We start from the raw sequence: 112,445 nt of genomic DNA on the forward strand, positions 1-112,445 counted from the left end.
TCCCGACAACAAAAAATGCTGCCAAAACCCACAACCACAAAGGCCATGAGCAAAACTTGGCACTGGCTTATCAAACACCCTGTTGAGTTCTCAAAGAACAACCACACACCAAACCCGGCGTCGTTAAAAAACCGCGTTCGGGGCAACCGCTCCAAACTATCCGAGCCGCGCTTCGAGGTCAACCTGAGTGATCAGGTGCTCGCAGCTGACCCGGGGCCCACGCCGTCGCCCACCTTGCGGTGTCAGTGACTGTCGTGGAGAACCGCAGACCGGCCGATCATCACTCGTGATAATCCGCCCGGCTCCTGCCGGCCCCAGTACCGTACCCGGTCGGCTTCGCGATCGCAACTCCATCTCGCAGAGTCGCTCCGCACCGCCCGGCCTCAGCGCCGCGCTGACATCGCCTGCGCGTTGCTGCCGCCCGTTCTCGGCCGGTTTGCCCCGGCCTCCCGCGTGCAGAGAGAAAGTTACGCGGACACCCCCGAGAAGGCAAATCACCAGTCATCGATGCAGGCTTCCAGTTCGATGGACGCCGTTGGGGTGGCATCCCCACGGTCGGTCCCGGCCGACGACTCGGCTGGTCCAACCCGGCCGATGCGGGTACGAACCCAGTCTCTGCTGAGTGTCTCCGCGCAGACGGCCACGAGGGGTTCCGACGTGCCAGAGTGTCAGGCATGGATGACGTGTCCCGGCCCGTGAGCCCGGTCCTCGCCGAGGACGCGCTGCTCGGCCTGCTGTTACCGATATGGCAACTGCTCATCGGGGCCTTCGTGCTCTTCGCGGTCCTGGTCTCGATCGGCCGGCTGGCCCGACGCGGTCCGACCCGGATGAGTACCGCTCTTCTGATCACCGCGGCCGCCATCGCCGGCTTCGCGCTGGTTGGCGTACTACTTCAGGGATAGGTCGTCAGAGCCGGCGATTCGCCAGGCTCGGCAGCTCGGCACGGATCCGGTCCAGGCAGCTCAGGTCGATGTCGGTTACCGCGAGCCCCGGACCATCAGGCACCTGAGACAGCACCGTCCCCCACGGATCGATCACCATGCTCCGCCCGTAGCAGGTGCGGCCGGGTTCGTGGTCACCGGTCTGCCCGGCTGCCGCGACGAAGCACTGGTTCTCGATCGCGCGGGCCCGCAGCAGCACCTCCCAGTGATCTCTCCCGGTGTGCATCATGAAAGCCGCCGGCACCACCAACAGCTGGGCGGCACCAACGGTGGCCAACTGTCGATAGAGCTCGGGGAAACGCAGGTCGTAGCAGATCGACAGGCCCACCCGTAACCCTTCGACGTCGACCAGGACCGGCTGCTCCCCGGGAGCCACGGTCGCGGACTCCCGGTAGGAGACGCGGCCGGGAATCTCCACGTCGTACAGGTGGATTTTGCGGTACGAGGCAGCGAGCGAGCCGGCACGGTCGAAGACGAGTGTGGTGTTCCAGGTGCGGTCCGGGTCGGGACCCGCCTCGTGGTACGAGCCGGCGATCAGCCAGACACCGTGCCGGCGAGCGGCAGCGGCGAAGAACTGACCCACCCGGCCGTCCGCGGACTCCGGTGCCGGCATCGCGGCACCTGGTCCGAGATAGTCGACGTACTCCGGCAGCAGCACCAGGTCCGCGCCGGCCTCGGCAGCGCGATCGATCAGAGTTTCCGCGGCGGCGAGGTTCGCCTCTCGGTCATCGCGGGAGTTCAGCTGGCAGACGGCGAGGCGCATGACTGCCAGCGTACGGGTGGGCGGTGGCCGGCCGCAGTGTGCGGTCGAGGGAACCTCGTGCGGCAACGCGTCGGTCGCCGCCACCCATACCTCGGCATCGTTGGCATCGGCAAGATTGAGCCGCCGGTCGAGTTCAGGCGGACTTCTCCTCGCGCTCGCGCCGAGCACGGCGACCCGTGAACTCGCGCGGAACGATCGTCGGGTTCACGTTTTCCAGCACCGCCTCACGCGTGATCAGCACCCGGGCGGCATCAGGATTACTGGGCACCTCGTACATCACGGAGAGCAGGACCTCCTCCATGATGGCGCGCAACCCACGAGCGCCGGTGCCACGCAGCATGGCCTGATCGGCGATCGCTTCGAGGGCGGGCCGCTCGAACTCCAACTCGACGCCGTCCAGCTCGAACAGGCGCTGGTACTGCCGGACCAAGGCATTGCGCGGCTCGGTGAGGATCCTCACCAGCGCCGTGCGGTCCAGGCTCCGGACACTCGTGATCACCGGTAGCCGACCGATGAACTCGGGAATGAGCCCGAACTTGAGCATGTCCTCCGGCATCACCTGGCTGAAGATGTCGTCGGTGGAGCGGTCGGAGACAGCGCGGAGACGGGCGCCGAAACCGGTGCCCCCGTGCCCCGTACGCGCCTCGATGATCTGATCCAGACCGGCGAAGGCACCACCGCAGATGAACAGCACGTTTGTGGTGTCGATCTGGATGAACTCCTGGTGCGGGTGCTTGCGGCCGCCCTGTGGTGGCACGTTCGCGACGGTGCCCTCAAGCATCTTCAGCAGCGCCTGCTGAACGCCCTCACCCGAGACGTCACGGGTGATCGAGGGGTTCTCCGACTTGCGGGCGATCTTGTCGACCTCATCGATGTAGATGATGCCGGTCTCGGCCCGCTTGATGTCGTAGTCCGCTGCCTGAATCAGCTTGAGGAGGATGTTCTCTACGTCCTCGCCTACGTAGCCGGCCTCGGTGAGGGCGGTGGCGTCGGCGATCGCGAAGGGCACGTTCAACATCCGGGCCAGAGTCTGCGCCAGGTGAGTCTTGCCACAACCGGTCGGACCCAGCAACAGGATGTTCGACTTGGCCAGTTCCACCCCGTCGTTGCCGGAGCCCGGCGCGCCGGCCGCCTCGGCCTGGATCCGCTTGTAGTGGTTGTAGACCGCGACAGCGAGGGCCTTCTTGGCACCCTCCTGCCCCACGACGTAGTTGTCGAGGAACTGGCAGATTTCCATCGGCTTGGGAAGCTCTTCCCACTTCACCTCGCCGGACTCGGCCAGCTCCTCTTCGATGATCTCGTTGCAGAGATCGATGCACTCGTCGCAGATGTAGACCCCGGGGCCCGCGATGAGCTTCTTGACCTGCTTCTGCGACTTCCCGCAGAAGGAGCATTTCAGTAGGTCGCCGCCGTCACCGATCCGTGCCACCTACGTTCTCCCTGCGCTCATCGGCCGGAGCCCCGGCCACGATCTGCGGACGCTGACGCTCCGCCCGTCTTTCCCCTCGCCCGCCGAAGCGGTACGGACCCGACGTTACCCGCTGCCGGAGGTTTCTCCGACCCCCAAATCGGGTGTGTCAGAGGTCGGTCGGCAACGAGCCCGACCGACCTCTGACCCGGTAGCGGTCAGTTGGCCGCGTTCGCGGCCAACAGACCCTTCTTACGACTGGTGAGGATCGTGTCGACCAGCCCGTACTCGCGGGCCTCCTCAGCCGTCATAATCTTGTCGCGATCGATGTCCTTGCGGACGAGATCGACCGGGCGGTTGCAGTGCCGGGAGAGCATCTCCTCCAGCTGGGTACGCATCCGCAGGATTTCCTTGGCCTGGATCTCGATGTCCGAGCCCTGCCCGTAGCCGCCCTCGGTGGCCGGCTGGTGGATGATGATGCGCGAGTTCGGCAGGGCCATCCGCTTGCCCGGAGTGCCGGCCGAGAGCAGCACCGCGGCGGCCGAGGCGGCCTGGCCGAGACAGACCGTCGAGATGTCCGGCCGGACGTACTGCATGGTGTCGTAGATCGCCGTCATGGCGGTGAACGAGCCGCCCGGCGAGTTGATGTACATGATGATGTCCCGGTCGGGGTCCGTCCCCTCCAGAGTGAGCAGCTGTGCCATCACGTCGTTGGCCGACGCGTCGTCCACCTGCACGCCAAGGAAGATGATGCGGTCCTCGAAGAGCTTGTTGTACGGGTTGGACTCCTTGACCCCGTACGACGTGCGCTCGACGAACGACGGCAGAACATAACGGTTGTGCACGGCCGCGAACTGGGGCGGCAGGCTGAGGTCGGTCATCGTCTGCTCCTCGATCAGCTCAGGGTCCCGGCGCCCTCGGGAACCTGAGCAGCCCCCGTGATCACCTTGTCGATGAAGCCGTAGTCGACGGCCTCCTGGGCGGTGAACCAGCGGTCCCGGTCCGAGTCCGCCTCGATCTGCGCCGGCTGCTGATTGGTGTGGAAGGCGACGCGCTCCTGGAACATCCGCTTGGTGTACAGCATCTGCTCGGCCTGGATCGCGATGTCGGCGGCGGTGCCGCCCATCCCGCCGGAGGGCTGGTGCATCATGATCCGGGCGTGCGGAAGGGCGTAACGCTTGCCCTTCGTGCCCGCGCAGAGCAGCAGCTGGCCCATGGAGGCGGCCATGCCCATCGCCACGGTCGACACATCGTTGTCGATGAACTGCATCGTGTCGTAGATGGCCATGCCGGAGTAGACCGAGCCACCGGGCGAGTTGATCCAGAGGTTGATGTCGCGGTCCGGGTCTTCCGCGGCGAGCAGCAGCAGCTGCGCGCAGATGCGGTTGGCGACCTGGTCGGTCACCTCGCTGCCCAGGAAGACGATCCGCTCCTTGAGCAACCGGTTGTAGACCGAGTCGTCGAGGTTGCCAATGGTGTCACCGCCGCGGGCGTCAATCGCCCGAAGCGGCTTCGCTGGGTTGTGCATGTCGGTCATGGCAGCCCTTCGCTCTCCGTACCGTCGTGTCCGACACTAACCGCTGGGCCGGTCGCCGGACTCCCGGTCCGGGCACTGTTCGCTCTCAGCGCAGCAGACCGAAGGCGTACCCGGAAAGGGGATCGGGCCACCACCCACCGCGACCGGCGGACGGTGGCCCCACCCGGCGATCAGTGCTCGTGTGAGTGCTCCTGCTCACTCGCCTCACGCAGCGCGTCCATGGTCACCACGTTGCCGGCCGAGTCCTTGATCGTGATGCGCTCCATCACCGAAGCCAGTGCCTTGCCCCGCCGGACGTCGCCGTACACCGCGCCGGCGGTGCCGGAGCGAACAAGCTGGTCGTAGTACTGCTGGGGGGCCATGCCGGCGCGCTGGGCGCGGTGGACGATCTCGTGACCGAACTCGTCGTCGGAGACCTGCACGTCCTCGGCGTCGGCGAGGGTGTCGAGCAGCAGCTGGACCTTCACACCCTGGGTGGCGGCGTCGGTCAGCTCGGCGTCGATCTGCTCCTCGGTCTTCTCCTCGGCGGCGAGGTAGTCCTCCATCGAGGCGCCGATGCGCTCCAGCTGGTCGGCCATCGCCTCCTTGCGGCTCTCCACCTCGTCGCGGATCACGCCTTCCGGCGCCGGCACGTCGGCAGCCTCGACGAGCTGCTCCAGGGCCTTGTCCCGGGCGGCGTAGATCTGCTCGACCCGCTTGCCCCGAGTGACCCGCTCGCGCAGGTCGGCGCGCAGCTCCTCGATGGTGTCGAACTCGCTGGCGAGCTGGGCGAAATCGTCGTTCAGCTCGGGCAGCTCCTTCTCCTTGACCGTACGCACGGTCACCAGCACCTCGGCGTCACGACCAGCGAAGTCGCCGCCCACCAGCTGGGTGGTGAAGGTGGTGTCCTCGCCGGCGGAGAGGCCAACGACCGCCTCGTCCAGGCCCGGCAGGAGCTGCTTGCTGCCCACCTCGTGCGAGATGTTGCTGGCCGAGCCGCCCGGCACCTCCTCGCCGTCGACGGTCGCCCGCAGGTCGATCTGGACGTAGTCGCCCTCGGCCGCGGCCCGCTCGACGGTCTTCAGGGTGGCGAAGCGCTCACGCAGACCGCTCACCTGCTCGTCGATCTCGCTGTCGTCGATCTGCAACTCGTCGACGGTGACCTCGATCGAGGCCAGGTCGGGCACGGTGATCTCCGGCCGGACGTCCACCTCGGCGGTGAAGTTGAGCGAGTCACCGTCGTTGAACTCGGTGATCTCGACCTCGGGACGCCCCAGCGTCTTCAGGTCGTGCTCGCGGACCGCGGAGAGGATGTTCTGCGGAATCGCCTCCTGCACCGCCTCGTTGAGCACGGTGCCCCGACCGACCCGCTGATCGATGATCGCCGGCGGCACCTTCCCCTTACGGAAGCCGGGGATCTGGATCTGCTGGCCGATCTCCCGGTACGCCTTCTTGAGGCTCGGCTCGAGCTCGACGAACGGCACCTCGATGGCGAGCCGCACGCGCGTCGGGCTCAGAGTCTCGACGGTGCTCTTCACAGGCGTACTCCTTGACGGATCTCGGTTGAGTCTGGGCGCACTTTTCGGCCCATCGAGTGTAGGCGAGCCGGCACGCCGGACCAGCAGCGCCCGGTGCCGGCGGCGGGCCTGCCCCACGTGCCGGTCGTCCGGGTGCCGCCGTCTGGTGCTTGCGGCAGTCGGGGTGGCGGGATTTGAACCCACGGCCCCTCGCTCCCAAAGCGAGTGCGCTACCAAGCTGCGCCACACCCCGTGGCGACGAGCAGTCTATGCCGTCCCTCCGACAACCGGATGCCGGGGCGTCACCCAACGCGCCGAACGAGGACGAACCGGGCGTCAATACTCCCCCAGGCGGCAGGCGGCAGGCGGCAGGCGGCAGGCGGCAGGCGGCAGGCGGCAGGCGGCAGGCGGCAGGCGGCAGGCGGGTGCAGTTTCCCTGATGTTGTCCTCTCCCGGCGGCCGGACACGACAACATCCCTGATGTTGTCGTGTCGATGCGGCGCGGAGACGGGATACGGCCGCGCGGCCGGCGCGGGTATTGGGTAGGCTGTCGGGCGCACCCGGTCCTCCGGGTGTACGCGGGCGTAGCTCAATGGCAGAGCTTCAGTCTTCCAAACTGACGGTGCGGGTTCGATTCCCGTCGCCCGCTCCACGAACTCCGGCCCAGGTCAACGGCGTGATCGCCGAACCTGGGCCGTTTCCGTTCTAGCTCTCTTTGATCTTGCGTGCCATTGGCGTGCCAGTAGCGCCGGCCGTGCCGTCGGAGGCGGTCTTACGTGCCGGCCGCGTGGCCTTCTTGCCCTTGGCCGGCTTCCGCTTGGTCGGCTCGTCGCCGGCCGCGCCGATAGCCGCCGTGTTCTTGCTCCGCTTGGCATTGGCCGTGCCCGTCGCGCGCTTGGTCTGCTTGGTGATGCGACGGTCCATGGCGTCGGCGATTTCCCGGTCACGCTCGCTGTTGGCGTGCTGGTAGATCAGCGCCGCTCGCATGCTGGCGTGCCCCATCCGGTGCATCAGGTCACGAGTGCTGGCCCCGGTCGCCGCCGCCAGGTTGTTGCCCGTGTGCCGCAGGTCGTGGAAGTGGAACCCCTCTGGCATGCCAGCCGCCCGCAGCGCCGCCGACCAGCCGACCGCGCGCCGGAAGTTGCCGGAACGCAGCACCGCCCCCTTGTCCCCGGTGAAGACCAGCGCCTCCGGCCCCTTCGCCACGAACTCATCCAGGTGATCGGCCAACACGAGCCGTGCCGCCGCCGGCAGCGTCACCACCCGGTTGCCCGCCTCCGACTTGGGCGGTCCAAACTCCATCCGGTTGCGCAGCGCCGCGAGCTTGCGCGGCACCCGCACGGTGCCCGTCGTCAGGTCGACGTCCCCGCGCCGCAGCGCCGCCAGCTCACCCCAGCGCAGCCCGGAGAACGCGGCGACGATCACCAGCGCGGAGAACCGGGCCGGCATCCGCTCGGCGAGCGAGAGCACCTGGGCGGCGGTCGCCACTGGCCGCTCAGGCGTGTGATAGCGGTCATAGCCCGGGATCCGGCACGGGTTCTGCCGAATCAGCTCATCCTCCTTAACGGCGGTGTTGAGGATCGCTCGCAGCAGCGAGTACGCCTTGACCGCCTGCGGCTCGCTGGTGCCGCCGTCGAGCAGCGTGCGCCGCCAGGTGCGGATGGTCTGCGGCTTGATCGCGCCCAGGGCGAGCCCGCCGAGGTGCGGGCGGATGTGCAGCCGGAACAGGTCTTCGTAGTTCTCGCGGCTGCGCGGCTGGAGCTTCCGTTCGGCGATCCACTTCCGGCCGTACGGCTCAAGCTTGATCTCGCCCGCCTCCGGAGCCGACCACTCCCCCTTGATGATCTCCGACTCCACGACGGTCAACCACTTGCCTGCCTGCCGCTCGGTCTCGAAGGTGTGCGGAGCCTTCCGCTCCAACCCGTCCGGCCCGACGTACCGCGCTTGGAACCGCCCGGACGGCAGCCGCCGCACGTTGCCGAAACGCCTCCGGCCCTTGCTGCCCGCCATCAGGCCACCTCCCCCAGGTAGTCACGCAACTGCGCCCGGGTCATCGGCACCACCCGGTTTGTCTCGATGTACGCGGCCACGGCGGACGCCTCGAAGCGCACCAGCCGGCCGACCTTCACGAACGCGATCCGCCGCTCAGCCACCAGCCGGCGCACGAATCGCGGCGTTGCCTTCAGGCGAGCGGCGACCTCATCGGCGGTCAACAGCTCGTCATCCATGCGGTTGCTCCCTCCCCGGTTCAGGCCGCGAGCGCGGCGGGTTGATTGGCTGCCGAAACAACGCCGGCTGTTCGCTGCCGCGCGACGTCGAGGTCTGCGCGCCATCGGATCCGTGCCGATACCGCGCGTAGAAGGCGGTGTTCCAGTGGCGGCACGTCGGGGTCTTCCGGTCGGGCGAGTTCGAACCGGTATCGGTTCGGCCCGTCTGCCTCGTCGGGCGCCTGGTCGTGTTCCTCGGTGTCGGCCATGCCGCCCGCCAAGATGGCCCGCACCCAGGCGCGGTTGTCGGCGCGGTGGTCGGCGAGGGTCTTCCCGGACCATTGGCGGGAGACGAGGACGCGCCGGCCGGTGAAGCCGAGGGTGGAGCGTTGGTGGACTTTCCCGGTGCAACGGCCGGGGGTCAAGCCGGCCTTGACGCCGTCGGGTTGGACGCCGTAGAGGAGCCAGTTGGCGCAGGTTGGCGAGCAGGGCAGCACGGACAGTTGCGCGTGCAGCCGGTCGAAGTGTGCCTTCTGCGCGTCGGACCGGGGCTTGGCCTGGTCGGTCAGATCCTTGGTGACGTACTTCGTCACATAGCGGATGGACCGCTCCGCATCCTTCGTGCCCTGCTCGATACCCCGGGCGTCGATCCGACCGAGGCGGGCGACGTAGGCGGGCCGGCTGTCGGGTTCCTCCAGGGCGTCGAGCGCTTCACCCCAGGTGGGCAACGGCTCGCGCGTCTTCGGGTCGACGTACTCCTGTCGGTCGACGTCCCAGACCGGCGGCTTGTCCACCGAGTACACCGGTTCGCTGAACGACGGCCACCACACCTGGTGGTAGGTGGCTGCGGCGATCTGCTTGAGCAGCCGGCGGGGCACGGTGCCGCGGATCGCGAAGTGCGCGTGCGGGGCGAGTCGCCGTTGCAGCTCGACGGCTCCGGCGTATTGGACGTTCCAGCCTGCCGCGCGGCGCACGTTCTGCCACCACCGGTCGAGGACCCGGGCGAAGTGGATCGCGTCGAGTGCGGCCCGCCGGTAGTCGTAGGTGGTCGGGTCGACGGGCGTGCCGAGCACGTCGTCATGCGGGCCGTGCCGCTGGCCGCACTCGCACGGCGCGACGTAGGGACCGCGCCGCAGGTGCGAGTGCACATGCCCGTGGGAGCCGAGGGTGAGCGTGATCAGCATGGAGGGCCGGTGGGTCTTGCCGGTCTTGCCGGAGTAGGCCCGGCCGACCGTGCGCGGGTCGACGGGCAGCCGAGGCAGGTCGGGTGAGTCCTGCCGCCGTCGGGTCGACCGTTTGCGGCGTGGGCGTTCATCGCGGTCTTTCGGGGTGAGGTGCCCGCGCAGGCTCGTCTCACCCAGCGCCTCATCCAACTCCGCTATCGCGGCGTCAATCTCGGCCAGGTGCGTGACCCGCTCGTCCGGGGTCATCGGCTGGTACTGGACCGCTTCCCGTTCGAATTCCAGGTGTGCCCGTACCCGCACGAGGGCGAGCGCGTCTTCCCCGGGGTCGTCGGGGCGGACGGCGGGTTCGTCGGCGAGGTGCCAGCCTTCCCGGATCTGCTGGATGCGCAGCCGCCGCCCCCGCTCCGCACACGGCTTGCACTTCGCCGCGAGGGTGGCCCCGCAGGGCACTTCCACGACCTCGGTCAGGCCGGTGGCGGTGTCGGTGCGGCGCAGGGCAAGGGGTCGGACGCAGACGCCGTGCTGTTCGGCGAGCTGCTTGAGCGCATCTTTGGCGAGGGGTTTGCGCATCCGGTCGGCCCGCGACCCCGGCCGAGGCCGCTCGACGGCCTCAGCGTCGGGGGTCGGGGTGGCGGTGGGAATGAGTTCGAGTTGGCTCACCGGTCACCTCCCGGACCGGCAGGGGTGCCGTTGCGCGGGGTGAACGCCGCCGCCGGGACGGGCACGAGACCGGGACGCCGTTCGCGCTCGATCGACGGCACTGGCCGCAGGACCACCGGCCGAGGCTCCTCGTCGGCATCTCGGACGACGGTCGCCGCCTGGTCGTCGTCGGATGGCACCGGCAGCCTGTCGCTTCCGGTAGGCACGTCGCTGCGTCGTTCGTTGGTCGGCTTGTCGACGGGCGGCGGTACCGGGGCGGTGGAGAACACGAGCTTGGACAGCCCGAGGAACGCCAGCGCCGGGACGGCGGACAGCAGCCAGCCGGACAGGCCCGGCTTGGCCACCGCGAGTTGCGCGGCCAAGGACAGTGCTACCGCGCACACGAGCAGGAACATCGGATACCCGATGGGGCCGCCGGTGCGGCGGCGTTGCCGGATGGTCAGCAGTGCGGCCAGGGGTAGGAGTTCGGAGATGGCGGCGTTGGCCCAGCCGAACCAGTCCCCGGTACCGGCCGGGGAGTTCGCCATGGTCCAGTCATGGACGTGCGTGAACGACGCCGCTCCGGCCAGCCCGCCGACGACGAGGACGATGAGCACCAGGACCACGCCCTCCACCCGTTGCGCGTTGTTCTTCACGCGGTCTCCTCCCGCTCGTCGGTGGTGTCGGTGGGGTGGTCGAGTCGGCGGTAGGTGTGGCCGAGGGAGCGGATGTCGTCGTCGGTGAGGTAGGCGAAGCGGACCCGGACGGGTTCGCGGACGCCGTCGAGGACGACGAACCCCACCCCGGGCGCGGTTTCGGGGATCCGGTCGCAGAGCGCACCCCGGTCGCGGGCGGCGTCGCCGAGGACCATGTCCACCTGCTCCGGTTCGGTCAGCCGCAGCCCGATGCGGGTCGGGAACAGATCCCGAAACGGCAGCACGTCCTTACGCGGATCCTGCAAGGCGGCGATGACATGCACGCCGACCGCCCGGCCCTGGGAGAGCAGCAGGCCGAGGGATTCCTTGATCCGGTCGCGGACCTTCCGATCGGTGATGTAGGCGGTCAACGCGGCCAGCTCATCGATGACCAGGACCAGCAACGGGTCCTCGACCGTCGGCACATGCTGCCGGGTCACACCACGCAGCCGCGCCGCCCGCAGCCGCATCCGCTTGACCGCTTCGTCGAGAACGCCGGCCATGGCGTCGGGGTCGTCGTAGGCGAACCGGGCGAACAACGGCCCCCCGGCCGCCAACTCCATGCCGCCCTTCGGATCGAAGGCCCACACCTCCACCAGACCGGAGCGGATGCCGCCGGCCAGGGAGCGGATGAGTGACCACAACACCGAGCCCTTACCCGCCCCGGTCGCCCCGGCGATGAGGACGTGTGAACCGGCCAGCCGCAGCCGGTACGGTTCCCCGTCTTCCCGGACGCCGAGCGGCAGCCCGCCGAGGTCGGGCACGTCCGTCACGGGCAGCGGCGTCACGATGCCGGCAAGGGGGTCGCGGCGCATGAAGCGCACCACCACCCGGTCGGGACGGTCGGTGGAGCGGGCTTGGCCGGTGTGCTGGCGGAAGGCGTAGGCGAGACGTTCCGCGGCTTGGCCCCAGTCGTCAGGGATCTGGCCGGGAAGCATCCGCGCGGTCAGCTCATCGCCCCACCGGTCACAGCGCACCTTGACCAGCCGGGGCACGTACCGGTCACCACCGAAAACCGTCGCCAAGCCGCAGGTAGCCATGACCGACGCCCACCGAGGCCGGTACACCACCAACGCCCGGAGCCGGGCGACGAGCGGGTACCAGCCGAACCGCCACCAGGAGGCCGGATGCCACCGCCACCACGCCGCGCAGCCGGCCGCAACCGTCGCGGCGACGGCGGCCAGGACCAGGCCACCGAACTCCGCGCGGATCCACAGTGCGAGCACGGTTGGGCCGGTGAGCCACCAGTAGCGAACGGCCAGGATGGTGAGGCGGAACAGGCCCCGGGCCAGCCACCAGAACACCAGCAGCCAGCCCGGAACCCGCCACGCGGGAAGACGCACATTCATCGGCGCAACGGGGATCTTGTCCCCCGGAATGATGTTGATCAGAGGCACACGCCACCCCCATGGCGACCACGGCCACGGCCGAGGGTGGCGATGCACGACCGGCACGACATCCGCCGCAGGTCGAACCGACGCGGCTTCACCCACCGGCAACAACGCGGGCAGCGGATCGCGTAGACCACGCCGGACGGCGGCGGCAGGCGCAGCGCCGACCGGACGGCCGCCTCTACCTCCCGCAGGGCATACCGCACGTCGGTCAGGCTGGTACGGACCAGCAGGAGCAAGGCCCCGACCAGCAGCGGCACGGCTGCGATCAGGGCAGGGTGAACTACGGTGGGCATCACGCCCTCCTTCATCAGACGAGGGATGAGGTGAGCGCGGGACGGGCCGGGACTCTTGGCGGGGAAACGACCCGCCCCGCGCGACAAGACAGCTCAGGCAGCCACCGAGCCCGGCATCGACGCCGCCGGACGGATCGCGGAAGCCCGCAGCGAGTACGCCATCCGGGAACGGCAGTCACCCGAGGAACGGCCCGGCTTGCACCGCTGCGAATCCACATACGGGGTCAGGGTCAGGCCCTCGAACTCCACCGCCGGCGGATAACCCGGCACGGTGGACGGTGGCGGCACCGGCTGCTGCGCGGCCACCACCTTGACCTTCACCTCAGTAGAGCGGCCGAACTTGCCGGCCTCCGGGTCCAGGTCCATCACCCGCACCACCCACACCCGCTCCCCGGTCTCCTTGTCCCGCGCCTGGTTATCCGCCTCACCACGCCGCTCAAAATCAATCTGCGGCGACACACCCAGGCACAACGCCCCGGAGGGGAAGACGTACTCGGACGGGACCGGCACCTTCAACGTCATCGGAACCACGCGCGCAGCCTCCTAGCCTCACCAGTCATCACCCTGACAACCGGTTGAGCTAACAAGCTACGTCAGCTTGTAAGCACAAGCAAGGTGAATGCGAGCCGGTTGCACAATTTGGAGAGTCCCCATCAGACGGCCGTGCGCCCGGAAGGGATGGGCTCACCCCTAACATGACCCGATGAGCGGCAGTTCAGGACAGCTGACACCGCTGGCCCGGCTGCTGAGCCACCGGAACCTCGCCCTTTCAACTTTGTCCCAGCACACCGGCATCCAGCCAGCGGAGCTACAGGCGATCAGTGACGGCGGGGTGCCGAGCCCTGGACTACTCCGAATCTTGGCGCCCGCGCTCGGCCTGCAGACCGCAGACCTGTTCGTCATCGCTGAGCTTCCGGTGCCGGACGACTTGACCCCGCTGGACGGTAACGCAGGCAGGGCCGTTACTTCCCTCGTCTGGGCAGCGGCGCAGCTTCCATCGGAGCGACGGCACCGTCTGCGCGAGATCGTTCGTTCGCTACCGCAAGCGAAGCGCAGTCGGCCATTCCCGCCCGCACCGGCCTACGACACGCACCCACCAGGCCCCCGGGCCATCATCCTGCGCATGCTCCGTAACCGGAACCTGGATCGGCTGGGAACGGCCAAATGCCTCGCCCTGGTGACGCCCCACTACCTCGCCGCTTCCACGATCGGACTCATCGGCCGAGGCGACAAGGAACTGACCCCCGACCTGGTCGCCAGCTTCGCTGCTCTGCTAGCCATACCCGCCGATGACTTGGCCGCGCTTACCGGCATCAGACCGCCCGGCACTACAGCGGTCAGCCCGGCTGCACCGGACGTGGCTGCACTGATCTGGGAAGCCCGACGCCTCACCGCAAGGCAGGCAGAAGATCTCGCCAGCGAGGCACGCGCGATGCTTCGCCGACCTGATGGGCTGAGCCGGGGAGCGAATCAGGACACGGCGTAGGTGTCTTCGATCTCGTGACGGCTGCCGGGCATGACCAGGACCGAGGTCATGATGGGGTCCCCGGACGCCTGGTGCACGGTAATGATGACGCTCATCACCGATTCGTCGGCCGGCACGTCCAGGGCGTCGGCCTCATCGGGGCTGACGCGGCGGGCGGTCATGCGTTCGGTGGCGTAGTCGGCCCGTAACCCCTTCTGCCGCGCGATGACGTCGAGCAGGCCACCCGGGATGGGCTCCGGCTTGGTGATGTCGGTGCCAACCGCGATGTCTACCGGCACGAACGTGGCGATCAGGTCGACCGGGCCGACCTCCGTGACGGTGCGGCGGCGGCGTTCGTAGACCGGCGTGCCCTCAGGAATCTTCAACTCGGCCGCGATGCGAGGGGAGGCGAGGACCGGGCCGACGTGCAGGATCTCCGTATCGCCGGTCTCGTCCAGCTCGACGGCGTCGCGGGCGTACTCCGGTGAGGTGCGGCCGGCGGCGGGTCGGCCGCGTACGAAGCTGCCCTTGCCCTGCTGCGACTCAATCCAGCCGTCCTGCTTCAGGATGCCCAACGCCTTGAGCACCGTTGGCCGAGACACCCCGAACTCCGTGCAGAGCTGGTTCTCCGACGGCAGCGCCGCACCGGGCGCGTAGTCGCCGTCCTCGATGCGCTTGCGCAGCGTGTTCAACACGCGCAGGTATTTCGGCGTCGGAATCTCGTACGCCATCGCGGGCACCCCACCTATGAACGCTGCATGTATTACAGCAGCTTATGAGTTGTTTGCATGACAGAACAAGTCAGCTCAGCCGTTCGGCTGTCACGCCCTCCACCGCAGCGGCCAACCACCCCGACCACGACGACGCCCGCACCCGTTCCGGACGAGTCGCGCCCGGCCACCGCCGAGGCAGGCAGCCGTACCGGCCGAACACCCGCAACGCTGCCCGCCGCTGCGGACAAGGACCGTTCACCCCGCAGGCCGGGCACTGTCCGTCCGCGCTCGACGGGGTGTGGCGGTCAAGCTGTGACTGCGCGGCCCGCAACTGATCCTGTACCGCCCCCGACAGGTACGTGGTCACTGTGCCGCACCCTTCGGTGCGAACAGTCGGGTCGGCACGAGGACTTGGGTACGTTCGCCGTGTTGGTGGCGTGGGGTGACCTTGGTGCCCTCGACCCAGATCCACTGCTCCCGCTCCGGGCGGTTGAGCACCAGGCGCACCCCGGTGACCCGCAACGTCACCGGCCCATCAGTAGGGCGGTAGCGGTCGGCGGCGTCGATGTGCAGCACCGCGCCGAGCCGCACCCGTAGGTCAAACACCACGCCTCCTCGTCGTCTGCCGTGCCGTCTCGGGCGGACCGGTGGGTTGAGGGCTGATCTGGAGGCCGGCGATCCGCGCGAAGACCTCCCGCCGCGCCAACGCCTCCCCGGTCGCCGGGTTGATGGCGTAGCCGGCGAGCCAGATCCAGCCGTCATACGCCGGCCGGTCACAGATCGAGGACACCCGCAGCCACAACGCCCGGTCACCGCCGAACTGCACCGACGCCCGACCGTCCAACAGCACCAGATCACCCGGATTCGGTGCGCCGGGCGGAAGGGGTTGCTGCCTGCGAGGCACCGAGGCGGGCGGGCTCAGTCGGGACCGTCGTTCGGGTCGCGGTCCCATGCCAGCACCCACCCCGGGCCAGCCTCAGCAAGACACCGAACGACCGGACCCGGCACAGTCCAGACAGGACCGGCGGGCCAGCGGACGTGTGCGCTCCGCTCCCCGGCCGATCGCCCGGACCTGGGAACGAGCGAGGGTGTACTTCCAGCCCGCACCGGAGCAGGATTGGCAGTTGGTCGATACGTTCAGCCCCGTCATGCACACAGGCTGTGGCACGAACCGCCCAGCGACCCGGAAAAACCTTCCGGGGTCGCCGCCGACCGAGGGGAGACAGTGAACCCATGCGCGGGACCACCACCACCACCACCCTGACCATCGGCGAACGCGTCGCCTGGTACCGCCGTCGACGCGGCCTGTCGCAAGAAGTCCTCGCCGGACTCATCGGCCGTACCGCCGACTGGCTCGGCAAGGTCGAGAACAACCGGATCGACCTGGACCGCCTGTCCGTCATCAAGTCTCTCGCCGAAGCCCTGGACATCTCCCTCGGCGACCTGCTCGGCGAACCCTCCCTGCTCGACTGGACCACCGACAGCGGCACCCACACCGTGCCCGCGCTGCGCGCCGCCCTGATGAACTACCGCGCCCTCGCCCCGTTCGGCGGCAGCACCCAAGCGGAACCACCCAGCATCGCCGTGCTCAGGAAGGAAGTCGGGGCACTCTGGGACGCCTACCAGGACTCCCGATTCGGGTACGTCACCAGCCGGCTACCCGACCTGCTACACCGCGCCCAGGACGCCGCCGACCACCACGACGGCGACGACCAGGACGACGCCCGCCGGCTCCTCGGCCTCGCGTACCAGCTCGCGGCCACCCAGCTCACCAAACTCGGAGAGAGCGACCTCGCCTGGATCGCCGCCGACCGCGGCCTGTCCGCCGTCCGCCCCACCGGCGACCCGCTCATCACCGGCTCCCTGTTCCGATCCGTCGGCCACGCCCTGCACGCCACCGGCCGCTACACCGACGCCGTACGCCTCACCGAAGACGCCGCCGGCTACCTCGAACCCCATCTCAGCCAGGCCACGCCCGAGCTGCTGTCCGTCTACGGCACCCTGTTCCTGTCCGGCTCCATGGCCGCCGCACGCGCCAACGACGCCGGCACCACCCGCACCTTCCTCGCCGCAGCCGACCATGCCGCCGGCAAACTCGGTGGCGACGCCAACCACCTGTGGACCGCGTTCGGCCCGACGAACGTCGCCATCCACCGTGTTGCGACCGCCGCCGAGCTGGGAGACCTGCAAGTCGCCATCGACCTCGGCCCCCGCGTCGACACCACCGCCCTACCGATGGAACGCCGCGTCCGGCACGCCTTGGAGGTCGCTCGGGCCTACAGCTCGTGGAACCGGGTGGATGACGCCCAAGCCATGCTGCTCGACGCCGAACAGATGGCACCCGAACAGGTCCGCCACCACTTCCTCAGCCGCCAACTCGCCCTCACCTGGGTACGCCGACAACGCGGCAAACCCTCTACCGAACTGGTCAGCCTCGCCCGCCGGCTCAAGGTGCTCGACTGACCCAGCCCGTTTACGCTGCCCTGGTGACGGCCAACGAGATGCCACCCATGGCAACCCCACGCGTCGCCGCAGGCGCCCTCTTCCTCAACGACGAAGGCCACGTCCTCCTCGTACGCCCCAGCTACAAGAACCACTGGGACATCCCCGGCGGCTACGTCGAACCAGGCGAATCACCCCGCGCCGCATGTATTCGAGAAATTCGAGAAGAGCTTGGTCTAGCCGTCGAGATCAGCGGCATCTTGGCAATTGATTGGGCCCCGTCGGAAAACGAGGGAGATAAACTACTCTTCGTCTTTGACGCGGGGAGTCTTACCAAGGCCCAGGAACAAGATATCCGGTTTACCGACGGCGAACTGATGGAGTGGCGTTACGTTGCATCAGATACGCTTGAGGAGTACGGCCCGGACCGACTTGCCCGCCGCATCCGTACGGCCATAGCGGCACGCTCCAACGCAACCGGAGTCTATGCCGAACACGGCGTCGCCGTGTGAGGAACTTCCCTCACCAACCACAGCGGCGAATTCCAGCATTTGACCCCGAAGAAACCCAGGAAGAATCCTGCGCTTCGAAAAGTCTTCACTCCGAGGTGAATCGGGGTGCCGGAACAGTCGGAGCAGACCTAAGATAAGAACCCGTAGCAGCAGCATTCGAAATTTGAACTCGAACGTCGGAGAGTATAAGGAACACTCGCTCCTGGATCACCTTCCAGTCATCCAATTCGACATGCTGCTCGCGTCCATGCGCAATCGAGTTTCGATTCTTGAGCAGTCTCAAATCAATGAGCGACCGGTGAATCTCGTGGCGAGATGCGTCACAACCGATTGAATGCATAATGTCTTCAAACCGATCGAAATTCAGGTTTGAAAATGTTCGTATCGTTGCTCGGTCATACGGTAAGCGAGCAGGCGCAAGCGAGTCCTCACGGATCGCGAGAATAATCCTAGTGTGATCTGAGGACTTCTTAGAAGCTTCGCCAGCCCCCAGTAGCCCTCGAAGAGCTACAGCGGCCAACTCGGGCCGCAACTGGGCCACCGAAAGACCCTTCCTGGCCACGTATTCGAGATACATTGCGGCAGCAGCTTTAACGTACCCTTCCCATTGTCCATAAACGATACCTAAACCGCCGCGGAGGACCGCCGGGAGTTCGTGGGGCCGCACCGATCTAGCCACGCCTTCCCACTGGCCAATCTCACGCTTGCGCCACTTAAGCTCCTCCGTCAAGCTTGACTCTAATTGGTCAACGGTCCGGATGGCCATAGCGCGTCAGGGAACGAAGATCCGCGAGCCGATAGGGCCCATCTTGGGAATCCTGGTCGTCGCTCGCACCCCTGCACCAGAATTCTTAATGAACTCTGCGTCATTCCAAAGTTCCGAAATCTTAGTCTTGAGCTTGTTGGCTCGATCAGACTGAGACAGCCCTCGCCACTGGGGAAGGTTACCTGCAACCCCTAAGGCGATTGCTTCAAACGCCGAGACGCTGAAGGCTCCGGCAGACCTATTCTTGAGCCTGTTGTAGCGGCGGAAAATTTCCGGCCCGACCGCACCGAGCACGTCGAAAACGTCCTTAAAATCCCGCTCCTGCGCACCATATTCAAAGTTTGGATCACGAGCAAAGTCGAGAGCTCTGTCCGTCAAGAAACTATCGACATCCGCGAACGACCTGAGCTCCGAAGCGGTACTGTTCTTAAACACCAAGTATCTTACGACCAGCTCCAGGTCATACTGTTCGGCGAGTTGACGCTCCGTGAGCGGAACGCAATCTTCGTAACCCCCGTGCTTACGCAAGGCATCGAGCCAGTCATAGAAGCGAGGGTTTGCCATGAGGAGTTGTGCCGTCCTCACTTCCTGGGGAGATGTTGGCGTTCCCCCGCTGTTCAAACGATCAAAGACCTCATACTTGACCGCATCGTCACTTTCCTTCAGAAGAATCCGAAAATCCAAACGAGCACGCTTGAAGCTAATCCTCAGCGCGTTCGGAAATGGATTATCGCCATCAATGAAGGTGGCCCCCTCAAGGCTGGCTAGATACTTTGTCTTGACGAGCGTAGTAGGAGGACGAATTTCCCCTGTGGCGGCGTCACGAAGCTCACCCATAAACTGAAGAATCGTCGAAAGACGCTGGAGTCCATCAACCACTTCCCAGACGCCATCTTCTCGTTGAGCCACGAAAATATTCGGAAGGGGAATATCTAGCAGGATCGACTCAATTAGGCGAGATTGCTGTTCGATTGACCAACGAAACAAGCGCTGAAACTCGGGGCGAATAATAATCTCCTCGTCCCGATAAAGATTAGCAACCTCACCAATTGACATCTGATAGCCGTCGGACCGAATGCTCTGGCGGTTCTGATCCACCTCGTGCTCCAGACTCACTCGGCCACTCCATTCGGCTCGCATCGGACTCACGCCAGCATCCACATCCACACTCTAGCCTCTGGACAATACTTCGACTTGAACAGGATGACCAGCCGGCAGCATGCCCAGCTTCTCGTCTCGATGGATCCGTCTCTCCGTCAGAATCCGCGGCGCCAAGAGCAGCGTGACACTGAAAGCTTGACTGACGAGCGCTTCTACAAAAGCCAGCCGATAACTCTGGAACTGACAGCCAGCACGTCCGCCAAACGGCCTCCCGAGTCCCGACGCCCCGCGGAGACGTCGGGCTCAGAGTGTCGAAACAGACCACTGTCGCAGGTCACCTGGCGGACGCGTGTCGCACATCAGCCGACGGAGGACAAACCGCCAAACGCCACGATTGCCGAAACCCTCTCGAGAGGATCAAGGGCCGCGCAAGCGCGGCCCCCCGCCGCACTCGGCCTGCTGGCGGCCTCCGGCCGGCATCGGCCGGCGCGGCGGGCCTGCGATCGGAGGCCCCTAGGAACGAAGTGACTCCGGAGGATCGAACTGCGGAGGGGATGCAGGGCCACTGGAGGATGAGGCAGCCCGGGTGGGGGCGGTGCTCCGTGCAAACTCGCTCGGCCTCACCGGCTGCCCAACAAGGCGTTCCAACTCGCTTGCGGAAGGAGTGAGGTGCCGCCGCACGAGGTTGACGAACTCTAGACGCTGCTGGTTAAGGTCGTCGCGTAGCCGGCACCACCCAGCCTCGTCCACGTGATCGCCGATCCCGGCGCTGAAGTGCCAGAAGGCTGTGTCTAGCCGCAGGGCCGCATCTACGACCTTTGTCGGTGCCACCAGTTGCAGGCGGGCGAGCGCAGCATTCCAACCAGCCCAATCGACGCGCTCAGCCTCGTCGGAGCGCCACCGTATAAGAGCCATATAGGTAGCAGCCTGTTCCTGGACCAGAATGGCGCACGCCTCCGCCAGCGCGCTCCGCGACCACGAGTGCTTCTGGCTTCGGTCGGTGACCCAAGCACCGGCCGCGACACCTAACAGCGTGACGACAACAGCAGTGGCCGTCGATATTGCTACTTCCCAGCTCATCGTCTCTCCAGCCTCGCCGACCTCGGGCATCGCCGATGGTGCCAACTGCCGACAAAGCACCGTAGCCAGGCCGTGACGATCGCGGAAGGCGGTGGCCCACCGCAGAACCTGGGGCGATCGGCTGCCGCGCCGCTGCGCGGCTTGCCACCGAGGTGCCAGGTCTAGGCGCGCGGAGAGCCGGCGGCACGGCAAGCCGCCCCCGGCCCGAGGGGCCGGGGGCGGTAAGCCGCACGCCGCCGGAGAACCACGCGCCTGCCGCGTAGCCGTGCCAGCCACGTGCCAGTAACCGACGTCTCAGACGGTCACGAGTGGTCATGATCGGGCAGGACGACACCGCCGCTGACCAGGCGATCCCGGCGGATCAGGACAGCCGGAAACGATCTTCCAAACTGACGGTGCGGGTTCGATTCCCGTCGCCCGCTCCACGAACCCCGGCCCAGGTCAGCGGCATGATCGCCGAACCTGGGCCGTTTCCGTTCTAACTCTTTTTGATCTTGCGTGCCATTGGCCACCAGTAGCACCGGCCGTGCCGCCCGATGCGGCTTCACGTGCCGTCCGCCCGGTCTTGCTCTTGGCTGCCTTCCGCTCTGTCGGCTCGTCGCCGGCCGCGCCTGGCTGGGTCGGCCCGTTGTCCGACGCATCCTGCCCGCCGATGCGCCGCCGTCGGCCGCGTCTCCGGCCACCGTGGTCGGCTTGCCCTTGGCCGGCTTCTGCTTGGCCCTGGCCCCCGCACGCTTGGTCTGCCTGGTGAGGCGGCGGTCCATGGCGTCGGCGATCTCCCGGTCACGCTCGCTGATGGCGTGCTGGTAAACCGGAACGCAGCACGCTCCCTTGTCCTGGTGAACGCCAGCGCAGCCGGCCCCTCCCCTACGATCTCATCAAGACACCGCGCAAGCGTGGTGCATCCCCGCCCCACTCGGCCGGCGGGCGGTCTGCGGCCGGCATCGGCCGACGGGCGGGCTCTACGGCTTACCCACCTTGCTGTGATGCTCGCCGACGATCCGCGTCCTCAATGCGTGGCGCACAGCCATTCGGATCACGAAGTACAAGACGGCCTGCCCAGCCAGCCACATGGTCAGCGCGAAGAACATCTGTGGGAGTGGGAAAACGTCCAACTGCATGGGCGGCACGATAGTTCGGAGCGACCGCCCCTGCTGTCCCCGAGCCGTCCCTGACCTCGGCCCGCATGTCGCTTCTCCTCCAGGCTGTCGATGTCTTGGCCAGGGACGATCGCGGAAGTGGTCGTCCACCGTCGAGGTTGGGGCGACCGGCTCCCGCGCCGCTCCGCGGCTTGCCACCGGGTATGTGGGTCCGGCCGACTGCCGACCACCAGGACCAGCCACCGCCGTTCGGCCACGGCGGACTGCGGCGAAGCTACAAGACGTCGAACAGGCGCAGACCGTCGTACTCGGCGAAGTCGGCGTAGTCCTTGCCGTCGAACGTCGCCAGCGGCAGCCGGTCGACCAGGCAGCAGGCCGCGATCCAGGAGTCATTCGTCGGACGGGGACGCCCCCGATGCTGCGCCCGCGCCTGGAGCTGACCCCAGGTCGTCGCCACCGCCTCGTCGAAGGGCAGCAGCACCACGGCGGATCGCCACTACGCGAGGTCAGCCAGCTTGCGCGGCCCCCAACTCCGCAGCACCGTCCACTTGGTCAACTCCCCGAGCGGGACGAGCGTGATGCCGGCCAGGCGGGCACGAAGCCGATCATGCAGTCGATCACGACCCACCTCGTTCATCACACACCGCCACTCATTGTCGCACGATCAGCACCGGCACCACCGTCACTCGGATGCGCGGAAAGCCGACGGCACGGCAGTCCGCCCCCGGCCCGACAGCCCGGGGGCGGTAAAGCCACACCCGCCGGACAACCCGCGCGGCCGTGCCAGCCATGTGCCAGTAACCCCGTGTCCCAGACGTCCCCAGTGGTCATGATCGGGCAGCACCACACCCGCGCCGCCCATGCGATCCGGGCAGATCATGACAGCCGGGACCTACGGGCGCCGGACCGTTGACCATCCGACCGGCCGTGTGCGGACGATACGAACGACCTTGACCCACGGATTCGCCACCGATCATGCCGACGGCGTGCCGTCACGCAACGTAGCGCTCCTCGCCGTGGCCCAGCATGCGGATCTGGCCGATGAGCGCGCGCCGTATCGTGCTGGCCATGATCGAGACCGCTGCGCCGAGTACGCGCAACCAGGGTGGCACGGCCGCACTCGTGCTTGGGTGCATCAGCCTGCTTCTGTCGCTGGTCGCGTGCGGTGTGGCGGGGCTGTCTGTCGACAGAAATGACATAGACCTGCTCCCGGTACAGTCCAAGCCAGAGGTCGCCAGCGCGGCCCAGGTGGAAGCCGTCGCTCACGTGACCCTGCCACCCGGCAGCGTGCTGCTCAGCGCCGCGTACAGCAACGGTCTGGAAACCCAGCTCTCGGCGAAGTTCCGCATGCCGCGCACCGAACTCGACGCCTTCGTCGCCTCGGCGAATTTCACTACGGCTCTCGCGCCGGGGCTTCGGGCAGTCGACGCCAAGCACAACGTCGGTGGCGGCAACCTGTGGGACCCCGAAACCGCCAAGACCATCTCCGGCCTCGACGAGGAGCAACCCACCGCAGACGGCACACGCCGAGCGCTCCTGGTCAACCTCGACGCACCCGATGCAGTCACCGTGTACCTGTACGCCAGCCGCGGCTGAACTCCGCAGGCATCCGCTTCTGCCGCGATCCTCCGCGCCGCCCGTATTCACGCGGCCGGCGCCGGGCGCAGCGCCTTCAGCGCGGCAGGTACGCGGTCAGCTGGTCGGCGAGTTGCTTCGGATGGCTGAGCGCCACCGCGTGACCACCGTCGATCTCATCCGGTACGGCGTCGAGGCGGTCGGCCGCAACGCGGCGCTGGAAGTCGAGCGGGAAGAACCGGTCCTCGCGGGCGATGAGCACCCTCGTCGGCACGTCCGGCCACGCGTCCAGGGGCCACGGCTCGTTCCATTCTGCGCTGACCTGGTCGCGGCCATGCGCCGGGGCCTCCGCGACAATCTCGGCCGGCACTCCGTTGTAGAACTGTTCCTCCTCACTGAGCCCCTCCGCGCTGCGGTGACCGGTGTTGTCCCACCAGTCGCCGGGGCTCTCACCCGGCTTCGGGATCATGGGAGTGAGCAGGACGATGAGCCGCACAGGCAGCTTGTCAGCGACCAGCGGCGCCGTGAACGCACCATACGAGTGTCCGACGACCACGAGGTTGCTGCGATCACCGACGGCATTGACGACCGTGTCACAGAACTCGGCGAAGCCCGCCGCCTCATCCTCGATCGGCAACTCCGGCACCACCACGTCGTGGCCCCGTCCGGCCAGCTCAGGGGCCAGCAGATGCCAGTCCCAGGAACTGCCGCCACCGCCGTGGATCAGAACGAAAGTCGCCATACGCCAAAGCCTTACACAGGGGTACGACAGTCAGTAGCGCCGCCGCGATACGCCATAACCGGCCGACCACCGGCGACCTCACGGCAGAATCACGCACCGGGCCGGAAGCATTGTCCCGCGACGACCGGATCCGCCGCTTCCCGTGTGTTGCTCTGCGGCTGGAACATGGCGTGGAGGTTGCTGGCCGGGTCGGGCACGATACGGGCGTGATGCTGCTGGTTCCCGCCGATCCACTGCGACCGCGCCGCCCCGACGAGCACTTCAGGGCGGAGGCGGCACCGCTGGTGATGCCGAGCTTGACGTGGCGGTGGTCGACCACGACGCGCTGACCAGGCCGGGTCATGCGGATCAGGCGGTGGCGTTGGTGCCCGCCGGCGGTGAGGCGGTCCACCGCGGCTGGATGCTGCGGAGCGAACAGTACGCGGCCTTCGCTGAGGCGCTGGCCCGGCGCGGCGTGGCGTGCTGCGGCTTCCCCATGCCGGTCAGGTCGTGATGATCACGACCCGCAGTGGGTCGCGCACAGCCGAACCGGCGAGTGCGCGGGTCACGTCGAGGCCATCCAACCGCGGCATCTGGATGTCCACCAGGCAGACGTCCGGGCGGAGTTCCCGGGCGAGGCTGATCGCCTCCGGGCCGTCGCCGGCCTCTCCGACCACCGTGATGTCCGACTGGCTCTCCAACAGCAGCCGAAGCCCTTGGCGGACGATCGCCTGGTCCTCGGCGACGAGCACCCGGATGGTCATGACACTCCTGGTGCGGGGATGGTGGCCTCAACGGTCCAGCCGGTGGGCGTGCCCCGGACCGGCGCTCAGCTCACCACCGAGGGCGGACGCCCGCTCGCGCATCCCGACCAGACCGTGGCCGTCCGGGCGGGCGGAAGGGCCGGGCTGTCCGTCGTCGGCGATGCGCAGTCGGACGGTCCGCTCATCGTGGATCCAGGCGTTCGGATGCTCGGCATCGAATCGTCCGACGCGATGGCCACGATCGCTGCCCGCAAGGCCACGGCCCTCGGCCTGGCCGACGCACGGTACGAAGTCATGGACAGTCGGCACCTCGAGTTCACCGAGGGGAGCATTGGACGCCGTGGTGTCGCGCTTCGGACTGCTCTCCTTCGCCGCGGATCCGCGCGCCGAGGCCCGGGAAGTGGCTCGCGTGCTGAAACCCGGCGGCGTTTCAGCATCGCCACCTGGGAGGCAGGCAGCAAGAACATCATCTAGTGGGCACTCTCAACGAGTCTGCGCCCGTTGCTCAGCCTCCAGGTCGTTACCGCAATCGAACGGTCGGAAAATGAGCCGTTCCAACCTGATCTTGCAGCTCAGGGCGGGTGCGGCAGGCCCGGTGATCGATGGGTGCGAGGCGCTTTGAGGAACGCCGTCTGAGGGGTTGGGCCGGTGGGGCGCGACCGCCGCACCCCACCGGCCCGGTGGCCGCCGCTGCGATCAGGGTTCGAGTGCCGCGGTCAGCCGTTCGGTGTTGGTCTTGAACACGCCGATCAGGTCGAGGTCCGTGCCGGGGTAGTTGACGATGTCCACGCGGGTGGCACCGGGGATATCGGGGTTGGCACCGGGCAGGTGGGCGTTGGCCAGTACGAGGGCGGGCTTCTTGGCGGTCAGTTCGGCGAGCTGACCGGCGCTGACCGGCTGCGGTCCGTAGACCTCCGTGACCTCGACGCCGGCGAACGTGCCCCAGTAGCCGACGAACAGCTGTGACACCGCCGTCGGCGCGGGGTTCGGCAGGGCGGCTTTCGCCTGGCCGGACAGGGCGGTGTATTCGCGGTTGAAGGTGTCCAGCCAGGCGGTCGCGGCGTCGGTGGTGCCGAAAATGCCGGCCAGCCGGGTCACCTCCGAGGTGATCTTTCCGGGGGTGTTCTCCAGGACCACGGGGACGAGTTCGCCGGTGCCGCCGGCGGCGTCCTTGAGCTTGGCGGCGAAGCCGTCGAACTCGGCGTACAGGATGTAGTCGGCGCCGGCGACGGCGGCGAGGTCGCTGGGCTTGGGATCGTAGTCCGGCGGGTGCTGGACGTTGGCGGGGGCGACGACGGTGATGTCGGTGGCGCCGGCGGCCTTTGCGAGGGCCCCGACCCAGCTGGTGGACGCGACCACCGTCGGCCCCTTCGCGGCCGCCGAGGGTGTTCCGGCGCCGCCGCCCGGGGTGGGGGTGTCGTCAGTGCTGCCGCATCCGGTGGCCAGCAGGGACAGGGTCACCACCGCGGTCAGCGCGGCGGCCCGGATCGATCGCATCACGTGCTCCTTCGGGAATCAGGTAGGTGAGCAGGGTCAGGGTCCCCGCGACGAGGACGAGGACGGGCCCGGGTGGCTGGTCGAGCAGCAGCGCGACGGTGAAGCCGGCAATGTTGCCGACGACGCCCAGCGCGACGGCCCAGAGCACCATGGAGCGCAACGAGCGGCCGAGGTTGCGGGCGCCCAGGGCGGGCAGGATGGTCAGCGCGTCGACCAGGAGCGCGCCGGTGAGCCGGATCGACGCGCCGATCGCGACCGCGACGACGACGAGTAGGGCGAGCAGCAGCGGCCCGGCGGCCACTCCGGAGCACAGCGCGAGTTCCCGGTCGAACAGCAGCAGCGCGAGTTGCCGCCGCCACCGCCAGAACAGTACGTGTACGACGACGGTGAGCGCGCCGAGGACGACCAGATCGATGTCCCGGGTGGCGAGGATGGAACCCCAGAGCAGCTCGAACGCGCCGGTGGCGTTGACACCGGATACGGAGAGCACGAGCAGGGCGGCGGCGATCGCGAAGGTCATCAGTAGCCCCATCGCCCCGGGCAGCCCGGTGGGCCGGCGGGCCAGGGGTGCCACGCCCGCCCCGGCCAGAGCGCAGGCGACCAGGCCGCAGAGCATCGGGTCGAGGCCCGCGAGTAGGCCGACGGCGATGCCCAGCAGCGCGACGTGCATCATCGCGAACCGCACGGCGATGATGTCCAGACCGATGATGAACACCCCGACGATCGGCAGGCCGACGGCGGCGATCAGCAAGCCGATGGCCGAACGTTGCACGGCGGGCAGGGCGAGCAGGTCGAGGAAGCCGTCCACTCAGATCACCCGCAGCTTGCCGGCGGCCATCTCGGCGACTCGGTCGCAGGTGCGGGCCATCGCCCGGTCGTGGGAGACCACGACCACGGTGACCGGAAGTTTCGCCAGCAGCGTGGCGACCTGCTCCTGTCCGTCGAAGTCGAGGGCGGCGGTGGGTTCGTCGGCGAACAGCGCCCGCGCGCCGGCCGCCACGGCACCCAGGGCGCGGGCGAGGAACACCCGCTGCAACTGCCCGCCGGAGAGGGTGTGTAGCGGACGCTGGCCGAGACCGTCGACATCGAGTTGCCCGGCGGCGTCGCGGGCGGCGTCCGGATGGCCTCCGCTGTCGAGCAGTTCGTCGACCAGCAGCGGGAACCGGCCCGGCGCGAGGCGCTGCGGCACCCATGCCACGTCCCGCCGCCGCCGTGCCCAGTCGGCGCCACCGCGGGCCGCCACCCCGCTGACGGTGATCGCCCCGCCGGTGGTGGGATGCAGGCCGAGGGCGGCGCGCAGCAGCGTCGTCTTGCCGGAACCGTTGGCACCGGTAAGCGCGACGTGTTCGCCGGCCGCAACGTCGAGGTCGACGGCGTCGACGGCGGTACGGCGGCCGTAGCGGCAGGTGACGGCGGTGAAGGTGACGGCGGCTGCGGTCACCCGAGGTCCTGCCCGGTGAGCTGCTCGCGCAGCCACCGCTTGTCGACCTTCCCGGCCGGGGACAGGGGAAGTGTGTCGAACACGCCGAGACGTTCGGGCAGTTTGGCGTGCTCCAGCCCGTGCACCTCGGTCAGGTAGGCGGCCAGTTCGGTCAGGGTGGGTGCGGTGCCGCCTTCGCGGACGGCGATGCCGGCGGCCATTCGCTCGCCCATCAGCCGGTCGGGCACGCCGACGCAGGCGACCTGCCGGACCGCCGGGTGCTGGGCGATCAACAGCTCCACTTCGACCGGGGAGAGGTTCCGACCGCCCCGGATGATGATCTCGTTGCGGCGGCCGACCACGTGCAGGAGACCCTCACCGTCGATCCGGCCGAGGTCGCCGGTGCGGACCCAGCCGTCGACGGCGCGGTAGCGGTCGTCGAACTCGGTGTCGACGTAGCACAGCGGGCTCATCGGGCCGAGTCCCCAGATCTCACCGACCTCGCCGGCAGGTAGGTCGATGCCGTCGTCGCCGACAATCCGGATCGCGGCCACCGCCGGGTTCGGTCGGCCCACCGCGTCGTACACCGCGTCCGGCGGGTCGAGCGGGTCGGTGGTGCAGTTGACGCCGTCGGCGGAGCCGTAGCAATTGACGAAAGCAGCGCCGAACCGGTCCCGGCAGGCCTGCACGGTGGCCGGGTCGATCCGGGAGCCGCCGGCCACCACCGCCCGCAGCGACGACGTGTCCGTGCGGTCCAGCCGTGGGTGGTCGAGCATCATGGCGAACATCGTCGGCACACCGAACACCAGGTACGGCCGGTGCCCGTCGATCAACTTCAGTGCCCGTCCGGCGTCGAAACGGGACTGCACGAGCAGTGTGCCGCCGTGCCGGGCGATCGTAACCGCGCTACCCGACGACCCGAACGACGACGCCAGCGGCACGAGAAAAAGGTTGCGCATCGGCTCGCCGCCGTGGTGCAGCGCAGCGATGAACGCGCCCCGGCCACCGGAGAGGGCGTCGTGCGAGTAGACGATCATCTTCGGTGCGGCCTCGGAGCCGGAGGAGACCAGGATCCGCGCCGGTGCGCAGGCGTCGACCGGGACCGGTGTCACCAGGGGCGGGCCGTCGGCCAGCCAGCTCTCCAGGCTGTGCGGGCCGTCAGCGCCGGCCACCAGCACGTTCCGCAGGTGTGGCAGCTGGGGCCGTAGGGCGTCGAGGGTATCGGCGTACCGGTGGTCGCCGGCCTTGTGTGCGACCACCGCGACGGCGGCACGAGAGCGGCGCAACAGAGTGAGGGTGTCACGGCGACCCCGCCCGACCGGGTACGGCAGCACCACCGCGCCGATCGCCGCGGCGGCGAGATCTACGGCGACCGACTTCCACCCGTTGGGCAGCTGCACCGCCACCACCTCGCCGGGCGCCACCCCGGCCCGGCGCAGCGCGCCGGCCAGCCGCAGCGAGCAGATGTGTAGAGCGGCGTAGGTCGTCTCGCCGTCGTCGTCGATAACCGCGATCCGGTCCGGGTGGGCGGCGGCATGTCCGGCGAACAGCTCCCACAGGCTCTCGCCCGGGTAGAGGCCGGCGTGGCGCCACCACGATCGCAGCGGCGCGGGGACCAGGTCGCGAACTGGTAGGGCAGTCACGGGGTGAACCTCCACGGTGGGCGGACGAAGGCGCAGCCGTCGACATCGACGAGATCGGCGCAGGCAGGGTCGGTGGCCAGGTCACCGGGCTCGGAACAGACCCGTACCGCGGTGATCCCGGCCCGTGACAACCGGTCCAGCGCCTGCTCGACGGTGAGGGCGACCGGATCACCCAGCACGGAGTCTGCCATCGCCGAGTCCGTCCCAGCGGCCACGACCAGATGCCCGTCTGAGGCCGGCACCGGCATGTCCCACCGGGCCCACCTCGGGCGTTGCCGAGGCAGTGGCGCCTGCACGACCCCGGCCGCCGACAGCAGGGAGGTGTCCACCCGCTGCCCACGACGCTGCCGCTGCCGGGCGACCAGCGCCGCCAGGGCCCCCTCGGCGCACACCAGCCCGCCGAGCACGTCCAGCAACGTCATCAACGACCCCGCCGGGGGCTGCCCGGCCGGCCGCAACTGCTCACCGAGTCCCGCGTACGCCTGGGCGACGAAGTCGGTGCCCGGCGGCGCGTCCGGCCCGCGGGCATCACCCCACCCCGAGGCGTACGCGTAGACCAGGCCGGGATTGCGCGCGACGAAGTCGCCACTGTCGAGACCGAACTCGACGGCCTTGCCCGGCGCCCAGTTGTGCAGGAACACATCCGCCCCCTCGACCAGGTCCCGGACCGTCGCCCGGCCCCCGGCCGAGCGCAGGTCGACCTCGACGATCCGCTTGCCCCGGTTGAGCGCCAGGAACCGGGCCGAGCAGTCACCTACCATCGGCGGCATCCCCCGCAGCGGGTCCCCGCCGGCCGGCTCGACCCGCACCACCTCCGCGCCGAGCATCCGCAGCACGTGCCCGGCCAGGGGCCCCTGGATGCGGCGTCCCGCCTCCACCACCCGCAACCCGTGCAGCGGCAACTCGCCCGCCGCCAACCCGGGCAACGGGCCAGCGGCCGCGGTGGCCGTCAGACGCCACGGGGCGCCGAAACCGCCGTCCGGGTCGGTGTCGGCCCGGCGCTGTGCCAGCCCGTGGACCTCTTGCACCGCCACCCCGGCGGCCAGTGCCGTCGCGCACAACTCGGCGAACGACGTGCGGCGGGTGACCTCATGCAGAGCCGGCGGGATCGGCGCGGTGGCCGTGGCGTACCGGAGCACGAACGCCCGCCACCCCCGCCCCACGTCGCCCGGCGCTGCTCCCAGCGCCTCCCACCAGCGCCGCCACGGCTCTGGATCCAAGGTCTCCACCTCGAAGACGACCCCGTCAGCGGAGACGAACGGTGGCGGCACTCCGGCACCTGTCACCTCCCCGGTCTCCTCACCGTCACGGACGCTGCCCGCGGCCAGATACTGCGACACCGCCAGCAGCGCCGTCCCCGGCACGCTCACCGACACCGACCCCAGCCGCCGGCCGCGAAGCTCCGCCAGAACACCCGCCAGGGCACCCTGAGCCGTCACCACGCCAGCCACCGTGGACACGTAGTCGACGCCGAGCCGCGCGGGACCGCCGGCCGCGCGGCCGTGCACGGCCATCAACCCGTACCCCGCCTGCGCGGTCACCTCGTCCAGCCGCCGGCCCGAACCGTCCCGCCAGTCGACGTCGATCCTCGTGCCATCCACGAGCAGCGGCCCACCCCCGGCCCGGCCCGCCCCGAGCAGCGCGAGGTGCGCGACGCAGAGCGCGTCCGCCGGTGAACCGTCACCGCCAGACACGGCCACCCCGTCTAGCACCGGCACGCCCACCTGGTCATTCACCATCAGATCGCTACGCACCGGCGTTCCCGGCGTGCGCTACGTTGATCGCCCGCATGCCTCAGTAGTCGGAACGCACCCCGGTGCGGTTCCTGGAAACGTCGGGAGTTTCATCGGTGCACAACCTGTCAGCCCGTGTCGCCGCCTTCGTCACCGACCGGGTCGTTCCCGCCGAACCCGTGCTCGTCGCTGGCGGACGCGCCGCCGCACACGCCATGACCGGCCTGCAACAAGCGGCCCGCGATGTCCAGTTGTGGACACTGCCCCTGCCCGCGCACCTCGGCGGCCACGGGCTCGACCTGACCGCGTACGCCCCGCTGGCCGAAGTGGAGGGACACTCCGACTTCGGACCCACCGCACTCGGCTCGGACCTGCTTCTCGACGCCACCATGCTCGACCGGCACGCCACCGCGACCGTCCGCGACCGCTACCTCACACCGATGACCATCGGTGCCGCCGCGCCGAGCTTCGCCATGACCGAACCCGGCCACCCCGGCTCCGACCCGGCGACCTTGACCACCACCGCCATCCGCCACGGCGACACCTGGCACGTCACCGGGCGGAAGTGGTTCACCTCCCGCGCCGCCACCGCCACCTTCACCACCGTGGTCTGCCGCACCGACCCCGACGCCGACACCCGAGACGCATTCAGCCTGATCATCGTGCCGACCGACGCACCCGGTTACCACATCGTCCGCGAGGTGCCCGTCCTCGGTGCCGGCGGACAGTACGAGATCAGCCTCGACGTGCAAGTGCCAGCCGACCACCTCCTCGGCGAACCCGGTCAGGGGCTGCGCATCGTCGGCGAACGCCTCGCGCTCGGCCGCACCCTGCGCTGCCTGCGCTGGCTCGGTCAAGCCGACCGCGCCTACCAGCTCATGCTCGCCCGGCTTCGCGACCGGCGCGTCCACGGCCGCCCGCTCAGCGAGCAGCAACTCATCCACGCGTTCGTCTTCGACAGCCACGCCGACATCGCCGCCGCCCGCACGTTGACACATGTCGCCGTTCAGGCTGTCGCGGCCGGCGGCGACACGCGCGTCGCGGTGGGTACGGCGAAAGTGCTCACGGCCCGCGCCCTGCACGCCGCCGTCGACCGCGCCATCCAGATCTACGGCGCCGAAGGACTGACCAACGACACTCCGCTGCCCATGCTCGCCCGTACCGCTCGCGCCGCCCGCATTCTCGACGGCCCCGACGAACTGCACGTCACCACCGTCGCCCGCCGCCTGCTCACCCCGCCGCGCTGACCGCTACCACGGGTGCCGCTCCACACGCCCGGTCAGCACCGTCAGAACCGCCCCCAGGAAGTAGCTGCCCCACACCAACTCGTGCCTGGTCGCCACACCGCCGGCCAGGTCGTAACAACCGTTGCGCAGCACCCCGTCGGTGTCGAGATGGTCGACGACCAGGGCGGCGACGATCTCCCGGGCAGCCTCGTCGAAGCCGTCGCCGGTCACCGAGGAGAGGGTGATCAGCCCGGCAGCGGCGATCGCCGCGGCAGACGTGTCAACGGGCGCACCTGATCGGCCGAGCACGGCAGCCGGGACACGGGTGCCCATGTTGTCCAGCCACCATTGGGCCACCCGGCGTGCCACGTCGGCGTAGCCGCCGCCCCAGTGACGGGCGGCGACGCTCAGCCCCAACACACCCCACGCCTGCCCCCGGGCCCACACTTCCGGTGGCCCGTCCTCTTCGACAGCTGTGCCGTCGGGACGAAGGGTCACCTTCGGCCGGACCCGACCATGGTCATCGACCAGCAGCAGCATATGCCGGCCGGTGTGACAGCGGGCCAGCCTCTCCAACTCGTACCGGCCCGCGTCGGCAGTCCACCCCAGCAGAGACACTGTCCCCGCCAGCGCGTCCACCGCCGCCCGCGGCGTCGCATCAGCGCCGAACGCGGTGCCCACCGGAATCAACCCGAGCCCGCCGTCGAACCCGGCAGCCAGCGCGACCGCACCGTCCAGCGCCACCCGCCGGGCCGCCACGTCACCGCACAACCGATGGCCAACACCGGCGCCGTACCAGAAGGTCATCCCCCGGGTCACCGTGTCATCCCCGGCCCGAGGGACAAGCCGGTGCGTCCACTCAAGCGCCGTGTTCCGGTCGGCGGACAGCCCGGTCACCGCCGCCCGCAGCCACCACCACCCCGCCCAGAAACCACCCGTCCACGAACCCCTGCGGGTGGACACCCAACCACCGGACACCGGATCGGCGTACAGCGGAAACCGGTCACCGACCTGATCGGCGACCACCGCCGCCCGGCGCAGCAACGCCGTCAGGGCCGCGTCGAGATCGCCGCCGGTCACCGAACCAGCTCCGGCCGCGCGAACACTGCCCGCACCCGCGCCGCCACGCCCGCCGTGGCGGCGAACACCCCGCCGACCACCAGCCACGCCAGCTCCCACCCACCGGCATCGGCGCACCAACCGACGGCCGCGGGCCCGACCACGAACCCACCGAAGAAACCCAACGACACCAGCCCCGACGCCTGCCCCACCGCCTTACCCTGGCGCATCACCACAAGCATCGACACCGCGTTCGCGGCCGTGGCCGAGCCACCGACCACCACCGCGCCCAGCCACACCAGCCCCGACCACACCGGACCCGCCGAGAACAGCAGCACCACGCCGGCCCCCGCCGCCGCCGCAAGCCAGGCCAACACGGGCACGACCTCCGCCGCCCGATCCGCCCACCGACCCCACCACACCCGCGCCAGCAGACCCGTCAACCCGAACGCGGCCAGCAGCGCACCGCCCGCACCCGTTCCCAGCCCGAGCCGCTGCGTCGCGTACAGCGGCAGGTAGGTGTTCACCGCCGCCAACCCCGTGCCCAGCAGCAGCGAGAACCCCACCAGCCAGGCCAGCCACCCCGACGGCATCGACAGCCGCCACCAACGACCACCCGTAACCGGTCGCTGCGGCCGAGGCACCCACCACCACACAACGAGAAGCACCGCCAGCGGCAGCAGCGCCGTTACGCGTAGCGCCGCCCGCCAACCGGCAGCAGCCGCGACGGCCGGCAGCACCAGCCCACCCAGAAACGCCGCCGCCTGCACCCCCGCCTGCTTAACCCCGATCGCCGTACCACGCCGGTCCGCCGGCACCGCCTGAGCAACCAGCACGTTCGTGGCCGGGTTCGCCACCGCCTGCCCCACGCCCGCCGCCGCCACCGACACCAACAGCCAGCCATACCCCGGCGCCCCGGCCGCCCCGACCAGCGCCACCAGAACCACCCCGCACAACACCACGAGCCCGCGCCGCGCCCCCCACAGATCGACCAGGTGACCGGCGACCATCGACATCACCGCCGCCACCGCGAACGACACCGTCACCAGCCCACCCACCGCAGCCCGCGACAGACCCAGATCGGCCACCAGGAACGGCGCCAACGCAGACAGCGCGTACAGCACCGCCATCGACGCGCCCATCGCCCCGGTCGCCGCTCCCACCTGAACCCACCACCGCGCAGCCACCATCGATCGCGTCCCGTCCCGTCGCCACCAAGACCCATCGAGTATCAGTCGCGCGGCGACCAGAACCAGTTCCCACCGCTGCCGATCCGACCATGCGATCACCGCTGTGGATCTCCGCAGACAGGGGAACCGGAATTCGTCGTCGGGTACGTGATCGAGCCAGGCATGCCATCGGTCCGGGTAGTGGCCACGCTCCGCGGCGGAGGGCACTGGTGTTCGGTCGGCTATCAGGTCGCAAGGATGCTTCGGCACCTGGGGTGGGTGGCGACGATGTCGGCGGTCTGGGCCGCTCTGGCCATCGGGCCGTGGTGGATCGTCGTGAAGGGCACCGTCCGCAAGCGTCGGCCCAACCGGTTCGCTTGTTCGCGGCCGAGGTGCGAGAGGCCGCCATCCGCGCGGACCCCGGAGGTCGCTCCGGGAGCCGCGAGTGCGGCCACCCAGCCGCCCTGGCTGTGGCCGATCAGTGCGACCGCGTCGGCTCGTACGTCCGGACGATATCCGCGCCGTGCCGGGGCTCAGCGTGCCGCGTGTTCGGCGCGGGCGGGGGCGCCGACCTGGTGCAGGTGGCGCAGGGCCTGGCGGTAGGAGTCGACGAGGCCGGTCTGTTCGTATGCCACGCCGATCTCGGCGCAGTACGCCTGCACGATCGGTTGCGCCTTGCGCAGGTTCGGCGTCGGCATACCGGGGAACAGGTGGTGTTCGATCTGGTAGTTCAGGCCGCCGAGCGCCACGTCGGTAAGCCAGTTGCCGCGGACGTTGCGGGAGGTCAACACCTGCTTGCGCAGGAAGTCCTCGTCGCCGGTCGGGTGCGGCATGCCCTTGTGGTTCGGGGCGAAGGTCAGGCCCAGGTAGACGCCGAACAGGGCCTGGTGCAGCAGCAGGAAGGCGACGGCCTGCAGCGGCGTGAGGACCACGAGGAGTGCCGCGAGGTAGCCGACGGCGTGCAGCACCAGCAGGGCGCTCTCGACGCCGCGACGCCGCACCGTGCCGTCGCGCAGGGCCTTGACGCTCGACACCTTGAGGCTGACGGCGAGCAGCGTCAGGAGCGGGAAGAACAGTACGGCCTGGTGCCGGGTGATGAAGCCCTTCAGCCCACGCCGGCCGGTGGCTGCCTCGGCGGCCCAGATGAGCACCTCGGGGGCCACGTCCGGATCGAGGTCGTCGTGGTTGGGGTTGTTGTGGTGGCGGGTGTGCTTGTCCATCCACCAGCCGTAGCTCATCCCGACGCCGAGGTTCCCGGCGAGCAGCCCGGCAAGCTCGCTGGGTGGCCTGGTGCGGAACACCTGACGGTGCGCCAGGTCGTGCGCCACCAGTGCCACCTGGGCGAACGTGACGGCGAGGAAGATAGCCGTGATCATCTGCCACCAGGAGGAGCCGATGGCGAAGAACGCCACCCAACCGCCGACGTACATGAGCGCGACGGCGCCCAGGCGGACGAGGTAGTACGCGGGCCGTCGCCGCATGAGTCCCGCTCCGGTGATCCGGCGGGAGAGCACGGCGAAATCGCTGCCGGTCGTCGTGGTCGTCATGGCTCCAGCGAACCGCGCACGAGCCGTGCCGTCAGGAGCGCTATCCCCCGCTGTCGAGGGGGTGCTGGCACCACCGACAATCGGCAGCCGGCCTGGGCAGAATGTGACCTGTGGAAGCGGCCGGAGCTGGCGAACGGATCGCCCCGTGGGTCCGCCGGGGCGTGCGTTCCGTGCTGGCCGGGGTGGCCGCGATCGGCCTGGCGCTCACGAACTTCCCACTGCTCGTCCTGTCGATTGTCGCCTTGGCGCTGGTTCCGGTGCCCTTCCTCGGCATGGCGCTGATGCCCTGGGCGACGACGCTGGTCAGGAAACGCACCGATCTTGAGCGGCGGGTCGCCGCCCAGTCCGGTGTCCCGCTGGCACGCCCGTACCACCCGTCGCCGGAGCGGGCCGTGCCCGGGGGTTGGCGCCGCTTCCGGTGGGTCGTCACCGACCCGGCCACCTGGCGGGATCTCGCCTGGCTGGTGCCGGGCGCCCTGGTCGGGGTCGTCCTCGGCGTGATCGCGCTGGCCGTACCTCTGTACGGCCTGGTGGGCCTGACGCTGACGCCGGTGTGGATCTGGCTCGGCACCGACTGGTACGGCTACGGCACGGTCTGGTCCGTCGACTCGGCGGGTGAGGCCCTGCTCTGCGTTCCGCAGGGTGCGGCCATCCTGGCCCTCGGTCTGTGGTTGGCGCCGTGGCTGCGTCGCGTCGACGCCTTGTTCGACCGGCTTCTCCTCGCGCCGACCAGAGCCGCCGAACTCCGGCTGCGCGTCACCCAGCTGACCGTGACCCGGGCCGGCACGGTGGACGCTCAGGCCGCCGAGTTGCGCCGCATCGAACGCGACCTGCACGACGGCATCCAGGCGCGGCTCGTCTCGCTGGGCATGATGATCGGGCTCGCCGACGAGCTGATCGACCGAAATCCGGCCGCGGCGCACGAGATGCTCGCTGAAGCGCGTGAGTCGAGCGGTACGGCGCTGGTCGAGCTGCGGCATCTCGTCCGCGGTATCCATCCGCCCGTACTGGCGGAACGCGGTCTGGAGGGCGCAGTGCGGGCATTGGCGCTCAGCCTGCCCGTGCCGATCGCGGTCGACGCCCATCTTCCCGGCCGGCTCGACACGCCGGTCGAGTCGGCGTCGTACTTCGCCGTGGCCGAGACCCTGACCAACGTGGTCCGGCACAGTCGCGCGCACCACGCGTGGGTGTCGCTACGCCACGTCGAGGGACGGTTGACGATGGTGGTGACCGACGACGGTGCCGGCGGCGCCGACTCCGCCGCCGGCACCGGTCTGCGGGGTATCGAGCGACGCCTCGCCGCCTTCGATGGCACGATGGCGCTGTCGAGCCCGCTCGGCGGGCCCACCGTCGTCACCATGGAGCTGCCGTGCGCGTTGTCATCGCCGAGGACCACGCACTCCTTCGCGACGGACTGACCCGAATCCTGCAGGCCTTCGACTTCGACGTGGTGGCGACCGTCGACAACGGTCCGGCCCTGCTACCCGCACTGGTCACGCACAGGCCGGAGGTGGCGGTGGTCGACGTCCGTCTCCCACCGACGTTCACCGACGAGGGCCTGCAGGCCGCGATCGCGGCCCGGAACCGGATACCCGGGCTGCCGATCCTGGTGCTCTCCCAGCACGTCGAGCCCCTGTACGCCCGGGAACTGCTCAGCACTCCGCAGGGTGGCGTCGGCTACCTGCTCAAGGATCGGGTCGCCAACGTCGGCGAGTTCATCGACGCGGTGCGCCGCGTCGCTGCGGGCGGCAGTGCCATGGATCCCGAGGTGATCACCCAGCTCCTCGCCCGCCGGGAGCCGCTGGCTGTCCTCACCGTCCGGGAACGGGAGGTGCTCGGCGAGATGGCCGAGGGCCGTTCCAACGCCGGGATCGCCGCCAAGCTCCGGATCACCGAGAAGGCGGTGAGCAAACACATCAACAACATCCTCACCAAGCTGGACATGCCGCCCTCCGACGACCACAACCGCCGGGTGCTGGCCGTGCTGGCGTACCTCGACGCCTGAGCGAGACCAGGGGCGTGTCCGCGCGGGGATGAACCGCCCCCGGCTGGGTAAGCAGGCCGCCGTCCTGGTGGAGTGACGACCTCGGTCGCGGTGCGCGGCCACTCCCGGGCGGGCCGGCCGACGGGCCGGCCCGCCCGGCGGCCGGGATCTCGCGCGAGTGTTTCCCGCAGCGCCGCCGGACCGGGCCTAGTTCGTCAACCAGTTCCAGGCGTCCATGACCCATTGCGTCTGTTGCAGGAAGGCGACACCGAGGCCGGTCAGGAACACCGCCGTGACCAGATGCGCTCCCCGGGCGGTGCGCCGGACCCGGCCCAGCTGCCGTTCCAGCACCACTCGGCCGAGCAGCCGGGCCAGGGTGAACAGCCCGGCCGCGACCAGCAGGCTCAGCACGAAGATCACGACTGGTCCGACGAGGTCACCACCGCCGGAGATGGCCCAGATTCCCCAGCAGACGAAGGCGAACAGCGCCCCTGCGAAGCTCCACTCGCGGCCACGCCTCAGCCGTTCCATGTGCCAGCTCAACGGCTGACGCGGCGCCGGTTCGCCCGGCCAGCCGGTGCCGGTCGGGGCGTGCTCCACCGTCGGGAACGGCTCGGTACGCGGCGCCCGGGCACCGACCTGGGCAACACCACGACGGTACGGGTCGCGCTGCGGCGGCACCCCGTCACCGGGCTGCGGCGGCACCTCGACGGTCCGCTCCGCCCACGGCTGCGTCTGCTCGGCCATGTCGTTCCCTCCCCTTTCACCGGCGGCGTCCCCCGGACGCTGCTGGAGACTACGAGGGTAGCCAGCCCGCAAATCGGTCGCCGTACCCACACCTATCGGCTAGACACGAGCGGTGACCACCTCCACCCTGCCCGTCGAGGCAGCCCGCGCCGAGGACTACGACGAGATCGGGCGTCTCCTCGGCACATTGTTCCATCAGGGCGTCGAACCCGAGGCCCACGAAGCCGAGCGCGTGATCTTCGAACCGGAGCGGGCCCTGCTGGTACGCGACGGAGCCGACCTGGTGGCCAGCGCCGCCGCGTACACCCGGGACCTTGGCGTACCCGGCGGGACGCTGCCCGCAGCGCACGTCACCCTGGTGGGGGTCGCACCCACCCACCGTCGGCGGGGCCTGCTCACCGCGATGATGCATCGTCAGCTACGTCAGATCTACGACGGTCGCCGGGAGCCGGTCGCGGTGCTCTGGGCCAGCGAGGGTCGGATCTATCCGCGTTTCGGCTACGGCCTGGCCTCCCAGCGGTTCCACGTCTCGGGCGCGACCACCGAACTGCGACTACCGGCGCCGACGCCGGGCGAGGGCCGGCTGCGCCTGGGCCGGCCGACCGACGGCCAGGCCGACCTGGCCCGGGTGTACGAGCGCGTACGCGCCGATCGCCCCGGCTGGTCGGCGCGCGACGACCGGTGGTGGCGGTACGTGCTGGTCGACCCGGAGGCACATCGTGGTGGCGCCACCGAGCGGCGGGTGGTGCTGCACGAGGGACCCGACGGTGTCGACGGCTACGGGCTGTTCCGCACCAAGGCCGAGTGGGACGACGCCGGCCCGAACAGCCTCACCACGGTCGACGAGGTGGTGACGAGCACCCCGGCGGGATATCTGGCGATCTGGCGGATGCTGCTCTCGCTCGACCTGACCCGGCGACTGGCCTGGATGCGGGCGGCGGTGGACGAGCCGTTGCTGCGGCTGCTTAACGAGCCACGCCGGCTCGACTGCCGGCTGGTCGACGCGCTCTGGGTACGGGTGGTGGACGTGCCGGCCGCGCTCGCCGCCCGACGCTACGCCACCGACGTCGACGTGGTCATCGAGGTGACCGACCACCTGCTGCCGGAGAACACCGGCCGGTGGCGGCTGCGCGGCGGGCCGGCCGAGGCCACCTGCACACCGGCGAGCGGGCCAGCCGACCTGGCCTGCGACGTACGCTGCCTCGGCGAGCTGTTCCTCGGCGGCGCGACCCCGACCGCGCTGGCGGAGACCGGCCGGCTACGCGAGCTACGCCCCGGCGCGCTCACCGCCACCGGCCCCGCCTTCACCTGGCACCGAGCCCCCTCCGCCATGGAGATCTTCTGACCCGTCCCCGCCCGCCGATCATGCAGACATGGTCGTTGACATGAGGCGGTACGCGCCCTTTGTCACTGCCACAACTGCATGATCGGCGAAGCGGGCAGGTGGATGGGGGTGGGGGTACGGTCGGGGGGTGGCGGATGGCGGGGAACGGCGGCGACGACGGCATCGGCACCAGGGTGCCCCGGGAGGCGGGGGCGACGCTGGTACGGCGGCCACCACGGCCGGGGTGCACGACGGCGGTGAGGCCCCGCGCGGGCGACGCAACGGCACCCACGAGGAAGGCGAGCGGGGGCTGCGGGGGCTGGTCGGGTCCGGTTCGTCGCAGGTCAGTGTGACCGCCGCGATGCGGGCACGGGACGCCGCCCGACCCACCGACGAGGATCTCGCCGCAGCGGCGGACCGGGTCGTCATCGTTCGCCGCAACTGGACCCCCCGCGACGAGTTGCCCCGCCGCTGACCCGTCCCGAACCGAGGTCGAGTGGCCTGCCCGGCCCCGGATCAGGTGTGATCGTCCCAGCGTCGCGAATCAGGGCAGGTCGGGCAGCTGCCGGGTGCGCTCGTACTCGGCGACCTGGGCGATCCGACGAGCGTGTCGGTCACTGCCCGAGAACGAGGTGGTCAGGAACGCCTCGACGATGGCGGTGGCCTCGTCGAGGGTGTGCTGACGGGCGCCGAGAGCGACCACGTTGGCATCGTTGTGCTGTCGGCCCAGCTGGGCCGTCTCGACGTTCCACGCCAGCGCGGCCCGCACCCCCGCCACCTTGTTCGAGGCGATCTGCTCGCCGTTGCCGGAGCCACCGATGACCACGCCCAGGCTGCCCGGATCGGCCACCACGCGGGTGCCGGCGTGCAGGCAGAAAGCCGGGTAGTCGTCCTCCGGGTCGTAGGCGTGCGGGCCGACGTCGACCACCTCGTACCCCTGCTTGGCGAGGTGGTTGGCCAGGTGCACCTTCAACTCGAAACCGGCGTGATCGGATCCCAGGTAGACGCGCATACCGCGCAGTCTGTCAGGCCCGTCCCACCGGGCACCGCCGGGGCGGTGCCCGGTGGGACGGGCGGCGCGTCAGGGCAGTTCGGCGACCACCAGGCCACCGCGCGCCTTCGGGGTGAACCAGGTGCTCTTGCGGGGCATCTTCTCCCGGGCCAGGTTCACCGCGACGAAATCATCGACGGTCACCGGCGCGATGAGGACGGCCAACTCGGCCCGACCGGCCCGGACCTCGCCGGTGAGCCAGCTGGCCGGGTAGTCACCGCCCACGTAGGTGATCCGCTTGTCACCCGGATCCAGGCCGAGGGCGTCACGCAACAGCAGCCGCTCGACCAGGGCATGGTCGAGATTCTCCAGGCGACCGGCGCCGGTGTGCGGCAGTGCCACCGCGTACGCCTGCTCGGGAAGCTGGAGCACGACGCTGCCGCCGGCCGCCGGGACCTCGGCCGGGCCGTCCAGCTCGGTGATCCGCGCCCCGGCGGCGTTCAGCCGCTCCAGCAGCTCCTCGTGGGTGGTGGTCAGCTCGCTCACCAGGCGGTTGTACGGCTGGATGGCCACCGAGGCCGGGGTGGTGACCACCGCCAGGAACCGGGACATCCCGCCGGTCTGCGCGGCCAGGCTGCGGTGGTTGCCGTCCGCGACGACCAGCTCGCCCCCGCCGGCCAGGGCGGTCAGCTCGTCCTGCCGCGCGCCGGGATCGACCAGCCAGATGGCGTGGGTACGTCCGGCCTGGTCGGTGTCGGTGGCGGCGGGCGCCCCGGCCGTGTCGGTGGCCGCCGCGAGCGCGGCGTGCAACTCGTCACCACGCCCGGTCTGCAGCAGCAGTACGGGTGAGAGCAGGTGCCCCAACGCCTCGGCCAGGGCGACCCGTTCGCGCACCTTGGCGATGAAGACGTCCTCGTTGCGGATGACCAGGCCGGGCTCGTCGGCCCGGGTGGAGATCTGATCGGTGTCGACCATGGCGAACAGCCCGTAGGCCGGTTCCTCGCCCGGCGCGCTGATCCGGTACAGCACCACCACCTGTTCGGCCGGGGTGTAGCTGCCGTCGGCCTTCGCCTCCGCAAGCCGGCTCACCGCGTCCGGCAGGGCGTCGGCGAACGACCTGCCGAGGCTCTCCGGGGCCTTGTGGGGCATCTCGATGCCGAGGGCGCTGTGCGGATTCGCCTCGATGATCGCGGTGATCTCCGCGTCGTCGGCGAACTCGTCGTAGTTCTGGGCGCCGGTACCACCAGTGGTGATCCAGGCGCGGGTGATCGGGTGCACGACCGTCATGACCGTTGACGCTACCGGCGACGCGTCGGGTGCCGCCGCCGGACCCGCCCCGAGCCCAACAGATGAAAGTGGGGACGCCAGCTGAACGCTCCGCCTCGGCGGCCCGTCGGCAAGCGCTGGTACCACGATGGGGCGGCGCGGCAGCGCCGGCCGGGGCCCGGCATTCGGCAAGGTGCCCGCCCGGGCAGCTCAGTCGAAGATGGGGTCGAGGTCGCGGCTGCGCTTGAGTTCGAAGAACCCGGGGGTACCGGCGACCAGCAGGACGCCGTCCCAGAGACGACCCGCGGCCTCACCCCTGGGTGCCGGGGTGACCACCGGCCCGAAGAAGGCGACCTGCCGGCCGTCGGGGCCGGGCGCGTGGATGACCGGGGTGCCGACATCGGTACCGACCGGCCGCATACCCGCCTCGTGACTGGCCCGCAGCGGAGTGTCGAGGTCGGTGTCCCCGGCCGCCTCGGCCAGCCCCGGGTCCAGTCCGGCCTCGGTCAGAGCCGCGACATACAGCTCCGGCCCCAGCGGCTCCTTGCCGAGATGGATCCGCGTGCCCAGGGCCGTGTAGAGCGCGCGCACGGCGTCGGCATCGTGCCGCTGTTGCACGGCCACACAGACCCGCACCGGCCCCCACCCGTTCCGCATCAACTCCCGGTAGTCGTCGGACAGTTCCCGACCCTCGTTGAGCACCGACAGGCTCATCACCTGGAAGCGGACGTCGACCGGACGGATCCGCTCCACCTCCAACAGCCATCTGGACGTCAGCCACGCCCACGGGCAGATCGGGTCGAACCACATGTCCACGCTGACGCGGTCGTTCACGACGAGTTCCCTTCGCAGTGGTACACCGGCTCACCGGCGTACCTCCGATCCTTGCTCCGTCCCCTGCCACCTGCCTCACGATCGAGCCGTGACCTCGCCCACCACCGTCCACCGGTACATGGAAGACTCAGGCCCGGACCGGCCGTCACCAGCGGTCGACGGAACGTGCGACCGTGACGGCGGCATAGTGGGATGGAGACGAACAGTGCCGGGAGTGCGCAACCTGACACAGGTCGAGGCGACCGAGCGGGCCCGCCTGCTCGACGTGACCGGGTACGACATCAGTCTGGATCTGTCCAGTGCTGTCCACGCCGCTGACGGTCGGACCTTCCGGTCGACCACCGAGGTGCGGTTCCGCTGCGCCGAACCGGGGGCGAGCACGTTCATCGAGGTGGCGGCCGACTCCGTACGCTCGGCGACGCTCAACGGCGCCCCGGTGGACCTGGCCGGCTTCTCCGCCGAGCAGGGGCTCACGCTGACCGGGCTGGCCGGCGAGAACACGCTTGTCGTCGACGCGGACTTCGCGTTCTCGAACTCCGGTCAGGGGCTGCACCGCACCGTCGACCCGGTCGACGGTGAGACCTACCTCTACAGCCAGTTCGAGACGGCCGACGCGCAGCGGGTCTTCGCCTGCTTCGACCAGCCCGACCTGAAGAGCGTCTACACCTGGCACGCCACCGTTCCGGAACACTGGAAGGTGATCTCCAACATGCCGGTGGAGCGCGAGGATGCGGCCGACGAGGGCCACCAGACCATCCACTTCGCCACCTCCGCCCGGATGAGCACCTACATCACCGCGCTGTGCGCCGGGCCGTACCACGAGGTCAGGTACACCCACGACGGCATCGACCTGGGCTACTTCTGCCGGGCGAGCATGGCGCAGTATCTGGACTCCGACGAGCTGAACCTGGTCACCACGCAGGGCTTCGACTTCTTCCACGAGCAGTTCGGGGTGCGATACCCGCTGCCCAAGTACGACCAGCTCTGGGTGCCGGACTTCAACGCCGGCGCGATGGAGAACTTCGGCTGCGTGACCCACGCCGAGTCGCACTACCTGTTCCGCTCGCAGGTCACCGACTTCGAGTACGAGCAGCGGGCCAACACCGTCCTGCACGAGCTGGCGCACATGTGGTTCGGCAACCTGGTCACCATGCGCTGGTGGAACGACCTGTGGCTGAACGAGTCGTTCGCCGAGTGGGCCAGCCACTGGTGCAACACGCACGCCACCCGGTTCACCGAGGCGTGGACGACCTTCCTGTCCATCCGGAAGAACTGGGGCTACCGGCAGGACCAGCTCTCCTCCACCCACCCGGTCTACTGCGAGATGCCGGACCTGGAGGCGGTCGAGGTCAACTTCGACGGCATCACGTACGCCAAGGGCGCCAGCGTGCTCAAGCAGTTGGTCGCCTACGTCGGTGAGGAGCCGTTCCTGGCCGGCCTGCGCGCCTACTTCGCCCGACACGCCTGGGGCAACGCCACCTTCGACGACCTGCTGTCTGAGTTGGAGACCGCCTCCGGTCGCAAGTTGACCACCTTCGCCTCGCAGTGGTTGGAGACCGCCCAGGTCAACACCCTGCGCCCGGAGCTGACCATCGACGCGGACGGCACCTACCAGCGGGTGGCGGCCCGTCAGGAGGCGCCGGAGGGTTACCCGACCCTGCGTACCCACCGGATCGGGGTGGGGCTCTACGACCTCACCGACGGCCGGTTGGTCCGCCGCGAGCGGTACGAGGTCGACGTCAACGGCGAGCTGACCGAACTCACCGAACTCACCGGCGTGCCCGCAGCCGACGTGCTGCTGCTCAACGACGACGACCTCAGCTACACCAAGCTGCGGCTGGACGAGCGGTCCATGGCGACGGTGGTCCAGCACATCGCCGGCCTCGAGTCGTCGCTGTCGCGCGCGCTGTGCTGGACCGCCGCCTGGGACATGACCCGCGACGCCGAGTTGGCCACCCGCGACTACGTCGCCCTGGTACTGGCCGGGCTGCCGGCGGAGACGGACATCAACCTGGTCACCGCGACGCTGCGCCAGGCCAGCAGCGCGCTCACCTTCTACGCCGACCCGGCCTGGGCGCCGACCGGCTGGGCCGACCTGGCCCGTACCGCGAAGACCGCGCTCGCCGCGGCCGAGCCGGGCAGCGGCTTCCAGCTGGCCTGGGCCCGGGCGTACGTCTCCGCGGCCCGGTCCGGCGAGGACCTGGCCGTGCTGCGCGGCTGGTTGGAAGGCACCCAGGTGGCCCCGGGGCTGACCATCGACACCGAGCTGCGGTGGAGCGTGTTGCAGGCACTGGTGGCCAACGGCGTGGCCGGGGCGTCGGAGATCGAGGCCGAGCTGGCTCGGGACAAGACCTCCAGCGGTGAGCGGGAGGCCGCGTACGCGCACGCGCTGGTGCCGACCGAGGCGAACAAGGCCGCCGTCTGGGCTCAGTTGACCGGCCCCGAGGCGCTGCCGAACTGGCGGCACCGGGCGCTGCTGCAGGGCTTCAGCCACCCCACGCAGGTGGAACTGGTGACGCCCTACCGGGACCGCTACTTCGCCGCGGTCGGGCAGGTCTGGGCGACCCGGGACAGCGAGCCGGCGCAGGAGTTCGCCATGCTCATGTACCCGGCGTACCTGGTGCAGGACGACACCGTCGAGGCAACCGACGCCTGGCTGGTACAGGAGGGCCACCCCGGGCCGTTGCGGCGGCTGGTCGCCGAGGGCCGCGACGGCGTGGTCCGCGCGCTCGCCGCGCAGGCCCGGGACGCCCGGACGGCCTGACAGCGCTCCACCGGCCCGGGAGCGTCGTGGTTACCCGACGCTCCCGGGCCATGCAAAAGCCCGGCCGCGCGCGACGCGGGCCGGGCTTTTGTCGTACGGGTCGGGCTCAGACCTTGCCGGCGTAACGGGAGAGCTGGTCGAGGCCCTGGATGATGCCGCCGGCCAGGTCGCCGCCACCGAACGAGGCCACCATCGACAGGGCGGCGATCTTGGCGTACGTGTCCGGGACGCGCTTGCGGGCGTACCGGCCGGTGACGATCTCCAGCTGACGTTGGTTGGGTGAGATCGCGATCAGCACCGACCGGTCGGGCTCGGCCAACTGCCGGTGCAGCCGCTCGGCGTGCTCCCGGATCGGCTCGTCGAGGCCGCCGACGAAGACGGAGAAGACCAGACCGGTCGTCCGGTCGGCCACCCGCAGCGCCTCGTCGATGCGCAGCAGCTGGCGGGTCGAGAACGGCCCGTCGAGCACGTCGGGCGGGTTCTGCGTCCCGGCCGCGTGCTGCTTCTCACCAACGGTCACTTGCGCCTCCGGTTCCACCGGTCGGCGCCTCGACGCCGGCCTGTTCCTGCGTGCGGCTGGTCAGCGCGGGCGCCTGTGCCCCCACCGACAGCGCGGCGCCCGCGGAATCGGCCAGTTCCTCGGGGCGGCCGAGGAACCACACCGGCGTGAAGGTGAACGGCCGGCCCGGCCGGTAACGCTTGGCACCGCCACCACCGCCCTGGCTGCCCGCGTAGACGAGACCGGCGATCACCAGCACGATGGTTGCCGGGATGCCGACGAAGACCAGCAACGTGTCGGTTACAGACAATCCCAACGCCCCCAGGCGGAAAGAGAGATCCTTGATCGGGTCGGGTGGCGGATCACCGCGGTGACCTCCCGACTCCGCTGTCATTCACGTTAGCGGAGCCGACGCTCCGCCAGACCGCGGGGTGCCGATCCCATCCGCCACTGTAGGCCTCCAGTTGCGCAGCGGTCGCGATCAGCCTCGCGTCGTCGCCGTAGCGGCCGGTGAGCAGCACGCCGACCGGCAGCCCGTCGGCGGTCACGCCGACCGGCAACGAAACCGACGGTTGACCCGTGACGTTGAAGACCGCGCAGTACGGGGAGAAACGGCGTTGCCGGTCGAAATCCTCCGCCGGGGTGCGTCCCTGGGTGAACCAGCCGACCGGTGCCTGCGGGGCCGACAGGGTGGGACAGAGCAGCAGGTCGCAGCCGGCGGTACGGCGGGCGCCGAGGCGTACCTGGGCCTGAATCTCGCCGAGAGTCGCGGTGAGCGTGCCGGCGGAGATCCCGGCGGCCCGGGCCCGCAGGAAACGGGTCAGCGGCAGCAGCTCGGGCTCCCGCTGCGGCGGCACCGGGGCGAGCGCGAGGACGTACCAGAGGATCTCGAACAGCGGCCAGACCTGCGGGCCGAGCGGCGCGGGCACCTCGACGACCTCGTGCCCGGCGGCGGCGAGCAACGCTGCGGCCCGGTCCACCGCGGCGACGCAGTCCGGATGGACCGGCTCGTCGGCGAGCATCGGGGTGGTGAACCGACCGACCCGTAGGGTGCCGGGCTCGGCGGCCCGGGCAGCGGCAAGATAGCCGCCCGACGGCGGTGGCGGCGGCAGGTACGGCTCACCGGGCACCGGCTCGGCGAGCACGTCCAGCAACGCGGCCACGTCGGCGACGGTCCGGCCGAGCGGACCGCTGGTCGGCAGGCCGAAAGCGCCGAAACCCAGCGGACCGCCGGAGACCAGGCCGCGGCTGGGCTTGTAGCCGATCAGCCCGCACAGCGACGCGGGGATCCGCAGGGAGCCACCGCCGTCGGAGCCCTGCGCCACGGGCACCAGGCCGGCCGCCACGGCTGCCGCCGCGCCGCCACTGGACCCGCCGGCGGTGTACGCCAGCGCCCACGGGTTGCGGGCCGGTGGCGCCACCAGGGTTTCGGAGTACAGCGAGCAGCCCAGCTCGGAGGTGGTGGTCTTGCCGAGACTGACCAGGCCGGCAGCCCGCATGAAGCGCACCACGTCGGCGTCGACGGGCGGTACGAGGTCCGCGAAGGCGGCCGAGCCGAACGTGGTGCGCACGCCCGCCGTCAGGGTCAGATCCTTTATCGCGGTCGGTACCCCGTGCAGTGGCCCACGCCGATCGGCCGGCGTCGCGTCGGCGGCGCGGGCGGCTTCGCGTGCCAGCTCGGGGGTGACGGTGACGAAGGCACCCACCGTGTCGCCGAGCGCGTCGACCCGCCGCAGATGATGCTCGACGAGGTCCAGACTGGACAACTCGCCGCAGGCGATCGCGGCGGCCTGTTCCAGCGCGGTCAGGTCGTGCGGCTCGGCCATGCCGCCATCCTGCCCGCTAAGGCCACTCGTTGCCGCCTCGACACGGGTGTCGGGGAGGAAGAGCGCCCGGCGACGACAGCCCGAGAAAACGGAGGGCGTTGGTGGAGAGCAGGTTGGTGCGGTGGGCGTCGGTGAGGAAGTCGGCCTGGCGGACCACCGCACCGGCCGGGCGTTCACCCAGCGGGTACGGGTAGTCGCTGCCCACCAGCACCCGCTCCGCGCCGATGGTGTCCACGAGGAGCCGCAGGGCGGGAGCCGAGAAGACCACCGAGTCGACGTAGAACCGGTCGACGTAGGAGCTGGGCGGGGCGGCGGAGGCACCGCGTACCAGGTCACCGCGGCGGTGCCAGGCGTTGTCGGCGCGCCCCAGCCAGAACGGGAAGCTGCCGCCGCCGTGGGCGAAGCAGATCCGCAGCGTGTCCGGCACCCGGTCGAACACCCCGCCGAGGATCATCGCCAGCACCGACAGGTGGGTCTCGGCGGGCATGCCGGTGAGCCACCGGGCCATCCAACGGTCCAGTCGGGGGCTGCCGGCCATGTCCCAGGGGTGCACGAAGACCGGCGCACCGACCTCGGCGCAGTGGGTCAGGAACGTCACGATGCCCGCATCGTCCAGATCCCGCTCGCCGACATGGTTGCCGATCTCCACACCGACGTGGCCGGACGCGAGGCAGCGGTCCACCTCGGCACAGGCCGCGTCCGGGTCCTGCAACGGCACCTGGCAGAACGGCAACAACCGGTCCCCACCCGCGGCGGTGACCTCCAGGGTCAGGTCGTTGAAGATCCGGGCCACCTTCACCGCCTGGTCGACCGGGCGGTCGTAGCAGAAGAAGACCGGGGTCGGCGAGACCACCTGGACGTCGATCCCGTCGGTGCTCATGTCGGCCAGCCGGGTGTTGGCGTCCCAACACCCCGCGCTGACCGGGCGGAACGGCTTCTCGCCCACCATGATCATGGCAGCGCGTTCCGAGTCGACCCGGAGCCAGGGCCAGCCGGACCCGCCGCACGCCGCCGCCAGGTCCGGCCATCCCTTCGGTACGACGTGCGTGTGCACGTCCACCACCGGAGACACCGACGGCGCCGGAGCCGTCATCAGCCCTTGCCCGGATGCAGCGTGCCGCAGTTGTCACAGGTACGCGCCGACTGGTCGGCGTAGAACGCGGCGAAGACCGGTGGCAGGTCGGCGGCGATGTCCCGCACCTGCAACTCGACCTCGTGCACCTTGTGCGAGCACTCGGGGCAGTACCACTGGAACTTCTCCAGCGTCCCCTCCTCGCGTACCCGCTCGATCACCATCCCGATCGAGCCGGCCTCCGGTCGCTGCGGCGAGTGCGGCGTGTTCCGGGGCAGCATCCACATCTGACCCTCGCGCACGTGCACCGTACGCGGACCCTCGGGCAGCATCAGGTCGATGTGCATGTTGCCCTTGACCTGGTAGAAGAACTCCTCGTACGGGTCGACGTGAAAGTCGGTGCGCTGGTTGGGGCCGCCGACCACCATGACGATGAAGTCCTCGGAGCCGGGCAGCATCTCCTTGTTGCCCACCGGCGGCTTCAGCAGGTGCTGGTTCTCGGCGATCCAGCCGGGAAAGCTGAACGGCTCGGCGAACTCACTCATGACTGGCCTCCTTCTGGGAGCAGGGCGACGGCCTGCATCTCGATCAGCAGGTGCGGATGCGGCAACTGGTGCACGGCGACCGTCGTCCGGGTCGGCCCGGTCGCGTCGAAGAACTCCGCCCACACCTGGTTGTATCCACCGAAGTCATTCATGTTGACCAGATACGTGGTCACCTGGACCAGGTCGGTCAGCTCGGCACCGACCGACCGCAGCAGGTCCGCGACATTCTCGATCACCGCCCGGGTCTGCACCCGGATGTCCAGGTCGGTCGTGCCGAACTCGTCCACCGACACGCCCGCGAACGTGTTGTCCGGCCGCCGCGACGACGTCCCCGACACGAAGACGAGCCCACCCGCCACCTTCACGTGCGGAAAAGCCCCTCGGGGCACCGCCTTGCCCGCAACCACCCGAGCCCTGTCACCACTCACGACAGACCTCCGCGACAACCGGACGGACAGCGCCCACCCCAGACCCCCACCCAGCCGGCACCGGCACCGTCCACCCCAGATCGAACCCACCCGACAGCGGCGCAAGGACCTCGACCACGTCAGGGGTTCCGGGCAGCCCGACCGGCGCAGGGATCAAGCCTGACCGCCCGGAGCCGGTCGGGCTGCCCGGAACCCCCAGCCGGATCACGACGAGCTCCGCAACGAAGCCGTCCCGAGCTTCTCGACGATTGCACGCACATGAGCACCCGCACGCAACGGAACAGCAGCCGTCGCCGCGCCGGCCAGGAAGACCCAGCCCTCCCGCAGCCGTACGCCGTGCCGGCCGGCCAGTCGGATGCCCTCGTCGAGCGCCCGTCGCGGGTCACCCAGGATGGCCGCCGTCGAGCCGACCTGGGCCACCCGCCCGTCGATTTCCAGCAACACGCCCAGGTTGTCCAGCCCGTCCGGCACCGGCGACCAGGGTCCGATCACGAACGCGCCGGCCGACGTGTTGTCGGCGATGACGTCCGGCAGGGAGAAGGTGAAGTTCGCGTACCGGGAGTCGATCAGCTCGATCGCCGGAGCGACCGCCCGCACCGCTTCGGTGAAGTCACCTACCGGTTCGCCGGTCTGAGGAAGCCGGTCCAGCAGGAACGCCACCTCCGGCTCGACCCGGGGATGGATGAACTGGGCCACGTCGACCGTGCCGCCGTCGGGCACCCGCATCGCGTCGGTGAGTCGGCCCCAGATCACCTCGTCCACGCCGACCTGGGCCATCTTCGCCTTGCTGGTCAGCCCCATCTTCAACCCGACGAGCCGCTCTCCCCGGTCCAGCCGGCGCTGCACCAGGGCGGTCTGCACCGCGTACGCCGCGTCGACGTCCAGCCCGGTCTCGACGGCGAGCTGCGCGGTCGCGGTGGCCGTGTCGGCAGCCGTGCCGAGTGTCTCGGCGATCCCCGCGATGTCCGGCCCGATCATGAGTTCTCCTTACCGGCCAGGTCCAGCGCCACGTCGACGATCATGTCTTCCTGCCCGCCGACCATCCGGCGTCGGCCCAGTTCCACCAGGATCGACCGGACGTCCACGCCGTAGCGCGCCGAGGCCCGTTCGGCGTGGCGTAGAAAGCTGGAGTAGACCCCCGCGTACCCCAGGGAGAGGGTTTCCCGGTCGACCTGGACGGGCCGGTCCTGCAACGGACGGACGATGTCGTCGGCGGCGTCCATCAGCGCGAAGACATCGCAGTCGTGCTGCCAGCCGTGCAGTTCCGCGACCGCGACGAAGACCTCCAGCGGCGCGTTGCCGGCACCGGCGCCCATGCCGGCGAGGGAGGCGTCCACCCGGACGGTCCGGCCGGCCGGCGACCCGGGCGGGCCGTCACCCACGATCCGGCCGTGTTCGACGGCGACCACGCTGTTGGCCACCCCGAGGGAGAGGTTGTGGTGCGCGTGGATGCCGATCTGCGTGGTCGGCTCAAGCACCTGCCGGTACGCGTCGACGCGCTGCGCCACGTCGGACATGAGCAGCCGGCCGCCGGAGTCGGTGACGTAGACGCAGTGCGCGCCGTACGACTCCATCAGCTTCGCCTGGGCGGCCAGCCCGGCCGGGTCGTTCATGTGCGACATCATCAGGAAGCCGGCCACGTCCATGCCGTTTTCCCGGGCCCAGGAGATGTGCTGGGCGGAGATGTCCGCCTCGGTGCAGTGGGTGGCGATCCGGACGCTTGTCACGCCGAGCGCGCGGGCGGCCTTCAGGTCGGCGATGGTGCCGATGCCGGGCAGCAGCAGGGTGGTCGGCTTCGCCCTCGTCATCACCTCGGCCGCCGCCGCGATCCAGTCGGCGTCGCTGGCCGCACCGTGGCCGTAGTTGACGCTGGATCCGGCCAGACCGTCACCGTGGGCCACCTCGATCGCGGCGACCCCGGCGGCGTCCAGCGCGGCGGCGATGGTGCGGACCTGGTCGACGGTGTAACGGTGGGCGATGGCGTGCATGCCGTCGCGCAACGTCACGTCCTGGATGTACAGCCCTGTCATCTGTGCCTCCCTGCGTTCGCGACCGCGGGGCTCCGCTGCGCTGCACTCCTCGCGCTCACCCGACAACCTCCGCCCGCAGGGCGACCAGTCGCTGCGCGGTGCGCAGCGCGGCCGAGGTCATGATGTCCAGGTTCCCGGCGTACGCGGGCAGATAGTGCCCGGCGCCGGAGACCTCCAGGAAGACCGAGACCTGCAACCCGGTGAGCCGCCGTCCCAGCGACGGCACGTAGGTGTCCACGCGGTCGAACTGCACGTCCTGCTTGAGCCGGTACCCGGGCACATACTCCTGCACGGAGGCCACCATGTCGTCGACGGAGGCGGCGATGGCGGCGCGGTCGGCGTCAGGGTCCGGGCAGAGGCAGTAGACGGTGTCGCGCATCAGCAGCGGCGGATCGGCCGGATTCAGCACGATGATCGCCTTGCCGCGGTCGGCGCCGCCGACCACCTCGATCGCCCGGGCCGTGGTCTCGGTGAACTCGTCGATGTTGGCCCGGGTGCCCGGGCCCGCCGACCGCGAGGCGATCGACGCGACGATCTCCCCGTACGCGACCGGGGTCACCCGCCGCACCGCGGCGACGATCGGCACGGTCGCCTGCCCACCGCAGGTGACCATGTTGAGGTTGGTCTCGCCCAGGTGTTCCTCCAGGTTGACCGGCGGTACGACGTACGGGCCGATCGCCGCCGGGGTCAGGTCGATCACGGTCCGGCCGTGCGCGCGCAGCACGGCGTCGTGGTGCCGGTGCGCACCGGCCGAGGTGGCGTCGAAGACCAGGTCCACGTCGGCGAACTCGGGCATCGCAACCAGTCCCTCGACGCCCTGCGCGGTGGTGGCCACGCCGAGCCGGCCCGCCCGGGCCAGCCCGTCGGAGGCCGGGTCGATGCCCGCCATCGCCACCATCCGCAGCGACTCCGACAACCGCAGCACCTTGATCATCAGGTCGGTGCCGATGTTTCCCGACCCGATCACCGCCACACCCGTGGTCATGAGGTCGCCTCCACCGGGAAGCAGGTCCGCACCGAACCGAGACCGGAGATCCGCGCCTCGTACGCCGCGCCCGGCGTCACCGCCACCATCGGGCCGAGCGCGCCGGACAGCACCACGTCACCGGCGCGGAGCGGATCACCGGCGCGGGCCATCGTGCCGGCCAGCCAGGCCAGCGCGTGCAACGGATTGCCCAGGCAGGCCGCCCCGGCCCCCACCGACACCGGCTCACCGGCGTGTTCGAGGACCATCCCGCACAGCCGGAGGTCGACCTCGGTCGGCCGGCGGGGCGAGGTGCCGAGCACGAACAGGCCGCTGGAGGCGTTGTCGGCCACCGTGTCCACGATGGAGATGTCCCAGCCGGCGACCCGCGAGTCGACGATCTCGATGGCCGGCAGCAGATGGTCGACGGCGCGCAGCAGGTCAGCGGTGGTGACCCGGTCGTCGGGCAGGTCGGCGCCGAGCACGAAGGCGACCTCTGCCTCGACCCGGGGTTGCAGCAGGCGGCCGATCGCCACTTCGGCGCCGTCGGGCACCGCCATCGCGTCGGTGAGCACCCCGAAGTCCGGTTCGTACACCCCCAGGCTCTCCTGGACCGCCCGGGAGGTCAGCCCGACCTTCGCGCCCACCCGGCGTTGCCCGGACGCCAGCCACTCGCCCACCTGGCGCTGCTGCACCCGGTACGCGGCCTGGACATCCCCCGCCGGCACGAGCCGCCCACGTAACGGCGGACACGGCTTCCCGCCCGCCCGGGCCTCGATCAGCTCCCGGGCCGCCAACTCGACATCATCACTCATGACAGATCCACGCAGACGTTCGTCAGTTCGGAGTAGAAATCCAGCGAGTGCACGCCACCCTCACGACCGATGCCGGAGGCCTTGACCCCGCCGAACGGGGTCCGCAGGTCCCGCAGGAACCAGGTGTTGACCCAGACGATGCCGGCGTCCAACCGGGCACCGGCCCGGTGCGCCCGACCCACGTCACGGGTCCACACCGTCGCCGCCAGGCCGTACTCGGTGCCGTTGGCCAGGGCGTACGCCTCGTCCTCGTCGTCGAACGGCGCCACGTGCACCACCGGGCCGAAGATCTCCTCACGGTTGGTCCGGGCGTCCGGGCCGAGCCCGGTCAACACCGTCGGCTGCACGTACGCGCCACCGTCGCGGGTGTCGTCGAACCGTGGCACCCCGCCACCGGCGAGCACCCGCGCGCCCTCGGCCCGTGCCAGGTCGTAATGCCCGAGCACCTTGTCCCGATGGTCGTGCGAGATGAGCGGCATGTTCACCGTCGCCTCGTCGGCCGGCCAGCCGTACGCCAGCTCGCCGGCGCGCTCGGCCAACCGCGCGGTGAACTCCTCGAACACCGGCCGCTGCACGTAGATCCGTTCGGTGCAGAGGCACACCTGACCGCCGTTGGTGAAGCTCGACCGGACCGAGCCGGCCACCGCCGCGTCCAGGTCGGCGTCGGCGAAGACCAGCCCGGCGTTCTTGCCACCCAACTCGAAGCTGACCGCCTTCACCCCGTCGGCGGCGGCTCGCATGATGGCACCGCCGGTGGCCGACTCACCGGTGAAGGTGATCGCGTCGACGCCCGGGTGACGGGTGAGGAACTCGCCGGCCGAACCCGGTCCGAAGCCGTGCACCAGGTTGAACACGCCGTCCGGCACCCCGGCCGCCGCCATCACCTCGGCGAGCAGCGTGGCCGACGCGGGCGTCTCCTCGCTCGGCTTCACCACCACCGCGTTGCCGCAGGCCAGGGCGGGGGCGACCTTCCAGGTGAGCAGCAGCAGCGGCAGGTTCCACGGCACGATCACCGCGACCACGCCGACCGGTTTGCGCACCGCGTAGTTGAGCGCCCGACCACCGGCCGGTGTGACCGTGGTGAACGACTCGGTCGGCGCGGTCGCCACGATCTCCGCGAAGGCCCGGAAGTTCGCCGCGCCCCGCGGGATGTCCAGGGTGCGGGCCTGCGAGATGGACTTGCCGGTGTCGGCGACCTCGGCGGCCACCAGGTCGTCGAAACGATGCTCCAACTCGTCGGCGATCCGGCGCAGCACCTCGGCGCGTTCCCGTTCCCCTGCCCGCCCCCACGGGCCCCGCAACGCCGCCCGGCCCGCCGTCACCGCGTCGTCCACAGTGGACCGATCGGCCTCGGCCACCTCGAACACCGGTTCGCCGGTCACCGGGCTGCGCTTGGTGAAACGGGTTCCGGTGTCGACGAAATCGCCGCCGACGAAGTTACGCAGCAGGCCGGGGCCGTCCGGTGCCCGCCCCGCCATCAGCCGGGGATCCCAGAGCGTCATCCGCGCCTCCTGAACCCGAGCGCCGCCGCCACACAGGCCGCCGCCGCCACACCGGCCGCCGCCAGGCCGACCACCTGGTACTGCCGGCGAACCCGACGACGCACCCGGGCATATGGGACGGTGGAGAACGACACCAGCTCGTACTGGGAGACGTACCGGCCGGGCAGGGCACGCTCCAGCGCGTGCTCGACCCGCTTGCGGGTCCGGAAGACCGGGGAGGCGACCTTGTCACGCATCTCCACGAAGTTGGCCAGCGCCATCCGGGCGATCGCCTCGGCGTTGTCCTGCCGGCGGTGCTGGAACAGCGGCAGCGCCGCCGACCAGTCCCCGGCACACTCGTCGAGGCAGCGGTCCAGCTCCACCACGTCCTCGAAGGCACAGTTCGCGCCCTGGCCGTAGAACGGCACGATGGCGTGCGCCGCGTCGCCGAGCAGGGCGACCCGCCCGTCGACCTGCCACGGATCGCACCGCACCGTGCCGAGCACCCCGACCGGGTTGTGCTGGTAGTCGTCGACCAGGTTCGGGGCGATCGGCGGCACGTCCGGGTAGTGCTGCGCGAAATGCCGTTCGATCGCCGCCACGCTGCCCAGCGAGGCGAAGCTGGCGGTGCCGTGGGTGGGCCAGAACAGGGTGCAGGTGAACGAGCGGTCCGGGTTGGGCAGCGCGATCATCATCGAGGTGCCGCGCGGCCAGATGTGCAGCGCACCCGGGTCCAGGGCGAAATCGCCACCCAGCGGCGGGATGGTCAGTTCCTTGTAGCCGTAGTCGAGGAAGTCGACGCTCTCGTTCACCAGGTCGTGGGCGAGCAGCTGTCCGCGTACCGCCGAACCGGCGCCGTCGGTGCCGAGCACCACCCGCGCGCCCGCGGTCACCGCGCCCCGCGGCGTCTCGAAGGTCATCGTCGCGGTCGCCGGGTCGAGCCCGACCAGCCGGTGCTCGAAGGCGGTCCGCACCCCCGGCAGCTTGGCGGCGGCATCCAGCAGGGCGTTGTTCAACGCTCCCCGGCTGATCGAGTTGATCGCCCGGTCGCCGGAGACGCTGTACGACTGGAATCCCGGCGCCCCGGTCACCGGATGGATCATCCGGCCCCGCATCGGCAACGCGTCCGTCATCGCCTGCTCGGCCAGTCCGATGCGACGCAGCGCGTCGAGCCCCCGTTCGGAGAGCGCCAGGTTGATCGAGCGACCCCGTTCGGGGGTGCCGCTGCGCGGATCCGGGCGCCGCTCGTAGAGCACCACCGAATGCCCCCGGCGGGCCAGGAAGCAGGCCAGCAGACAGCCGGCCAGCCCCGCACCGACCACCGCGACCTCGTCGCGTTCCTCGGTCACCGGGCCGCCTCCGAAAACGTCGCGGCCAGCGCGTCGGCGACCCGCCAGCAGTCGTGGTACGTCGAGTACAGCGGCACCGGGGCGAATCTGACCACATCCGGTTCCCGGGCGTCGGCGATCACCCCGTGCTCGTGGCGCAGCCGCTTGGTCAGCTCGTTGGCGCTACCCGCGCCGATGCGTACCGACAGCTGGCAACCGCGCCGGCCTGTCTGACGTGGGGTGATGACGCTCAGCGGCCGGTCGGCGGTGACCTCGTCCAGCAGCCGCTCCAGGTAGCCGGTGAGCCGGAGGCTGCGCGCCCGCAGCGCCGCCATGCCGACCGAGTCGAACAGTTCCAGCGAGGTGCGGACCGGACCCATCGCGAAGATCGGCGGGTTGGAGATCTGCCACGCCTCGACCGTGGTCGGTGGCCGGCTGACCGGGGCCATCTCGAAGCGGGTCTGCGCCGCCGTGCTCCACCAGCCTTCGAAGCGGGGCAGGCTGGCGTCGCCGTGGTGCCGTTCGTGCACGAAGACCCCGGCCAGCGCTCCGGGCCCCGAGTTGAGGTACTTGTACGAGCACCAGGCGGCGAAATCGACGTCCCAGTCATGCAGCGACAGCGGCACGTTGCCCGCCGCGTGCGCCAGGTCCCATCCGACGACCGCACCGGCGGCCCGGCCGGCTGCGGTGATCGCCGGGATGTCCATCAGCTCGCCGGTGAGGTAGTTGACGCCGCCGAGCAGCACCAGCGCCACCGTGTCGCCCTCGGCCGCCAGGTAGCCGGTGACGTCCTCGGTGCGCAGGGTGTCCTCACCGGGACGCGGCGCGAGCCGGACGATCGTGCTGTCCGGGTCGAGGCCGTGGAACCGTGCCTGGCTGCGCACCGCGTAGCTGTCCGACGGAAAGGCGGCGTCCTCAATGACGATGCGGGTCCGCTCACCCTCGGGGCGGTAGAAGCTGACCATCAGCAGGTGCAGGTTGACCGTCAGTGAGTTCATCACCACGGTCTCCGTGGGCAGGGCGCCGACCAGTCGTGCGGCCGGCGCCGTCAGCAGCTCGTGGTACGGCAGCCAGGGACGGTCCGCCGCCAGATGCCCCTCCACGCCGAGCCGGCTCCAGGCGTCCAGATCGGCAAGTAGTTCGTCCCGGGTGGCTCTCGGTTGCAGGCCGAGCGAGTTGCCCGCCAGGTAGGCGGCCTCCGGATAGCGACCACCGTCGGCCGGCGGCACGTGGAACAGGTGCCGGTGCCCCGGTTCGGCCGCGTCGAGGCGGAGTGCTTCGGCCTCGGTGTCGTCGCTCATCGTCGTCACGACCGCCTCACATCGCCGTCCGGGCCGACCACAGTTCCGGGAACACCACCCGGGCCATGCTGCGTTGCAGCCACGCCAGCCCGGCGGAGCCGCCGCTGCCCACCTTGGCACCCATCGTCCGCTGCACCGCCTTGATGTGGTTGTGCCGCCAGTCGCCGAACTGCTCGGCCACCTCGGTCAGTGCCTCGCCGAGCAGCCGCAGGTGGTTGTCCGGGCCGGCATCGGCGTAGATCCGCACCCAGGCCGCCTCCACGGCGGGGTGCGTCTCGTGTTCGGTGGCCACGTCCCGCTCCAGCAGCTCCGCCGGCAGGTCGTGACCGTGCCGGGCGAGCACCGCGACCACGTCGTCCCAGACGCTCGGGGTGGCCAGGGCGTCGGTGAGCTCGGCGTGCACCTCGGTCTGCCGACGGAACGGGCGGATCAGTGCCGGGTCCCGCAGCCCGAGCAGGAACTCCAGGTGTCGGTACATGGCCGACTGGAAACCCGACCCCTCGCCGAGCATGTTGCGGAAACGGTTGAAGTCGGCCGGGGTCATCCAGCGCAGGCCCCGCCAGGCGGCGTTGAGCCCCTCCAGGTGCAGCGCGGCGCGGCGCAGCGGGGCCAACGCATCCCACACCCGATCGGCGCGCAACAGCCGGGACGTCTCCCGCAGCTCGTGGCAGGTCAGGCCGAAGTACAACTCCATGATCTGGCTGACCATCAGGAAGGACATCTCGCCCGGGTCCGCGCTGAGCGGCTGTTGCAGGCGATGCAGCGTACTGGCCTGCACGTACGCGTCGTACGGCACCCGTTCGGCGAACTCCAGGGTGGGCTCGCCGCCGTTGCGTGCGGCGCGGGCCACGCGCTGTCGTGCGGTGGCCGGACGCACCTCCGTCCGGGGGCGCAGTTCGGTCTGCTCCATGCGTCCGCTCCTTCCAGCTCGCCCGTCCAGTCATGATCTCCCGTCAGGTTGGTCGGATGGAATGCCTGTTCAACGGCGCTTTCCGTAGTAGACCTATGGAACAGGAGCCGCTCGCCGGGTTTGACTTGTCGGACGTAAGGTCACGAGCATGGACGAGATGGACTGGGCCCTGCTCCGCGAGTTGCAGGCCGATGCACGGCTGTCCTTCAGCGAGTTGTCCCGGCGGGTGCACCTGTCCCCACCCGCGGTGGCCGAACGGGTGCGTCGGCTGGAGGAGACCGGCGTGATCAGTGGGTACCACGCCCACGTCGACCTGGCTCGGGCCGGTCGCAACATGGTCGCGCTGATCCGGATGTCCTGTTACGGCGCCCGCTGCATCCTGCACGACCCCGACGTCGCGCGGTGGCCGGAAATTCTGGAGATCCACCGGATCACCGGTGACGCGTGCAGCGTGCTCAAGGTCGCGGCCGGTTCGATCACGGACTTCGAGGCGGTTATCGACCGCCTCGCCCCCTACGGGCAGCCGTCGAGCACGATGGTCCTCTCCACCCCGCTCGCCTGGCGGCCCGTCACCCCGAAGGAAGCGCCCCCGCCTGACGTCCGTCCCCGTCGCCGGGATGCGGGTTAGCCGCCGGAGCAGAGGGAAAGCCGCCCGGGTCGCCCCAACAGGACCGGTACGCCGGTGCCGGGAGGGAGGGATCATGCGAGGTCTGCAACCGTACGGAGGCGTCCACCGCGCCCCGTCGACCATCGCCCGACTGTGCGGGGCGTTCGTCCTGATCGCGGCGTTCGCCCTGGCCGGGCTCGTCCTGCCCGATGCACCCGCCAAGGCGAACGAGAACACCTTCGTCGAGGTGACGCCGAACAGCGTCCAGGCCGGTTCCCGGGTGAGCATCCGGGCCAACTGCGACAACGCCAACGACCGCCAGGCCGAGGTGACCTCGGACGCCTTCAACCGGGTCTATCTCCGGCCGGACAACGGCTTTCTCACTGGTTCGGTCACCGTGCCCGGCAACAAGGCGGCCGGCGACTACCCGGTGCACCTGCGCTGTGACAACGACCGGACCGCCAGCACCAGGCTGACCGTGCTGAACATGGAACAGCCCACCAAGGGACCGGCGACCGGTGGCGGCGGCACGGCCGACCGGGGCACCGGCTCGATGCTGCTGCTGGGCGGCATGGCCACAGTGGCCGCGGCGGTGGTCTTCGGGCTGCTGAGCAGCCGGCGCCGGACCGGTTCCTGACCCACAGTCACCATGGCCGGCTTCCGCGTACCCGCGCCGGAACCGGGCCCCGGACCACGCCGGAGCACCACCCGTCGGAGCCAGCGTGCCTGGCGGCGGGTGGTCGCGGCCGGCGGCCGGCTGGTCCGGGTCGCCGCACAGATGGGTTCGGCCAGCGTCGCCATGCCCGATCCCGCGGCGGCACCGCTGCCGCCCAGACGGCCACGGGCCTGGGCGGTGGGGCACAGACACCGGGGTCGCTCCGGTCCAGGGCTACCGGTACTGGTGATCGGCACGCTGATGCTGCTGATCATCGCGATGCTCGGCGTCGAACGGCTGACCGGGCTGAGCCTGCTACCGGACCGCTTCATCGCCGGCCTGGTGCCACCACCCAAGAAGTTTCCGCTGCTGGCGGCGAGCGAGCCGGTCGGAATCGAAATCAACAAGATCGACCTGGCCGCCCCGGTACACAACGTGGGCATCGCGCCCGACGGCAGCATCGCCGCGCCGCCGGCCGAGCGGGCCCAGGAGGCGGGCTGGTACGACCAGGGGCCCACCCCCGGTCAGTACGGACCGGCCGTCATCGTGGGGCACGTCGACACCACCACCGGCCCGGCCGTCTTCCATCAACTGAACCAGTTGCGGACCGGAGATCGGGTCGAGGTCGCCCGCTCGGACGGCACGGTGGCGGTCTTCGAGGTCGACCGGGTCGACCGGTTCGACAAGGAGCAACTGCCGACGGACGACGTCTTCGGTGACTTCAGTCGTCCCCAGCTGCGGCTGATCACCTGCGGCGGGCGCTGGGTCGGTGGGGAGACCGGTTACGCGGACAACGTGGTGGTTTTCGCTTCTCTTGTCGAGGCTCGTTAGGACTCACTGGTGGGTTTCCGGGGAGCCCGGCCCGCTCCGGGCGGTCAGGCTTGATCCCTGCGCGGGCCGGGCTCCCCGGAAACCTGTTCGGCGCATTCGCCGCGTGAAACGCGCGGGTGTCGTTCGCGCATCGTGTGGGAGATCTGGATGGTGTACTCCCGGCGGGCACGCCGGGAGTGCCCGTGGGGTCAGGCGGCTTCGGATTCGCGGAGGTCCAGCCAGTCGGCCCAGCGTGGGTCGGGGGCGCGGTGACCGAGCACCCGCCAGGCGATGCCCTTCGGGGCGGTCGGCAACGCGTGCAGTCGCCAGCCCAGTTCGGCCGGAGTCTTGTCACCCTTGGTGTGGTTGCACCTGGCACAGGCGGCGACCACGTTCTCCCAGGCGTGCCGGCCGCCCCGGCTGCGAGGGAAGACGTGGTCGATGGTCTCCGCCGGGCCCCGGCAGTAGGCGCACCGCCAGCCGTCCCGGGCGAAGATCGCCCGGCGGGACAGGCCCACGTGGGTGCGGTACGGCACCCGGACGAAACGGGTGAGCCGGACGACCGAGGGCACCGGCAGCGCGCTGCGGGCGCTGTGCAGGATGCCCTCACCATCGGCGACACAGACCGCTTTGGCGGAGAGCACGAGAATCGCGGCACGACGTACCGACACGACACACAGCGGCTCGTAGGTGGCGTTGAGGACCAGCGCACCGGAGCCCACCGTGGGTCGTATGTCAGGCATCGCGTCACCCTCCCGGTCAAGCGGCTTACCACTCGCCACCGCCGACCGGCGTCGGGCACAGCCCCACACCACGTCGACGCCGGCCGGATCACCGACGTCCGCTGCGCCAATAGTCCCTGATCGGACCCGCGAATGCACGCACTAATCCTGGCTACCCGGCGCTTTCCCCCGGGCAGCGCTCGACCGGCCGGGCGGCACCGGCCGGTGGGTCGACGGCGGACCCGCCGACCGGTTGCGGTACGAAAACAGGGTGACCGTCAGCAGCCTCAGCCCCACCTCCGCCCCGTCGAGTCCGGACTCGGTCGAGACACCCAGCCCGGAGTGCCTGGACGAGGCCCTTTGCAAGATCGTTTTCAACTGGACCGACTCGGTGTGGTTGGCCGAGGGCAGCTTCTGGATCCTCGTCAAGCCACTACGGATCATCCTGATCCTGGTGTTGGCGCTGGCGGCCCGATGGCTGGTGCACCGCACGATCCGCCGGCTCGTGCGCAGCACCAGCGACGCCGATGTGCCGACCATGCTCCGCCCGCTGCGCGAGCGCATCCCGAGCGCCGCCACCGAACCCGGCGAGTTCGTTCCCGAGCGTCGCCGGCAGCGCGCCGAGGCCATCGGTTCGGTGCTCCGGAGCCTGAGCACCGCGTTCATCTTCGGCATCGCCCTGCTGATGGTGCTCAAGGAGTTCAGCTTCGACCTGGCACCGCTGCTGGCCAGCGCGGGCATCGCCGGTGTGGCCCTCGGTTTCGGCGCGCAGAGCCTGGTCAAGGACCTGATCGCGGGCCTGTTCATGCTGATCGAGGATCAGTACGGGGTGGGCGACAACGTCGATCTCGGCGAGGCGACCGGCGTGGTCGAGGCGGTCGGGCTGCGGGTCACCACCGTCCGGGACGCCCGAGGCGTGCTCTGGTACATCCGAAACGGCGAGATCATCCGGGTGGGCAACAAGAGCCAGGGGTGGGCGTTGGTGGTGGTCGACCTGCCGATCGGTTTCGCCGGCACCGAGGAGGCGACGGCCGTGCTGCGTACCGCCGCCGCGTCGATGGCGGTGGACCCGGAGCTGGCCAGTTCGATCGTCGAGCCGCCGGAGGTGCTCGGTGTCGAGCAGGTCACGGTGGAAGGCACGGTGATCCGCACGGTGGTGAAGACGACCGCCGACGGTCAGTTCAGGGTCGGCCGGGAGCTGCGGCGCCGGCTGGCCGAGGCGCTGGAGAACTCCGGTATCACGGCGAGGATCGCGGCGGGCCGCCTCTACCCCGGGATACCTACTCGATCGGACTCCGAGACCGGTCAAGGCGGCGCCACCTGAGCCGACCGGCGGGGGTCGCGACTGAGCGGCCCCCTCGGGTATCGTCCGTTCGTTCAGTCGGAGATGCGACCAACCAACCGTTCGCCCTAGCCAGTTGTCAGACGATCGGGCAGAATCCGGTGCACGCGCTTACCGAGCGGTGTCACGTCCTCGCTGATCCGCAGACCTGACGATGGTCCCGGGCGGCCATCACGAGTGGCCAGACGCCGGGACGATGGAGGCGATGGTGTCCGACGAGCGACCTTCTCCGGAGGGGCCGGCCACCTTCCGGGAGGTTTTCGCCCAACCTGAGTACCGCGCCGTCTTCGCGGCCAACACGCTGACCTGGGTCGGTGACTACGTCGCCAGGGCAGCCGTCACCCTCCTGGTCTACCGGGAAACCGAGTCCGTGGCGCTGTCGGCGGCCGCCTTCGCGGTCAGCTATCTACCCTGGCTGGTCGGCGGCCCGTTGTTGGCCACGGTCGCCGAGCGGCACCCGTACCGACAGGTGATGGTCGTCTGCGACCTCGTCCGGATGGCGCTGATGCTGCTGGTCGCCATCCCCGGGATGCCGGTTCCGTTGATCCTGGTGCTGCTGTTCGCCACCACGCTGGCGAACCCACCGAGTCAGGCCGCCCGGTCGGCCTTGATGCCGCTGATTCTGCCCGGGGACCGCCTCGTCGTCGGGCTGTCCGTCAACGCCAGCGTGGGGCAGGCCGCCCAGGTGGTCGGATACCTGCTCGGCGCCGCCATCGCAACGGTCAACCCCACCGCCGCGCTGCTGATGAACGCGCTCGCCTTCGCGCTGTCCGCCGTGATCGTCCGACTCGGGGTACACGACCGGCCACCGGCGATGACCAGGGCCCACCGCAGCCACCTGCTGCGGGAGACCGCCGCGGGCTTTCACATCGTTTTCGGGACGCCGGTGCTGCGCGCCATCGCCATCCTGGTCTTCAGCGCCATGCTCTTCTCCATCGTGCCCGAAGGGCTGGCCGCCGCCTGGGCCAACGAACACGCCGGCCAGAGCATGGACCCCGGGCTGGCGCAGGCGGTGATCATGGCGGCCACCCCGGCCGGCTTCATCCTCGGCGGTCTGATCATCGGCCGTACCGTCGCACCCGCCCGCCGACTGCGCCTGCTACGACCGCTGGCCGTGGGCGCCCCACTGGCGCTGGTGCCCGCGCTGTTGGATCCGCCGCCGGTGGTGGTGGCGCTGCTCGCCGCCATCTGCGGATTTGCCGTCGCCGGGCTGCTTCCGACGGCCAACGGGCTTTTCGTCCGGGCCCTTCCGGACGGCTTCCGGGCCCGAGCGTTCGGTGTCATGGCGACCGGCACGCAGGTCATCCAGGGTGCGGCCGTACTGGTGACCGGATTGCTGGCCGAGCGGTTCCCGATTCCGCTCGTGGTGGGGGTGTGGAGCGTCGCCGGGGTGCTGTTGATGTCGATCGTCGCCCTGCGCTGGCCCGACCAGCAGACCGTGGCCGCCTCCGTCGACGCCGCCCAAGCCGCCTCCGCAACCGCCACCGACACCGCGAGCACCGAGGCCACCGCCGATGCCGGACCAGTGGCGGACACCTCTCCCGATGATCCCGGGCAGGTGGGTCCGGGGCGGCCCCGGCACGCGGTGACCTGAGCCACCCTCGTTCACCCGGTGCCGCCCGGGCGCGCGCCCCGGCGGGCCTGGCAGGATGGAACGGTGAATCCCGCAGGTGAGTCCGAAGGCCACGGCGAAGCGGTCACGTTCTTCGACGCCGTCGGCGGTGAGCCCACGTTCCGCAGGCTGGTCGAGGAGTTCTACGCCGGCATCGCCGCCGATCCGCTGCTGCGCCCGATGTATCCGGAGGAGGATCTGGGCCCGGCCGCCGACCGGATGCGGCTCTTCCTCATGCAGTACTGGGGCGGCCCGAACACCTACTCAGCGCAGCGGGGCCACCCCCGACTGCGGATGCGCCACGCCCCGTTCCGGATCGGCGCGGCCGAACGCGACGCCTGGCTGCGGCACATGCGCCGGGCTGTCGACAGCCTCGACCTGCCCCCGGCACTGGCCACGGAACTGTGGAACTACCTGGAACGGGCGGCGTACTTCATGGTGAACGACATGACGGACCCGGCCGCCCACGGCTGAACTCCACCGCCCCGCCACCACTGCGGGGGCGGCTGTCGCCGCCGCTCAGAGCAGGGCGCCCTCGTCGTGCAGCCAGTCGACGAAGCTGGTCGCCACGGCGGCGCCACAATCGAGCAGCTCGACCAGGAGCGCGTCGTGGGCACCGGCCGCGAGCGGGACCTGCAACTCGGCGTAGATCGGCAACTGGCCGCGCTCGGTGGGGTCACCCACGTACGCCTTGCAGAAACGTCGGGTGTGGTTCCACTCGTTGACCACCCGGTAGGCCCGGTCCGCCCAGTCCGGCGGCACCGTCGCGTGTGGCCGGGCCCGCAGCACGAGGATCTCGTCCTCCGGCCCCTCCAGGGCGACCAGCACCGCGTGCCGTTCCCACATGGCCAGCAGGTTGCCGTCGCCGTCGGCCAGGTAGCGCACGTCGAGCAGGTCGAGCGCGTCGCAGATCCGACGCAGGGTGACCTGTTCGACGGTGGCCGGCATGTCGGCGATCAGCGGGCGCTCCGCAGCCGGGCAGTCGCCGCCCGGTTGGCGGGGCGTCGGCGGGCCGACCCGGACGGTACCTTCCACCATGATCCTGCTTCGAGTTTCCGGGTCACCGCCACTGGCGGGACCTGGACGCCATGACCACCACGGCATCGCTCGCGCACCTCACTCCCCAGCGGATCCGGTCGCCTACAGTGGGTGGATCCGAGGATGGACGGTACCCGGACAGCCGGGACGAAGCACCCCCCCAACGGCAGCACCAAGCCGGAAGGATGAGTAGCGGTCATCCTTTCGCATGACCCCCGGATGGCCGTACGACAAGGTCGGTTGCCTTCTGCGACCAGATGGCTCCGTACGGTCCCACCAGTCCGACCCATCGGCCAGCCGCACGTACCTGCACGCCGTCACCATCTGCCGAATCCTCGGAGGCACCGAGGAAACCCATGCGAACCAGGCCCTGCACCATCCGCTGAGTCACCTCCACCGGACGGTCAGGCTCGTCGTCGGGGGTGACCACCACCGCCACGTGGTCCAGCAGGGCGTCGCGGAGCAACCGCTGCCCCACCGCCCGGCCGCCCACGCCGTGCTCGGCCGCCTCGCGCAGGGTGCCCGCCGCCGCGTCGGCCAGCCGGCGCAGTTCCCCGCCCGGCAGCGTCTCGACCCGACGGCTCACCGCCGGCGGCAGGGCCCAACGCCACTGCGCGTCGCGGCGGTGCGGCAGGTCCGCACGGCCGGCCGCGAGTTCGGCGAGCAACTGCCCGGCGGAGACTGTCACATCACCAGGACCCGCGCCGGCCACCGTACGCACCGCCAGCACTTCCCACGGCAGTCGCGCCCAGAGGGCGGTACGCGCGCCGACAGCGGCCGGCCTCAGCCGGACCAGGGCGGCGCTCTCCAGCCGGACGAGCCGGGCCAGGAACGCCCCCGCGTCGGCGACGTCGACGATGCCGTGTCCGACGCTCACGGCGCGCCCTCCGGGGCGTAGCCGAGCAGGAACGTCCGCTCCGGCTCGCTGAGCCGCCGGGGCACCTGCCGGTCCAGGTCGAACGGCACCAGCACCGAACGCGCCCTGCTGATGAGCAGTTCGCCGTCGAACATCTCGTAGCCGACCGTGAAGGACGCGGCGCGCAACTGTTCCACCCACAGCTCGATCCGCACGGTGGGTGCGGTCTCGACGGTGGCCCGGTCGAGGGCGTAGTCCACCGGCCGCAGGTAGTCGACCTCGTGCCGGCGGATCACCACGCCCTCGGCGAACGAGCCGACCCCGTACGCTCGGGCGCCGACGAACATCAACGCCACCCGGGCCTCCTCGTAGAGGGTGAGGAAGCGGGCGTTGTTGACGTGGCCGTACGCGTCCAGGTCCGACCAGCGCAGCGTGCAGTGGAAGGCGAACCGGTCAGCCACGACAGACCGCCCGGTCAGTCACGGGTCAGCTTGCGGTAGGTCACCCGGTGCGGCCGGGCCGCCTCGGCACCCAACCGGTCGACCTTGTTCTTCTCGTACGCCTCGAAGTTGCCCTCGAACCAGAACCACTTCGACGAGTCCTCGTCGTCACCCTCCCAGGCCAGGATGTGCGTGGCGACCCGGTCCAGGAACATCCGATCGTGGGAGATCACCACGGCACAGCCGGGGAACTCCAGCAACGCGTTCTCCAGGCTGGAGAGAGTCTCCACGTCCAGGTCGTTGGTCGGCTCGTCGAGCAGGATGACGTTTCCGCCGATCTTCAACGTCAGCGCCAGGTTGAGCCGGTTACGCTCGCCGCCGGAGAGCACCTTGGTCGGCTTCTGCTGGTCGGGGCCCTTGAAGCCGAACGCCGCGATGTACGCCCGCGACGGCATCTCGACCTTGCCCACCATGAGGTGGTCCAACCCGTCGGAGACGACCTCCCAGACGGTCTTGTCGCCGTCGAGGCCCTGCCGGTTCTGGTCGACGTAGGACAGCGAGACGGTCTCGCCGACCCGGACCGAGCCGCCGGTCGGTTCCTCCAGCCCCACGATGGTCTTGAACAGGGTGGTCTTGCCGACGCCGTTCGGACCGATGATGCCGACGATGCCGTTGCGCGGCAGCGAGAAGGAGAGGTTGTCGATCAGCACCCGCTCGCCGAAGCCCTTGTTCAGGTTGTTCGCCTCGATGACGGTGTTGCCCAGACGCGGACCCGGTGGGATCTGAATCTCCTCGAAGTCCAGCTTGCGGGTCTTCTCCGCCTCGGCGGCCATTTCGTCGTACCGGTCGAGGCGGGCCTTGGACTTGGTCTGCCGGGCCTTGGCGTTGGAGCGCACCCAGTCCAGCTCGTCGGCCAGGCGCTTCTTCATCTTGGCGTCGCGGCGACCCTCGACCGCCAGCCGGGCCGCCTTCTTCTCCAGGTAGGTGGAGTAGTTGCCCTCGTACGGGTAGGCCCGACCGCGGTCCAGCTCCAGGATCCAGTTGGCCACGTTGTCCAGGAAGTAGCGGTCGTGGGTGATGGCGACGACGGTGCCGGCGTACTTGGCCAGGTGCTGCTCCAGCCACTGCACGCTCTCGGCGTCCAGGTGGTTGGTGGGCTCGTCGAGCAGCAGCAGGTCGGGGGCCTCCAGCAGCAGCTTGCAGAGGGCGACCCGGCGGCGCTCACCACCGGAGAGCTGGGTGACGTCGGCGTCCGGCGGCGGGCAGCGCAGCGCGTCCATGGCCAGTTCGAGCTTGGAGTCGATGTCCCACGCGTCGGCGTGGTCCAGCTCCTCCTGGAGCCGGCCCATCTCCTCCATCAGGTCGTCGGAGTAGTCGGTGGCCATCTGCTCGGCGATCTTGTTGAACCGCTCCAGCTTGGCCTTCGTCTCGGTGACCGCCTCCTCGACGTTGCCGAGCACGGTCTTGGCGTCGTTGAGGGGCGGCTCCTGGGCGAGCATTCCCACGGTGAAGCCGGGCATCAGGCGGGCCTCGCCGTTGCTCGGCTGATCCCAACCCGCCATGATCTTGAGCAGGCTGGACTTGCCGGCGCCGTTCGGGCCCACCACCCCGATCTTGGCGCCCGGCAGGAAGTTCAGCGTCACGTTGTCGAGCACGACCTTGTCGCCGTGCGCCTTGCGCGCCTTGTCCAGGACGTAGATGAACTGGGCCACGGTGCGGGCTCCTCCGTCGCTTTCGATCGCCGATTTCGCGTGCCACGGACGCGGGCCAGGGCCGCCGTCCGTCGCTGTCGGCCGGGAGCCGGCCGCGCGCACGCCGATGTCAATCCTGACAGGTACGCCGGGCCGCGCCCACATCGCCCCGCCAGAGCGGCTCCTCCGGGGCCGGAACACCGCCCTGAGGGCCGGTCGGGGCGACTCACCTGTCAACATGATCACGTCCAGGGTTCGCCGAGTTCGGGCCGGGTAGGTGAGTCCGGCACAGGGGGAACAGACGCCGCAGCTACGCTCAGTACGCTCATCGCGGTGGACCCGTCAGCACCCGGAGGTGGCCGATCGTGACCGTCCGTAGCTCCTTTGTCGTAGTGGCGAACCGACTGCCGGTCGACGAGGTGAGCACACCCGAGGGACGCCAGTGGCGACGCAGCCCCGGCGGGCTGGTCACCGCGCTACATCCCGTTCTCGCCGAACACCAGGGCACCTGGGTCGGCTGGGCAGGCGGCACCGGCGCAGCCCCCGAGCCGTTCGACCTGGAGGGCATCCGGCTGCACCCGGTGCCACTGAGCGCAGAGGAACTGGAGCGCTACTACGAGGGGCAGTCCAACGCGACGATCTGGCCGCTCTACCACGACGCCGTCGAGACGCCCGCCTACAAGCGCCGCTGGCGTGAGGCGTACCGTCTGGTCAACGCCCGGTTCGCGGAGGCCGCGGCGGAGGTCGCCGCCGAAGGGGCGACGGTCTGGGTCCAGGACTACCAGCTCCAACTGGTGCCGGCGATGCTCCGGGAGCTGCGCCCGGACCTGCGGATCGGCTTCTTCCTGCACATCCCGTTCCCGCCGATCGAGCTGTTCATGCAGATGCCGTTCCGCGCCGAGATCCTGCGCGGTCTGCTCGGCGCCGACCTGGTCGGTTTCCAGCAGCGGCTCGCCGCACAGAACTTCGTCCGGCTCGCCCGGCACCTGCTCGGGCTGCGGTACGAGGGCCAGATGATCCAGGTGGACGGCCGTCAGGTCAAGGCCGGCGCGTTCCCCATCTCGATCGACACGCAGGAGATGGAGCGGTTGGCCGCCGACCCGGCGATCCAGGCGCGGGCCAAGGAGATCCGCGAGGAGCTGGGCAATCCCCGGACGATCATCCTGGGCGTCGACCGGCTCGACTACACCAAGGGCATCGAACTGCGCCTCAAGGCGTTCCGCGAGTTGCTGGCTGACGGAAAGTTGACAGTGCCCGACGCGGTTATGGTGCAGGTCGCCACACCGAGTCGGGAGCGGGTGGAGCACTACCAGGCACTTCGCGTCAAGGTTGAGCGCGAGGTTGGTCGGATTAATGGTGAATTCGGCCGGGTTGGCGTGCCGGCGGTGCATTATCTGCATCAGTCGTACAGTCGGACCGAACTGGCTGCGATGTACGCCGCCGCCGACGTGATGATGGTTACTCCGCTCCGAGACGGAATGAACCTGGTGGCCAAGGAGTACGTCGCATCAAGGGCGGACCACGGGGGCGCACTCGTACTCAGTGAGTTCGCCGGCGCCGCCACCGAGCTGCGTCAGGCGTTCCTGTGCAACCCGCACGACCCGGACGCGGTCAAGGACGCTCTGCTACGGGCCGTGCATGTGGAGAAGCCGGAGGCTCGTCGCCGTATGCGGACAATGCAACGCCATCTGCGCACCCACGATGTGGGGCACTGGGCGAAGTCCTTCCTCACCGAACTCGGTGTGCCCGACATGGAGGCAGCGTGAACGCGGCGTCCACCGAGAACATTACGCCCGTCGCGGGTCCGATGGATCCGGAACTGCGCGCCGCCATCGGGCGGATCGCCCGGGTACCCCAACTCCTGGTCGCCTGCGACTACGACGGCACGCTCGCACCGATCGTGGCGGACCCCAGCAAGGCCGTGCCACTGCCGGAATCGGTGGCCGCGGTGCGGGCCCTGGCGGCGCTGCCGCAGACCACCGTGGCGGTGGTCTCCGGCCGCGCGCTGCGCGACCTGGCCGCCCTCTCCCGGCTACCGAGCGAGGTCCACCTGGTCGGTAGCCACGGCTCCGAATTCGACATCGGCTTCGTCGAGCGGCTCTCCCCCGAGCTGATCGCCGTACGCACCCGGCTGCGGGAAGCGCTGCGGGACGTCGCCGCCGCCTACCCCGGCGTCCGCCTGGAACGCAAGCCGGCCAGTGTCGCCGTACACACCCGGGGGATGGATCCCGAGGCCGCCGCCGCCGCCATCGACGCGGTCCGCAGCGGCCCCGCGACCTGGCCGGACGTCACCGTCACCCAGGGCAAGGAGGTCATCGAGCTCTCCGTCGTGGCCACCCACAAGGGCACCGCCGTCGACCAGCTACGCACCCAACTCTCGGCCAGTGCGGTGCTCTTCATCGGCGACGACGTGACCGACGAGAACGCCTTCGGCAACCTGCACGGTCCGGACGCCGGCATCAAGATCGGCCCCGGTGAGACCAAGGCCGGTTACCGGGTGGCCGAGCCGATCGAGGCCGCCCGGGCGCTCGGGCTGCTGCTGGAGACCCGACGGCACTGGCTGTTCGGTGAACGGGCCGTACCGATCGAGCGGCACTCGATGCTGGCCAACGGTCGTACGGTCGCGCTGCTCACGCCGGACGCCAAGGTGAGCTGGCTGTGCAACCCGAAGCCCGACTCGGCGGCGATCTTCGCGGACCTGGTCGGCGGCAGCCCGGCCGGGCACTTCAGCGTCGCACCCGAACGGGGCGGCATTCCGCTGGGCCAGCGCTACCGCTCCGGCACGATGACCGTGGAGACCCGCTGGTCCGGTCTCACCGTCACCGACTGGCTGGACAAGCCGGACCCCAAGACCACGCCGGACGGCCCGGCGATCATCTCCGGCGACTCGACCCTGATCCGGGTACTCACCGGCACCGGTCGGGTTCGCCTCGAGTTCGCGCCCCGGCCGGAGTTCGCCCAGGTCGCCGTGCAGCTCCAGCCGCTCGGTGACGGCCTGCTGGTGCTCGGCTCCAACGAACCGGTGGCGCTCTACTCCCCCGGCGTGCAGTGGGAGGTCGGCAACGACGGCGGGTACGAGACCGCCAAGGCGGTGGTGGACCTCGCCGCGCTCGGTGGTCAGGTGGTGCTGGAGCTGCGCTTCGGTACGCACAGCCTGGAACACCACCGGCTACCCATCCACGAACGGCAGGCCGCGGCCGAACGCCCCTGGAAGGACTGGGTGGCCTCGCTGCGACTGCCGACCACCGCCCGGGACCTGGTCGCCCGCAGCGCACTGACGCTGCGCGGCCTCTGCCACGAGGCCAGCGGCTCGATCCTGGCGGCGGCGACCACCTCGCTGCCGGAGGAACTGGGCGGCGTCCGCAACTGGGACTACCGCTACTGCTGGCTGCGTGATGCCGCGATGACCGCCCGAGCGCTGGTCGACCTGGGCTCGATCGCCGAAGCCGAGGCTTTCCTGCGCTGGGTGGACGGCTGCGTGGAGCGCACCGGCGGGCACCCCGAGCGGCTGCACCCCCTCTACACGGTCGACGGCTACGAACTGGGTGCCGAGGCGGTCATCGACACCCTGCCGGGCTACGCCGGATCTCGCCCGGTACGCGTCGGCAACCTCGCCAACCACCAGCTCCAACTCGACGTCTTCGGCCCGATCGCCGACCTGATCGCCGCCACCGCCGACGTACGCGGCTCGGTACGCGCCGAGGAGTGGCGGGTGCTGGAGAACATGGTCGAGGCGGTCCGCCGCCGCTGGCACGAGCCGGATCACGGCATCTGGGAGGCCCGTCTGCCACCCCGGCACCACGTCTTCTCGAAGGTCATGTGCTGGATGACCGTCGACCGGGCGCTGCACGTCGTACGCCAGCACGGCGGCGAGGACCGCCCGGAGTGGGTGGAGCTGCGCGACCGGATCGGCGCCAACGTGCTGGAGTACGGCTGGCACGAGCACGCCGAGGCGTACAGCGTCGCGTACGGCGACGAGGACATGGACGCCTCGTCGCTGTGGATCGGGATCTCCGGACTGCTGGCCGGCGACGATCCCCGCTTCCTCTCCACCGTGTTGAAGATCGAGGCGGATCTGCGCAGCGGCCCGGTCGTCTACCGCTACCACTGGGACGACGGCCTGCCCGGCCGCGAGGGTGGCTTCCACATCTGCACGGCGTGGCTGATCGAGGCGTACCTGCGCACCGGCCGGCGGACCGACGCCGAGGAACTGTTCCTACAGATGGTCGACACGGCGGGTCCGACCGGGTTGCTGCCCGAGCAGTACGACCCGCTCGCCGAACGCGGCCTGGGCAACCACCCGCAGGCGTACAGCCACCTCGGCGTGGTCCGCTGCGCGCTGCTGCTGGACAACATGCTCAAGCAGTAACGGACCACCAGATCGCAGCGGCCGGTCACCACCCCTCTCCGGCCGCTTCCACGTCCGCGCCGCCCGACCCCACACTCCGCCCGACCCCACACTCCGCCCGACCCCACACTCCGCCCGACCCCACACTCCGCCCGACCCCACGCTCCGCCCGACCCCACGCTCCCCGTTGATCATGAGGTTAGCGGCAGTGTTGATCTTCAAAGTTGCCGCTAACCTCATGATCAACGTTTGTGGGGGGGTATGTCGGGGGGGCGGGGGGGCGGGGTCGGCTCGGGGTGGAATGGCGTGGGGACCGGCCAGTCGCAGATCGAGTTGGACGACGAGCAGGTCGGCAATGTGAAGGCGATCATCGGCGCGACGAAGAAGGCCGGTATGGACGAGCGCGCTGCGGTGGTGTCGATCGCGACGGCGTTGCAGGAGTCGAAGCTGGAGAACCTGGGCCACCTGGGTGACCGCAACGACCACGACTCGCAGGGTCTGTTCCAGCAGCGCCCGACGAGTGGCTGGGGCACGGTGGAGCAGATCACCCACCCCGAGTACTCGACCCTGGCGTTCCTCAAGGGCCTCAAGCAGGTCGACGGTTGGCAGGACATGCCGCTGACCGAAGCCGCGCAGACGGTGCAGGTGTCGGCCTACCCCGACCACTACGCCCAGTGGGAACAGCAGGCCGCCGACCTCGTCGCCGAACACTGGACCAGCTGACCCACCACCACCAACGGAACAGCTGACACCACCCGACAACCGACGACATTCCTCCACAGGGGGAACAGAAAGCCGCTGGCCGGCACCCGACACCCCGGGTGCCGGCCAGCGGCACACCCCCACACCGAAGCACCCGACCGCAGACAGCAGACCCCACCAGACCGCAGACCCACCCCGGCTGGCCTACGCCCGAACGCAGGTCTGACCAGGTCAGGCTGGGGGCGACCGTGCCCGGCGCAGGGATCAGGCCTGACCGCCCGGAGCCGGGCACGGTCGCCCCCAGCCCGAACCGCAACCACCCCGCCAAGCCGGAGACGCTCGCCCCGGCCCGAACCGCAACCATCCGCAAGTCAGAGCAGCTCGGCCGCCCGCAGCGCCTCGACCACGTCACCGACCACGACCACAGCCGGTGGACGCAGCCCCGCTGCGGTCACCGCGTCAGTCACCTCGCCGAGCGTCGAGCGGACTATCCGCTGGCCGCCGGTGGTGGCCTCCTGGATCACCGCAGCCGGCGTCCCGGCGGCCCGTCCGTGCGCCAGCAGCGTGCTGGAGATCGCCGGTAGGTTCTTCAGGCCCATCAGGATCACCAGCGTGCCGCGCAGGCGGGCCAGCGCCTCCCAGCGGACCAGCGATTCCGGCGATTCCGGCGCGACGTGCCCGGACACGACGGTGAACTCGTGCGCGACCGACCGGTGGGTGACCGGGATGCCCGCTGCGGCCGGCGCGGCGATCGAGCTGGTCACCCCTGGCACCACCGTGACCGGCACGCCGGCTGCCGCGCAGGCGAGCAGCTCCTCTCCGCCCCGCCCGAAGACGTACGGGTCGCCACCCTTGAGCCGGACCACGAAGGCTCCCGCCAACGCCCGGTCCACCAGAATCCGGTTGATCTCCTCCTGTGCCCGGGACGGACCGTAGGGAATCTTGGAGGCGTCCACCAGTTCCACGCCGGTGCGCAATTCGTCCAGGAGCAGTCCGGGCACGAGCCGGTCGGCGACCACCACGTCGGCCTCGCTGAGCAGCCGCCACCCTCGGAGGGTGATCAGTTCCGGGTCACCCGGGCCGGCGCCCACCAGGGCGACCCGGCCAGGGTGCGCACCCCCGCCAGCGGGGACGTCGCGAGGGTCACCCGGCTCGGCAGCGCCCGACACCAGCGGAACCTGTCCTTGCTGAAGCAGGGTGCGGATGGCGTCGCGGACGCTCACCGCCCGACGTGGGTCGCCGCCGCCGTGCACCGCCACCGTCACCGGGCCGTACCGGGTCACGGCCGGGGTCCAGGCCGTCGCCGCGTTCCGGTCGTCGGCGCGTACGCAGAAGATCCGACGTGCCGCGGCGGCGGCGCTGACCTCCGCCGCGGCGGCGGGGTCGTCGACGGCGACCTGCACCAGCCAGGCACCGTCGAGATCGTCGGCGACGAACCGGCGCGACATCCAGCGCAGTCGCCCGGCGTCGACGTGTGCCCGCAGCGCCGGGGTGAGTTCCGGCGCCACCAGCAGTACGTCCGCGTCCGCGTCGAGCAGCGCCGGGACCCGCCGCGTGGCGACCGCTCCCCCACCGACGACGACCACGCGGAGTCCGGCCAACCGGAGCCCGAGGGGGTACGCGTTGGCGCTCACGCCGCCGCCCGCCTCGCGGCCCGGCGGCGCGAGGCACCGGCTGTCGCACCTGACGGTGCGCTCATGCCGCCTCGCTCAGCGTCCGGACGAAGCTCGACACCGCGGCGGAGCCGAAGGGTTCGCCCGCTCACTTCTCGGCCACCCCGGCGGAGTCGAAGGTGCTCACCTCGTGCAGTACCCGAACTGCTCCGGTGACCACGGGCAGGGCCAGCAACGCACCGGTGCCCTCGCCGAGCCGCAGGCCGAGGTCGATCAGCGGGGTGAGGCCGAGCCGGTCCAGCGCGACCGTCGCGCCTGGCTCGGCGGAGCGGTGACCGGCGATCATGGCCGAGACGGAGTTCGGGGCGAAGGCCGCCGCGGCGAGCGCGGCGGAGACCGCGATCACCCCGTCCAGCAGTACCGGTACGCGACGCGCCGCCGCACCGAGTACGAACCCGGCCAGAGCGGCATGTTCCAGTCCACCGACGGCGGCCAGCACACCGAGCGGATCCGCCGGATCGGGACGGTGGCGGTGCAACGCGGCCCGCACCATCTCGATCTTGTGCTGGTAGGTCGGGTCGTCGACGCCGGTGCCCCGGCCGGTGGCCTCGGCGGCGTCGACGCCGGTGAAGGCGGCGACCAGTGCGGCGGCGGGAGTGGTGTTGGCGATCCCCATGTCACCGGTGAGCAGCACTGCGGCTCCGGCGTCGACCAGTTCCCCGGCGACGTCGATGCCTACCTCGACCGCCTCGCGCGCCTCCTCCCGGGTCATCGCGGCGGTGACGGTCATGTCCCGGGTGCCGCGCCGGACCGGCGCGCTGACCAGTCGGGGCACTCGCGGTCCGACCGTGCCGTCCAGGGCGGCACCGTCCGGATCGTCGGTGTCGGTCGTGTCGGCGACCGGCAACGGCCCGGCCACCCCGACGTCGATCACGGTCACCGAGGCGCCCGTCTGCCGGGCGAAGGTGTTGACCACCGCCCCACCGGCCAGGAAGTTCGCGACCATCTGCCCGGTGACCTCCTGCGGCCAGGGACTGACCCGTTGGGCGTGTACGCCATGGTCACCGGCGAAGATCGCCACCGCCGCCGGGTCGGGCACCGGCGGCGGGCAGATGCCGGCCAGGCCGGCGAGGCGTACGGACAGCTCCTCCAGCGCGCCGAGCGAGCCGGCGGGCTTGGTCAGACGCGCCTGCAACTGCCGCGCCGCGGTCATCGCCGGCTCGTCGAGCGGACCGATGGCCGCGATGGTGTTCTCCAGCATCATGCCTCCATGATCTCGGCCAGCACGTCGATGAACGCGTCGGTGGTCGCCCGATCCCGCACTGCGATCCGTAGCCAGTCGGAACCGAGTCCCGGAAACGTGTCGCCCCGGCGTACCGCCCAGCCCCGCGCCCGCAGCCGGTCCCGGATTCGGTCGGCCCCGGAGATCAGCACCAGCACGAAGGCGCTGGCCGGACGGCCGGCCACGCGTACCCCGGGCAGGGCTGACAGCCGCGCGACCAGGTGTTCCCGGTCGGCCGCGAGCTGCTCGGCGATGGCCCGTTCGGCCCGGACCGCCTCGGGGCCGGCGCAGGCCGTGGCGGCGGCCAGGGCGGGGGTAGAGACCGCCCAGAGCGGCTGTACGGCGGCCAGCCGGCGCAGCAGCGCCGCCTCGCCCAGCAGGTAACCGATCCGCAGCCCGGCCAGCCCCCAGGTCTTGGTGAGGCTGCGCACGACCAGCAGCCCCGGCAGGTCCCGGCGGCCGGCCAGCGACTCGGGTTCACCCGGTGCCCCAGGCGTGACGGCGGTGTCGGCGAACGCCTCGTCGACCACGAGTACCCGACCGGGGCGGGCCAGCGCGGCGAGATCGGCGGCGGGGTGCAGCACGGAGGTGGGATTCGTCGGGTTACCGATGACGACCAGGTCGGCGTCGGTGGGTACCCGCTCCGGGTGGAGCCGGAAACCGTCCGCCGGGTCGAGCAGCACCCGCCGCACGGTGTGCCCGGCGGCCCGAAGCGCGGCCTCCGGCTCGGTGAACTGCGGGTGCACCACCACCGGTCGACGTAGCCCGCGCAGCGCCTGAGCGAGCAGCACGAAGCCCTCGGCGGCACCGGCGGTGAGCAGCACCTCCTCCGGTGGCCGACGGTGCCGGGCGGCGACGGCGGCGCGGGCCGGACGCGGGTCCGGGTACGCGGCGAGGTCGGCCATCGACGCGGTGATCGGCTCGGCCAGCCAGGGCGGCAGCGGGGCGCGTCGCACGTTGACGGCGAGGTCGACCAGGCCCGCGGCGACCTCGGCGTCGCCGTGGTGGGCGAGGTCCGGCTCGGCCACCGACGCGCTGGATCTCGTGGTCAGCTGCCCATGCATGACCGCGATCCTGCCGGGAAGGCGGCGCGGGGAACAGCGACCCGGCGGGTGGGCCACATCACCACCGATCACTTCATGAGTATTTCTCATGCACGAATCGGAAATGTCATAACTTGGCGGTGTGAGTTACCGACCCCTTGCTGCCGCTGGTCGTCTCGTTCCGCTACTCCGTGCCGGGCTGATCGCCGGCATCGTCGTCGCCGCCGCCGCGTACCCGGTCGTCGCGGTGACCGGCATCGGCGCCAAGGCCACCGCGCACGCCGTGGAGAGCAAGACCCGCCTGCTGACCACGGCTCTGCCCGCCGAGACCTCCTACCTGTACGCGCCCGACGGCAAGACCGTGCTGACCATGTTCTTCGAGGAGTACCGGCAATACACCAAGCTGTCGGACATCTCGCCCAGCATGCAGCAGGCCATCGTGGCCGCCGAGGACAACCGCTTCTACCAGCACCACGGCGTCGACCCGAAGGGGGTCGCCCGGGCCTTCGTGGCCAACGCCCGTTCCAGCGGCGTTTCCCAGGGAGCTTCCACGCTCACGATGCAGTACGTCCGGATGGCGCTGCGCGACAGCGCCACCACCCCGAGGGAGGTGCAGGAGGCCACGGCGCAGACCCCGACCCGCAAGATCAAGGAGATGCGGATGGCGGTCGACCTGGAGAAGGAGCTGAGCAAGGAGGATGTCCTGGAGCGGTACCTCAACTCGGCGTACTTCGGGCACCGCGCGTACGGCATCTACGCCGCGAGCGAGATCTTCTTCTCGAAGACCCCAAAAGAGTTGACCGCGGTCGAGGCGGCCACCCTCGCCGGGCTGGTGAAGTCGCCATCCCAGTACGACCCGGCCAGTTCCGACCAGAAGGACGCCACCGCCCGGCGCAACTACGTCCTCGACAACATGGCCCGACTCGGCTACCTCTCGCCGGATTCCGCCCAGGCCGCGAAGAGCGAGCCGATCCGACTCCGGCTGACCTACCCGCCCAACGACTGCGCCGCCGTTCCCGACAAGTGGAACAGCTGGGGCTTCCTCTGCGACTACCTGAAGAACTGGTGGAGCGCTCAGCCGGCGTTCGGCGATAACCGGCTCCAGCGGTTGGACAAGCTGCGCCGGGGCGGGTACCGGATCGTGCTCAGCATGGACCCGAAGATCCAGACGGCGGCGGAGAAGAACGTCGGCACCCGGTCGAACACCGGCAGCCCGTTCGCCAACGGCATCGTGGTCTCCGAACCGGGCACCGGACGGGTCAAGGCGATGGCGGTGAACCGCACGTACTCGCTTGAGGTCGACGAGAATCCGCTCAGCTCCAACCCGGAGGCGGGCCCAGAGGTGCGGGCCAACTATCCGAACACCGTGGCGCCTCTGATGGGCGGCGGTGGCCTGCCCGGCTACCAGGCGGGGTCGACGTTCAAGATGTTCCCCATGCTGGCCGCACTCGACGCCGGCATGCCACTCAGCACCACCTTCAACGCGCCGCACAGCTACCGCTCCGAGGTCTACGACGGCTGGCAGCCCTCCAACGCCAGCGGCGCGATGAGCGGCACCCAGACCATGTGGTCCGGTTTCGGCAAGTCGGTGAACACCTACTTCGTCTGGCTGGAGGAGCAGGTCGGGGCGGAACGGGCCGTCCGGCTCGCCGAGCAACTGGGACTGCGCTGGCGTACCGACGTCGACCGGGAGCACGCCTCCCCGGCGAAGGCCAACAAGTGGGGTGCCTTCACCCTGGGCGTCTCCGACGCCACTCCCCTGGAGATGGCCAACGCCTACGCCGCGGTCGCCGCCGACGGGCGCTACTGCGAGGCGCTGCCGGTCAACGCCATCTACAACCGGGACGGCACCCCGGCCATCTACACCACACCCGGTGGCATCGAACGTGAGGTCGCCAAGCCGCGCTGCCGTCAGGTGGTCAGCGCCGACGCGGCGCGCGCGGCCACCGACGCCGCCCGCTGCCCCACCGGCGACACCCCGGCCAAGGGCAGTTGCGGCGGCTGGTCCACGGCGGACAGCGTGCGCGGCACGGTGGGCCGCCCGGTGGCCGGCAAGACCGGTACCACGGACAGCACGCGATCCGCCTGGTTCGTCGGCTACACGCCGGAGCTGGCGGCGGCCAGCTTCATCTCCGACCCCGACAATCCCTTCAACGCGGTGGGTGACGGCCAGTCGCAGATCCCGATCGCCGCGGTGTCGAACACCCTCCGCGACGCCCTGAAGGGCAAGCCCGTCCGGAACTTCGTCCCACCGTCGAACCGGATCGTCGGTTGACGATCAGGCTGGCGGCCCCCCGGCCGGCCCGGACACCGCACCGGCCGGGTCGCCCGGGGCGACACCCGCCGGGCCGGCCGGGGCACCGCCGCCGACCTCGACCGGAACCGTGGCCGGCTCGGCCGCCGCAGCGGCCACCAACCGGGTCGCGATCTGTGGGTACGCGGCCCAGTGCGGAACGAGCTGGGAGGCGTGCACTCCTCGCCAGATGAACCCCTCCGGCGCGCCACCCGGCCAGTTCCACGCCGGGCGCTGCCCACTCCGGGGAGTGAGGACGGCCCGGTGCTCCTTGTGGCCGGTCACCACCTCGCCCCGGAGGGCGACCGCACTGTCGCCCTGCGCGGTCGCCTCCCGGTAGCCGACCACCAACCCGTCCCGCAGACTGCCGATCGCGTCGAGCACCCCGCACATCGGCAGCCCGTCGAGTTCCCGGGCCAGCCAGAGCAGGCCGGCCCCCTCGGCGACCACGGGACGCCCGGTGCGGGCCAGCTCGGCGACCGCGATGCACAGCCGCCGGTTGGCGGAGAGCTGCTCCGCGTACGACTCGGGCAGCGCCCCGCCGACCACCAGTGCCCGGGTGCCGGCCGGCAGCACCTCGTCGGCGAACGGGTCGAGCGTCATCACCTCCGCCCCGGCGGCCCGCAGCAGCTCGGCCGTCTCGGCATGGCTGAAGCTGCCGCCCGGTCCACCGAGCACCGCCACGACCGGACGCGCGGCACCGGCGGGCAGCGCCGGCGCGGCCTCGTCGGTGCTCTGTGGCGACCACGGCTGCACACCCAGCGCCGGCGCCGAGCGGGCCAGCCCGAGCAGCCGCTCCAGGTCGACGGTGGCGGTCACCGCCTCACCCAGCCGCCGGACCGCCCGGGTGGCCTCGTCCGCGCCTTCGAGGACCGGCATCACGCCGTGCCGACGGGACGGCAGCACCGAGGGCAGGTCCTGGCGGCGCAGCGCGCCGTAGACCGGCACACCGATGTCGTCGAGCGCCTCCCGCAGCAGCGCCTCGTGCCGGGCCGAGGCGACCCGGTTGAGGATCACTCCACCGATCCACAACTGTTCGTCGTACGCCCGGAAGCCGTGCACCAGGGCGGCCACCGACTGGCCCATCGCGGCGACGTCGACCACCAGCACCACCGGGCTGCGCAGCACGGTGGCGACGGCGGCGGTCGACTCGGTCTCGCTCCGGCCGGTCAGGCTGTCGTAGAGACCCATGCTGCCCTGCACCACGGCGAGCTCCGTGCCGGCCGCGCCGTGCAGCAGCAGCGGGGCGATGCGTTCGGCGCCCACCAGCCGCGGATCCAGGGTGCGCCCCGGTCGGCCGCTGGCCAACCCGAGGTACGCCGCATCGACCTGATCGGGTCCGATCTTGAAGCCGGCCACATCGAGGCCCCGGTCGGCGAACGCGGCGAGCAGACCGATCGCCAACGCGTTCTTGCCGTGTCCGGAGGAGGGGGCACTGAGCACCAGACGCGGCACGACGGTCATCATCGACTCCTCGCGAGCGGTCGGCGTGCCGACCGTCGGCGCGCTCCGCCCGCGTGACGATAGCTGAAGCGGACGCCGCACACGCACCCTGCGCCGCCCCGTCCGTGGCAGGTCAGGCAGTCGGTGGCGGACCGCCTCGACGCCGGTACGCTCCGCCACGACGAGGCTGCCTCCACCCGTCTCCGGTCGAAGCCACTGCCTGCGGCAGCCCACGGCGGTGAGCGCACCCGAGTGTCCTGACGGCTCGACACAGTGGCGGCGGTCACACGGGTAATCTCGTGGCGTGTACCGGTTCCTGCTGACGCCGCGCTGGCTGGGTTTTCTCGTGCTGGCCCTGACCGCCGCCACGGTGATGGTGCTGCTCGGCAACTGGCAGTTGGACCGCTACCACGGCCGGACCGCGATCAACGAACGCATCGACGCCGGCCTGCGGACGGCCCCGGCGCCGCTGCGCGAGGCGCTGCCCGCGCCGACCGGAGGCCCCGGCACGGTCGGCGCGCCACCGGCGGCGGAGCGGACCTTCACCCGGGTCACCGTGACCGGCCGGTACGACACCGACAACATTGTCCTGGTGCGGGGCCGTACGGTCGACAGCCGGGTCGGCTTCGAGGTGGTCACCCCGCTGCTGCTGGCCGACGGCACCGCCGTTCTGGTGGACCGGGGCTGGATCCCGCCCGCCCCGGGTGGGGCGGTGGCACAGCCCGACGTGCCACCCGCGCCGGCTGGCGAGGTGACCGTCGAGGGCCGGGTGCACGCGAGCGAGAGCGGCGACGCCAAGGTGTCCCGCCGCGAGGGCCGGCTTGAGAGCCGTCGAGTCGCGGTGCCTCAGCTCGCCGGCGAGCTGCCGTATCCGGTGTACGGCGCGTACCTCCTCCTCGACGAGCAGACGCCGGCCGCCGACCCGGTGTTCCGGGCGGTGCCGTTGGGCCACGCCAACAACTGGCAGAACCTCGGCTACGTCGTCCAGTGGTGGATCTTCGCGGCGATGACCCTGGTCGGCTACGGCTGGATCGCCCGCCGCGAGGCCCGCCGAATCGCCGGGGTGGTCGACGAACGGCCCCGTGACCGGGCCGCCGACTCCGACACGCCGGCCACCGCCTGACCGCTCAGCCGGGCGGCCGGCCGGCGTGGATCGCCCGGACGGCATCGATGGTGTCGGCCTCGGCTGCCGTCTTGTCGTCCCGGTAGCGGACCACCCGGGCGAATCGTAGGGCGACCCCACCGGGATAGCGTGAACTGCTCTGCACGCCGTCGAAGGCGATCTCCACGACCTGCTCGGGTCGGACCCGGACCACCCAGTCCCCGCGCTCCACCGCGAGGCCGAGAAAGCGCTCGGTCTGCCAGCGCAGCAGCTGGTCGGTGAGCCCCTTGAAGGTCTTGCCGAGCATCACGAACCCGCCGGTGCCCGGATCGCGAGCACCGAGGTGGAGGTTCGACAACCACCCGGTGCGTCGGCCGCTGCCCCACTCCACGGCGAGCACGACCAGGTCGAGAGTGTGCCGGGGTTTCACCTTGACCCAGGCGGCGCCACGTCGCCCAGCGTCGTAGGGCGCGTCCGGCGCCTTGACCACCACGCCTTCCTGGCCCGCGTCGAGCGCGGCGGCGAAGGCCGCGCCGGCCCGCTCCGGGCCGTCCACCTCCATCCGCCCGACCAGCAGCGACGCGTCGGCCGTGCCGCGCAGCGCCGCCCACCGCTCCCGGCCCGGCAGATCGATCAGATCCACCCCGTCGAGGTGCAGCAGGTCGAAGAAGTACGGCGTCAGCACGGTCGCGCCGGTGCGTTCGGCGGCGGCGCGTACCGCCGGTGCGACAGGTGCTCCGGCGGAGCCGGACCGGCGGGCGGCGGCGCTGGACGTCTGCTGGAACGGCAGGGGGCGGCCGGTGGCGTCCAGCCCGATGGCCTCCCCGTCGAGGACGATCTCCCGGGCGGGCAGGGTGCGCACGGCGGCGACCACCTCGGGCACCCGGGCGGTGATCTCGTCGAGGCTGCGGGAGAACACGGCGATGTCGGAACCACTGCGGTGCACCTGGATGCGGATGCCGTCGAGCTTCACGTCGACCACCGCGGGCACCCCGGTGGCGCCGAGCGCCTCGTCGACAGTGGACGCGCTCTGCGCCAGCATCGGTGCCAGGGGCCGGCCCACCCGCAGGCCGAACTCGGCCAGCGCGCTCGCCCCGCCACCGAGGGCGGCCACCGCCACCGCTCGCAGGTCGCCAGCGAGCAGCAGCGCCCTGCGTACCACGGAGGCGGAGACCCCGGCGGCTCGGGCGATCGCGTCGGCGAGCAGCCCGGCCTGGGCGCCGTGCCGCAGCTCGCCGAGGAACAGGCCGGTCAGCAGACGCTGCTCGTCGGCGGTGGCGGCCGCGTACAGCGCCTGCACCAGGGCCCGACGGCGAGCCTGCGAGCCCGGGCCGTGCACGGCGGCGACCTCGTCGATCGCCGCGTCGACCGCCGACACCGTCAGCGTCGGCTCGGCCGCCGGCGCAGGCAGCTCACGCAGGCTGGCCCAGCCGACGCCGGTCTGCCGCTGACGCAGCTCACCGGCGAGCCAGCCGGAGCCCGCCGCCACCTCGGGCGGGTCGAGCCGCCGCAGGGCATCGGCGAGCAGCTCCACCTTGGCCCGACGACCGCTGGTCGCGCCGACGGCCGCGGAGGTGGCAGCCAGGTCCAGGAAGCGCACGACCCCATCGTGCCAGCCACCACCGACAACCGGCGCGACCTGCGTGCGGACCCGACGACCGGCGCGAGTTTGCGGTCCCGGCAGCCGTGCCGCCCGCCCGCCGGGCCGCAGACGCCGCCGACGACGACGACGTCGCCGACGACGCCGCCGACGCCGCAGACGCCGCCGACGGCGGCGCGACATCAGGCCGGAACCGGCTCCTCGACGCGCAGCCCGCGGGCACGGACACCGTCGGCGACGCGCGACAGCGACGCATCCAGGGCGACCAGGGCGGCGGACAGCTCGCCGAGCTGTTCCTTCAGCGTGTCGTCGGGCCACGCGGAGACGTCGACGTCCCCCAGAGCGATGACGGCGGCCTCCAGGCGGGCCAGAACCTCATTCGTACGCATGTTCGAGAGGCTACAACAGCCCCGCGCCCGACACACCGGAAACGGCCACTGTCGGTACGAAGTTACGGGTTCACCCGCGACCCGCCTCAGCCACGCTGGCCAGCAGCAGCGCCTCGGCGAGGCAGACCCGGGCGAACTCGCCCAGGTGAAGGCTCTCGTTGGGCCCGTGGGCCCGGGCGTGCGGGTCCTCCACCCCGGTCACCAGGATCGCCGCCTGCGGGAACAGCTCCTGGAAGGTGGCGATGAACGGAATGGAGCCGCCGACGCCGATCTCCACCGGGTCGGTGCCGTCCCAGGCGGTACGGAAGGCAGATCGCGCCGCGTCGAACATCGGGCCGCTGGCGTCGATGACGCAGGGGGCGCCGTCGTGCTCGAAGCTCACCTCGACCTGCGCGCCCCATGGTGCGTGCTGCTCCAGGTGGGCGCGAAGCGCCGCGTACGCCCGCTTGGGTTCGTCGCCCGGGGCAAGCCGTACGCTGATCTTGGCCTTGGCCGCCGGAACCAGCGCGTTCGGCGCCTCGCCGGTGGCCGGAGCGTCGATGCCGAGCACAGCGATCGCCGGCTTGGTCCACAGCCGGTCGGTGATCCGGCCGGTGCCGAACAGCCGCACGCCCTCGGCCAGCCCGGCCTCGGCGCGGAAGCGGTCCTCGGGGTAGTCGACGCGGGCCGCCTCCCGGCCGACCAGGTCGGCCACCGCCACGTTTCCGGCGTCGTCGTGCAGCGTGGCGAGCAGCCGGACCAGGGTGGTGAGCGCGTCCGGGACGGCGCCGCCGAACATGCCGCTGTGCACGGCGTGGTCCAGCGTGCGTACCTCGACGAAGCAGTTGACGATGCCGCGCAACGAGGTGGTAAGCGCCGGTACGCCGACATCCCAGTTGGTCGAGTCGGCGATCACGATGATGTCGGCGGTGAGCTTGTCCCGGTGCTCGGCGAGCAGCCGCTCCAGGGAGTCGGAGCCGTACTCCTCCTCACCCTCGACGAACACGACCACGCCTACCGGCAGCCGGTCGCCGTACGCGCGCAGCGCCGCGACGTGCGCCATGATGCCGGCCTTGTCGTCGGCGGCACCCCGCCCGTACAACCGCCCGTCGCGCTCCACCGGCTCGAACGGGTCGGACTCCCACAACATGGGGTCACCGATCGGCTGCACGTCGTGGTGGGCGTAGAGCATCACCGTCGGCGCACCGGGTGGTGCCGCCCTCCGGCCGATCACCGCCGGCTGACCACCGGCCCGCGCCACCTCCACGTCGAGGCCGCAGCCGCGCAGCAACTCGGCCACCGCCTCGGCGGAACGCTCGACATGCGCGTGGTCGAAGCCTTCGAAGGCGATGCCGGGAATGCGGACGAGACGCTCCAGGTCGGCCCGTACGCCGGGCAGCTCCCGCGCGACGGCCTCCCGCAGGTCGGCCTCGGTCATGATCGGTGTGGTCATGACCGGCATCGTATGCCGGCCCTACCGAACGGCACGGCACGCGTGGCTAGTCGGACCACCGCCGCAGCCCGAACCGACCGGCCGGGGCGCGACGGCGCGGGACACGGCACGGCGACGTGGCACGACGCCACCGCCGTCGCGGTCGGCCGCTCGCAGTACGGCCGCTCGCAGCACGGGCGGTCTGCTCAGTGTGATCAGCCGCGTCGGCAGTAGTAGCGCTCGGCGTCGTGCGGTAGGGCGGGCGCTCCGTCGACGATCAGGTCGGCGCGGGCCTCGGTGCGGTCGGCGGCGAAGTGGGCGCGTTCGGTGACGTGCCAGCGTCGCAACTCCGGCAGGATGGTCGGGCCGTCCCGGGCCACCGCCCGGTTCAGCCGCAGTGGCTGCGGGGCGGTGACGAAGACCGACAGGGTCAGATCCGCCACGGCGGTCGTCCGGGCCGCGCTGACCCCCTCCACGATCAGCGCCGGCGACACCGGGACCGGCACCGGCGTGGGCAGGAACCGTCGCCGCACCCAGCTGTACCGCCGGTAGGCACCGGGCCGCCCGGCGCGAACCGGCGTCAGCACCTGCTCCTCCAACCGCTCCCAGAAGGTCAACTGGTCGTCCCACCCGTCCAGCAGGTCGTCGGTGTGCACCACCGGTGGCCGGGCCGCATCGGGCGTCTCACCGGCCAGGGCGTCGGCGAGGCGCGCGGCGAAGACCGTCTTGCCGGCGCCACTGGGCCCGTCGATTGCCACCAGCCGGGTACGCCCCAGCCGGGCCGGCCCCGCCAGCACCCGTCGAGCCAGTTCGGCGTACGCCTCGAAGACCGCCACCACGGACACCGACGTTACCGATCGGGTTGTCCGGGGCCACTTCGGTTCGCGCACCCGCGCACCGGACGGCATGCTCGTGGCGTGTCCCATTCCGTGATGAGTCCCGGTGTCGAGGCGTTGCTGGAACAGGCCCGCGCGGGCATGACCCGGTTGACCCCGCAGGAGACGGTGCAGGCCGCGAGCCGGGGTGCGCTTCTGATCGACACGCGCACCGACGCGCAGCGACGGGAACAGGGCGACCTGCCCGGCGTCATCGTGATCGACCGGACGGTGCTGGAGTGGCGACTCGACCCGGCCAGCGATTGGCGGATACCCGAAGCCACTGGGTACGACCTGGAGATCGTCGTGATGTGCCGACAGGGGTACAGCTCCAGCCTCGCCGCCGCGAGCCTGCGCGCCCTGGGCCTGCATCGGGCGACCGACATGATCGGCGGGGTGGAGGCGTGGGAGTCGGCCGGCCTGCCCTTCTCCGACCAGCCCGCCGACGTCCGCAACTGATTCAGTCGGCCATCAGGCGCCTGCGCCGCGATGAGGTCCGGCGATAAATATTGATCATCATGAGGTAGCGCCACAGTGGAACGTTCCGCCGACGTCCGCCGGCCGAGCACCCTGACTTCCGGGTGCCCCGGGTGGGACGAACGGCAGGTCGGTCGGGGGACCGTCTTCGATGAGCCGCCACAGGGCATCCGTGTCGAGGTGCTCCTCGACAAGATCGCCGAGCAGGTCGAGACTGCGTTCCCGGGCAGCGGCGAAGGAGGTGTCCGGCGCCACCCGGAAGCCGGTACGTCCCGCGAGTCGGGCCGCCCGGGCGAGAAACCAGCGGCGGAACTCGTCGGACTCGAACGTGCCGTGCCAGTGGGTGCCGTGCACGATGCCGTGCATGGCACCCTCGCCAGCGCCACCGGTGTACCGCAGCAGTGGGGTCAGCTGCGGGTCGGCGGTCGAGACGTAGCCGTGGTGGATCTCGTAGCCGTGGACTGGGCGGTCACCCTCGGCGCTGCCCACCGCCGGCCGGACGGTCTTGCGATGATCGAAGGTGATCTCGATGGGAAGCAGGCCGAGGCCCGGCACGGTGCCCTGCCGGCTCTCCACCGGGTCGTGGATGGCGCGGGCCAGCATCTGATAGCCGCCGCAGATGCCGAGCACCGGACGGCCCGCCGCCACGTGCGCGATGACGGCGTCGGCGAGACCCGTCTCACGAAGCCAGGCCAGGTCGGCCACTGTCGACTTCGAGCCGGGTAGCACCACCAGGTCGGCGGCGGCCAGCTCGGCCGGTTCGACGGTCAGCCGCACCCGCACCCCCGGCTCGGTCGCCAGCGCCTCGACGTCTGTGGCGTTGCTGATCCGGGGCAGCCGCAGCACGGCCACGTCGAGCCATTCGCTGCCGCGCGGGGCGGCCGGGCGACCGAGCACCCGGCCGTAGGCGAGCGAGTCCTCCGCGTCGAGCCACAGGTCCAGCGCCCAGGGCAGCACCCCGTACGTCGGGCGACCGGTGAGCTGGCGCAGCATCGCCAGCCCGGGAGCGAGCAGGCCGAGGTCACCCCGAAACTTGTTGACCACGAAGCCGGCGAGCAGGGCCTGGTCGGCGGGGTCGAGCAGGGCGAGGGTGCCGAACATGGCGGCGAACACGCCACCCCGGTCGATGTCACCGATGACGATGGTGGGCAGCCGCGCGTGCCGGGCCAACCCCATGTTCACGTAGTCGCCGTCGCGCAGGTTGATCTCCGCCGGGCTGCCGGCGCCCTCGCAGATCACCACGTCGTACTCCGACCGCAGCTCGGCCAGGGCCGCGTAGGCGGTCTCGGCGAGCCGGGGACGCAGGGTCCGGAAGCTGCCGGCGGTGACCGTGTCGACGGCCTGGCCGAGCAGCACCACCTGACTGGCCAGGTCGCTGCCGGGCTTGAGCAGCACCGGGTTGAATCTCAGGTCCGGCGCGAGCCCGCAGGCCGCCGCCTGCATCGCCTGGGCCCGGCCGATCTCGCCACCCCGGCCGTCCGGCCCCAGCACCACCGCGGAGTTGTTCGACATGTTCTGCGCCTTGAAGGGCGCGACCTTCACACCTCGCCGGTGCAGCCACCGGCAGATGCCGGCGGTGAGGACACTCTTGCCGGCGTCCGAGGTCGTCCCGGCCACCAGCAGCCCACCCGTCACTTGCCGCTCCGCAGCCGCAGCGGTCGAGGCGACCGCAGAGGTCGGACCGTCCGGAGCGGTCGAAGTTTCCGGCGGGAAGCGACGCCGATCAGCCGGCCGACGGTCAACGGATATGCCACGGCGAGACCGAGCGCCGCCAGCCCGACGGCCCGGGAGATCCGAGCGGCCCGGGCCAGGTGCCGAGCTTCGGGACGTGGCCCGTCACCGAGAAACGGACGCACCTCCGTACGGCCGAAGTACACGTTGCGTCCGCCCAGGCGTACGCCCAACGCCCCGGCCATCGCCGCCTCGCACTGCCCGGCGTTGGGACTGGGATGGTCCTCGCGGTCCCGCCGCCAGACCCGCCAGGCACGTTCCCGGTCTCCCCTGCCGGCCGGCGCCAGCGCCACGGTCAGCAGCCCGGTCAGCCGCGCGGGCACCAGGTTGAGCAGGTCGTCCAGCCGGGCGGCGGGCGTACCGAAGCGGGCGTAGCGGACATTACGGTGGCCCACCATCGCGTCGAGGGTGTTCGCCGCGCGGTAGCCGAGCAGGCCGGGCAGCCCGGCGACCGCGCCCCAGACCAGTGGGGCGACGACCGCGTCGGAGGTGTTCTCCGCCACCGATTCCACCGTCGCACGTGCGAGTTCGGGCTCGTCGAGGGCCGTCGGATCCCGCCCACAGAGATGCCCGAGCCGCTGTCGCGCGACGGGCAGGTCACCACCGCGCAGTGACCGGCCCATCGCCTTCGCCTCGTGGCGCAGGCTACGCCCACCCAGCACCGCCCAGGTGCCGGCGGCGACCAGCACCGCCCGAGCCACCGGCCGATGTCGGGTGCCGACGGTGGCGGCCACACCCATCACCACCGGCGCGCCGACGCAGAGCGCGGCGAAGACTCCACCGGCCAGCCGGTCGGGGCGGTAGAGGCGACGTTCCAGGGCGGCGGCGGCCCGGCCGAACCCGGCCACCGGGTGGCCACGACGCGGGTCGCCGAACAGCGCGTCCAGCGCGTAGCCCGCGACAAGTCCCGTCGCGTTCGCCACCGCCCCCGCGTGTCGCACGGCATGTCACCCCCCGGGCGGTCAGCCTAGCCGAGTTGAGTACCTGGATCGGCCCGCCCGTAGCCGCCCCGAATATCGCCACCCCTGGGGGTGGCAGGTGACCGGGCACGTCACCGGCCCGGTCACCTGATCACCACTGGCGAGGCGCACACCGTCAGGCACGTGCCGGCGCCGTGGCCAGCTTCCGCGCGTCGTCAGACGGGCTGCGGCAGCCGTCCGCGCCCTCGACGACCACGCCCGGTCGCGGCATCGCCCGCCCCCGATTCGTCCGGGCGTACCGCCGACTCGGCCTCGACCTCGGTGGCTTCGGCGGGCACCGGGGCCAGTTCGTCGGCGACGCCAGCGCCGGGGAAGTCGTCCAACTCCCCCGACGGCAGCCGGTCGTCGCCAGACGACTCGGACCCGCCCGCCGAGCCCGGGTCGAACCCGCCGAGCCCACCTGGGTCGAGATTGCCGTCGAGACCGGCAGCGAAGCCGGACATGTCGGGCAGCTCGAAGTCGTCGTCGACCGGGCGATGATCGGGGCGGGCGGGTGCCTCGTCGTCCGGTACCGGCTCGGTCGGCTCCCCGTGCACCCGCCGCTCCGCCTCGGGGTCGGAGACCGCGCTGGTGGCCAGGGTGGGCCGGTTGCGCAGGAACCTCCCACGTCCCCGGGACAGGTCGTGACCGACCGCGACGGCCTCCAACTCGTAGAGGGTGCGATGGTTGCCGGCGTCGTCGACCCAGTCGCGGGTGTAGAGCCGACCGCAGACCACCACCGGGTCGCCGACCATCACCGAGGCGGCGACTCCCTCGGCGAGCTTGCGCCAGCAGTTGACGCGGACGCGCAGGCTGTTGCCGTCCACCCAGCGCCCGCTGTCCCGGTCGAGGCGTCGGGCGGTCGAGGCGACCTTGAAGTTGGTCACCAGGGTGTTGCTCTGGGCGGTGCGGCGCCACTCGGGCGCGGTGAGCACATTTCCGACAATTGTCATATAAGTATCGAACATCGTCCCTCCTTCAACGGTTCGGGGTACGGCTTCGGCGAGTCGACTCCCCACCGACCCTGCCGCCTGTAGCCCTTCGCAGACAGCCCAGAAGGCGGCACCTGTGGACGATCGGACCACCTGTGGACAAACACCTGATCAAGGTCCCCGTGTGGTAGGCCGATCGCCCCTGGCCCGCCGGACCGCCGGTGGCCTGACCTCACCCCGCCCGGTGCGCCGATCAAGGAGCACCGGAAATGGTCACGTTCCGGACGGAGCCGGCCTGGGTAGAGAACTGAACAATCGCACCCGTGAGCACGACGTCGAACGAAAGGTCAGCGATCATGATGATGACCAGCACCCGTTCCACCCGCCTTACGGGGCAGGTGCGGCGATGAGCGCCGTGCAGGACCCGGCCACCGTGGCCACGTGCCTCCGGCTGGGCGCGGGGTTCTCCGACCGGGAGCGGAACCGCATCGTCGAGCAGTTCGCCACGCTCGACGCCCGCCTGGCCGGCTTCCACGCCGACGCCACCGACATGGAGCTGTCGGTGAAGGACCGGGAGGCCAAGGGCCAGAAGGTCACCCTGGAGTGCTGGATCGCCGGCCGGCAGCGGGTCGTCGCCACCTCGACCGAGGAGGACCTGCACGCCGCGCTCAACGACGTCCGCGACGACCTGCGTCGTCAGCTGAACGACGCGAAGACCCGGCAGGAGCCCCGCAACAACAAGCACCTGCGGGTCAACGAGCCGCCCGCCCCGGCCGCGCCGACCGACGAGTTGGCCGGCGCCGGGACGACCGACGAGAGGTGAGCGCGTAGCCGGCCGATCGACATGGCGGCCGGCACTCCCACCGTGGAGGTGAACGACATGCCCAACGTGCAGCAACCCGAGATGCGCCGCAGCGGCGAGACCCGGCTGGTCCAGGACAGCGACGGCCCGGTCGAGGGTGGTTCGTCCTCGGCCCGGCGGGAGCATCACTCGGTGCCGGTCGACCAGGTGTCGCCGTACGGCCCCGATCGTGACCGGGCCTCGACCTCGCACGAGCCGTCCGGACGCGAAGCCGTGGGCGATTGACCAAGCGGCAGCCCCCGTCCGCCCGGCGCGGGCGGGCGGGGGCTACCGCCCGGTAGCCAGCCGCAGTACCGTCAGCGGGTGGAACCGGACGTGCTTGGGCCGCCCTACGAGCGGCAGATCATCGACCTGGGCAGGGATGACGAGGGTCCGGTGGTGGCGACGCTGGTCCGCCGCCGGGCGGAGCGGCCCACCGGACGCGCCGTGCTCTACGTGCACGGCTTCGTCGACTATTTCTTCCAGACCCACGTGGCCGACTTCTTCGCCGCGCGCGGCTGGGACTTCTACGCTCTCGACCTTCGCAAGTACGGTCGCAGTCTGCTGCCGCACCAGACCCCGAACTTCTGCCGCGACCTCGGCGACTACTTCCCCGAGTTGGACGCCGCCGCACGGCTCATCCGGGACGAGGACGGGCACGACACCCTGCTGGCCATGGGCCACTCCACCGGCGGCCTGATCATCTCGTTGTGGGCCAATGCCCGCCGGGACGCCGGGCTGGTCGACGGACTCTTCCTCAACAGCCCCTTCTTCGACCTCAACGCTTCCTGGTTCGTGCGTCGCCCCCTCGCGGCCGCCGTCGCACGCCTGGGCCGCAGGGCGCCGCACCGCATCCTCCCGTTCGGGATCGGCACCGTGTACGGCGAGAGCCTGCACGCCGACCATCGCGGCGAGTGGACGTACGACCTGGCCTGGAAGCCGCTGGCCGGTTTCCCCGTCCGGGCCGGCTGGCTGGACGCGATCCGCACCGGCCAGCGGCGGCTGCGTGCCGGACTGGACATCCCGGTGCCGGTGCTGCTCGCCTGCTCCACCCGATCGTTCCGGGGCACGAAGTGGCAGGACGCGGCGACCCTGGCCGACGCCGTCCTCGACGTCGAGCACATGGTCCGCTGGGCGCCCCGGCTCGGCCAGCACGTCACCGTGTCCCGCTTCGACGGCGGTCTGCACGACCTCACACTCTCCGGCCCCGCCGTACGCGAGAAGGTCTTCGCCGAGGTAGGTCGGTGGGCCGAAGCCTTCCTCGGCGCCGGACCGACGACCAGCCGCCCAGCCCCGCCGCAACCCCGCCCCTCGGCCGAGGAGGAGCAACCAAAGGAAGACCACTCCCCCGCGGACGCCTGACCCTCGCCGCTACGCCCGGCCTGACCACCCGTTCCACCGGGCGAAGGCCGGGCGGCGGTACCCTTCTCGCGCGATACCACGTTGCGCCCGTAGCTCAGCGGATAGAGCAGGGGACTTCTAATCCCAAGGCCGCAGGTTCGAATCCTGCCGGGCGCGCAGGCACTTCTTCCGGCCGACCGGCTCGCGTGGAGCTACTCGTGGAGCCATCGAGCTACTGTCGGCCTCGTGACAGGCGTGAAGCGGCAGCGCGGCGAGATCATGAAGCTCCCCAGCGGATCACTCCGCGTGAGGGTCTATGCGGGCGTCGACCCGCTCACCGGCAAGCGGCACTACCTCACCGAGACTGTCCCGGCCGGTCGGACCGCCGAGCGAGAGGCGGAGAAGGTACGGACCCGCTTCCTCAACCAGGTCGACGAGAAGCGCAGCCCGCGTACCCGCGCCACGTTGAACCAACTACTCGACCGGTGGCTCGAAGTGGTGGACATCGAGCCGACCACCCGCATGGGCTACGAGAACAAGCTCAACAAGCACGTACGGCCGGTGCTCGGCAAGCTGCCAGTCGGCCGGCTCAACGCCGAAACGCTGGAGTCGTTCTACGCGAGCCTGCGCCGCTGCCGCGACTGGTGCGGCGGCAAGGCGTTCGTGAAGCACCGCGTGGAGGGCGAGCACACCTGCACGGCGAAGTGCCGGCCGCACGTCTGCAAGCCGCTCAGCGCGTCGTCAGTGCGCCAGATTCACTGGATCCTGAGTGGCGCACTGAGCCGGGCCGTCCGGTGGCGTTGGATCGCCGTCAACCCCGCCGGGCAGGCCGAGCCACCCGCGCCACCGCACCCTGACCCGCAACCACCCAACCCGGCTGACGCCGCGCGCATCATCAACGAGGCGTGGCGGGTTCCGGACTGGGGTGCGCTGGTCTGGCTCGCCATGACGACGGGCGCCCGGCGCGGCGAGCTGTGCGCGCTGCGCTGGCATCATCTCGACCTGGCCGCCGGCGTGCTGACCCTGCGGCGCAGCTCCTACCTGGACGAACATGGCGAGCTGCGAGAGAAGGACACGAAGACGCACCAACAGCGGCGGGTAGCGCTCGACCCGGAGACGATCGAAGTGCTGCGGGAGCTGCACGCCCGGTACCTCGACCGCCTGGCCCAGCTCGACGCGGACGCCGACCCTGCCGACTACGTCTTCTCTCCCGAGCCGGACAACAGCCGCGGCTACCGGCCCGACACCATCACCCAGCGGTACGGCCGGCTCGCCACTCGGCTCGGCATCGACAGCCACATCCACGCGCTGCGCCACTACTCGGCTACCGAGCTAATCAACGCGGGTGTCGACGTGCGGACGGTCGCCGGCCGGCTTGGTCATGGCGGCGGCGGGACAACGACGCTCAGGGTCTACGCCGCCTGGCTGTCGGAGTCGGACCAGCGTGCGGCCGGGACGCTGGCCGCACGGATGCCGCCGCGCCCTGTCGGGCCGACGCAACACACGGTGGGAAGCAGTCCGTATCAAAGGATTGCCACCGAATTGCGCGAGCAGATTACGGCCGGTCGGCTACGGCCCGGCGACCAGCTCCCGGCAGTTGCCGAGCTGGCTTCGGCGCATGGCGTTTCGGTCGGAACCGCTCACCGCGCCGTGGCGCTGCTGACGGCGGAGGGCTTGGTAAGCGTCATCCGAGGTCGTCGGGCGACCGTCGCACACCCTGTCGATCAGAACTCGCCAGATGGCCTTGGCCGCAACCTGGCTCAGGGCGCCGCACACACTCGGCCCGCCCTACGCCGGTCGGCTCATCTCTGACGACGACACGCGCATTACGAGATCAAGTTTCCCACCTCTGTCCACCTGCCCTGACCCCGCCTGGCCTGCGGAAATCCCTCTCGGCATCTCTCAGTGTCGGTAGGCGCGATCCGGCCTCTTGAGGACTAAATGAGGACTGATGCAGCGGCTCCCAGACCGTCAGGCGTCCGCCCGGAGGCTGCGGCGGTGTGGTCGGAGGCGACTACCGCTGGTGCGAGAGACTCCCTTCATGGTGAGTCGCCGTTACTTCCGACGACGATGGGACGAGTCGCGGGGCGACGAGTTCGATGACTGGGGCAGTGCGACGTACTACTTCGAGACGGCTGAGGACGGTTGGCCGGTGCGCCAGATCGAGGTGTACGACTCAGGGCCCGCGCTGCGGTACGGGCCAGATCACCCCGATGACCAGTTCGGCGGGCTCGGGCTAGCTCAGCTTGACGAGTTCGAGGACTGGGCTGAATGGGAGATCACGGCTGAGGAGTTTGAGCGCCAGTGGATTCCGTCAGGCGAGTCTGGCGACGTGCTTGATGGCACCTGACAGGACTGGAGCCGGCGGCCTGGGGATTAGAAGAAGATCAGGGATGGCTGGTCGCGGTAACCTGCCCCTGCTCAAGGCGTCTGCCGCTGTCGGATCGCGTCGGCCTTGGTCGACAGTGTTGGCTGTACGAATGGCTGTACGGCCGCGAAATGCTGCTGCGGCATGGTGGGAGGCTCGGTGGCGCTCAACAAGCGAGGCAGTAGACCGATCGTTGTCGATGGCAAGGGCTATCGCTGGATCGTCCGCCGGAAGCCGACGTACAGCCAGGGCTTGACCTGGTCGCCGATGAGCTTTGCTGTAGAGCGGACGGATCCGCCTGGCCGCGCCACTCTCGTCGTCCAGATGGCGTCGCCTCATCCGGCCAACTGGATGAACGCTCCGTCGTCTCCGGTGCTGCCTTCGGCGGTCGCCAGCGCCATACGACGAGCGCTTGGCCTTGGGTGGCAGCCGGATCACTCCGGATCGCCTTTCATGCTGAACCTCGGTGATGAGGACCAACTTCCGTAGCCATCGCAGGCCACCCGTCATTCCGAGTCATCGACCCAATCCATGCTGGGGTCCTCTTCGTCGGGTGACGTTGCGATCACCTGGTCCCATGCGTTGACTATGGCTGCGGCCTGCCGCTCGCTACAGGCCAAGCCACTGAGCAGGACGTTGTTCTGGTAGTCGATGATCTCGAAGCGCCATCGATCGAGTTCAGGCCGGTGTTCCAGCGTTGCCCAGAAGTGGCCAGAAAGATCGCTCGGGAACACCTCGTCTGCCACGTACCGCTCCTCTGCCTCAAGCCCATCTCCGCCGTGAGTCCGCACATCGTGGAACGGGCCTGCTCCCCGGTGTCAACACAACGATCCACCGTGTTGACACCGGGGAGCTGGTCTGTTCGGCTTCGCCCGGACTCACGGTGGAGGTGGGCGGCCCCATCTCTGTCGAAGATCCCCGCCGGAGGCATCGGTTCCGGTCCTCAAGGCATCTGCAATCGGCCGGTGCGCCGGCCGATGCCGGCGCTTGCGCCGCCAGCAGGCCGAGCGCGGCCGGCGCGGCCCGCTTGCGGGCCGCCTTGACTCGGTCTCGTGACTAACTCGGCAACTGGCTGCCGGCACCCTCCGCCGATCGAGCGATCGTCCCGCTCGGCATGATGGGCTTATGCGTTTGCTGGTGCTCGGCGGAACCTGGTTTGTAGGACACGCGATCGTCACGACTGCGATCGATGCCGGCTGGGAGGTGACGACGTTCAATCGGGGCACCTCCGATCCCTTCCTGGAAGCCGTACGGCCCATCCGGGGCGACCGGACCCGCCCTGAGGACGTCGCCGCCCTTGCCGCCGCCGGCCCTTGGGATGCCGTAGTCGACACCTCGGGCTACGTGCCTAGGAACGTTCTCGACGTGGCTCGCGCACTTGCTCCCGTCGCCGCTCGCTACGTCTTCATGTCCACGGTCAGCGTCTACCGAGACTGGCCGCTGAAGCCCCTCAGCGAGCAGTCAGAGGTGCTCTACTGCCCACCTGACGCCGGCCCGGACTACGGCACTGACACTGAGGACGGACCGACCCAGTACGGCTACCAGAAAGCCGGCTGCGAGGCGGCAGCCGCCGCCGCGTTCGGAGCTGACCGGACCACGGTCCTGCGCCCCGGCGTAGTGCTCGGCCCGCGTGAGTACGTCGGCCGCCTGCCGTGGTGGCTGCGCCGCGTGGCTGCTGGAGGGGAAGTCCTGGCCCCCGGCTCCCCCGACCGCACCATCCAGCCGATCGACGTACGCGACCTGGCCGCGTTCGCAGTTAACACCATCGTCGAAGGTTGCTCGGGAGCGTTTAACGTCTGCGCCCCGGTGGATGGCGCCACCTTCGGCGGACTGCTGGCGGACTGCGCCCACGCCACCCGGGGCGATGCTTCCTTCAACTGGGTGCCCAACGAGGTGTTGCTCAGCCAAGGCATCCGGCAGTGGTCCGAGCTCCCCCTCTGGCGCACCTTCGACGGCGTGTGGCGCGTGGACACGACCAGAGCGCAGACAGCCGGCCTGCGCTGCCGGCCGCTCTCCCTGACCGTCCGGGACACCTGGCGCTGGATGGTGGAGAGCGGCGAGGCCAGCAACCACGATCGGGCCGCCGAGATCGGCATCAGCCGGAAGAAGGAAGCGCAGGTGTTGGCCGCCTGGCACCGATCAGGTAAGCGGACGGGCTGAGGTTTCCGACAACCACGCCGAGATGCGCTCGGCGAGCTGGCGCGCGTCCGCGTCGCGGTCCCACGGCGACTGGCTCAGCAGGTGCTCTATCCGCGACAGCCGGCCAGTCAGCGAGACGTTGCGCTTCTGCGGCGGCAGATCCAAGACGGTACGCAGCGCCTCGGCCGCACCGTCCTTGTCGCGCATGTGAAGGTGCGCAGCGGCCACGTCGATCTGCGTTCCGTTGATCTGTGAGTACGGCCGCCTGGGCGACGGCAACGCCTCGTACACCTGCAACGCCTCGCGGGCGTACCTCGCGGCCTGCTCACCGTTGCGGAGGTCAAGCCATGCCGCCGCCGCACATGCCGCCGCCCGTGCTTCACCGAATGCGAACTCCCCGCCAGTAGAGGTCGCCAGTTCGTCCGGTTGGTTCGCCGATTCTCTGTCTCGCTGGGCCGCTTCCAAGACGGCAGCGACTGAACCGGAATCGGCGAGCAAGGCGTGAGAGCGGGCAGCGATATAACGGAGCCTTAGTCTCGGCTCGCCCTCCGGCGCTGCTCGCATAGCGCGAGCGAAGTAGCTCAGCGCGGAATCAGGCTCGTTACGCCAGTTAGCGAGAGTCATTTGCAGGCCGTAGGTCCATGCCTTCAATGACGCATGTCCGGCCAGGTCGGCGTACTGCGTCGATGCCCTGGCCAGCGCCGCGGACTCGTTCCAGTGCCCCAGATCGAAGGCGGTGGAGGCCATCAGGGAAGCGCTCTGACCGATAATTACGTAGAGATCGGCCAGCTCGGTGGGCCGACGGGTGCGCTCGACCAAAGCCCTTGCCTCGTCCCGCAACCGTCGGGCACTGCTGAACACGTCGAAGGCCGCCATGCCTCCCGACCGGGCGAGCAGGGTCACGTCCTCCTGCAAGGACTCGACCGAGTCGTGTGGCAGAGCAAGGCTCATCAGCAGAGAATCGTTGGTGACCGAATCGGCAGCAGCGCTCACAGCATCAACAACGATGCCGCCCTTGCCGGCAATTCCCTCAGACTGCGCTCCGCTGAGCATTTCGAGAAACCGGGAACGGACCGAATCCGAAACACGATCCAAGGCGGCATTCAGCACGTCTTGATTGGCATTCCCAGGAACCGTATCAGGTCGACTATGCCAGTACGCGACTGTCCTCGTCGCGATCCCGAGCCACCCTGCGAACCCCTCGTTTGTCATTCCGGCGGCAGTTTGCAGCGAGCAGGCCAATCTCCCTGTCCAGCGGCCTACCGTCGCCACCATGTCTCCCGATCTTGCAAGTTGCACGAAGTTGCACGCTGTTGCACTACGTCTGCATAGGCAATCCGCTCTCGTGCGACTTCACTTGGTCTCAGCAAGCCGAACGGAACAGCGACCACAGACTACTGAGGAGACTCCCGTGGCTGAACCCCTTGCCGCCAAGAACGATCGCCCCCGGTTCCGGTCGGTCGCGGACACCGCAGCGATCCTCGGCATGTCGGAGGTGACCCTCTACCGTGCGATTCATGCCGGCCAGTTCCCGGCCATCAAGGTGCGTGGACGCTTCGTCATCCCAGCGCGCGCCATCGACGATATGGAGGCGTCCGCGCTGACGTACGGTCTCGTGGACGCGAGCAACCACACGCTGCGGGCCGCTGGATGACCGTTACCGGGCTACCGGCTTCGGTCCGGGCGGCGCGGGCGGGACGCTGTGCTCCCGAGCGAGCTTCCGGACGTAGGCACCGCTGAACGGCGACAGCCGCTCGACCTCACCCGGGCCGATGCCGTCACGGAGCGCCGCAACCACCGCCGCAACCACCGCTTCGCGTGCGGCTTCATGAGCAGCTTCGGTGCGCCGGTACCGCTTCGTGGCTGCTGATAGCTCATCTCGCGCATCACTCATCGGACCAACATACCGCTACCCCCTTGCGCAACAGACTCGCGTATCGCTACCTTGTTGCGCAACAGAGGCGCACATCTAAGAGCGCCAGATCAGCCAGAAGGGACACGAAGTGACTGAGTCGAACCACTCCCCCGAGATCGAGCCGAGCGGGGCTGACCTCGCCGAGATCGAGCAGGAGTTGCCGCTGATCGAGGCTGAGGTTCTGTTGCTCGACGCGCAGATCGTCATGCTGACCGGCAACGCCGGTCCGACCGAGTTGGACTGGCAGCGGCTTCGCCGAGCGCAGCGTCGGGTGCTGCGGGAGGCGCGAGCCCTGCTCGCCGTCCGGTCGGCCGCCGGCCGGGCCGCGTAGCCGGTGGCCCCCGTGAGCCGCCGATTCCCAATCCCCCGCCCCGCTGGTGAATCCCGCATCACCGTCGGTCTGGCCCCGCAACAAGCCCTGTTCTCACTCATCTACGGCACTGACGTATCGGAGGGACACCACTCATGACCGCCCCCACGCTCTCGGCCTTCCCCCGGCCGGTCGAAGACCTGATCCCGGCCGCCCGCGACCTTGCCGACCAGCTCGGCGAGATCCCGTCGCGCAACCGCATCAAGAAGGAACTGCGGGTGGGCGGTCCGAAGGCAGACGCGATCCTCGCCGCCCTCACCCGCACCGACACCCCACAAACCACCGAGCCCACCACCGACCCGGCCGACACCACCCCGGACCCGATCGCCGACCCCGCCCCGGCGCTGGACCTGCCGCCGGCCGGCGAAGACACGCCGCCCGTCGTGTTGGAGCAGGCAGCACCCGTCGCAGACCTGGGCACCAACATCACCACCGAGGCGATCCCGACCGACTCGACGGACAACCGCCGGGCGGTGGCGTGGCCGGTGGTGCTGCTCGCCTTGCCGGCGTTCGTGGCAATCTGGTCCGGGTGGGTCGGCCTCGGCGGACTCACCGGGTTCGGCCAGGTCCACCCGCTGCCGGGCATCTGGGACAGCTTCTCCATCAACTCGGCCATCACCCTGCCGATCGGCGTCGAGACCTACGGCGCTTACGCGCTTTATGTGTGGCTGTCCGGCCGGGTTCCGGACCTGGCCCGGCGGTTCGCCAAGTGGTCCGCCATCGCCTCACTGCTGGTCGGCGCGCTCGGCCAGGTCGCCTATCACCTGCTCGTCGCCGCCGGGGTCACGTCGGCCCCGTGGTGGATCACCACCGCCGTCGCGTGCCTGCCGGTGGCAGTGCTCGGCATGGGCGCCGCCCTCGCACACCTCGTCCGCACGCACGACTAGTTCCGCCCGGCGGCGCGGCCACCTGGCTACCAACCTGCGCCGCGCCGCCGGCCCTCAACCCCTCAGCCAACAACCTCGGGAGAGACCACCCATGTTCGCAGATCCCACCGGCACCCACGCCGCCGCGTTCGCTGCCGTGTTCGTCGCCCTCTACGTCGCCCACCAGGTCGCCGACCACTGGGTGCAGACCCAGCACCAGGCCGACTGCAAGGGCGGGCCCGGCTGGACCGGCCGCATCGCCTGCGCCACCCACGTCACCACCTACACCGCCACCGCCGGCCTGGCCCTGGTGTTCCTCATCGCCGGCACCGGGCTACGGCTGGACCCGGCCGGCGTGGCGGTCGGGCTGACCATCTCGGCGGTCACCCACTACATCGCAGACCGGCGTACCCCGCTCCAACGCATCGCCGCCGCCCTCGGCTCGGCCCGCTTCTACGCCCTGGGTGCTCCCCGGCCCGGCCGCGACGACAACCCGAGCTTGGGCACCGGTGCCTACGCCCTCGACCAGTCCTGGCACATCGGCTGGCTGTTCATCGCCGCCCTGTTCGCCGCCTGACCCCCTGCTCGGCGGCGCGGCCACCTGGCTACCAACCTGCGCCGCGCCGCCGACCCTCACCCACCGCCACAACATCACATGGAGGAACACCCATCATGACGTCCCCCCAAGATGACGACCGTTTCGACTGGCGGGCCGCCGAGCGCGACCTGACCGAGGATGCCCCCGACACCAACGTGGTCGACCTGGACGCCGCCCGCACCGCCCGCAGCAGCACCGACTCCGACGACGGTGGGCCGGTGCTGGTCGACTCGCCGGCCGCGCAGCGCGCGCCGCGGCTCACCCTCGACGGCGTACGCGCCGGTCAGCGTCGCCCGATCCTGCCCGCGTGGCTGCGGTCCCGTGCCGAGCTGCGCGACGTGATGCGGTGGGCGGTAGGGCATCTCCTGCACACCACCGCCTACCACGCCACCCGCCTGCCGAAGTACGCCGGCAAGCTCGCCTTCCGGTCCCCGGCTGGGGCGTGGCGGATGCTGTCCGGGGCGACCCGGTGGTTGTTCGACTGGGAAGGTGAGCCGGTCCGGCAGGCCACGGTGCGCAGGGAGAGCGCCGAGGACTACCTCAAGCTGTCCCGGCAGCGTGACCGCCGGGTGCGGTGGCGGGGCATCGTCGCCACGTTCACCCTCGCCGTCGCCCTGGCCGGGGGCGTGGCGGTCGCTCTGGCCCCGGAGTGGGCGCGGTGGGCGGTGCTGGCGCTGCTGGTGACGCTGTGCGGGATGGTCGGGCAGCCGGCCGACAAGCCCCTGTTGGATACCGCCGTGGTGGTGCCGCGCGTGGCTCGGCTGACTTCGGATGTGGTGGTGCGCGCCCTGGCCGTGCTCGGCATCTCCGGCATCAGCCAGGCCATCGCCAAGCAGGGCAACCGCGCGATCGCCTTTACCGCCCCGATCACCCGCGACGGGCCGGGATGGCGGGCTGACATCGACCTGCCGCCCGGCGTGACCGCTGGGGACGTGATCGAGCGCCGGGACCGGCTCGCCGCCGGCCTCACCCGCCCCCTCGGCTGCGTCTGGCCGGAAGGGCAGCCGGAGGTGCACCCGGGCCGGCTGCTGCTGTGGGTCGGGGATCAGGACATGGCCGCGAGCAAGCCGGCCGCGTGGCCGCTGCTTAAGGCGTCCGGCGGGTTCGACCTCGCCCGGCCGGTGCCGTTCGGCACCGACCCGCGCGGCCGGATCATCTCCTTCGAGATGCCCTACACGAACCTGCTGATCGGGTCGATTCCCGGCTACGGCAAGACCGCCGCCACCCAGGTGCCCATGCTCGCCGCCGCCCTCGACCCGTACGCCGAGTTGTGGTGCTTCGACTTCAAGGGCACCGGCGGCCTCGACCCCCTAGAAAAGGTGTCCGCCCGCTACGCCTCCGGGCAGGACGACGACACCGCCGAAGAGGGCCTGTTGGCGCTGCGGGAGCTGCGCAAGGAATGCCAGCGCCGCGCCGCCGTCATCAAGGGCCTACCCAAGGCGGTCTGCCCGGACAACAAGGTCACCCCCGAACTGGCCCGGCGCAAGAAGCTCGGCCTGCACTGGCTCGTCGTCGCCCTGGACGAGGTGCAGGAACTGTTCAGCCACCCGGAGTTCGGCAAGGAAGCCGGAGAGCTGGCCGAGAAAATCATCAAGCTCGGCCGCGCCCTGGGCGTGATCCTGGTCGTGGCCACCCAGCGGCCGGACGCCAAGAGCCTGCCCACCGGGGTCAGCGCGAACGCGGGCACGCGGTTCTGCCTGCGGGTGATGGGCCAGATCGAAAACGACATGATCCTCGGCACCAGCGCCTACAAGAACGGCATCCGCGCCACGATGTTCGCCAAGAAAGACAAGGGCGTCGGCTACCTCGTCGGCGCGGCCGACGACGCCCAAATCGTCCGCACCTTCTACGTCGACGGCCCCACCGCCGAGAAGATCACCGACCGGGCACGCGCCCTACGGGAAGCTGCCGGCACGCTGACCGGCCACGCGATCGGGCAGACCCCGGCCACGCCAGCAGCACGGCGAGACACGCTGCTCGACGACATCCTCACCGTGGTTCCCGCGACCGAGCCGAAGGTGTGGGCCGAGACGCTGACCGAGCGCCTGGCCGACCTCAACCCCGAGGCGTACGGGGACCTGACCCGCGACCAACTCACCGCCGCCCTCAAGCCGTACGGAATCACCACGGGGCAGGTGTGGGGCACCGACCCGACCACCGGCAAGGGCGCCAACCGGCGCGGCATCGAACGGCAGCACATCACCGACGCGGTAGCGGAGCGTAACAAGCGCCGGGGCGACAAAGCCGCCTAACCCGGACAGCGTGTGGTTGCTAGGTCTAGCGGCACCCCCCGCTAGACCTAGCAACCCCGCTAGCAACCCACCCCAACCCTGGCCAGCGCCCTAACAACTAGCGGCGTCGGCCGTCTGCACCCTCAAACCGGCTCGTGGAGGCGTTTCGTGACCACCATCGCCCTGCTCGCTAGCCTTCTTTCCCTCAGTTACGCAGCGTGGTACCTGATTCTGTGCGTGGTGTCCCCTTGGGGACGCTGCTGCCGCTGCCACGGCCACCGCTACCACCGCACCGCCATCGGCACCCGACGCGACTGCCGCCGCTGCGACGGCACCGGCCGCCGTGTCCGCATCGGCCGCCGCCTCGCCGAGTACGTCCGTGCCGAGTACCGGGCCGGCAACCAGTGAACCGCCGCACCGGCACCGCTCAGCACACCGGGTGGTGCGCCCAGGATCACCGCTGCAACCTCGCCGAGCACCGCTCGGCAGAGATCCGGGTCGACCTTCCCGGCCACGCGCGAGCCGTCCTCGTCCGCGTTCGCGCCAGCGACGGCCGCGAACACGCCGAGATCCGCGTACGCGTCGCCCTGGCCGACGTCGACCCGGCCGCCCGCCGCCAGCTCGGCACCCTCCTCTCCGGCCTACGCGACCTGGTGACCCGCGCCGCCGCGATCCGCCGGCCGCGCCCCGGCCGCGCCGCCGCCTGACTTGCCCTCCCCGACTCACGACAGGAGCACGTCATCGTGACCCGACCGCCCGCGCACGACCACGCCGCCGAGCAGGCCGTGATCGGCGCTGCGCTGCTCAACCCGTCCGTCGTCGCCGACCTCGCCTCGACGCTCACCCCGGCCGACTTCTACCGGCCGACCCACGGTCGCCTGTGGGAAGCGCTCTGCGCGATGCACGCCGCCGGCGAACCGGTCGACCCGATCGCCCTGGCCGCTCGACTGGCAGCAACCGGCGACCTGGTCAAGGTCGGCGGTGCCCCGTACCTGCACACCCTGATTGCCGCCGTGCCCACCACGGCGAACGCCGGTCACTACGCGCGGATCGTGGCCGACCACTCCCGCCGCCGCCAGGTCGCCGACCTCGGCGTCTACTTCGCCGAGAGAGCCGGCCAGGGTGCCGACGTCACCGACATCCTCGCCACCGGCCGCGCGATGCTCGACCACGCCGCCACCGGCGCACAGTGGACACCGCTGGTCCCGCTCGGCGACCGCCGGCACCTCCCCGAGTTCCCGGCCTACGTGCTGCCCGAATGGGTCGCCGAGCACGTCTACGCCGTCGCCGAGTTCACCCAAACCCCCGTCGACCTCGCCGGCTGCATCGCCCTGGCCGCCCTCTCGACCGCCGCCGGAGGCCGCGCCGAAGTGGAAGTACGAGGTTCCTGGCGCGAACCAACGAACCTGTTCACCGTCGTCGTCCTACCGCCCGGCTCCCGCAAGTCAGCCGTCTTCGCCGCCATGACCGGACCACTGCTCGCCGCCGAGAAGACCCTTGTCGAGCGCACCAAACCGGCCATCGTAGAAGCCGAACTCGCCGCCCGCGTCGCCGGGAAAACGGCCGAGAAAGCCGCCATCGCCGCCGCGAACGCCGACGCGTCCGGTCGAGACACCCTGCTCGCCGAAGCGACCGCCGCCGCGATGAACGCCGACGCCGTTAACGTCCCCGTCCTGCCGCAGCTCGTCGCCGACGATGTCACCAGCGAGGAAGCCGCATCCCTGCTCGCCGAGCAGGGCGGACGCCTCGCCGTCCTCTCCCCGGAAGGCGGCATCTTCGCCACCATCGCCGGCCGCTACTCGGGCACTCCCAACCTGGAGGTGTTCCTCAAGGGCCACGCGGGGGACATGCTGCGCGTCAACCGTCGATCCCGCGCCCCCGAACACGTCGAACACCCCGCGCTCACCCTCGGCCTGGCCGTGCAACCCGACGTGCTGCGCGACATCGCCGACATGCCCGGCTTCCGAGGCAAAGGACTCCTGGCCCGGATCCTGTTCAGCCTGCCGGAAAACACCGTCGGCCGCCGAAAGATCGGTGCCGACCCGGTACCCGAACCCATCGCCACCGCCTACGCCGCCAACCTCGGTGCCCTCGTCGCCAGCCTCGCCGAATGGACCGACCCGGCAGTGCTCCCGCTCACCCCCGAAGCCAACGAACGGGTGTTGGACATCGAACGGGCCGTTGAGCCACGCCTCGCACCCGGCGGGGCATGGGGACACGTCGTGGACTGGGGCAGCAAATACACCGGCGCAGTAGTCCGCATCGCCGGGCTGATCCATCTCGCCGAACACCTCCGCGACGGATGGGGCAAGCCAGTCACCGCCGAGACCGTCGAACGGGCCGCCCTGCTCGGCGAATACTTCGCCGCTCACGCCCTGGCCGCCTTCGACGACATGGGCGCCGACAAGAGCACGCGATACGCCCGGCTTGTACTCGCCTGGATCGAACGCACCGGCTCCACCACCTTCACGAAGAAGGAGCTGTACCGGGCCGTCCGCAGCCAGATCCCCACCGCCGCCGACCTCGACCCCGTGCTGTCCCTGCTGGAAATCCACGGGTACCTGCGCCACCTGGACCCACCCGCCCGCACCGGTGCCGGACGTCCACCGTCGCCCGCGTTCCTCGTTCATCCAGACGTACACGCGACCGCCGGCACCGTCCACGCCCTGCCCGCGACGGCAGGCCGCAGACTCGCGTAGCCCGCTGGTCCAAATGGCCGCAATGGCAGAAACCCCGCTGAGTCGGGGTTTCTGCCATTCTCACCATTTAGACCAGCGCACGGCGGTCACCTCCGCGCCCACCCGCTGCCGCGAGCGGCGACCGCCCTCGTCATCCCACTGGTCTCTCGGCAGGCCGGGATGGACGACAACGTTAGGTTGAGCGGTTCCCCTTGCGCCCCTCCCGCAGCCAGGCGACAACACTGCCCCCTGCGACCAGGGTGCAGGCTCCGAAGGTCACGGGCACCCACCATGGCCCGTCCGGATCCAACGCCGAAGCGACTGTCAGCCATAGGCAGAGGAGAGCGAGCACCGACCAGGCGATCGGAAACCAGGGCTTACCTCTCTGAGCTGCCAAAACGAACCCCTCCCGTGGACTCTGGCTCCGGCGGTGATCCGCCTCAGTCTATGGGCTGACCCTGCAACATCAGCTTGGGAATCGCGTTGATCTACACGGGGTAGCGACGTTCGTCACCCAGCCCTCCGATTCGGTGCCAAGCGACATAAATCGGAACACAAGTCGGATATCTGACCGACGCCTCATTGAATTTGTCTCGCCCTCTCCTTCCGGAAAGAGCGACTCAACAGCTAACGTGCTTGATCGATCTGCTGTCAATTCCCCGTCTCGGAGCGTCATGGCCACCTCGCCTTCAGGCATCGACCCCGACATTGAAGTCCAGATAGCCGACACGGAAGGCAGGCTTGACCAGGGGAAATTTTATTTCAAGATCATAGCGATTTGGACGATCGTCAGCGCGATCGGCACAGCCACCCTTGTCACAGCCTTTTTCCTTGGAGATCAAGGTGCCGCGGCAGGCGCGACTGCGATCCTCATTATCGTGTCGCCCATATCCTTAATTTTCTCGCTGTTTGCGCTTAGGTCCCAGCGAAATAAACTGTTCGACCTGGACCGTGAGTTAAAGCGCCTCCGCGCCAAACGCCGCACCGTCGACTACAGAACAGGATCCACAGCAGCCGGGCAGAAAAGGTATCAGGCCAGCAGGTCCAAGTACTGGAATGAAGCCTGGGAGTATGTCGAAGAGGCCCGCAAAGGCGCGGCAAAGAATCGAAGGATTCACAACACCTTCCAGGCAGTCATAATCCTTGGGTCAATCCTAGTCACGAGTCTAACAAGTGCAATGGCAGGCTCCAATCCATCTAACTGGATCACAGTCGTGCTGAGCATCATGGTTACTGCCGCAGCGGGCTTCAGCAGCTACTTCAAGTTCCGCGAGCGCGGCTTCAACTTGCAGCAGACAGCTAACTCGATCGAAAAAGAAAGCAATTCTCTCGATCTTCGCATTCGCGATTATGCCGACGACATCGACGAAGACGAAGCCATGCGTACGTATGCAGAGCGAGTAGAGGACCTTAAGGAAGAGCAGCGCAACCGAGAGCTACAACTGGAGCAATCTCCGGACCGCAACACTCAAGCTCACATGGGGAGCCAGCCAGCCTCGGCCACTCAGACACCATAGCGGGAGTGCTTGCGGTCCGGCGCTCCTGAAGATGTCAAGGTTCGCAGGCCGTCGACTTGCCGGCGGAGCTGACTCCTACGTGCCGAAGGAACCGCCACCCGCCCATCGGACCCTCGAACGCCCTCGAACGGGATTACAGGGGTCACCACACCACTGGGCACCTAGCGTCCCTGGCCACCCGTGGAGCTATTCGTGGTGCGAAATGCAGGTTGCCAGGGAAAGTAGAGCGACTCGGAGCAAGAGTTTCTGCAGCTAAAGAAGCTCGTGAAGCCAGGGGCCAGAACGTGAATACCACTTCTAATCCCAAGGCCGCAGGTTCGAATCCTGCCGGGCGCGCAGGCAATCCTCGGGCGAGGAGTTGCGTTGGCGCAGCAGATCGAGCAGGCCGTGGCCGTCCTCGGTGCGGGCGTCCGGCCGTAGGTCGGGGTGGGACGGCTCGCCGTCGGTGCGCGGTGAGCGCATCAGGATCGCGGCACCGGCACCAGCTCGACGAGCGCAGGCCACGTCGCGGTGCACGCTGTCGCCGACGAACCAGCAGTCGCCGATCGGTACGCCGACGGCGTCCGCCGCCAACCAGGCCAGGCGGGGATTGGGCTTGCGGAGCCCGGCCTCATCGCTGTAGAACTCGGCCACGAACAGGTCGGACAGCCCGGCGGCGGCGAGGAAGTCCCGATGCGCCGCCCCGCAGAGCGCGTTGCTGACCACGGCCATCGGCAGACCCGCGTCGGCCGCGGCCCGCAACGCCTCAGGAATGCCCGGGCGGACCTGCCACTCCGGTCGCCACGCCCACGCGTACGCCAGTGGGGTCGCCGCTTCCTCGACCGCCGTGCGGGCCGCTTCGGGCCAGGTACCGGTGACGAAGTTTGCCCACACCTGCGCGTGTGGCAGCTCGACCGGATCATCCGAGCGGCCGACGTCGTCGCGCCACCGCGCGTAGGCCCGGCCGCCCTCGGTCAGGTCGGCGGCGATCTGCTCGGCAGACACGATGCCGCCGATCAGGTCGAGCAGCCGACGCACCAGTTCCGGTGGTGCCGGTGGCTGTCGTGGAGCGTCGGCCAGGACACCGCCGAAGTCCAACAGGAGCGCGCGGGGTGATCGCAGCATGCCCCCATCCTTCCGCACCCCGGGCGCGCGGACCGAACAGGCGCCGCCAGGCTGCGTCACCGTCAATCTTGGACAGTTCCCGTTAGCGAAGAACGGGAACTGTCCAAGATTGGCTCGATCTGGCACCAGGCGTGGGGTCGATGCGGTGGTCAGCTGGTTTGGCAGGGGGTGTCGTTGAGGCGGAAGTCGGTGGGGCGGTCGTTGGTGCCGGAGTAGGTGGCCTGGAAGCCGAAGCTCACCGTGCCGTTGGTCGGCAGGCTCCCGTTCCAGGCGGCGTTGCGCGCGGTCACGTTCCTTCCGGACTGCGTGACCTGCGCGTTCCACGCGTTGGTGACCTGCTGGTTGCCGCTGAACGACCAGGTCACCGTCCAGCTGGTCAGCGCGGCGCCGCGGTTGGTGACTCGTACGTCCGCGGTGAAGCCGGTGTTCCACTGGTTGGCCGTCCAGCTCACCGTGCAGGAAGCCGGCCCGGTGGTCGGCGGCGGAGTGGTGGGAGGGGGCGTGGTGGGAGGGGGTGTGGTCGGTGGCGGCGTCGTCGGAGGGGGTGTGGTGGGAGGGGTGTGGTGGCGTCGCGGGGCGGGAAGCGGAGGATGCGGTCGTCGGTGGCGGCCGGGGTGCCGCGGCCGTCCCGGTTGCTGGTGGTGACCCAGAGCCACCCGTCCGGGCCGTACTCGACGGTGCGCAGCCGCCCGTAGCTGCCCGTCAGTTCGGCGGTGGGGGTGCCGACACCGCCCGACCCGTTCAGCGGCACGTTCCACAGGCGGTTGCCGCGCAGGCTGGCCACGAAGAGCCGGTTCCCGGCGATGGTCGCGCCGCTCGGTGACGCCTCAGCCGGGGTCCAGGTGAGCAACGGGTCCCGGAAGCGGGGATCGTTGGCCCTGCCCTCCACGGTGGGCCAACCGTAGTTGGCGCCGGCGACGATCAGGTTGATCTCGTCCCAGGTGTTCTGACCGAACTCGGTGGCGTACAGCCTGCCCTGGGCGTCCCAGGCCAGTCCCTGCACGTGGCGGTGGCCGAGGCTGTAGACCGGTGACCCGGCGATCGGGTTGTCCGACGGGACGGTGCCGTCGGGCCGGATGCGCAGGATCTTTCCGTTGCGGCTCTGCGGGTCCTGTGCGGAGGCGGTCTGTCCGGCGTCGCCGACGCCGACGTAGAGCATCCCGTCCGGCCCGAATGCGATCCGACCACCGTTGTGGATGGCCGCGCGGTTCAGCCCGGTGAGGATCGGCTGCTGGGTCTGCGGTGCGGTGAGCCGGAACCGGGCGATCCGGTTGTCGCTCGCGGTGGTGAAGTAGACGTAGATCCAGCCGTCCTGAGCGTAGGTCGGCGACACGGCCAGGCCGAGCAGGCCGCCCTCGCTGACCGGAGTCACACCGGAGATGGTGACCACGGGTTCCGGCGACTGACCGGGCCGGACCCGCACCACCTGCCCGGTGGGTCGCTGGGCGACCAGGGCACTACCGTCGGGCAGGAAGTCCATCCCCCACGGCACCTGGAGACCGGTGGCGACCGTCTCGGGCCGGGAGAAGTCGAAGTCGCCGACGGCGAGCAGCGCGGGTGGCGCGTCGTCGCGGGCACCGGACGGACGTTCGGCGCTCGGGACCGCGCCGGCCAGGCCGGCGACGCCGACGCTGCCGACGACCAGACCGGCGGTGAGTACGGCCCCGACCGCGAGTCGGATCTTCATGCCACCCCCTAAAGTATCGATATTTGTGAATCTAGCATGTGGCACCGAAACCCTGTGGCGGTGAAAATACGGTCGGAGCGCGGCCCGCAGGACCGCGTCGGACTACGCGAGGGTGCAGCGGCGCAGCGTGACGGATAGGCGACCGAGGGTCGACCTCGACGTCACCCACAGTCATCAGCTCCGCTGCCGCGTGTTATTCTCCGGCGTCGATCTCCGCAGCGCGGACCCGGATCGGGTCGTTTGTCGCAAAGGATGCCTTTCCCGATGCCGGCCCTGCCCAGCCTGATCACGTCACCCGCCATGGTGGACCGTCCGGCCACCAGCGCGCTCGCGTTCATCTTCACCCGGCTGCCGGCGCTCCTGCGGCTCTCCTGCGGCCTGTTCTGCCTCGTGGTGGCGCTCGCCGTGCGTACCCCACCGGTGCGTCCGGTACTGCTGCTACCCGCTGTGGCGGTGCTGACCGGCTGGTCGCTCTGGTACGCGCTGCGCGCCTGGCGGGACGGCGTCGACGCGTCACTCGTCGCGGTTGACGTGGCGCTGACCAGCGCCGCGTGCCTGGCGATCCCGGTTCTGGTCGCACCCGAGGTGCTGCCCGGTGAGGTCAGTTGGATCGCCGTGCTGGCCAGCACCACGGTGATCAACGCCCAGGCGACCGCACGGGCCTGCCTGTCGATTCCGGCGGGACTGCTGGTCACCGTCGCGTACGCGACGGGTGCCCACACGGCCGGGAACTCGACCGAGGCCAGGGCGCACGCCGCCACCCTGCTGGCCCAGACCGCCTGTACGGCGATGATGACCGCGGTGATGCGCCGCCGAATCACCCGGGCGGACACCGCCTTCGTGGCCGCTCAGCGGGCCGCCCGGGACGCCATGGTCGCCCGGATCGCGCGCGAGGCGGAACGACGGCAGAACCGCGACCTGCACGACACCGTGCTGGCGACGCTCACCATGATCGGGCAGGGCGCGGTGGACAGGTCCTCCACCGCGCTACGCGAGCGGTGCGCCGGCGACCTGCGTACCCTCGCCGCGCTGGCGGAGGCGCGCGCCGTGCCGCACGACGCGACCGCCCGGCTGGACGAGCGTCTCCGGGCCGTGCTCGCCCGGCTACCCGGCCTACGGGTCGCCACCGACCTGCCACCGTGCACGGTGGCCGCACCCGTCGCGGAGGCCATCGCGGAGAGCGCACACGCCGCGCTGGCCAATGTGGTGAACCATGCCCCCGGTGCGCGGGCGGCGCTGCGACTACGCCGGTATGCCGGCGCCGTCACGGTCGAGGTGATCGACGACGGTCCCGGGTTCGACCCGGCCACCGTGCCGGCGCACCGGTACGGTCTGCGCGAGTCGGTACACGGCCGGATGGCGACGATCGACGGGCGTGCCGACGTCGACTCCGCGCCCGGTCGGGGCACCCGGATCCGGCTGGAGTGGTCCGATGTCGGCTGAGCGGCTGTCGGGGAGCCGGCGGACGAGCGAGACGGGGTTCCGACGGCGAGCCGGCACGCCCACGTCCCTGCTGCGTCGGCGCCGGCCGGGTCCGATGCCCAACCCGAGGGCCGGACCGGCGTCCGACGAGGCCGGTGCGGTCCCGGCCGCCGCCGCGGTTGCCCAAACCTCCGAT

General features: G+C 70.3%; 114 protein-coding genes, 3 tRNA genes and 1 pseudogene (1 of these 118 running past the window's edge). 46 read left to right on the forward strand and 72 right to left on the reverse strand.

Features of this window, described 5'->3' with window-relative positions; all coding sequences use genetic code 11:
• Together AC2CHE_RS03515 and AC2CHE_RS03520 are read left to right on the forward strand one after the other, a co-directional pair.
• Positions 1-249 (forward strand): hypothetical protein (locus AC2CHE_RS03515; RefSeq protein WP_484503429.1); only part of this gene is annotated, 249 nt, incomplete at its 5' end.
• Positions 250-674: 425 nt separating this feature from the next.
• Entirely contained in the window at positions 675-902 is a 228-nt protein-coding gene (locus tag AC2CHE_RS03520; RefSeq protein WP_484503430.1) for a hypothetical protein, read from the forward strand.
• 4 nt (positions 903-906) lie between these two features.
• Here the strand turns inward: AC2CHE_RS03520 and AC2CHE_RS03525 are convergent, their stop codons facing one another.
• From AC2CHE_RS03525 to AC2CHE_RS03550, 6 genes are all read right to left on the reverse strand, one after another.
• Positions 907-1,704, reverse strand: coding sequence for a carbon-nitrogen hydrolase family protein (locus AC2CHE_RS03525; protein ID WP_484503431.1), 798 nt, complete (start codon positions 1,702-1,704; stop codon positions 907-909).
• Positions 1,705-1,837: 133 nt separating this feature from the next.
• Positions 1,838-3,133, reverse strand: coding sequence for an ATP-dependent Clp protease ATP-binding subunit ClpX (gene clpX / locus AC2CHE_RS03530; protein ID WP_210830537.1), 1,296 nt, complete (start codon positions 3,131-3,133; stop codon positions 1,838-1,840).
• Between the two features lie 197 nt (positions 3,134-3,330).
• Positions 3,331-3,993, reverse strand: a complete 663-nt coding sequence (locus tag AC2CHE_RS03535; protein WP_484503432.1) for an ATP-dependent Clp protease proteolytic subunit — start codon at positions 3,991-3,993, stop codon at positions 3,331-3,333.
• A 14-nt stretch (positions 3,994-4,007) separates the two neighbouring features.
• A complete protein-coding gene (locus AC2CHE_RS03540; RefSeq protein WP_484503433.1) occupies positions 4,008-4,649 on the reverse strand; it encodes a ClpP family protease in 642 nt (213 codons plus the stop codon).
• A 170-nt stretch (positions 4,650-4,819) separates the two neighbouring features.
• A complete protein-coding gene (gene tig / locus AC2CHE_RS03545; RefSeq protein ID WP_484503434.1) occupies positions 4,820-6,166 on the reverse strand; it encodes a trigger factor in 1,347 nt (448 codons plus the stop codon).
• A gap of 158 nt (positions 6,167-6,324) precedes the next feature.
• Positions 6,325-6,398, reverse strand: a tRNA-Pro gene (locus AC2CHE_RS03550).
• 325 nt (positions 6,399-6,723) lie between these two features.
• Here AC2CHE_RS03550 and AC2CHE_RS03555 point away from each other — a divergent pair.
• Positions 6,724-6,797 (forward strand) — tRNA-Gly (locus tag AC2CHE_RS03555).
• Between the two features lie 53 nt (positions 6,798-6,850).
• Here AC2CHE_RS03555 and AC2CHE_RS03560 read toward each other — a convergent pair.
• The 7 genes from AC2CHE_RS03560 to AC2CHE_RS03590 all read right to left on the reverse strand — a co-directional run bounded on the left by AC2CHE_RS03560 (position 6,851) and on the right by AC2CHE_RS03590 (position 13,079).
• On the reverse strand, positions 6,851-8,155 hold the full coding sequence (locus tag AC2CHE_RS03560) for a tyrosine-type recombinase/integrase (RefSeq protein WP_484503435.1): 1,305 nt from the start codon (positions 8,153-8,155) through the stop codon (positions 6,851-6,853).
• Positions 8,155-8,373 (reverse strand): helix-turn-helix domain-containing protein, encoded by a 219-nt coding sequence (locus tag AC2CHE_RS03565; protein WP_210830539.1) that lies wholly within the window; start codon positions 8,371-8,373, stop codon positions 8,155-8,157. Before AC2CHE_RS03565 ends, AC2CHE_RS03560 begins: the two co-directional genes overlap by 1 nt.
• Before the next feature lie 20 nt (positions 8,374-8,393).
• On the reverse strand, positions 8,394-10,196 hold the full coding sequence (locus AC2CHE_RS03570) for a replication initiator (protein WP_484503436.1): 1,803 nt from the start codon (positions 10,194-10,196) through the stop codon (positions 8,394-8,396).
• A complete protein-coding gene (locus AC2CHE_RS03575; RefSeq protein ID WP_484503437.1) occupies positions 10,193-10,831 on the reverse strand; it encodes a DUF2637 domain-containing protein in 639 nt (212 codons plus the stop codon). The genes AC2CHE_RS03570 and AC2CHE_RS03575 overlap by 4 nt, the downstream gene beginning before the upstream one ends.
• A complete protein-coding gene (locus AC2CHE_RS03580) occupies positions 10,828-12,219 on the reverse strand; it encodes an FtsK/SpoIIIE domain-containing protein (protein WP_484503438.1) in 1,392 nt (463 codons plus the stop codon). The genes AC2CHE_RS03575 and AC2CHE_RS03580 overlap by 4 nt, the downstream gene beginning before the upstream one ends.
• Before the next feature lie 38 nt (positions 12,220-12,257).
• A complete protein-coding gene (locus AC2CHE_RS03585) occupies positions 12,258-12,557 on the reverse strand; it encodes a hypothetical protein (RefSeq protein WP_484503439.1) in 300 nt (99 codons plus the stop codon).
• 93 nt (positions 12,558-12,650) lie between these two features.
• Positions 12,651-13,079: a hypothetical protein gene (locus tag AC2CHE_RS03590; protein WP_484503440.1), complete on the reverse strand. Its 429-nt coding sequence runs from the start codon at positions 13,077-13,079 to the stop codon at positions 12,651-12,653.
• A 181-nt stretch (positions 13,080-13,260) separates the two neighbouring features.
• Between AC2CHE_RS03590 and AC2CHE_RS03595 the strand changes: the two genes are divergently transcribed.
• Positions 13,261-14,043 carry an XRE family transcriptional regulator gene (locus AC2CHE_RS03595; RefSeq protein ID WP_484503441.1) on the forward strand — a complete coding sequence of 261 codons (783 nt, stop codon included), beginning with the start codon at positions 13,261-13,263 and terminating at the stop codon, positions 14,041-14,043.
• Here the strand turns inward: AC2CHE_RS03595 and AC2CHE_RS03600 are convergent.
• From AC2CHE_RS03600 to AC2CHE_RS03610, 3 genes are all read right to left on the reverse strand, one after another.
• Positions 14,028-14,753, reverse strand: coding sequence for a GntR family transcriptional regulator (locus AC2CHE_RS03600; protein ID WP_484503442.1), 726 nt, complete (start codon positions 14,751-14,753; stop codon positions 14,028-14,030). The two genes, AC2CHE_RS03595 and AC2CHE_RS03600, sit on opposite strands and share 16 nt — an antisense overlap.
• Positions 14,754-15,098: 345 nt before the next feature.
• A complete protein-coding gene (locus tag AC2CHE_RS03605; RefSeq protein ID WP_484503443.1) occupies positions 15,099-15,341 on the reverse strand; it encodes a hypothetical protein in 243 nt (80 codons plus the stop codon).
• Positions 15,334-15,585: a hypothetical protein gene (locus AC2CHE_RS03610; protein ID WP_484503444.1), complete on the reverse strand. Its 252-nt coding sequence runs from the start codon at positions 15,583-15,585 to the stop codon at positions 15,334-15,336. The genes AC2CHE_RS03605 and AC2CHE_RS03610 overlap by 8 nt, the downstream gene beginning before the upstream one ends.
• A gap of 383 nt (positions 15,586-15,968) precedes the next feature.
• Here AC2CHE_RS03610 and AC2CHE_RS03615 point away from each other — a divergent pair, with 383 nt between their 5' ends.
• Both AC2CHE_RS03615 and AC2CHE_RS03620 read left to right on the forward strand, forming a co-directional pair.
• Entirely contained in the window at positions 15,969-17,198 is a 1,230-nt protein-coding gene (locus tag AC2CHE_RS03615) for a helix-turn-helix domain-containing protein (protein ID WP_484503445.1), read from the forward strand.
• Between the two features lie 23 nt (positions 17,199-17,221).
• Entirely contained in the window at positions 17,222-17,689 is a 468-nt protein-coding gene (locus AC2CHE_RS03620) for an NUDIX domain-containing protein (protein ID WP_484503446.1), read from the forward strand.
• A gap of 85 nt (positions 17,690-17,774) precedes the next feature.
• Here AC2CHE_RS03620 and AC2CHE_RS03625 read toward each other — a convergent pair whose 3' ends face one another.
• The 5 genes from AC2CHE_RS03625 to AC2CHE_RS03645 all read right to left on the reverse strand — a co-directional run bounded on the left by AC2CHE_RS03625 (position 17,775) and on the right by AC2CHE_RS03645 (position 22,373).
• Positions 17,775-18,455: an MAE_28990/MAE_18760 family HEPN-like nuclease gene (locus AC2CHE_RS03625; protein ID WP_484503447.1), complete on the reverse strand. Its 681-nt coding sequence runs from the start codon at positions 18,453-18,455 to the stop codon at positions 17,775-17,777.
• A gap of 6 nt (positions 18,456-18,461) precedes the next feature.
• Positions 18,462-19,571 (reverse strand): GmrSD restriction endonuclease domain-containing protein, encoded by a 1,110-nt coding sequence (locus AC2CHE_RS03630; protein WP_484503448.1) that lies wholly within the window; start codon positions 19,569-19,571, stop codon positions 18,462-18,464.
• Between the two features lie 2,027 nt (positions 19,572-21,598).
• Positions 21,599-21,757, reverse strand: coding sequence for a hypothetical protein (locus tag AC2CHE_RS03635; protein WP_484503449.1), 159 nt, complete (start codon positions 21,755-21,757; stop codon positions 21,599-21,601).
• A gap of 253 nt (positions 21,758-22,010) precedes the next feature.
• On the reverse strand, positions 22,011-22,220 hold the full coding sequence (locus AC2CHE_RS03640) for a PIN domain-containing protein (RefSeq protein ID WP_484503450.1): 210 nt from the start codon (positions 22,218-22,220) through the stop codon (positions 22,011-22,013).
• A 12-nt stretch (positions 22,221-22,232) separates the two neighbouring features.
• On the reverse strand, positions 22,233-22,373 hold the full coding sequence (locus AC2CHE_RS03645) for a hypothetical protein (RefSeq protein WP_484503451.1): 141 nt from the start codon (positions 22,371-22,373) through the stop codon (positions 22,233-22,235).
• A gap of 404 nt (positions 22,374-22,777) precedes the next feature.
• Here AC2CHE_RS03645 and AC2CHE_RS03650 point away from each other — a divergent pair, with 404 nt between their 5' ends.
• Positions 22,778-23,332 carry a hypothetical protein gene (locus AC2CHE_RS03650; RefSeq protein WP_484503452.1) on the forward strand — a complete coding sequence of 185 codons (555 nt, stop codon included), beginning with the start codon at positions 22,778-22,780 and terminating at the stop codon, positions 23,330-23,332.
• Between the two features lie 76 nt (positions 23,333-23,408).
• Here the strand turns inward: AC2CHE_RS03650 and AC2CHE_RS03655 are convergent, their stop codons facing one another.
• On the reverse strand, positions 23,409-24,053 hold the full coding sequence (locus tag AC2CHE_RS03655) for an alpha/beta fold hydrolase (RefSeq protein WP_484503453.1): 645 nt from the start codon (positions 24,051-24,053) through the stop codon (positions 23,409-23,411).
• 301 nt (positions 24,054-24,354) lie between these two features.
• Between AC2CHE_RS03655 and AC2CHE_RS03660 the strand changes: the two genes are divergently transcribed.
• The gene (locus tag AC2CHE_RS03660; RefSeq protein ID WP_484503454.1) at positions 24,355-24,546 is read left to right on the forward strand and encodes a hypothetical protein; all 192 of its coding nucleotides are present in this window, start codon (positions 24,355-24,357) and stop codon (positions 24,544-24,546) included.
• Here AC2CHE_RS03660 and AC2CHE_RS03665 read toward each other — a convergent pair.
• A complete protein-coding gene (locus AC2CHE_RS03665) occupies positions 24,536-24,796 on the reverse strand; it encodes a response regulator (RefSeq protein WP_484503455.1) in 261 nt (86 codons plus the stop codon). The genes AC2CHE_RS03660 and AC2CHE_RS03665 overlap by 11 nt on opposite strands.
• Positions 24,797-24,814: 18 nt before the next feature.
• On the opposite strand from AC2CHE_RS03665, the gene AC2CHE_RS03670 reads away from it, so the two are divergent.
• Complete coding sequence (locus AC2CHE_RS03670; RefSeq protein WP_484503456.1) at positions 24,815-25,270, forward strand: class I SAM-dependent methyltransferase; 456 nt, start codon at positions 24,815-24,817, stop codon at positions 25,268-25,270.
• Positions 25,271-25,492: 222 nt separating this feature from the next.
• On the opposite strand, the gene AC2CHE_RS03675 is transcribed toward AC2CHE_RS03670, so the two are convergent.
• Genes AC2CHE_RS03675 through AC2CHE_RS03695 form a run of 5 tightly spaced genes read right to left on the reverse strand, consistent with a single transcriptional unit; the run spans position 25,493 to position 31,110 of the window.
• Entirely contained in the window at positions 25,493-26,293 is an 801-nt protein-coding gene (locus AC2CHE_RS03675) for a metal ABC transporter solute-binding protein, Zn/Mn family (protein WP_484503457.1), read from the reverse strand.
• Positions 26,217-27,101: a metal ABC transporter permease gene (locus tag AC2CHE_RS03680; protein WP_484503458.1), complete on the reverse strand. Its 885-nt coding sequence runs from the start codon at positions 27,099-27,101 to the stop codon at positions 26,217-26,219. Before AC2CHE_RS03680 ends, AC2CHE_RS03675 begins: the two co-directional genes overlap by 77 nt.
• Entirely contained in the window at positions 27,102-27,734 is a 633-nt protein-coding gene (locus AC2CHE_RS03685; RefSeq protein ID WP_484503459.1) for a metal ABC transporter ATP-binding protein, read from the reverse strand.
• Positions 27,731-29,356, reverse strand: coding sequence for a class I adenylate-forming enzyme family protein (locus AC2CHE_RS03690; protein WP_484503460.1), 1,626 nt, complete (start codon positions 29,354-29,356; stop codon positions 27,731-27,733). The genes AC2CHE_RS03685 and AC2CHE_RS03690 overlap by 4 nt, the downstream gene beginning before the upstream one ends.
• Positions 29,353-31,110 carry a CoA transferase gene (locus AC2CHE_RS03695; protein ID WP_484503461.1) on the reverse strand — a complete coding sequence of 586 codons (1,758 nt, stop codon included), beginning with the start codon at positions 31,108-31,110 and terminating at the stop codon, positions 29,353-29,355. The genes AC2CHE_RS03690 and AC2CHE_RS03695 overlap by 4 nt, the downstream gene beginning before the upstream one ends.
• Before the next feature lie 95 nt (positions 31,111-31,205).
• On the opposite strand from AC2CHE_RS03695, the gene AC2CHE_RS03700 reads away from it, so the two are divergent.
• Positions 31,206-32,336, forward strand: coding sequence for an acyl-CoA dehydrogenase family protein (locus AC2CHE_RS03700; protein WP_484503462.1), 1,131 nt, complete (start codon positions 31,206-31,208; stop codon positions 32,334-32,336).
• 3 nt (positions 32,337-32,339) lie between these two features.
• Here AC2CHE_RS03700 and AC2CHE_RS03705 read toward each other — a convergent pair whose 3' ends face one another.
• The 4 genes from AC2CHE_RS03705 to AC2CHE_RS03720 form a co-directional block, all read right to left on the reverse strand.
• Positions 32,340-33,395, reverse strand: a complete 1,056-nt coding sequence (locus tag AC2CHE_RS03705; RefSeq protein WP_484503463.1) for a hypothetical protein — start codon at positions 33,393-33,395, stop codon at positions 32,340-32,342.
• On the reverse strand, positions 33,392-34,537 hold the full coding sequence (locus AC2CHE_RS03710; protein ID WP_484503464.1) for an MFS transporter: 1,146 nt from the start codon (positions 34,535-34,537) through the stop codon (positions 33,392-33,394). The genes AC2CHE_RS03705 and AC2CHE_RS03710 overlap by 4 nt, the downstream gene beginning before the upstream one ends.
• 251 nt (positions 34,538-34,788) lie before the next feature.
• Positions 34,789-34,998: a histidine phosphatase family protein gene (locus tag AC2CHE_RS03715; protein ID WP_484503465.1), complete on the reverse strand. Its 210-nt coding sequence runs from the start codon at positions 34,996-34,998 to the stop codon at positions 34,789-34,791.
• A 78-nt stretch (positions 34,999-35,076) separates the two neighbouring features.
• Positions 35,077-36,090 (reverse strand): fatty acid desaturase family protein, encoded by a 1,014-nt coding sequence (locus AC2CHE_RS03720; protein ID WP_484503466.1) that lies wholly within the window; start codon positions 36,088-36,090, stop codon positions 35,077-35,079.
• A 110-nt stretch (positions 36,091-36,200) separates the two neighbouring features.
• Here AC2CHE_RS03720 and AC2CHE_RS03725 point away from each other — a divergent pair, with 110 nt between their 5' ends.
• A complete protein-coding gene (locus tag AC2CHE_RS03725; RefSeq protein ID WP_484503467.1) occupies positions 36,201-37,508 on the forward strand; it encodes a sensor histidine kinase in 1,308 nt (435 codons plus the stop codon).
• Positions 37,460-38,095 carry a LuxR C-terminal-related transcriptional regulator gene (locus AC2CHE_RS03730; protein WP_484503468.1) on the forward strand — a complete coding sequence of 212 codons (636 nt, stop codon included), beginning with the start codon at positions 37,460-37,462 and terminating at the stop codon, positions 38,093-38,095. The genes AC2CHE_RS03725 and AC2CHE_RS03730 overlap by 49 nt, the downstream gene beginning before the upstream one ends.
• 186 nt (positions 38,096-38,281) lie before the next feature.
• Here AC2CHE_RS03730 and AC2CHE_RS03735 read toward each other — a convergent pair whose 3' ends face one another.
• Positions 38,282-38,821, reverse strand: coding sequence for a hypothetical protein (locus AC2CHE_RS03735; protein WP_484503469.1), 540 nt, complete (start codon positions 38,819-38,821; stop codon positions 38,282-38,284).
• 112 nt (positions 38,822-38,933) lie between these two features.
• Between AC2CHE_RS03735 and AC2CHE_RS03740 the strand changes: the two genes are divergently transcribed.
• A complete protein-coding gene (locus AC2CHE_RS03740) occupies positions 38,934-40,166 on the forward strand; it encodes a GNAT family N-acetyltransferase (protein ID WP_484503470.1) in 1,233 nt (410 codons plus the stop codon).
• A gap of 127 nt (positions 40,167-40,293) precedes the next feature.
• The gene (locus AC2CHE_RS03745; protein WP_484503471.1) at positions 40,294-40,620 is read left to right on the forward strand and encodes a hypothetical protein; all 327 of its coding nucleotides are present in this window, start codon (positions 40,294-40,296) and stop codon (positions 40,618-40,620) included.
• A gap of 69 nt (positions 40,621-40,689) precedes the next feature.
• On the opposite strand, the gene AC2CHE_RS03750 is transcribed toward AC2CHE_RS03745, so the two are convergent.
• The 3 genes from AC2CHE_RS03750 to AC2CHE_RS03760 form a co-directional block, all read right to left on the reverse strand.
• Positions 40,690-41,157, reverse strand: coding sequence for a ribose-5-phosphate isomerase (locus AC2CHE_RS03750; RefSeq protein ID WP_484503472.1), 468 nt, complete (start codon positions 41,155-41,157; stop codon positions 40,690-40,692).
• A 69-nt stretch (positions 41,158-41,226) separates the two neighbouring features.
• Positions 41,227-42,423 carry a DUF1015 family protein gene (locus tag AC2CHE_RS03755; protein ID WP_484503473.1) on the reverse strand — a complete coding sequence of 399 codons (1,197 nt, stop codon included), beginning with the start codon at positions 42,421-42,423 and terminating at the stop codon, positions 41,227-41,229.
• A gap of 189 nt (positions 42,424-42,612) precedes the next feature.
• Positions 42,613-43,212 (reverse strand): mycothiol-dependent nitroreductase Rv2466c family protein, encoded by a 600-nt coding sequence (locus AC2CHE_RS03760; RefSeq protein WP_484503561.1) that lies wholly within the window; start codon positions 43,210-43,212, stop codon positions 42,613-42,615.
• 238 nt (positions 43,213-43,450) lie between these two features.
• Between AC2CHE_RS03760 and pepN the strand changes: the two genes are divergently transcribed.
• A complete protein-coding gene (gene pepN, locus AC2CHE_RS03765) occupies positions 43,451-46,000 on the forward strand; it encodes an aminopeptidase N (protein ID WP_484503474.1) in 2,550 nt (849 codons plus the stop codon).
• 106 nt (positions 46,001-46,106) lie between these two features.
• On the opposite strand, the gene AC2CHE_RS03770 is transcribed toward pepN, so the two are convergent.
• From AC2CHE_RS03770 to AC2CHE_RS03835, 14 genes are all read right to left on the reverse strand, one after another.
• A complete protein-coding gene (locus tag AC2CHE_RS03770; protein WP_484503475.1) occupies positions 46,107-46,520 on the reverse strand; it encodes a DUF5130 family protein in 414 nt (137 codons plus the stop codon).
• Positions 46,507-46,815: an aa3-type cytochrome oxidase subunit CtaJ gene (gene ctaJ, locus AC2CHE_RS03775; RefSeq protein WP_484503476.1), complete on the reverse strand. Its 309-nt coding sequence runs from the start codon at positions 46,813-46,815 to the stop codon at positions 46,507-46,509. The genes AC2CHE_RS03770 and ctaJ overlap by 14 nt, the downstream gene beginning before the upstream one ends.
• Positions 46,816-46,861: 46 nt before the next feature.
• Entirely contained in the window at positions 46,862-48,325 is a 1,464-nt protein-coding gene (locus tag AC2CHE_RS03780; protein WP_484503477.1) for an amidase, read from the reverse strand.
• Positions 48,326-48,341: 16 nt separating this feature from the next.
• Entirely contained in the window at positions 48,342-49,418 is a 1,077-nt protein-coding gene (locus tag AC2CHE_RS03785; RefSeq protein ID WP_484503478.1) for an amidohydrolase family protein, read from the reverse strand.
• Positions 49,418-49,942: a 3-hydroxyanthranilate 3,4-dioxygenase gene (locus AC2CHE_RS03790; RefSeq protein ID WP_484503479.1), complete on the reverse strand. Its 525-nt coding sequence runs from the start codon at positions 49,940-49,942 to the stop codon at positions 49,418-49,420. Before AC2CHE_RS03790 ends, AC2CHE_RS03785 begins: the two co-directional genes overlap by 1 nt.
• Positions 49,939-50,370: a RidA family protein gene (locus tag AC2CHE_RS03795; RefSeq protein ID WP_484503480.1), complete on the reverse strand. Its 432-nt coding sequence runs from the start codon at positions 50,368-50,370 to the stop codon at positions 49,939-49,941. The genes AC2CHE_RS03790 and AC2CHE_RS03795 overlap by 4 nt, the downstream gene beginning before the upstream one ends.
• 204 nt (positions 50,371-50,574) lie before the next feature.
• Positions 50,575-51,348 carry a 2-keto-4-pentenoate hydratase gene (locus AC2CHE_RS03800; RefSeq protein WP_484503481.1) on the reverse strand — a complete coding sequence of 258 codons (774 nt, stop codon included), beginning with the start codon at positions 51,346-51,348 and terminating at the stop codon, positions 50,575-50,577.
• On the reverse strand, positions 51,345-52,400 hold the full coding sequence (gene dmpG, locus AC2CHE_RS03805) for a 4-hydroxy-2-oxovalerate aldolase (protein WP_484503482.1): 1,056 nt from the start codon (positions 52,398-52,400) through the stop codon (positions 51,345-51,347). Before dmpG ends, AC2CHE_RS03800 begins: the two co-directional genes overlap by 4 nt.
• Before the next feature lie 55 nt (positions 52,401-52,455).
• Complete coding sequence (locus tag AC2CHE_RS03810) at positions 52,456-53,385, reverse strand: acetaldehyde dehydrogenase (acetylating) (RefSeq protein WP_484503483.1); 930 nt, start codon at positions 53,383-53,385, stop codon at positions 52,456-52,458.
• Positions 53,382-54,179 (reverse strand): 2-keto-4-pentenoate hydratase, encoded by a 798-nt coding sequence (locus AC2CHE_RS03815; RefSeq protein ID WP_484503484.1) that lies wholly within the window; start codon positions 54,177-54,179, stop codon positions 53,382-53,384. Before AC2CHE_RS03815 ends, AC2CHE_RS03810 begins: the two co-directional genes overlap by 4 nt.
• On the reverse strand, positions 54,176-55,657 hold the full coding sequence (locus AC2CHE_RS03820; RefSeq protein WP_484503562.1) for a 2-hydroxymuconic semialdehyde dehydrogenase: 1,482 nt from the start codon (positions 55,655-55,657) through the stop codon (positions 54,176-54,178). Before AC2CHE_RS03820 ends, AC2CHE_RS03815 begins: the two co-directional genes overlap by 4 nt.
• Before the next feature lie 20 nt (positions 55,658-55,677).
• Entirely contained in the window at positions 55,678-57,009 is a 1,332-nt protein-coding gene (locus AC2CHE_RS03825) for an FAD-dependent oxidoreductase (RefSeq protein WP_484503485.1), read from the reverse strand.
• The gene (gene kynU / locus AC2CHE_RS03830; RefSeq protein ID WP_484503486.1) at positions 57,006-58,289 is read right to left on the reverse strand and encodes a kynureninase; all 1,284 of its coding nucleotides are present in this window, start codon (positions 58,287-58,289) and stop codon (positions 57,006-57,008) included. Before kynU ends, AC2CHE_RS03825 begins: the two co-directional genes overlap by 4 nt.
• A 16-nt stretch (positions 58,290-58,305) precedes the next feature.
• On the reverse strand, positions 58,306-59,199 hold the full coding sequence (locus AC2CHE_RS03835) for a tryptophan 2,3-dioxygenase (protein ID WP_484503487.1): 894 nt from the start codon (positions 59,197-59,199) through the stop codon (positions 58,306-58,308).
• Positions 59,200-59,347: 148 nt separating this feature from the next.
• Here AC2CHE_RS03835 and AC2CHE_RS03840 point away from each other — a divergent pair, with 148 nt between their 5' ends.
• From AC2CHE_RS03840 to AC2CHE_RS03850, 3 genes are all read left to right on the forward strand, one after another.
• Positions 59,348-59,827 carry an Lrp/AsnC family transcriptional regulator gene (locus AC2CHE_RS03840; RefSeq protein ID WP_484503488.1) on the forward strand — a complete coding sequence of 160 codons (480 nt, stop codon included), beginning with the start codon at positions 59,348-59,350 and terminating at the stop codon, positions 59,825-59,827.
• Between the two features lie 73 nt (positions 59,828-59,900).
• Positions 59,901-60,443, forward strand: coding sequence for a hypothetical protein (locus AC2CHE_RS03845; RefSeq protein WP_484503489.1), 543 nt, complete (start codon positions 59,901-59,903; stop codon positions 60,441-60,443).
• Between the two features lie 12 nt (positions 60,444-60,455).
• Positions 60,456-61,292 (forward strand): class F sortase, encoded by an 837-nt coding sequence (locus AC2CHE_RS03850; protein WP_484503490.1) that lies wholly within the window; start codon positions 60,456-60,458, stop codon positions 61,290-61,292.
• A gap of 188 nt (positions 61,293-61,480) precedes the next feature.
• On the opposite strand, the gene AC2CHE_RS03855 is transcribed toward AC2CHE_RS03850, so the two are convergent.
• Positions 61,481-62,014: an HNH endonuclease gene (locus tag AC2CHE_RS03855; RefSeq protein WP_484503491.1), complete on the reverse strand. Its 534-nt coding sequence runs from the start codon at positions 62,012-62,014 to the stop codon at positions 61,481-61,483.
• 250 nt (positions 62,015-62,264) lie between these two features.
• Here AC2CHE_RS03855 and AC2CHE_RS03860 point away from each other — a divergent pair, with 250 nt between their 5' ends.
• The 3 genes from AC2CHE_RS03860 to AC2CHE_RS03870 all read left to right on the forward strand — a co-directional run bounded on the left by AC2CHE_RS03860 (position 62,265) and on the right by AC2CHE_RS03870 (position 65,421).
• Positions 62,265-63,317 (forward strand): mechanosensitive ion channel family protein, encoded by a 1,053-nt coding sequence (locus AC2CHE_RS03860; protein ID WP_484503492.1) that lies wholly within the window; start codon positions 62,265-62,267, stop codon positions 63,315-63,317.
• Between the two features lie 223 nt (positions 63,318-63,540).
• Entirely contained in the window at positions 63,541-64,929 is a 1,389-nt protein-coding gene (locus AC2CHE_RS03865) for an MFS transporter (RefSeq protein WP_484503493.1), read from the forward strand.
• Positions 64,930-64,992: 63 nt separating this feature from the next.
• Positions 64,993-65,421, forward strand: a complete 429-nt coding sequence (locus AC2CHE_RS03870; RefSeq protein ID WP_484503494.1) for a globin — start codon at positions 64,993-64,995, stop codon at positions 65,419-65,421.
• A 45-nt stretch (positions 65,422-65,466) separates the two neighbouring features.
• On the opposite strand, the gene AC2CHE_RS03875 is transcribed toward AC2CHE_RS03870, so the two are convergent.
• The 4 genes from AC2CHE_RS03875 to ettA all read right to left on the reverse strand — a co-directional run bounded on the left by AC2CHE_RS03875 (position 65,467) and on the right by ettA (position 68,993).
• Positions 65,467-66,051, reverse strand: a complete 585-nt coding sequence (locus AC2CHE_RS03875) for a type III secretion system chaperone family protein (RefSeq protein WP_484503495.1) — start codon at positions 66,049-66,051, stop codon at positions 65,467-65,469.
• A gap of 130 nt (positions 66,052-66,181) precedes the next feature.
• Positions 66,182-66,862 (reverse strand): DUF8185 domain-containing protein, encoded by a 681-nt coding sequence (locus AC2CHE_RS03880; protein WP_484503496.1) that lies wholly within the window; start codon positions 66,860-66,862, stop codon positions 66,182-66,184.
• Positions 66,859-67,302, reverse strand: a complete 444-nt coding sequence (locus tag AC2CHE_RS03885) for an acyl-CoA thioesterase (protein WP_484503497.1) — start codon at positions 67,300-67,302, stop codon at positions 66,859-66,861. Before AC2CHE_RS03885 ends, AC2CHE_RS03880 begins: the two co-directional genes overlap by 4 nt.
• A gap of 14 nt (positions 67,303-67,316) precedes the next feature.
• Positions 67,317-68,993 carry an energy-dependent translational throttle protein EttA gene (gene ettA / locus AC2CHE_RS03890; RefSeq protein ID WP_484503498.1) on the reverse strand — a complete coding sequence of 559 codons (1,677 nt, stop codon included), beginning with the start codon at positions 68,991-68,993 and terminating at the stop codon, positions 67,317-67,319.
• A gap of 344 nt (positions 68,994-69,337) precedes the next feature.
• On the opposite strand from ettA, the gene AC2CHE_RS03895 reads away from it, so the two are divergent.
• The 3 genes and pseudogenes from AC2CHE_RS03895 to AC2CHE_RS03905 all read left to right on the forward strand — a co-directional run.
• Positions 69,338-70,738 (forward strand): alpha,alpha-trehalose-phosphate synthase (UDP-forming), encoded by a 1,401-nt coding sequence (locus AC2CHE_RS03895; RefSeq protein ID WP_093411226.1) that lies wholly within the window; start codon positions 69,338-69,340, stop codon positions 70,736-70,738.
• A gap of 41 nt (positions 70,739-70,779) precedes the next feature.
• A complete protein-coding gene (gene otsB / locus AC2CHE_RS03900; protein ID WP_484503563.1) occupies positions 70,780-73,341 on the forward strand; it encodes a trehalose-phosphatase in 2,562 nt (853 codons plus the stop codon).
• 279 nt (positions 73,342-73,620) lie between these two features.
• Positions 73,621-74,043 (forward strand): annotated as a pseudogene (locus AC2CHE_RS03905) (hypothetical protein); the annotation flags it as partial.
• A 350-nt stretch (positions 74,044-74,393) separates the two neighbouring features.
• Here AC2CHE_RS03905 and cobA read toward each other — a convergent pair.
• From cobA to cobC, 3 genes are all read right to left on the reverse strand, one after another.
• Entirely contained in the window at positions 74,394-75,656 is a 1,263-nt protein-coding gene (cobA, locus tag AC2CHE_RS03910; RefSeq protein ID WP_484503499.1) for a uroporphyrinogen-III C-methyltransferase, read from the reverse strand.
• Between the two features lie 127 nt (positions 75,657-75,783).
• A complete protein-coding gene (gene cobT, locus AC2CHE_RS03915; protein WP_484503564.1) occupies positions 75,784-76,896 on the reverse strand; it encodes a nicotinate-nucleotide--dimethylbenzimidazole phosphoribosyltransferase in 1,113 nt (370 codons plus the stop codon).
• Complete coding sequence (gene cobC / locus AC2CHE_RS03920) at positions 76,896-77,981, reverse strand: Rv2231c family histidinol phosphate aminotransferase CobC (protein WP_484503500.1); 1,086 nt, start codon at positions 77,979-77,981, stop codon at positions 76,896-76,898. The genes cobT and cobC overlap by 1 nt, the downstream gene beginning before the upstream one ends.
• A gap of 121 nt (positions 77,982-78,102) precedes the next feature.
• On the opposite strand from cobC, the gene AC2CHE_RS03925 reads away from it, so the two are divergent.
• Positions 78,103-80,235, forward strand: coding sequence for a transglycosylase domain-containing protein (locus AC2CHE_RS03925; protein ID WP_484503501.1), 2,133 nt, complete (start codon positions 78,103-78,105; stop codon positions 80,233-80,235).
• A gap of 3 nt (positions 80,236-80,238) precedes the next feature.
• Here the strand turns inward: AC2CHE_RS03925 and AC2CHE_RS03930 are convergent, their stop codons facing one another.
• Positions 80,239-81,717, reverse strand: a complete 1,479-nt coding sequence (locus AC2CHE_RS03930) for a cobyrinic acid a,c-diamide synthase CobB (RefSeq protein WP_484503502.1) — start codon at positions 81,715-81,717, stop codon at positions 80,239-80,241.
• 283 nt (positions 81,718-82,000) lie between these two features.
• On the opposite strand from AC2CHE_RS03930, the gene AC2CHE_RS03935 reads away from it, so the two are divergent.
• Complete coding sequence (locus AC2CHE_RS03935; protein WP_484503503.1) at positions 82,001-82,819, forward strand: SURF1 family cytochrome oxidase biogenesis protein; 819 nt, start codon at positions 82,001-82,003, stop codon at positions 82,817-82,819.
• A gap of 4 nt (positions 82,820-82,823) precedes the next feature.
• Here AC2CHE_RS03935 and AC2CHE_RS03940 read toward each other — a convergent pair whose 3' ends face one another.
• From AC2CHE_RS03940 to AC2CHE_RS03955, 4 genes are all read right to left on the reverse strand, one after another.
• Entirely contained in the window at positions 82,824-84,398 is a 1,575-nt protein-coding gene (locus tag AC2CHE_RS03940) for an ATP-dependent DNA ligase (RefSeq protein ID WP_484503504.1), read from the reverse strand.
• A gap of 182 nt (positions 84,399-84,580) precedes the next feature.
• The gene (locus tag AC2CHE_RS03945; RefSeq protein WP_484503505.1) at positions 84,581-84,787 is read right to left on the reverse strand and encodes a hypothetical protein; all 207 of its coding nucleotides are present in this window, start codon (positions 84,785-84,787) and stop codon (positions 84,581-84,583) included.
• A 70-nt stretch (positions 84,788-84,857) separates the two neighbouring features.
• Entirely contained in the window at positions 84,858-86,204 is a 1,347-nt protein-coding gene (locus AC2CHE_RS03950; RefSeq protein WP_484503565.1) for a M20/M25/M40 family metallo-hydrolase, read from the reverse strand.
• 209 nt (positions 86,205-86,413) lie between these two features.
• Positions 86,414-87,196 carry a uridine kinase family protein gene (locus AC2CHE_RS03955; protein WP_484503566.1) on the reverse strand — a complete coding sequence of 261 codons (783 nt, stop codon included), beginning with the start codon at positions 87,194-87,196 and terminating at the stop codon, positions 86,414-86,416.
• Between AC2CHE_RS03955 and AC2CHE_RS03960 the strand changes: the two genes are divergently transcribed.
• Positions 87,131-87,532, forward strand: coding sequence for a rhodanese-like domain-containing protein (locus AC2CHE_RS03960; protein ID WP_484503567.1), 402 nt, complete (start codon positions 87,131-87,133; stop codon positions 87,530-87,532). The genes AC2CHE_RS03955 and AC2CHE_RS03960 overlap by 66 nt on opposite strands.
• 57 nt (positions 87,533-87,589) lie before the next feature.
• Here the strand turns inward: AC2CHE_RS03960 and AC2CHE_RS03965 are convergent, their stop codons facing one another.
• The 4 genes from AC2CHE_RS03965 to AC2CHE_RS03980 all read right to left on the reverse strand — a co-directional run bounded on the left by AC2CHE_RS03965 (position 87,590) and on the right by AC2CHE_RS03980 (position 91,554).
• Positions 87,590-89,185, reverse strand: a complete 1,596-nt coding sequence (locus AC2CHE_RS03965) for a cobyric acid synthase (protein ID WP_484503506.1) — start codon at positions 89,183-89,185, stop codon at positions 87,590-87,592.
• Positions 89,182-90,222: a cobalamin biosynthesis protein gene (locus tag AC2CHE_RS03970; RefSeq protein WP_484503507.1), complete on the reverse strand. Its 1,041-nt coding sequence runs from the start codon at positions 90,220-90,222 to the stop codon at positions 89,182-89,184. The genes AC2CHE_RS03965 and AC2CHE_RS03970 overlap by 4 nt, the downstream gene beginning before the upstream one ends.
• A 194-nt stretch (positions 90,223-90,416) precedes the next feature.
• Entirely contained in the window at positions 90,417-91,208 is a 792-nt protein-coding gene (locus tag AC2CHE_RS03975; protein WP_484503508.1) for a single-stranded DNA-binding protein, read from the reverse strand.
• 217 nt (positions 91,209-91,425) lie between these two features.
• The gene (locus AC2CHE_RS03980; protein WP_484503509.1) at positions 91,426-91,554 is read right to left on the reverse strand and encodes a hypothetical protein; all 129 of its coding nucleotides are present in this window, start codon (positions 91,552-91,554) and stop codon (positions 91,426-91,428) included.
• A gap of 24 nt (positions 91,555-91,578) precedes the next feature.
• On the opposite strand from AC2CHE_RS03980, the gene AC2CHE_RS03985 reads away from it, so the two are divergent.
• The 7 genes from AC2CHE_RS03985 (at position 91,579) to AC2CHE_RS04015 (ending at position 96,211) form a co-directional block, all read left to right on the forward strand.
• Positions 91,579-91,995, forward strand: coding sequence for an HPF/RaiA family ribosome-associated protein (locus tag AC2CHE_RS03985; protein ID WP_484503510.1), 417 nt, complete (start codon positions 91,579-91,581; stop codon positions 91,993-91,995).
• A 57-nt stretch (positions 91,996-92,052) separates the two neighbouring features.
• Positions 92,053-92,259: a hypothetical protein gene (locus AC2CHE_RS03990; protein WP_484503511.1), complete on the forward strand. Its 207-nt coding sequence runs from the start codon at positions 92,053-92,055 to the stop codon at positions 92,257-92,259.
• 78 nt (positions 92,260-92,337) lie between these two features.
• Positions 92,338-93,375, forward strand: a complete 1,038-nt coding sequence (locus tag AC2CHE_RS03995; protein WP_484503512.1) for an alpha/beta hydrolase — start codon at positions 92,338-92,340, stop codon at positions 93,373-93,375.
• 83 nt (positions 93,376-93,458) lie between these two features.
• A tRNA-Arg gene (locus AC2CHE_RS04000) sits at positions 93,459-93,531 on the forward strand.
• A 69-nt stretch (positions 93,532-93,600) separates the two neighbouring features.
• Entirely contained in the window at positions 93,601-95,166 is a 1,566-nt protein-coding gene (locus AC2CHE_RS04005; protein ID WP_484503513.1) for a tyrosine-type recombinase/integrase, read from the forward strand.
• Between the two features lie 229 nt (positions 95,167-95,395).
• Positions 95,396-95,704 (forward strand): hypothetical protein, encoded by a 309-nt coding sequence (locus AC2CHE_RS04010; protein ID WP_484503514.1) that lies wholly within the window; start codon positions 95,396-95,398, stop codon positions 95,702-95,704.
• A 177-nt stretch (positions 95,705-95,881) separates the two neighbouring features.
• Positions 95,882-96,211 carry a hypothetical protein gene (locus AC2CHE_RS04015; protein ID WP_484503515.1) on the forward strand — a complete coding sequence of 110 codons (330 nt, stop codon included), beginning with the start codon at positions 95,882-95,884 and terminating at the stop codon, positions 96,209-96,211.
• A gap of 17 nt (positions 96,212-96,228) precedes the next feature.
• Here AC2CHE_RS04015 and AC2CHE_RS04020 read toward each other — a convergent pair whose 3' ends face one another.
• Complete coding sequence (locus tag AC2CHE_RS04020) at positions 96,229-96,468, reverse strand: hypothetical protein (protein ID WP_484503516.1); 240 nt, start codon at positions 96,466-96,468, stop codon at positions 96,229-96,231.
• Positions 96,469-96,847: 379 nt separating this feature from the next.
• Between AC2CHE_RS04020 and AC2CHE_RS04025 the strand changes: the two genes are divergently transcribed.
• Entirely contained in the window at positions 96,848-97,882 is a 1,035-nt protein-coding gene (locus tag AC2CHE_RS04025; RefSeq protein WP_484503517.1) for an NAD-dependent epimerase/dehydratase family protein, read from the forward strand.
• Here the strand turns inward: AC2CHE_RS04025 and AC2CHE_RS04030 are convergent.
• Positions 97,862-98,971 carry a hypothetical protein gene (locus tag AC2CHE_RS04030; protein WP_484503518.1) on the reverse strand — a complete coding sequence of 370 codons (1,110 nt, stop codon included), beginning with the start codon at positions 98,969-98,971 and terminating at the stop codon, positions 97,862-97,864. The genes AC2CHE_RS04025 and AC2CHE_RS04030 overlap by 21 nt on opposite strands.
• 301 nt (positions 98,972-99,272) lie before the next feature.
• Between AC2CHE_RS04030 and AC2CHE_RS04035 the strand changes: the two genes are divergently transcribed.
• From AC2CHE_RS04035 to AC2CHE_RS04075, 9 genes are all read left to right on the forward strand, one after another.
• On the forward strand, positions 99,273-99,515 hold the full coding sequence (locus AC2CHE_RS04035) for a helix-turn-helix domain-containing protein (RefSeq protein WP_484503519.1): 243 nt from the start codon (positions 99,273-99,275) through the stop codon (positions 99,513-99,515).
• Between the two features lie 349 nt (positions 99,516-99,864).
• The gene (locus tag AC2CHE_RS04040; RefSeq protein ID WP_484503520.1) at positions 99,865-100,107 is read left to right on the forward strand and encodes a DUF6284 family protein; all 243 of its coding nucleotides are present in this window, start codon (positions 99,865-99,867) and stop codon (positions 100,105-100,107) included.
• 134 nt (positions 100,108-100,241) lie between these two features.
• Positions 100,242-101,033 carry an ABC transporter permease gene (locus tag AC2CHE_RS04045; RefSeq protein WP_484503521.1) on the forward strand — a complete coding sequence of 264 codons (792 nt, stop codon included), beginning with the start codon at positions 100,242-100,244 and terminating at the stop codon, positions 101,031-101,033.
• A gap of 91 nt (positions 101,034-101,124) precedes the next feature.
• Positions 101,125-101,589 (forward strand): DUF3307 domain-containing protein, encoded by a 465-nt coding sequence (locus AC2CHE_RS04050; protein ID WP_484503522.1) that lies wholly within the window; start codon positions 101,125-101,127, stop codon positions 101,587-101,589.
• A 95-nt stretch (positions 101,590-101,684) separates the two neighbouring features.
• Complete coding sequence (locus AC2CHE_RS04055; protein WP_484503523.1) at positions 101,685-103,862, forward strand: P-loop NTPase family protein; 2,178 nt, start codon at positions 101,685-101,687, stop codon at positions 103,860-103,862.
• 219 nt (positions 103,863-104,081) lie between these two features.
• Positions 104,082-104,249, forward strand: a complete 168-nt coding sequence (locus AC2CHE_RS04060) for a hypothetical protein (protein ID WP_484503524.1) — start codon at positions 104,082-104,084, stop codon at positions 104,247-104,249.
• Positions 104,246-104,548 (forward strand): hypothetical protein, encoded by a 303-nt coding sequence (locus AC2CHE_RS04065; protein ID WP_484503525.1) that lies wholly within the window; start codon positions 104,246-104,248, stop codon positions 104,546-104,548. Before AC2CHE_RS04060 ends, AC2CHE_RS04065 begins: the two co-directional genes overlap by 4 nt.
• 36 nt (positions 104,549-104,584) lie before the next feature.
• Entirely contained in the window at positions 104,585-106,540 is a 1,956-nt protein-coding gene (locus AC2CHE_RS04070) for a YfjI family protein (RefSeq protein WP_484503526.1), read from the forward strand.
• A gap of 653 nt (positions 106,541-107,193) precedes the next feature.
• The gene (locus AC2CHE_RS04075) at positions 107,194-108,036 is read left to right on the forward strand and encodes a DUF4231 domain-containing protein (protein WP_484503527.1); all 843 of its coding nucleotides are present in this window, start codon (positions 107,194-107,196) and stop codon (positions 108,034-108,036) included.
• A gap of 297 nt (positions 108,037-108,333) precedes the next feature.
• On the opposite strand, the gene AC2CHE_RS04080 is transcribed toward AC2CHE_RS04075, so the two are convergent.
• From AC2CHE_RS04080 to AC2CHE_RS04090, 3 genes are all read right to left on the reverse strand, one after another.
• Positions 108,334-109,140: an HAD family hydrolase gene (locus tag AC2CHE_RS04080; RefSeq protein WP_484503528.1), complete on the reverse strand. Its 807-nt coding sequence runs from the start codon at positions 109,138-109,140 to the stop codon at positions 108,334-108,336.
• Positions 109,141-109,289: 149 nt separating this feature from the next.
• A complete protein-coding gene (locus AC2CHE_RS04085) occupies positions 109,290-109,592 on the reverse strand; it encodes a cellulose binding domain-containing protein (protein ID WP_484503529.1) in 303 nt (100 codons plus the stop codon).
• On the reverse strand, positions 109,589-110,827 hold the full coding sequence (locus tag AC2CHE_RS04090) for a PQQ-dependent sugar dehydrogenase (RefSeq protein WP_484503530.1): 1,239 nt from the start codon (positions 110,825-110,827) through the stop codon (positions 109,589-109,591). Before AC2CHE_RS04090 ends, AC2CHE_RS04085 begins: the two co-directional genes overlap by 4 nt.
• Positions 110,828-111,091: 264 nt before the next feature.
• Between AC2CHE_RS04090 and AC2CHE_RS04095 the strand changes: the two genes are divergently transcribed.
• Both AC2CHE_RS04095 and AC2CHE_RS04100 read left to right on the forward strand, forming a co-directional pair.
• Entirely contained in the window at positions 111,092-112,270 is a 1,179-nt protein-coding gene (locus AC2CHE_RS04095; RefSeq protein WP_484503531.1) for a sensor histidine kinase, read from the forward strand.
• A gap of 94 nt (positions 112,271-112,364) precedes the next feature.
• Positions 112,365-112,445, forward strand: the 5' end (the start) of a protein-coding gene (locus AC2CHE_RS04100; RefSeq protein WP_484503532.1) for a hypothetical protein. The gene runs 1,071 nt beyond the window's last position; 81 of the gene's 1,152 nt are visible here — the first part of the coding sequence; its start codon is at positions 112,365-112,367; its stop codon lies beyond the right edge, outside the window.

The organism is Micromonospora sp. ATLC16 (assembly GCF_057196645.1).

What these genes read in the sequence shown, in the direction of transcription:
- AC2CHE_RS03520 (WP_484503430.1), top strand. Translation starts at nt 675, where the DNA reads ATGGATGACGTGTCCCGGCCCGTGAGCCCGGTCCTCGCCGAGGACGCG.
- AC2CHE_RS03525 (WP_484503431.1), bottom strand. Translation starts at nt 1,704, where the DNA reads ATGCGCCTCGCCGTCTGCCAGCTGAACTCCCGCGATGACCGAGAGGCG.
- AC2CHE_RS03535 (WP_484503432.1), bottom strand. Translation starts at nt 3,993, where the DNA reads ATGACCGACCTCAGCCTGCCGCCCCAGTTCGCGGCCGTGCACAACCGT.
- AC2CHE_RS03540 (WP_484503433.1), bottom strand. Translation starts at nt 4,649, where the DNA reads ATGACCGACATGCACAACCCAGCGAAGCCGCTTCGGGCGATTGACGCC.
- AC2CHE_RS03560 (WP_484503435.1), bottom strand. Translation starts at nt 8,155, where the DNA reads ATGGCGGGCAGCAAGGGCCGGAGGCGTTTCGGCAACGTGCGGCGGCTG.
- AC2CHE_RS03565 (WP_210830539.1), bottom strand. Translation starts at nt 8,373, where the DNA reads ATGGATGACGAGCTGTTGACCGCCGATGAGGTCGCCGCTCGCCTGAAG.
- AC2CHE_RS03580 (WP_484503438.1), bottom strand. Translation starts at nt 12,219, where the DNA reads ATGAATGTGCGTCTTCCCGCGTGGCGGGTTCCGGGCTGGCTGCTGGTG.
- AC2CHE_RS03585 (WP_484503439.1), bottom strand. Translation starts at nt 12,557, where the DNA reads ATGCCCACCGTAGTTCACCCTGCCCTGATCGCAGCCGTGCCGCTGCTG.
- AC2CHE_RS03590 (WP_484503440.1), bottom strand. Translation starts at nt 13,079, where the DNA reads ATGACGTTGAAGGTGCCGGTCCCGTCCGAGTACGTCTTCCCCTCCGGG.
- AC2CHE_RS03595 (WP_484503441.1), top strand. Translation starts at nt 13,261, where the DNA reads ATGAGCGGCAGTTCAGGACAGCTGACACCGCTGGCCCGGCTGCTGAGC.
- AC2CHE_RS03600 (WP_484503442.1), bottom strand. Translation starts at nt 14,753, where the DNA reads ATGGCGTACGAGATTCCGACGCCGAAATACCTGCGCGTGTTGAACACG.
- AC2CHE_RS03615 (WP_484503445.1), top strand. Translation starts at nt 15,969, where the DNA reads ATGCGCGGGACCACCACCACCACCACCCTGACCATCGGCGAACGCGTC.
- AC2CHE_RS03625 (WP_484503447.1), bottom strand. Translation starts at nt 18,455, where the DNA reads ATGGCCATCCGGACCGTTGACCAATTAGAGTCAAGCTTGACGGAGGAG.
- AC2CHE_RS03635 (WP_484503449.1), bottom strand. Translation starts at nt 21,757, where the DNA reads ATGCAGTTGGACGTTTTCCCACTCCCACAGATGTTCTTCGCGCTGACC.
- AC2CHE_RS03645 (WP_484503451.1), bottom strand. Translation starts at nt 22,373, where the DNA reads ATGAACGAGGTGGGTCGTGATCGACTGCATGATCGGCTTCGTGCCCGC.
- AC2CHE_RS03650 (WP_484503452.1), top strand. Translation starts at nt 22,778, where the DNA reads ATGAGCGCGCGCCGTATCGTGCTGGCCATGATCGAGACCGCTGCGCCG.
- AC2CHE_RS03655 (WP_484503453.1), bottom strand. Translation starts at nt 24,053, where the DNA reads ATGGCGACTTTCGTTCTGATCCACGGCGGTGGCGGCAGTTCCTGGGAC.
- AC2CHE_RS03665 (WP_484503455.1), bottom strand. Translation starts at nt 24,796, where the DNA reads ATGACCATCCGGGTGCTCGTCGCCGAGGACCAGGCGATCGTCCGCCAA.
- AC2CHE_RS03670 (WP_484503456.1), top strand. Translation starts at nt 24,815, where the DNA reads ATGGTGGCCTCAACGGTCCAGCCGGTGGGCGTGCCCCGGACCGGCGCT.
- AC2CHE_RS03675 (WP_484503457.1), bottom strand. Translation starts at nt 26,293, where the DNA reads ATGCGATCGATCCGGGCCGCCGCGCTGACCGCGGTGGTGACCCTGTCC.
- AC2CHE_RS03720 (WP_484503466.1), bottom strand. Translation starts at nt 36,090, where the DNA reads ATGACGACCACGACGACCGGCAGCGATTTCGCCGTGCTCTCCCGCCGG.
- AC2CHE_RS03735 (WP_484503469.1), bottom strand. Translation starts at nt 38,821, where the DNA reads ATGGCCGAGCAGACGCAGCCGTGGGCGGAGCGGACCGTCGAGGTGCCG.
- AC2CHE_RS03750 (WP_484503472.1), bottom strand. Translation starts at nt 41,157, where the DNA reads ATGCGCGTCTACCTGGGATCCGATCACGCCGGTTTCGAGTTGAAGGTG.
- AC2CHE_RS03755 (WP_484503473.1), bottom strand. Translation starts at nt 42,423, where the DNA reads ATGACGGTCGTGCACCCGATCACCCGCGCCTGGATCACCACTGGTGGT.
- AC2CHE_RS03760 (WP_484503561.1), bottom strand. Translation starts at nt 43,212, where the DNA reads ATGTGGTTCGACCCGATCTGCCCGTGGGCGTGGCTGACGTCCAGATGG.
- AC2CHE_RS03780 (WP_484503477.1), bottom strand. Translation starts at nt 48,325, where the DNA reads ATGGCCGAGCCGCACGACCTGACCGCGCTGGAACAGGCCGCCGCGATC.
- AC2CHE_RS03785 (WP_484503478.1), bottom strand. Translation starts at nt 49,418, where the DNA reads ATGACGGCTCCGGCGCCGTCGGTGTCTCCGGTGGTGGACGTGCACACG.
- AC2CHE_RS03790 (WP_484503479.1), bottom strand. Translation starts at nt 49,942, where the DNA reads ATGAGTGAGTTCGCCGAGCCGTTCAGCTTTCCCGGCTGGATCGCCGAG.
- AC2CHE_RS03800 (WP_484503481.1), bottom strand. Translation starts at nt 51,348, where the DNA reads ATGATCGGGCCGGACATCGCGGGGATCGCCGAGACACTCGGCACGGCT.
- dmpG (WP_484503482.1), bottom strand. Translation starts at nt 52,400, where the DNA reads ATGACAGGGCTGTACATCCAGGACGTGACGTTGCGCGACGGCATGCAC.
- AC2CHE_RS03810 (WP_484503483.1), bottom strand. Translation starts at nt 53,385, where the DNA reads ATGACCACGGGTGTGGCGGTGATCGGGTCGGGAAACATCGGCACCGAC.
- AC2CHE_RS03815 (WP_484503484.1), bottom strand. Translation starts at nt 54,179, where the DNA reads ATGAGTGATGATGTCGAGTTGGCGGCCCGGGAGCTGATCGAGGCCCGG.
- AC2CHE_RS03820 (WP_484503562.1), bottom strand. Translation starts at nt 55,657, where the DNA reads ATGGCGGGGCGGGCACCGGACGGCCCCGGCCTGCTGCGTAACTTCGTC.
- kynU (WP_484503486.1), bottom strand. Translation starts at nt 58,289, where the DNA reads ATGAGCGACGACACCGAGGCCGAAGCACTCCGCCTCGACGCGGCCGAA.
- AC2CHE_RS03835 (WP_484503487.1), bottom strand. Translation starts at nt 59,199, where the DNA reads ATGGAGCAGACCGAACTGCGCCCCCGGACGGAGGTGCGTCCGGCCACC.
- AC2CHE_RS03840 (WP_484503488.1), top strand. Translation starts at nt 59,348, where the DNA reads ATGGACGAGATGGACTGGGCCCTGCTCCGCGAGTTGCAGGCCGATGCA.
- AC2CHE_RS03845 (WP_484503489.1), top strand. Translation starts at nt 59,901, where the DNA reads ATGCGAGGTCTGCAACCGTACGGAGGCGTCCACCGCGCCCCGTCGACC.
- AC2CHE_RS03850 (WP_484503490.1), top strand. Translation starts at nt 60,456, where the DNA reads ATGGCCGGCTTCCGCGTACCCGCGCCGGAACCGGGCCCCGGACCACGC.
- AC2CHE_RS03855 (WP_484503491.1), bottom strand. Translation starts at nt 62,014, where the DNA reads ATGCCTGACATACGACCCACGGTGGGCTCCGGTGCGCTGGTCCTCAAC.
- AC2CHE_RS03865 (WP_484503493.1), top strand. Translation starts at nt 63,541, where the DNA reads ATGGTGTCCGACGAGCGACCTTCTCCGGAGGGGCCGGCCACCTTCCGG.
- AC2CHE_RS03875 (WP_484503495.1), bottom strand. Translation starts at nt 66,051, where the DNA reads ATGCCGTGGTGGTCATGGCGTCCAGGTCCCGCCAGTGGCGGTGACCCG.
- otsB (WP_484503563.1), top strand. Translation starts at nt 70,780, where the DNA reads ATGGATCCGGAACTGCGCGCCGCCATCGGGCGGATCGCCCGGGTACCC.
- cobT (WP_484503564.1), bottom strand. Translation starts at nt 76,896, where the DNA reads ATGCTGGAGAACACCATCGCGGCCATCGGTCCGCTCGACGAGCCGGCG.
- cobC (WP_484503500.1), bottom strand. Translation starts at nt 77,981, where the DNA reads ATGCATGGGCAGCTGACCACGAGATCCAGCGCGTCGGTGGCCGAGCCG.
- AC2CHE_RS03930 (WP_484503502.1), bottom strand. Translation starts at nt 81,717, where the DNA reads ATGACCGTCGTGCCGCGTCTGGTGCTCAGTGCCCCCTCCTCCGGACAC.
- AC2CHE_RS03945 (WP_484503505.1), bottom strand. Translation starts at nt 84,787, where the DNA reads ATGCGTACGAATGAGGTTCTGGCCCGCCTGGAGGCCGCCGTCATCGCT.
- AC2CHE_RS03950 (WP_484503565.1), bottom strand. Translation starts at nt 86,204, where the DNA reads ATGACCGAGGCCGACCTGCGGGAGGCCGTCGCGCGGGAGCTGCCCGGC.
- AC2CHE_RS03960 (WP_484503567.1), top strand. Translation starts at nt 87,131, where the DNA reads ATGAGTCCCGGTGTCGAGGCGTTGCTGGAACAGGCCCGCGCGGGCATG.
- AC2CHE_RS03975 (WP_484503508.1), bottom strand. Translation starts at nt 91,208, where the DNA reads ATGTTCGATACTTATATGACAATTGTCGGAAATGTGCTCACCGCGCCC.
- AC2CHE_RS03985 (WP_484503510.1), top strand. Translation starts at nt 91,579, where the DNA reads ATGAGCGCCGTGCAGGACCCGGCCACCGTGGCCACGTGCCTCCGGCTG.
- AC2CHE_RS03990 (WP_484503511.1), top strand. Translation starts at nt 92,053, where the DNA reads ATGCCCAACGTGCAGCAACCCGAGATGCGCCGCAGCGGCGAGACCCGG.
- AC2CHE_RS04010 (WP_484503514.1), top strand. Translation starts at nt 95,396, where the DNA reads ATGGTGAGTCGCCGTTACTTCCGACGACGATGGGACGAGTCGCGGGGC.
- AC2CHE_RS04025 (WP_484503517.1), top strand. Translation starts at nt 96,848, where the DNA reads ATGCGTTTGCTGGTGCTCGGCGGAACCTGGTTTGTAGGACACGCGATC.
- AC2CHE_RS04045 (WP_484503521.1), top strand. Translation starts at nt 100,242, where the DNA reads ATGACCGCCCCCACGCTCTCGGCCTTCCCCCGGCCGGTCGAAGACCTG.
- AC2CHE_RS04050 (WP_484503522.1), top strand. Translation starts at nt 101,125, where the DNA reads ATGTTCGCAGATCCCACCGGCACCCACGCCGCCGCGTTCGCTGCCGTG.
- AC2CHE_RS04055 (WP_484503523.1), top strand. Translation starts at nt 101,685, where the DNA reads ATGACGTCCCCCCAAGATGACGACCGTTTCGACTGGCGGGCCGCCGAG.
- AC2CHE_RS04075 (WP_484503527.1), top strand. Translation starts at nt 107,194, where the DNA reads ATGGCCACCTCGCCTTCAGGCATCGACCCCGACATTGAAGTCCAGATA.
- AC2CHE_RS04080 (WP_484503528.1), bottom strand. Translation starts at nt 109,140, where the DNA reads ATGCTGCGATCACCCCGCGCGCTCCTGTTGGACTTCGGCGGTGTCCTG.
- AC2CHE_RS04090 (WP_484503530.1), bottom strand. Translation starts at nt 110,827, where the DNA reads ATGAAGATCCGACTCGCGGTCGGGGCCGTACTCACCGCCGGTCTGGTC.
- AC2CHE_RS04095 (WP_484503531.1), top strand. Translation starts at nt 111,092, where the DNA reads ATGCCGGCCCTGCCCAGCCTGATCACGTCACCCGCCATGGTGGACCGT.